Source organism: Serratia sp. KG1D, from assembly GCF_037150675.1.
Lineage (GTDB): Bacteria > Pseudomonadota > Gammaproteobacteria > Enterobacterales > Enterobacteriaceae > Serratia > Serratia nematodiphila.
The window spans coordinates 57672-169939 of record NZ_JBAGIH010000003.1 but is presented as its reverse complement, the minus strand read 5'-3'; the positions used below and the strand labels follow the sequence as shown (position 1 = coordinate 169939).

At 59.6% G+C, this 112268-nt stretch carries 114 protein-coding genes and 1 tRNA gene (2 of these 115 cut by a window edge); 52 read left to right on the top strand and 63 right to left on the bottom strand.

Annotated elements, in window-relative coordinates; translation table 11 throughout:
- Positions 1-623: the 5' portion of a cell division protein ZapE gene (zapE, locus tag WFM45_RS15920; RefSeq protein ID WP_336956385.1), read on the bottom strand. The gene continues 505 nt to the left of window position 1, outside the view; only the first 623 of its 1128 coding nucleotides appear in the window; the start codon lies at positions 621-623; its stop codon lies off the left edge, out of view.
- A gap of 231 nt (positions 624-854) precedes the next feature.
- Here zapE and zapG point away from each other — a divergent pair, with 231 nt between their 5' ends.
- The 3 genes from zapG to degS all read left to right on the top strand — a co-directional run bounded on the left by zapG (position 855) and on the right by degS (position 3954).
- Positions 855-1256: a Z-ring associated protein ZapG gene (zapG, locus tag WFM45_RS15915; protein WP_004937074.1), complete on the top strand. Its 402-nt coding sequence runs from the start codon at positions 855-857 to the stop codon at positions 1254-1256.
- A gap of 180 nt (positions 1257-1436) precedes the next feature.
- Positions 1437-2807: a serine endoprotease DegQ gene (gene degQ, locus WFM45_RS15910; RefSeq protein ID WP_004937072.1), complete on the top strand. Its 1371-nt coding sequence runs from the start codon at positions 1437-1439 to the stop codon at positions 2805-2807.
- 88 nt (positions 2808-2895) lie between these two features.
- Positions 2896-3954 (top strand): outer membrane-stress sensor serine endopeptidase DegS, encoded by a 1059-nt coding sequence (gene degS, locus WFM45_RS15905; RefSeq protein WP_004937070.1) that lies wholly within the window; start codon positions 2896-2898, stop codon positions 3952-3954.
- A 71-nt stretch (positions 3955-4025) separates the two neighbouring features.
- On the opposite strand, the gene murA is transcribed toward degS, so the two are convergent.
- From murA to mlaF, 7 genes are all read right to left on the bottom strand, one after another.
- The gene (gene murA, locus WFM45_RS15900) at positions 4026-5285 is read right to left on the bottom strand and encodes a UDP-N-acetylglucosamine 1-carboxyvinyltransferase (protein WP_004937068.1); all 1260 of its coding nucleotides are present in this window, start codon (positions 5283-5285) and stop codon (positions 4026-4028) included.
- A gap of 55 nt (positions 5286-5340) precedes the next feature.
- Positions 5341-5595, bottom strand: a complete 255-nt coding sequence (gene ibaG / locus WFM45_RS15895) for a BolA family iron metabolism protein IbaG (RefSeq protein WP_004937066.1) — start codon at positions 5593-5595, stop codon at positions 5341-5343.
- Positions 5596-5735: 140 nt separating this feature from the next.
- Positions 5736-6038, bottom strand: coding sequence for a lipid asymmetry maintenance protein MlaB (gene mlaB / locus WFM45_RS15890; RefSeq protein WP_004937064.1), 303 nt, complete (start codon positions 6036-6038; stop codon positions 5736-5738).
- A complete protein-coding gene (gene mlaC, locus WFM45_RS15885) occupies positions 6038-6667 on the bottom strand; it encodes a phospholipid-binding protein MlaC (protein WP_004937063.1) in 630 nt (209 codons plus the stop codon). The genes mlaB and mlaC overlap by 1 nt, the downstream gene beginning before the upstream one ends.
- A 14-nt stretch (positions 6668-6681) precedes the next feature.
- A complete protein-coding gene (gene mlaD, locus WFM45_RS15880) occupies positions 6682-7230 on the bottom strand; it encodes an outer membrane lipid asymmetry maintenance protein MlaD (RefSeq protein ID WP_004937061.1) in 549 nt (182 codons plus the stop codon).
- Positions 7231-7234: 4 nt separating this feature from the next.
- Entirely contained in the window at positions 7235-8017 is a 783-nt protein-coding gene (mlaE, locus tag WFM45_RS15875) for a lipid asymmetry maintenance ABC transporter permease subunit MlaE (RefSeq protein WP_004937059.1), read from the bottom strand.
- A 4-nt stretch (positions 8018-8021) separates the two neighbouring features.
- Entirely contained in the window at positions 8022-8837 is an 816-nt protein-coding gene (gene mlaF, locus WFM45_RS15870; protein ID WP_004937055.1) for a phospholipid ABC transporter ATP-binding protein MlaF, read from the bottom strand.
- Positions 8838-9140: 303 nt separating this feature from the next.
- On the opposite strand from mlaF, the gene WFM45_RS15865 reads away from it, so the two are divergent.
- From WFM45_RS15865 to npr, 11 genes are all read left to right on the top strand, one after another.
- Positions 9141-10118, top strand: a complete 978-nt coding sequence (locus tag WFM45_RS15865; protein ID WP_033632016.1) for a calcium/sodium antiporter — start codon at positions 9141-9143, stop codon at positions 10116-10118.
- Positions 10119-10134: 16 nt separating this feature from the next.
- The gene (gene kdsD / locus WFM45_RS15860; protein ID WP_033632015.1) at positions 10135-11121 is read left to right on the top strand and encodes an arabinose-5-phosphate isomerase KdsD; all 987 of its coding nucleotides are present in this window, start codon (positions 10135-10137) and stop codon (positions 11119-11121) included.
- A gap of 17 nt (positions 11122-11138) precedes the next feature.
- Complete coding sequence (gene kdsC / locus WFM45_RS15855; RefSeq protein WP_021505108.1) at positions 11139-11693, top strand: 3-deoxy-manno-octulosonate-8-phosphatase KdsC; 555 nt, start codon at positions 11139-11141, stop codon at positions 11691-11693.
- Positions 11690-12268, top strand: a complete 579-nt coding sequence (gene lptC, locus WFM45_RS15850) for an LPS export ABC transporter periplasmic protein LptC (RefSeq protein WP_004937047.1) — start codon at positions 11690-11692, stop codon at positions 12266-12268. The genes kdsC and lptC overlap by 4 nt, the downstream gene beginning before the upstream one ends.
- Complete coding sequence (lptA, locus tag WFM45_RS15845; RefSeq protein WP_004937045.1) at positions 12237-12776, top strand: lipopolysaccharide ABC transporter substrate-binding protein LptA; 540 nt, start codon at positions 12237-12239, stop codon at positions 12774-12776. The genes lptC and lptA overlap by 32 nt, the downstream gene beginning before the upstream one ends.
- 6 nt (positions 12777-12782) lie before the next feature.
- A complete protein-coding gene (lptB, locus tag WFM45_RS15840; protein WP_004937040.1) occupies positions 12783-13508 on the top strand; it encodes an LPS export ABC transporter ATP-binding protein in 726 nt (241 codons plus the stop codon).
- Between the two features lie 52 nt (positions 13509-13560).
- Complete coding sequence (rpoN, locus tag WFM45_RS15835) at positions 13561-14994, top strand: RNA polymerase factor sigma-54 (protein WP_021505109.1); 1434 nt, start codon at positions 13561-13563, stop codon at positions 14992-14994.
- 23 nt (positions 14995-15017) lie between these two features.
- Positions 15018-15305, top strand: coding sequence for a ribosome hibernation promoting factor (hpf, locus tag WFM45_RS15830; protein WP_004937038.1), 288 nt, complete (start codon positions 15018-15020; stop codon positions 15303-15305).
- 155 nt (positions 15306-15460) lie between these two features.
- Positions 15461-15922 carry a PTS IIA-like nitrogen regulatory protein PtsN gene (ptsN, locus tag WFM45_RS15825; RefSeq protein ID WP_016930212.1) on the top strand — a complete coding sequence of 154 codons (462 nt, stop codon included), beginning with the start codon at positions 15461-15463 and terminating at the stop codon, positions 15920-15922.
- 127 nt (positions 15923-16049) lie between these two features.
- Positions 16050-16904 carry an RNase adapter RapZ gene (gene rapZ / locus WFM45_RS15820; RefSeq protein ID WP_015379177.1) on the top strand — a complete coding sequence of 285 codons (855 nt, stop codon included), beginning with the start codon at positions 16050-16052 and terminating at the stop codon, positions 16902-16904.
- A complete protein-coding gene (gene npr, locus WFM45_RS15815; RefSeq protein ID WP_004937034.1) occupies positions 16901-17173 on the top strand; it encodes a PTS phosphocarrier protein NPr in 273 nt (90 codons plus the stop codon). The genes rapZ and npr overlap by 4 nt, the downstream gene beginning before the upstream one ends.
- 40 nt (positions 17174-17213) lie before the next feature.
- Here npr and WFM45_RS15810 read toward each other — a convergent pair whose 3' ends face one another.
- The 10 genes from WFM45_RS15810 to WFM45_RS15765 all read right to left on the bottom strand — a co-directional run bounded on the left by WFM45_RS15810 (position 17214) and on the right by WFM45_RS15765 (position 26009).
- On the bottom strand, positions 17214-19130 hold the full coding sequence (locus tag WFM45_RS15810) for a BglG family transcription antiterminator (RefSeq protein ID WP_336956379.1): 1917 nt from the start codon (positions 19128-19130) through the stop codon (positions 17214-17216).
- Between the two features lie 51 nt (positions 19131-19181).
- Positions 19182-20396: a lactonase family protein gene (locus WFM45_RS15805; protein ID WP_164122991.1), complete on the bottom strand. Its 1215-nt coding sequence runs from the start codon at positions 20394-20396 to the stop codon at positions 19182-19184.
- Positions 20397-20482: 86 nt separating this feature from the next.
- Entirely contained in the window at positions 20483-21223 is a 741-nt protein-coding gene (gene dagF, locus WFM45_RS15800) for a 2-dehydro-3-deoxy-phosphogluconate aldolase (protein WP_336956375.1), read from the bottom strand.
- Complete coding sequence (locus WFM45_RS15795) at positions 21220-22338, bottom strand: DgaE family pyridoxal phosphate-dependent ammonia lyase (RefSeq protein WP_033632009.1); 1119 nt, start codon at positions 22336-22338, stop codon at positions 21220-21222. Before WFM45_RS15795 ends, dagF begins: the two co-directional genes overlap by 4 nt.
- Complete coding sequence (locus WFM45_RS15790) at positions 22322-23461, bottom strand: amidohydrolase/deacetylase family metallohydrolase (RefSeq protein ID WP_336956373.1); 1140 nt, start codon at positions 23459-23461, stop codon at positions 22322-22324. The genes WFM45_RS15795 and WFM45_RS15790 overlap by 17 nt, the downstream gene beginning before the upstream one ends.
- 63 nt (positions 23462-23524) lie before the next feature.
- Positions 23525-24175 (bottom strand): DUF4310 family protein, encoded by a 651-nt coding sequence (locus tag WFM45_RS15785; protein WP_004937013.1) that lies wholly within the window; start codon positions 24173-24175, stop codon positions 23525-23527.
- Between the two features lie 11 nt (positions 24176-24186).
- Positions 24187-24963 (bottom strand): DUF4311 domain-containing protein, encoded by a 777-nt coding sequence (locus tag WFM45_RS15780; RefSeq protein WP_004937006.1) that lies wholly within the window; start codon positions 24961-24963, stop codon positions 24187-24189.
- Positions 24964-24993: 30 nt separating this feature from the next.
- The gene (locus tag WFM45_RS15775; RefSeq protein WP_004937003.1) at positions 24994-25290 is read right to left on the bottom strand and encodes a DUF4312 family protein; all 297 of its coding nucleotides are present in this window, start codon (positions 25288-25290) and stop codon (positions 24994-24996) included.
- Positions 25290-25655 (bottom strand): glycine-rich SFCGS family protein, encoded by a 366-nt coding sequence (locus WFM45_RS15770; RefSeq protein ID WP_004937000.1) that lies wholly within the window; start codon positions 25653-25655, stop codon positions 25290-25292. The genes WFM45_RS15775 and WFM45_RS15770 overlap by 1 nt, the downstream gene beginning before the upstream one ends.
- Before the next feature lie 36 nt (positions 25656-25691).
- Positions 25692-26009: a glycine dehydrogenase gene (locus WFM45_RS15765; RefSeq protein WP_086016691.1), complete on the bottom strand. Its 318-nt coding sequence runs from the start codon at positions 26007-26009 to the stop codon at positions 25692-25694.
- A 453-nt stretch (positions 26010-26462) separates the two neighbouring features.
- On the opposite strand from WFM45_RS15765, the gene rnk reads away from it, so the two are divergent.
- A complete protein-coding gene (gene rnk, locus WFM45_RS15760; RefSeq protein ID WP_004936993.1) occupies positions 26463-26873 on the top strand; it encodes a nucleoside diphosphate kinase regulator in 411 nt (136 codons plus the stop codon).
- Between the two features lie 37 nt (positions 26874-26910).
- Here the strand turns inward: rnk and WFM45_RS15755 are convergent, their stop codons facing one another.
- The 3 genes from WFM45_RS15755 to WFM45_RS15745 are packed head-to-tail and all read right to left on the bottom strand — an operon-like array spanning position 26911 to position 30024.
- Positions 26911-27699: a sulfite exporter TauE/SafE family protein gene (locus WFM45_RS15755; RefSeq protein WP_015379182.1), complete on the bottom strand. Its 789-nt coding sequence runs from the start codon at positions 27697-27699 to the stop codon at positions 26911-26913.
- Positions 27692-28573 carry a formyltransferase family protein gene (locus tag WFM45_RS15750; protein ID WP_015379183.1) on the bottom strand — a complete coding sequence of 294 codons (882 nt, stop codon included), beginning with the start codon at positions 28571-28573 and terminating at the stop codon, positions 27692-27694. The genes WFM45_RS15755 and WFM45_RS15750 overlap by 8 nt, the downstream gene beginning before the upstream one ends.
- Positions 28570-30024, bottom strand: a complete 1455-nt coding sequence (locus tag WFM45_RS15745) for an FAD/NAD(P)-binding protein (protein WP_021505114.1) — start codon at positions 30022-30024, stop codon at positions 28570-28572. The genes WFM45_RS15750 and WFM45_RS15745 overlap by 4 nt, the downstream gene beginning before the upstream one ends.
- Before the next feature lie 283 nt (positions 30025-30307).
- On the opposite strand from WFM45_RS15745, the gene WFM45_RS15740 reads away from it, so the two are divergent.
- The gene (locus WFM45_RS15740; RefSeq protein WP_033632005.1) at positions 30308-31090 is read left to right on the top strand and encodes an AraC family transcriptional regulator; all 783 of its coding nucleotides are present in this window, start codon (positions 30308-30310) and stop codon (positions 31088-31090) included.
- 4 nt (positions 31091-31094) lie between these two features.
- Here WFM45_RS15740 and cybC read toward each other — a convergent pair whose 3' ends face one another.
- Together cybC and pmbA are read right to left on the bottom strand one after the other, a co-directional pair.
- The gene (cybC, locus tag WFM45_RS15735; protein ID WP_015379185.1) at positions 31095-31481 is read right to left on the bottom strand and encodes a cytochrome b562; all 387 of its coding nucleotides are present in this window, start codon (positions 31479-31481) and stop codon (positions 31095-31097) included.
- Positions 31482-31619: 138 nt separating this feature from the next.
- Positions 31620-32960 carry a metalloprotease PmbA gene (gene pmbA, locus WFM45_RS15730; RefSeq protein WP_004936970.1) on the bottom strand — a complete coding sequence of 447 codons (1341 nt, stop codon included), beginning with the start codon at positions 32958-32960 and terminating at the stop codon, positions 31620-31622.
- 179 nt (positions 32961-33139) lie between these two features.
- Here pmbA and yjgA point away from each other — a divergent pair, with 179 nt between their 5' ends.
- Entirely contained in the window at positions 33140-33688 is a 549-nt protein-coding gene (gene yjgA, locus WFM45_RS15725) for a ribosome biogenesis factor YjgA (protein WP_004936968.1), read from the top strand.
- A gap of 30 nt (positions 33689-33718) precedes the next feature.
- Here yjgA and WFM45_RS15720 read toward each other — a convergent pair whose 3' ends face one another.
- The 5 genes from WFM45_RS15720 to aaeX all read right to left on the bottom strand — a co-directional run bounded on the left by WFM45_RS15720 (position 33719) and on the right by aaeX (position 37885).
- Positions 33719-34018 carry a barstar family protein gene (locus WFM45_RS15720; protein WP_004936963.1) on the bottom strand — a complete coding sequence of 100 codons (300 nt, stop codon included), beginning with the start codon at positions 34016-34018 and terminating at the stop codon, positions 33719-33721.
- Positions 34019-34023: 5 nt separating this feature from the next.
- Positions 34024-34491: a ribonuclease gene (locus tag WFM45_RS15715; RefSeq protein WP_033632004.1), complete on the bottom strand. Its 468-nt coding sequence runs from the start codon at positions 34489-34491 to the stop codon at positions 34024-34026.
- 280 nt (positions 34492-34771) lie between these two features.
- Positions 34772-36739, bottom strand: coding sequence for a p-hydroxybenzoic acid efflux pump subunit AaeB (aaeB, locus tag WFM45_RS15710; RefSeq protein WP_015379187.1), 1968 nt, complete (start codon positions 36737-36739; stop codon positions 34772-34774).
- A complete protein-coding gene (gene aaeA, locus WFM45_RS15705) occupies positions 36739-37674 on the bottom strand; it encodes a p-hydroxybenzoic acid efflux pump subunit AaeA (RefSeq protein ID WP_004936954.1) in 936 nt (311 codons plus the stop codon). The genes aaeB and aaeA overlap by 1 nt, the downstream gene beginning before the upstream one ends.
- Positions 37675-37681: 7 nt before the next feature.
- Positions 37682-37885, bottom strand: a complete 204-nt coding sequence (gene aaeX / locus WFM45_RS15700; protein ID WP_004936952.1) for a p-hydroxybenzoic acid efflux pump operon protein AaeX — start codon at positions 37883-37885, stop codon at positions 37682-37684.
- A gap of 314 nt (positions 37886-38199) precedes the next feature.
- Between aaeX and aaeR the strand changes: the two genes are divergently transcribed.
- Entirely contained in the window at positions 38200-39111 is a 912-nt protein-coding gene (gene aaeR / locus WFM45_RS15695) for an HTH-type transcriptional activator AaeR (RefSeq protein ID WP_015379188.1), read from the top strand.
- On the opposite strand, the gene WFM45_RS15690 is transcribed toward aaeR, so the two are convergent.
- Together WFM45_RS15690 and WFM45_RS15685 are read right to left on the bottom strand one after the other, a co-directional pair.
- Positions 39102-39446 (bottom strand): hypothetical protein, encoded by a 345-nt coding sequence (locus tag WFM45_RS15690; protein WP_033632002.1) that lies wholly within the window; start codon positions 39444-39446, stop codon positions 39102-39104. The two genes, aaeR and WFM45_RS15690, sit on opposite strands and share 10 nt — an antisense overlap.
- On the bottom strand, positions 39443-39706 hold the full coding sequence (locus tag WFM45_RS15685) for a zinc ribbon domain-containing protein (protein ID WP_336956364.1): 264 nt from the start codon (positions 39704-39706) through the stop codon (positions 39443-39445). Before WFM45_RS15685 ends, WFM45_RS15690 begins: the two co-directional genes overlap by 4 nt.
- Positions 39707-39913: 207 nt before the next feature.
- On the opposite strand from WFM45_RS15685, the gene uriH reads away from it, so the two are divergent.
- Together uriH and WFM45_RS15675 are read left to right on the top strand one after the other, a co-directional pair.
- Complete coding sequence (gene uriH / locus WFM45_RS15680) at positions 39914-40855, top strand: uridine-preferring nucleoside hydrolase UriH (RefSeq protein ID WP_336956362.1); 942 nt, start codon at positions 39914-39916, stop codon at positions 40853-40855.
- A gap of 714 nt (positions 40856-41569) precedes the next feature.
- Complete coding sequence (locus tag WFM45_RS15675; RefSeq protein ID WP_336956360.1) at positions 41570-43252, top strand: PglL family O-oligosaccharyltransferase; 1683 nt, start codon at positions 41570-41572, stop codon at positions 43250-43252.
- A gap of 59 nt (positions 43253-43311) precedes the next feature.
- Here WFM45_RS15675 and WFM45_RS15670 read toward each other — a convergent pair whose 3' ends face one another.
- From WFM45_RS15670 to csrD, 10 genes are all read right to left on the bottom strand, one after another.
- Positions 43312-44076, bottom strand: a complete 765-nt coding sequence (locus WFM45_RS15670; protein WP_033631998.1) for a CDP-diacylglycerol diphosphatase — start codon at positions 44074-44076, stop codon at positions 43312-43314.
- Positions 44077-44227: 151 nt separating this feature from the next.
- The gene (tldD, locus tag WFM45_RS15665) at positions 44228-45673 is read right to left on the bottom strand and encodes a metalloprotease TldD (protein ID WP_016930234.1); all 1446 of its coding nucleotides are present in this window, start codon (positions 45671-45673) and stop codon (positions 44228-44230) included.
- Between the two features lie 7 nt (positions 45674-45680).
- Positions 45681-46541, bottom strand: a complete 861-nt coding sequence (nit1, locus tag WFM45_RS15660; protein ID WP_004936930.1) for a deaminated glutathione amidase — start codon at positions 46539-46541, stop codon at positions 45681-45683.
- Positions 46538-50341: an AsmA2 domain-containing protein YhdP gene (gene yhdP, locus WFM45_RS15655; RefSeq protein ID WP_076741018.1), complete on the bottom strand. Its 3804-nt coding sequence runs from the start codon at positions 50339-50341 to the stop codon at positions 46538-46540. Before yhdP ends, nit1 begins: the two co-directional genes overlap by 4 nt.
- Positions 50342-50429: 88 nt before the next feature.
- Positions 50430-51899 (bottom strand): ribonuclease G, encoded by a 1470-nt coding sequence (gene rng / locus WFM45_RS15650; RefSeq protein WP_004936922.1) that lies wholly within the window; start codon positions 51897-51899, stop codon positions 50430-50432.
- 38 nt (positions 51900-51937) lie between these two features.
- Complete coding sequence (locus WFM45_RS15645; RefSeq protein ID WP_004936921.1) at positions 51938-52522, bottom strand: Maf family protein; 585 nt, start codon at positions 52520-52522, stop codon at positions 51938-51940.
- 10 nt (positions 52523-52532) lie between these two features.
- Positions 52533-53021: a rod shape-determining protein MreD gene (gene mreD, locus WFM45_RS15640; RefSeq protein ID WP_004936918.1), complete on the bottom strand. Its 489-nt coding sequence runs from the start codon at positions 53019-53021 to the stop codon at positions 52533-52535.
- Entirely contained in the window at positions 53018-54043 is a 1026-nt protein-coding gene (gene mreC / locus WFM45_RS15635) for a rod shape-determining protein MreC (protein ID WP_028127540.1), read from the bottom strand. The genes mreD and mreC overlap by 4 nt, the downstream gene beginning before the upstream one ends.
- Before the next feature lie 94 nt (positions 54044-54137).
- Positions 54138-55181 (bottom strand): rod shape-determining protein MreB, encoded by a 1044-nt coding sequence (gene mreB / locus WFM45_RS15630; protein ID WP_003855260.1) that lies wholly within the window; start codon positions 55179-55181, stop codon positions 54138-54140.
- 412 nt (positions 55182-55593) lie between these two features.
- Positions 55594-57528, bottom strand: coding sequence for an RNase E specificity factor CsrD (csrD, locus tag WFM45_RS15625; RefSeq protein WP_033631995.1), 1935 nt, complete (start codon positions 57526-57528; stop codon positions 55594-55596).
- Between the two features lie 203 nt (positions 57529-57731).
- Here csrD and acuI point away from each other — a divergent pair, with 203 nt between their 5' ends.
- The 16 genes from acuI (at position 57732) to fis (ending at position 73758) form a co-directional block, all read left to right on the top strand.
- Positions 57732-58709, top strand: a complete 978-nt coding sequence (gene acuI / locus WFM45_RS15620) for an acrylyl-CoA reductase (NADPH) (protein WP_336956354.1) — start codon at positions 57732-57734, stop codon at positions 58707-58709.
- A gap of 156 nt (positions 58710-58865) precedes the next feature.
- Positions 58866-59867 carry a protein-methionine-sulfoxide reductase catalytic subunit MsrP gene (gene msrP / locus WFM45_RS15615; protein WP_336956353.1) on the top strand — a complete coding sequence of 334 codons (1002 nt, stop codon included), beginning with the start codon at positions 58866-58868 and terminating at the stop codon, positions 59865-59867.
- Entirely contained in the window at positions 59868-60467 is a 600-nt protein-coding gene (gene msrQ, locus WFM45_RS15610) for a protein-methionine-sulfoxide reductase heme-binding subunit MsrQ (RefSeq protein ID WP_336956351.1), read from the top strand.
- Positions 60468-60754: 287 nt separating this feature from the next.
- Entirely contained in the window at positions 60755-61207 is a 453-nt protein-coding gene (aroQ, locus tag WFM45_RS15605) for a type II 3-dehydroquinate dehydratase (protein ID WP_004936891.1), read from the top strand.
- 32 nt (positions 61208-61239) lie between these two features.
- On the top strand, positions 61240-61707 hold the full coding sequence (gene accB / locus WFM45_RS15600; protein ID WP_004936889.1) for an acetyl-CoA carboxylase biotin carboxyl carrier protein: 468 nt from the start codon (positions 61240-61242) through the stop codon (positions 61705-61707).
- A gap of 12 nt (positions 61708-61719) precedes the next feature.
- The gene (gene accC, locus WFM45_RS15595) at positions 61720-63069 is read left to right on the top strand and encodes an acetyl-CoA carboxylase biotin carboxylase subunit (RefSeq protein WP_004936886.1); all 1350 of its coding nucleotides are present in this window, start codon (positions 61720-61722) and stop codon (positions 63067-63069) included.
- A 404-nt stretch (positions 63070-63473) separates the two neighbouring features.
- On the top strand, positions 63474-64556 hold the full coding sequence (locus WFM45_RS15590; RefSeq protein WP_238545836.1) for a cupin domain-containing protein: 1083 nt from the start codon (positions 63474-63476) through the stop codon (positions 64554-64556).
- Between the two features lie 25 nt (positions 64557-64581).
- Entirely contained in the window at positions 64582-65535 is a 954-nt protein-coding gene (locus tag WFM45_RS15585) for a lactate/malate family dehydrogenase (RefSeq protein ID WP_336956350.1), read from the top strand.
- Positions 65535-67766, top strand: coding sequence for a hypothetical protein (locus WFM45_RS15580; RefSeq protein ID WP_336956349.1), 2232 nt, complete (start codon positions 65535-65537; stop codon positions 67764-67766). Before WFM45_RS15585 ends, WFM45_RS15580 begins: the two co-directional genes overlap by 1 nt.
- 47 nt (positions 67767-67813) lie before the next feature.
- Positions 67814-69019 carry an MDR family MFS transporter gene (locus WFM45_RS15575; protein ID WP_280597714.1) on the top strand — a complete coding sequence of 402 codons (1206 nt, stop codon included), beginning with the start codon at positions 67814-67816 and terminating at the stop codon, positions 69017-69019.
- A gap of 196 nt (positions 69020-69215) precedes the next feature.
- Positions 69216-69292, top strand: a tRNA-OTHER gene (locus tag WFM45_RS15570).
- A gap of 219 nt (positions 69293-69511) precedes the next feature.
- Positions 69512-69754, top strand: coding sequence for a YhdT family protein (locus WFM45_RS15565; RefSeq protein ID WP_004936865.1), 243 nt, complete (start codon positions 69512-69514; stop codon positions 69752-69754).
- Positions 69744-71189, top strand: a complete 1446-nt coding sequence (gene panF, locus WFM45_RS15560; RefSeq protein WP_004936863.1) for a sodium/pantothenate symporter — start codon at positions 69744-69746, stop codon at positions 71187-71189. Before WFM45_RS15565 ends, panF begins: the two co-directional genes overlap by 11 nt.
- 11 nt (positions 71190-71200) lie before the next feature.
- Positions 71201-72082, top strand: coding sequence for a 50S ribosomal protein L11 methyltransferase (gene prmA, locus WFM45_RS15555; RefSeq protein WP_048325615.1), 882 nt, complete (start codon positions 71201-71203; stop codon positions 72080-72082).
- 393 nt (positions 72083-72475) lie between these two features.
- On the top strand, positions 72476-73480 hold the full coding sequence (gene dusB, locus WFM45_RS15550) for a tRNA dihydrouridine synthase DusB (RefSeq protein WP_085337224.1): 1005 nt from the start codon (positions 72476-72478) through the stop codon (positions 73478-73480).
- Positions 73462-73758, top strand: coding sequence for a DNA-binding transcriptional regulator Fis (gene fis / locus WFM45_RS15545; RefSeq protein ID WP_000462905.1), 297 nt, complete (start codon positions 73462-73464; stop codon positions 73756-73758). The genes dusB and fis overlap by 19 nt, the downstream gene beginning before the upstream one ends.
- Before the next feature lie 74 nt (positions 73759-73832).
- Here fis and WFM45_RS15540 read toward each other — a convergent pair whose 3' ends face one another.
- On the bottom strand, positions 73833-74063 hold the full coding sequence (locus tag WFM45_RS15540) for a hypothetical protein (protein ID WP_131165448.1): 231 nt from the start codon (positions 74061-74063) through the stop codon (positions 73833-73835).
- A gap of 152 nt (positions 74064-74215) precedes the next feature.
- A complete protein-coding gene (locus WFM45_RS15535) occupies positions 74216-74557 on the bottom strand; it encodes a hypothetical protein (protein WP_004936850.1) in 342 nt (113 codons plus the stop codon).
- Between the two features lie 248 nt (positions 74558-74805).
- Here WFM45_RS15535 and lpxO point away from each other — a divergent pair, with 248 nt between their 5' ends.
- The 4 genes from lpxO (at position 74806) to WFM45_RS15515 (ending at position 82383) form a co-directional block, all read left to right on the top strand.
- The gene (gene lpxO / locus WFM45_RS15530) at positions 74806-75711 is read left to right on the top strand and encodes a lipid A hydroxylase LpxO (protein ID WP_004936848.1); all 906 of its coding nucleotides are present in this window, start codon (positions 74806-74808) and stop codon (positions 75709-75711) included.
- A gap of 298 nt (positions 75712-76009) precedes the next feature.
- Complete coding sequence (lpxP, locus tag WFM45_RS15525) at positions 76010-76930, top strand: kdo(2)-lipid IV(A) palmitoleoyltransferase (RefSeq protein WP_033631986.1); 921 nt, start codon at positions 76010-76012, stop codon at positions 76928-76930.
- Between the two features lie 115 nt (positions 76931-77045).
- Positions 77046-77741, top strand: a complete 696-nt coding sequence (locus WFM45_RS15520; RefSeq protein WP_336956340.1) for a CTP synthase C-terminal region-related (seleno)protein — start codon at positions 77046-77048, stop codon at positions 77739-77741.
- A 703-nt stretch (positions 77742-78444) separates the two neighbouring features.
- On the top strand, positions 78445-82383 hold the full coding sequence (locus WFM45_RS15515) for a non-ribosomal peptide synthetase (protein WP_085337196.1): 3939 nt from the start codon (positions 78445-78447) through the stop codon (positions 82381-82383).
- A gap of 41 nt (positions 82384-82424) precedes the next feature.
- Here the strand turns inward: WFM45_RS15515 and WFM45_RS15510 are convergent, their stop codons facing one another.
- Together WFM45_RS15510 and WFM45_RS15505 are read right to left on the bottom strand one after the other, a co-directional pair.
- Positions 82425-83114, bottom strand: coding sequence for an LrgB family protein (locus WFM45_RS15510; RefSeq protein WP_004936833.1), 690 nt, complete (start codon positions 83112-83114; stop codon positions 82425-82427).
- Positions 83107-83529 carry a CidA/LrgA family protein gene (locus WFM45_RS15505; protein WP_004936830.1) on the bottom strand — a complete coding sequence of 141 codons (423 nt, stop codon included), beginning with the start codon at positions 83527-83529 and terminating at the stop codon, positions 83107-83109. Before WFM45_RS15505 ends, WFM45_RS15510 begins: the two co-directional genes overlap by 8 nt.
- 140 nt (positions 83530-83669) lie before the next feature.
- Here WFM45_RS15505 and WFM45_RS15500 point away from each other — a divergent pair, with 140 nt between their 5' ends.
- Positions 83670-84557, top strand: a complete 888-nt coding sequence (locus tag WFM45_RS15500; RefSeq protein WP_004936826.1) for a LysR family transcriptional regulator — start codon at positions 83670-83672, stop codon at positions 84555-84557.
- A gap of 73 nt (positions 84558-84630) precedes the next feature.
- Here the strand turns inward: WFM45_RS15500 and WFM45_RS15495 are convergent, their stop codons facing one another.
- From WFM45_RS15495 to WFM45_RS15475, 5 genes are all read right to left on the bottom strand, one after another.
- Positions 84631-86280, bottom strand: coding sequence for a Na+/H+ antiporter (locus WFM45_RS15495; protein WP_004936822.1), 1650 nt, complete (start codon positions 86278-86280; stop codon positions 84631-84633).
- Between the two features lie 197 nt (positions 86281-86477).
- A complete protein-coding gene (locus tag WFM45_RS15490; RefSeq protein ID WP_004936819.1) occupies positions 86478-87839 on the bottom strand; it encodes an NCS2 family permease in 1362 nt (453 codons plus the stop codon).
- 333 nt (positions 87840-88172) lie between these two features.
- The gene (locus WFM45_RS15485) at positions 88173-88580 is read right to left on the bottom strand and encodes a VOC family protein (RefSeq protein ID WP_015379207.1); all 408 of its coding nucleotides are present in this window, start codon (positions 88578-88580) and stop codon (positions 88173-88175) included.
- A gap of 47 nt (positions 88581-88627) precedes the next feature.
- Entirely contained in the window at positions 88628-89296 is a 669-nt protein-coding gene (locus WFM45_RS15480) for a glutathione S-transferase family protein (RefSeq protein ID WP_004936814.1), read from the bottom strand.
- Positions 89293-89736, bottom strand: coding sequence for a lipocalin-like domain-containing protein (locus tag WFM45_RS15475; RefSeq protein ID WP_033631983.1), 444 nt, complete (start codon positions 89734-89736; stop codon positions 89293-89295). Before WFM45_RS15475 ends, WFM45_RS15480 begins: the two co-directional genes overlap by 4 nt.
- 195 nt (positions 89737-89931) lie before the next feature.
- Between WFM45_RS15475 and bhsA the strand changes: the two genes are divergently transcribed.
- Positions 89932-90192 carry a multiple stress resistance protein BhsA gene (gene bhsA / locus WFM45_RS15470; protein ID WP_048325622.1) on the top strand — a complete coding sequence of 87 codons (261 nt, stop codon included), beginning with the start codon at positions 89932-89934 and terminating at the stop codon, positions 90190-90192.
- Between the two features lie 55 nt (positions 90193-90247).
- Here bhsA and WFM45_RS15465 read toward each other — a convergent pair whose 3' ends face one another.
- Complete coding sequence (locus tag WFM45_RS15465; RefSeq protein WP_166730388.1) at positions 90248-91165, bottom strand: LysR family transcriptional regulator; 918 nt, start codon at positions 91163-91165, stop codon at positions 90248-90250.
- A gap of 127 nt (positions 91166-91292) precedes the next feature.
- Here WFM45_RS15465 and WFM45_RS15460 point away from each other — a divergent pair, with 127 nt between their 5' ends.
- The 3 genes from WFM45_RS15460 to WFM45_RS15450 all read left to right on the top strand — a co-directional run bounded on the left by WFM45_RS15460 (position 91293) and on the right by WFM45_RS15450 (position 93663).
- The gene (locus tag WFM45_RS15460; protein WP_004936803.1) at positions 91293-92042 is read left to right on the top strand and encodes a 3-oxoacyl-ACP reductase family protein; all 750 of its coding nucleotides are present in this window, start codon (positions 91293-91295) and stop codon (positions 92040-92042) included.
- 232 nt (positions 92043-92274) lie between these two features.
- The gene (locus WFM45_RS15455) at positions 92275-92487 is read left to right on the top strand and encodes a DUF1471 domain-containing protein (protein WP_004936800.1); all 213 of its coding nucleotides are present in this window, start codon (positions 92275-92277) and stop codon (positions 92485-92487) included.
- Between the two features lie 219 nt (positions 92488-92706).
- On the top strand, positions 92707-93663 hold the full coding sequence (locus WFM45_RS15450; protein ID WP_049189118.1) for a cyclase family protein: 957 nt from the start codon (positions 92707-92709) through the stop codon (positions 93661-93663).
- 85 nt (positions 93664-93748) lie between these two features.
- Here the strand turns inward: WFM45_RS15450 and ssb1 are convergent, their stop codons facing one another.
- Entirely contained in the window at positions 93749-94279 is a 531-nt protein-coding gene (gene ssb1 / locus WFM45_RS15445) for a single-stranded DNA-binding protein SSB1 (RefSeq protein WP_004936793.1), read from the bottom strand.
- 277 nt (positions 94280-94556) lie between these two features.
- On the opposite strand from ssb1, the gene uvrA reads away from it, so the two are divergent.
- Both uvrA and WFM45_RS15435 read left to right on the top strand, forming a co-directional pair.
- Positions 94557-97385: an excinuclease ABC subunit UvrA gene (gene uvrA / locus WFM45_RS15440; protein ID WP_166730389.1), complete on the top strand. Its 2829-nt coding sequence runs from the start codon at positions 94557-94559 to the stop codon at positions 97383-97385.
- A 229-nt stretch (positions 97386-97614) separates the two neighbouring features.
- Complete coding sequence (locus WFM45_RS15435) at positions 97615-98667, top strand: NAD(P)-dependent alcohol dehydrogenase (RefSeq protein WP_336956331.1); 1053 nt, start codon at positions 97615-97617, stop codon at positions 98665-98667.
- Between the two features lie 31 nt (positions 98668-98698).
- On the opposite strand, the gene maa is transcribed toward WFM45_RS15435, so the two are convergent.
- The 5 genes from maa to WFM45_RS15410 form a co-directional block, all read right to left on the bottom strand.
- The gene (maa, locus tag WFM45_RS15430; RefSeq protein ID WP_021505134.1) at positions 98699-99256 is read right to left on the bottom strand and encodes a maltose O-acetyltransferase; all 558 of its coding nucleotides are present in this window, start codon (positions 99254-99256) and stop codon (positions 98699-98701) included.
- 144 nt (positions 99257-99400) lie between these two features.
- Complete coding sequence (locus tag WFM45_RS15425) at positions 99401-99754, bottom strand: MmcQ/YjbR family DNA-binding protein (RefSeq protein WP_004936783.1); 354 nt, start codon at positions 99752-99754, stop codon at positions 99401-99403.
- Between the two features lie 4 nt (positions 99755-99758).
- Entirely contained in the window at positions 99759-100175 is a 417-nt protein-coding gene (locus WFM45_RS15420) for a secondary thiamine-phosphate synthase enzyme YjbQ (protein ID WP_004936779.1), read from the bottom strand.
- Between the two features lie 125 nt (positions 100176-100300).
- Entirely contained in the window at positions 100301-101494 is a 1194-nt protein-coding gene (locus WFM45_RS15415; protein ID WP_041922290.1) for an amino acid aminotransferase, read from the bottom strand.
- An 83-nt stretch (positions 101495-101577) separates the two neighbouring features.
- Positions 101578-102045, bottom strand: a complete 468-nt coding sequence (locus WFM45_RS15410; RefSeq protein ID WP_004936775.1) for an Lrp/AsnC family transcriptional regulator — start codon at positions 102043-102045, stop codon at positions 101578-101580.
- Positions 102046-102260: 215 nt separating this feature from the next.
- Here WFM45_RS15410 and WFM45_RS15405 point away from each other — a divergent pair, with 215 nt between their 5' ends.
- Positions 102261-103028 (top strand): transporter substrate-binding domain-containing protein, encoded by a 768-nt coding sequence (locus tag WFM45_RS15405; protein WP_336956328.1) that lies wholly within the window; start codon positions 102261-102263, stop codon positions 103026-103028.
- Between the two features lie 44 nt (positions 103029-103072).
- Here the strand turns inward: WFM45_RS15405 and alr are convergent, their stop codons facing one another.
- A complete protein-coding gene (gene alr, locus WFM45_RS15400; protein ID WP_274851594.1) occupies positions 103073-104152 on the bottom strand; it encodes an alanine racemase in 1080 nt (359 codons plus the stop codon).
- Between the two features lie 17 nt (positions 104153-104169).
- Positions 104170-105594, bottom strand: a complete 1425-nt coding sequence (dnaB, locus tag WFM45_RS15395) for a replicative DNA helicase (RefSeq protein WP_025160134.1) — start codon at positions 105592-105594, stop codon at positions 104170-104172.
- Positions 105595-105761: 167 nt separating this feature from the next.
- Here dnaB and WFM45_RS15390 point away from each other — a divergent pair, with 167 nt between their 5' ends.
- Positions 105762-106745 carry a quinone oxidoreductase gene (locus tag WFM45_RS15390; protein WP_015379219.1) on the top strand — a complete coding sequence of 328 codons (984 nt, stop codon included), beginning with the start codon at positions 105762-105764 and terminating at the stop codon, positions 106743-106745.
- Positions 106746-107044: 299 nt separating this feature from the next.
- On the opposite strand, the gene pspG is transcribed toward WFM45_RS15390, so the two are convergent.
- Both pspG and dusA read right to left on the bottom strand, forming a co-directional pair.
- Complete coding sequence (pspG, locus tag WFM45_RS15385; protein ID WP_004936761.1) at positions 107045-107263, bottom strand: envelope stress response protein PspG; 219 nt, start codon at positions 107261-107263, stop codon at positions 107045-107047.
- A gap of 155 nt (positions 107264-107418) precedes the next feature.
- Entirely contained in the window at positions 107419-108429 is a 1011-nt protein-coding gene (dusA, locus tag WFM45_RS15380; protein ID WP_019453217.1) for a tRNA dihydrouridine(20/20a) synthase DusA, read from the bottom strand.
- Between the two features lie 202 nt (positions 108430-108631).
- Here dusA and WFM45_RS15375 point away from each other — a divergent pair, with 202 nt between their 5' ends.
- Together WFM45_RS15375 and WFM45_RS15370 are read left to right on the top strand one after the other, a co-directional pair.
- Positions 108632-109165, top strand: a complete 534-nt coding sequence (locus tag WFM45_RS15375; protein WP_049278424.1) for a tetratricopeptide repeat protein — start codon at positions 108632-108634, stop codon at positions 109163-109165.
- Between the two features lie 18 nt (positions 109166-109183).
- Entirely contained in the window at positions 109184-109729 is a 546-nt protein-coding gene (locus tag WFM45_RS15370; protein WP_103086072.1) for an RNA polymerase sigma factor, read from the top strand.
- A gap of 30 nt (positions 109730-109759) precedes the next feature.
- Here the strand turns inward: WFM45_RS15370 and WFM45_RS15365 are convergent, their stop codons facing one another.
- The gene (locus WFM45_RS15365; protein WP_250601931.1) at positions 109760-110332 is read right to left on the bottom strand and encodes a sugar O-acetyltransferase; all 573 of its coding nucleotides are present in this window, start codon (positions 110330-110332) and stop codon (positions 109760-109762) included.
- A gap of 245 nt (positions 110333-110577) precedes the next feature.
- Between WFM45_RS15365 and zur the strand changes: the two genes are divergently transcribed.
- The gene (gene zur / locus WFM45_RS15360) at positions 110578-111090 is read left to right on the top strand and encodes a zinc uptake transcriptional repressor Zur (protein ID WP_015379223.1); all 513 of its coding nucleotides are present in this window, start codon (positions 110578-110580) and stop codon (positions 111088-111090) included.
- Between the two features lie 102 nt (positions 111091-111192).
- Here zur and WFM45_RS15355 read toward each other — a convergent pair whose 3' ends face one another.
- Together WFM45_RS15355 and dinF are read right to left on the bottom strand one after the other, a co-directional pair.
- Positions 111193-111402 carry a CsbD family protein gene (locus WFM45_RS15355; RefSeq protein WP_004936743.1) on the bottom strand — a complete coding sequence of 70 codons (210 nt, stop codon included), beginning with the start codon at positions 111400-111402 and terminating at the stop codon, positions 111193-111195.
- A gap of 315 nt (positions 111403-111717) precedes the next feature.
- On the bottom strand, positions 111718-112268 hold the final stretch of the coding sequence (gene dinF, locus WFM45_RS15350; protein WP_033631971.1) for an MATE family efflux transporter DinF. It continues 787 nt past the right edge of the window; 551 of the gene's 1338 nt are visible here — the last part of the coding sequence; its start codon lies off the right edge, out of view; the stop codon is at positions 111718-111720.

Here is a 112268-nt window from a genome sequence, read left to right as displayed (position 1 = left end):
ACGTTCATTACGTCGCAGTACTCGTTGATCAGATCGATGGCCGGCAGGAAACGCGCCCGCTGCAGGCCGTTGCGGTACAGATCGTCCGGCGGGATGTTCGACGTGGCCACCAGCGTGATGCCCCGGGCGAACAGCGCCTGCAGCAGCGTGGCCAGCAGCATGGCGTCGGTGATGTCGGACACGAAGAACTCGTCGAAGCACAATACGTCGGTCTCGGCCTTGAAGCCGTCGGCGACGATGTCCAGCGGGTTTTCCCGCCCCTGCAACTCGGTCAGCTCTTCATGCACCCGCAGCATGAAGCGGTGGAAGTGCAGGCGCATTTTGCGAGCGCCCGGCAGGCTGTGGAAGAACATGTCCATCAGCCAGGTTTTGCCGCGCCCGACGCCGCCCCACATGTACAGCCCCTGCACCGGGCGCTGCGGTGCCGTTTCGCCGCCCTTGCCCAGCAAACGGCTGAGCTTGCCGCGCAGCCCGCCGGCCGGCGCGCTCGCCGCCGGCTTTTGCAGCAGAGCCTGATAAATGCGATCCAGTTGAGTGACGGCCCGGCGTTGAACCTCATCGGCCTGATACTCCCCCGCTTCCAGCGCCTGCTGGTAGCGAGATAACGGTGATAGTGCCTGCATCTGTTCGATGTTCCCTAAGAACGCTTAGAAATTATTTAGCCAACGTTGGCGGCAAGTTGATGCCGATTCGCACCGTTATCGCCACAAATGCCCGCTGCGGGCGCCGCTGAAAACCCTGTAAAAATTAGGTGGAAGCGCATCAGGATTCCACTCGGACAAGGTTAACGGTTATAGTGGATATTATTAAGTGAAAAATCCCTGCGGAACAACGAAGTCAAAATAGGAGTCATCATGACCTGGGAGTATGCGCTGATTGGTTTGGTCGTCGGTATCGTGATTGGTGCGGTGGCGATGCGTTTTGGCAACCGTAAATTACGTCAACAACAAGTCCTGCAGAACGAGCTGGACAAGAGCAAAACCGAGCTGGAAGAGTACCGTCAGGAGCTGGTCGGCCACTTTGCCCGCAGCGCCGAGCTGCTGGACAACATGGCGCGCGATTATCGCCAGCTGTATCAGCACATGGCGAAAAGCTCCAACAACCTGCTGCCGGATCTGCCGATGCAGGAGAACCCGTTCCGCTATCGCCTGACCGAAGCGGAAGCGGACAACGATCAGGCGCCGGTGGAAATGCCGCGCGACTATTCGGAAGGGGCCTCCGGCCTGCTGCGCGGTCAAAGCGCACGCCGCGACTGATATTCCTTCTTCGCCCGCGGGGCCTCCCGCGGGTTTAATCCCGTTTGTGCCATATTGACCTTCCTTCGCATTACCTTTACTGAACTTTGCACGCAAATTCACGGTCTTACCCTTCACTATGACAAGGCGATTGCCTTATCATCAAATTTTCATCGGCAGGTATTGAGAGAGTTATCATCAATGAAGAAAAAGTCGTTAATTCTTAGTGCATTGGCAATGAGCCTCGGTCTGGCGCTCAGCGCCGCACCGGCGGCCAACGCGGCCCTGCCCGTCGCCGTGCAGGGGCAGCCGCTGCCGAGCCTGGCGCCGATGCTGGAAAAAGTCTTGCCCGCCGTCGTGAGCGTGCATGTCGCTGGCACCCAGGTGCAGCGTCAACAGTTGCCGGAAGAGTTCAGACGCTTCTTCGGCCCCAACTTCCCCGGTCAACAGCAGAGTTCCCGCCCGTTTGAGGGGTTGGGCTCCGGCGTGATCATCGACGCCGCCAAGGGCTACGTGCTGACCAACAACCACGTTATCAACAACGCCGATAAAATCCGCGTACAGTTGAACGACGGTCGCGAGCTGGACGCCAAGCTGGTCGGGCGCGATGAACAGTCCGACATCGCCCTGCTGCAGCTCAGCGATACCAAAAACCTGACCGCCATCAAGATGGCCGATTCCGACCAACTGCGCGTCGGCGACTTCGCCGTGGCGGTCGGCAACCCGTTCGGCCTGGGCCAAACCGCCACCTCCGGCATCATCTCGGCGCTGGGCCGCACCGGCCTGAATCTGGAAGGGCTGGAAAACTTCATTCAGACCGACGCCTCCATCAACCGCGGCAACTCCGGGGGCGCGCTGGTTAACCTGAACGGCGAACTGATCGGCATCAATACCGCCATTCTGGCGCCGAGCGGCGGCAACGTCGGCATCGGCTTCGCCATTCCGAGCAATATGGCGCAGAACCTGAGCCAGCAGTTGATCGAATTCGGCGAAGTGAAACGCGGCCTGCTTGGCATCAAGGGCAGTGAAATGACCCCGGACATGGCCAAAGCCTTCAACACCGACGCGCAGCGCGGCGCCTTCGTCAGCGAAGTGTTGCCGAAATCCGCCGCCGCCAAGGCCGGCATCAAAGCCGGGGATATTCTGGTTTCCGTCGACGGCAAACCGGTGAACAGCTTTGCCGAACTGCGCGCCAAGGTCGGCACCACCGCACCGGGCAAAACGCTCAAGGTAGGCCTGCTGCGCGACGGTAAACCGCAGGAAGTCTCGGTCACGCTGGACAACAGCGAGAGCGCCTCGACCAACGCCGAAACGCTGTCGCCGGCGCTGCAGGGAGTATCCCTCAGCAACGGCGCGCTGCCGAGCGGCGACAAGGGCGTGAAGGTGGAGAACGTGGATAAAGGCTCGACGGCGGCGCAAATCGGCCTGCAAAAAGGCGACGTGATCATCGGCGTCAACCGCCAGCGCGTGGACAGTATCACCGCGCTGCGCAAGGTGCTGGAAGCCAAGCCGCCGGTGATGGCGCTCAATATCGTGCGCGGTAACGAAACCATTTATCTGCTGCTGCGTTAATTTGTGCAAAAACCGGGCTCGGTGACATACTGCGCCCGGTTAACTCATGCTATCCTCCGAACATCGTTCACCACACCACGAAAACTCCATGTTTGCTAAGCTCTTGCGTTCTGTCGTTATCGGTCTCATCGTTGCCGGCCTGCTGTTGGCCGCCCTGCCCATGCTGCGCTCTTCCAACGGCCTGTTTGCAGAGAAAACCGAGAATACCAGCGACGAAACGCCGGTGAGCTACAACAAGGCGGTGCGCCGCGCCGCCCCTGCCGTGGTGAACATCTACAACCGCAACCTGAACGGCGCCGCCAACGTGCTGTCGCTCGGTTCCGGCGTGATCATGAACGAACGCGGCTATATCATCACCAACCGCCACGTGATCAAAGACGCTCAGCAGATCACCGTGGTGTTGCAGGATGGCCGCCGCTATGAAGCGCTGCTGGTCGGCTCCGACGGCCTGACCGACCTGGCGGTGCTGAAGATCGATCCCGGCAACCTGCCGGTGATCCCGACCAATAAAAATCGCGTTGCCCACGTCGGCGACGTGGTGCTGGCGATCGGCAACCCCTATAACCTGGGGCAAACCGTGACTCAGGGCATCCTCAGCGCTACCGGGCGCATCAGTATGAGCACCACCGGCCGGCAGACGTTTCTGCAGACCGACGCCTCAATCAACCGCGGCAACTCCGGCGGCGCGCTGGTCAACTCGCTGGGTGAGCTGATCGGTATCAACACCCTGACCTATGATAAAATCACCGACGGCGAAACGCCGGAAGGACTGGGCTTTGCGATCCCGATCGAACTGGCTACCAAGATCATGGACAAGCTGATCCGCGACGGCCGCGTTATCCGCGGCTATTTCGGCATTCAGGGCAAGGAGATCATTCCGCTGCGCCCCTCCAATTCCGGCATCGATCGCCTGCAGGGCATCATAGTGACCGAAATTACGCCGAACGGCCCGGCGAGCAACGCCGGCTTCCAGATCAACGACATCATCATCAACGTGGATAACAAACCGGCGGTATCCGTGCTGGAAACCATGGATCAGGTGGCGGAGATCAGACCGGGCACCGAGATACCGGTTATCGTGCTGCGCGACGGCAAACGCATTACGTTGAAAATGACGGTGGGTGAATTCCCGGAAGACAGCAATTAAAAAAGGGCCGGCATTGATAGCCGGCCCTTTGCTATTCATCCTGCCGACGCAGCCGCGCCGGCGCTAATGACTTACTCGCCTTTCACGCGCTCGATGTTCGCACCCAGCGCGCGCAGCTTGTCTTCAATACGCTCATAGCCGCGATCGATGTGATAGATGCGATCGACAACGGTCACGCCGTCGGCGATGCAGCCGGCGATCACCAGGCTGGCGGAAGCGCGCAGATCGGTCGCCATCACCTGAGCGCCGGACAGCTGTTCAACGCCATGGCAGATCACGGTGTTGCTCTCGATCTCCGCGTGTGCGCCCATGCGGATCAGTTCCGGCACGTGCATGAAGCGGTTTTCGAAGATGGTCTCGGTGATGACGCCAGTGCCTTCCGCCACCAGGTTCAGCAGGCTGAACTGAGCCTGCATGTCGGTCGGGAAGCCCGGGTGCGGCGCGGTGCGCACGGTGACCGCTTTCGGGCGCTTGCCGTGCATGTCCAGGCTGATCCAGTCTTCGCCCACTTCGATATCGGCACCGGCTTCGCGCAGCTTGGCCAGCACCGCATCCAGCGTGTCCGGACGGGTGTTGCGGCACATCACTTTGCCGCCGGAAACCGCGGCGGCGATCAGGAAGGTGCCGGTCTCGATGCGGTCAGGCAGCACGCGGTACACGCCGCCGCCCAGACGCTCGACGCCCTCGATGGTGATCTTGTCGCTGCCTGCGCCGCTGATCTTCGCGCCCAGCGTGTTGAGGAAGTTGGCGGTATCGACAATTTCCGGCTCACGCGCGGCGTTTTCGATAACGGTGGTGCCGGTCGCCAGGGTCGCGGCGCTCATGATGGTCACGGTCGCGCCCACGCTCACCTTGTCCATGACGATGTGCGCGCCCTTCAGGCGGCCCTCGACGGACGCCTTGACGTAGCCTTCTTCCAGCTTGATCTCGGCGCCCAACTGCTCCAGGCCGGTGATGTGCAGATCGACCGGACGCGCGCCAATCGCGCAGCCGCCCGGCAGGGAAACCTGACCGCGGCCGAAACGCGCCACCAGCGGCCCCAGCGCCCAAATGGAAGCGCGCATGGTTTTCACCAGATCGTAAGGGGCGCAAAACTCGTTCACGCCGCTGGCGTCCACGAAGACCGAACCGTTGCGCTCAATCTTGGTACCCAACTGGTTGAGTAGTTTAATGGTGGTGTCGATGTCCTTCAGCTTAGGGACATTCTGCAGCTCGACCGGCTCTTCCGCCAACAGGGCGGCGAACAGGATCGGCAGGGCGGCGTTTTTGGCCCCGGAAATAGACACTTCACCGCTCAGGCGGGTCCGACCCTGCACACGAAATTTATCCATCTGACTACTCTCTGTTATCTAATCTGAAGCTGCCCGCCCGGCAGGGCAAACAGCCTTAAAATCCGTTGAGTTTGCGGTCTCGCTGCCACTCTTCAGGGGTGTACGCCTTAATAGACAAGGCATGAATGCGGTTGTCCGCAATGTATTCCATCAGCGGTGCGTAAACCGTCTGCTGTTTTTTGACGCGGCTCATGCCGGCGAACAGTTCACCGACCACGATCGCCTGAAAATGGCTACCGTCGCCCGTCACATGTACTTCATCCAGTGCCAATGCCTGCATCAGCACGTCTTTAATCTCGTTGGTTTCCATAGTATCCAGTTCTGCCGCTAAAGGATCATAAACAGCCTAGTATCTTAGTGGAATACGATGTTTTCTTAAACTAAAGAAAAAGCCCCTGCATAACAGGGGCTTTGTATCGTTTTACCACGCAAGAGCGGCGTAAAACGCCGCTAACCGGCGGTATCGACAGGCATTATCGCCTGCAGGTTGTAGAGCGCGATCAGCGTTTTCAGGCGCTCGGTAGCGCCGAAAATTTTCAGCGCTACGCCGCGTTGGCGCTGCTCTTCCTGCAGATGCAGCAACAGCGCCAGCCCGGCGGAGTCCACGCGCTGCAGTTGCGCCACGTCGATCGCGGTTTTATCCGCCATCAGCGCGGCGCGCTGCCGCCACAGTGGCTGCAGCGTTTCCCGGTCCAGTTCACCGCGCAGGATCAGCGTCTGCCGCTCTGATTCGAAGCTGAGCGCTGCCGACATCAGTTTTTCTTGTCCAGCGTGATAGGCTGCGCGGCGGCGGCCTGCAGCTGCTTGGTCAGGCCGTCGATGCCCTGAGTACGCAGCGTAGACGCCCACTCATTTTGCTTGGTGGTGATCATGCTGACGCCTTCGGCGATCATGTCATACGCCTGCCAGTAGCCGGTTTTGCTGTTCTTGCGCCATTGGAAATCCAGACGCACCGGCGGGCGGCCGCCGTTGTCGATGATGGTGACGCGAATAGCCACGATGTCGGCATTGCCCAGCGGCTGTTCAGGCGCGATCTGGTAAGTCTGGCCGTGATACATCGCCAGCGCCTGGCCGTAAGCCTGCTCCAGGTAAGCCTGGAAGGCGGTGAAGTAAGCTTCGCGCTGCGCAGGCGTTGCCTCTTTGTAGTAACGCCCCAGCACCAGCGCGCCGGCGTATTTCACCTGCACGAACGGCATCAGTTCCTGATGCACGATGGCACGCAGGTAGTTCGGGTCCTGCTTGATCTTCGGCTGTTCGTTCTTCAAACGGCTGAAAGTCTTCTGCGCCGCTTCTTGCATCATGCTGTAGGGATTGGTTTGGTCGGCTGCGCTCGCCAGCGGTGCAACCACCAGCAGAGCCACCATCAGTAAACGTTTAAACATGCAGGTATCCTCTCTTAATGATTTGGAACAGCGGGTTGCGGTGCGGCGCCGGCAGCCGGCTCAGCGGCCGCGTCTCCCGATTTGGCGCTGTCCTGACCGCCGCTTTTATACAGGAACTGGCCGATCAGGTCTTCCAGAACCATGGCTGATTTGGTGTCCTGAATGGTGCCGCCATCTTTCAGGATGGTGGTGCCCATATCAGGATCTTCAAAGCCCACGTTAAGCGCCAGATATTGCTCGCCCAGCAGGCCGGAGGTGCGGATCGCCAGCGAGCTGGTATCCGGGATTTGGTCGTACTTTTTCTGGATATCCAGCGCTACGCGCGGCGTGTAGGTTTTCGAATCGAGTTCGATGTCCGCCACGCGGCCGATCACCACGCCGCCAATTTTCACCGGCGAACGCGGTTTCAGGCCGCCGATGTTGTCGAACGTCGCGTAAATGCGGTAGGTCGGCTCGCTGCCGATCGATTTAAGGTTCGCCACCTGCAGGCAGATAAACACGATGGCGCACAGCGCGATCAGCATAAATGCCCCAACCCAGATTTCACTCTTCTTCGTTTGCATCGAATCAATTCCCAAACATCAGTGCGGTCAGCACGAAATCCAATCCCAACACCGCCAGTGACGAATGCACCACGGTACGCGTCGTCGCCCGGCTAATCCCTTCAGAGGTAGGCACGGCGTCGTACCCATTGAAAATGGCAATCCAGGTTACGGTAATGGCGAATACCACGCTTTTGATCAGGCAGTTGAGCAGATCTTTTTTCCACTCCACGGCGCCCTGCATCGCCGACCAGAAGAAGCCGCTGTCGATGCCCTTCCAGTCCACGCCGACCACCGAACCGCCCCAAATGCCGATCGCCACGAAGATGATGGTCAGCAGCGGCATGCTGATAAGCCCGGCCCAGAAGCGCGGCGCCACGATGCGCCGCAGCGGATCGACCGCCATCATTTCCAGGCTGGAGATCTGCTCCGTCGCCTTCATCAGGCCGATTTCCGCCGTGAGTGCGGAACCGGCGCGGCCGGCGAACAGCAGCGCCGTGACCACCGGCCCCAGCTCGCGCAGCAGCGACAGCGCCACCATCATGCCAAGGCTGGCCTCGGCGCTGTAAGTGGTGAGCACGATATAGCCCTGCAGGCCCAGCACCATGCCGATAAACAGCCCGGAGACCATGATGATCAGCAGCGACTGCACGCCGACGCTGTAGAGCTGTTTCAACAATAGCGGCCACTGCTTGCCGGGTTCCGGCCGGCCAATCAACGCGTTGAACAGCATCAACCCGGCGCGGCCGAAGCTGGCGCTGGTGTTGATGCCACTGCGCCCCAACGACGCTAACGCTCTTAATAACATGAGCTTATTTACTCCCTAAGCCTAGCAGTTCGGTCTGATAATCCCCGGCCGGATAGCGGAACGGCACCGGCCCATCCGCTATACCATCCAGGAACTGGCGCACGCGCGCATCAGGATTGTTCTGCAATTGCTGCGTGGTGCCTTCGGCGATCACCCGGTTGTCGGCCACGATGTAGGCGTAGTCGGCGATGCTCAGCACCTCCGGCACGTCGTGCGACACCACGATGCAGGTAATGCCCAGCGCATGGTTCAGCTCATCGATCAGCTTGACCAGCACGCCCATGGTGATCGGATCCTGGCCGACGAAGGGTTCGTCGAACATGATCATCTCAGGGTCCAGCGCGATCGCACGCGCCAACGCCGCCCGGCGCGCCATGCCGCCGGAAAGCTCATTGGGCATCAGCTGGGCCGCGCCGCGCAGCCCCACCGCTTCCAGCTTCATCAGCACCGTACTGCGCAACAAAGGCTCCGGCAGGTTGCTGTGCTCGCGCAGCGGGTAGGCCACGTTTTCGAATACGGTCAAATCGGTAAACAGCGCGCCCGACTGGAACAGCATGCTCATCTTTTTGCGCGCGTCGTATAACTGACGGCGGGACAACGCGGGAATGTTGTCGCCGTCGAACCAAATCTCCCCGCTGTCCGGCGCCAGCTGGCCGCCGATCAGGCGCAGCAGCGTGGTTTTGCCGATGCCTGATGGCCCCATGATCGCCGTGACCTTACCGCGGGGCACCGTCAGGTTGATGTCTTCAAATATCCGTCGGTCGCCGCGCGAGAAGCTCATGTCGCGCACTTCGACCAAATTATCTGCCTTTTGGAGCATGTTAATGGACCCTTTACGACTCATCTTTTGCTGAATCTACCCGTGATGTTAAAGCAATGGGCGCAATCCGTCTCATCTTTACAAAAACTTACTGCCATTTCGCAACCAATGGTGCCATTGGTTTTACTTTTCCGCGCCACCCGGTCAAAATTGGCGCCATAACGAAAAAAAACGAAACTGTTCAACTATTAGCCGGGGAAAACCGTTGCTGCGGCTCAAACGCGCGCAACGGAGGGCAAGCAATACCGCCGCATTGACGGCTTTAACCAACGAACCGGGATAATACCCGACAAAGGACCCTGCATGTTTCTCGCGATAGCATTATTAATCGTTGGTTTATTTCTACTGGTGTACGGTGCAGACCGCTTAGTTTATGGTGCTGCCGTGATTTCCCGCTCGCTCGGCGTACCGCCGCTGATCATCGGCATGACCATCGTCGGCATCGGCACCTCGCTGCCGGAGCTGATCGTGTCCACCACCGCCGCGCTGAACGGGCAGATAGATATGGCCGTTGGCAACGTATTAGGTTCCAACATCACCAACATTTTATTGATCCTGGGCGTGGCGGCGCTGATTCACCCGCTGGCCGCGCGCTCTGAGATACTGCGGCGCGAACTGCCGCTGATGTTAGCGGTCACAGTATTATGCGGTTTCGTGTTGGTGGACGGCACCCTGAGCAGGCTGGACGGCGTGCTGCTGCTGGCCGCCGCCGCCGGCTTCATCCTGCTGATGCTGAAAATCGCCCGGCTGGCGCAGCGCGAGGGCAGCGACAGCCTGACCATGGAGCAGATCGCCGAGCTGCCGCAGGACAGCAGCAATACCGTGGCCGTGCTGTGGCTGGTGCTGGCGTTTATCATTCTGCCGCTCTCTTCCAGAATGGTGGTCGATAACGCGACGGTGATCGCGCACTATTTCGGTCTGAGCGAACTGGTGGTCGGTTTGACCATTATCGCCATCGGCACCAGCCTGCCCGAACTGGCCACCTCCATCGCCGGGGCGCTCAAGGGCGAGGATGATATGGCGATTGGCAATATCATCGGCTCCAATATTTTCAACACGGTGATCGTGCTGGGCGTACCCGCCCTGCTGTCGCCGGGCAGCGTAGACACCGCCGCCTTCCAGCGCGATTACTGGGTGATGCTGGCGGCCAGCGTGCTGCTGAGCGTGCTGTGCATCGGCCGCAAACATCGCATCGGCCACCTGGCGGGCGCGCTGTTATTATGCGGCTTTATTGCGTATCTTGCGGTGCTGTTCTTTAACCCTTTCAGTACTTTCGGCTGAACCGACGGGAATGAGTATGTCGAACATTGAGTTGCAACCGGGCTTCGATTTTCAACAGGCCGGCAAAGAAGTGCTTCAGATAGAGCGTGAAGGGCTGGCTCAGCTCGACAGCTACATCAACGCAGACTTCACCCGCGCCTGCGAAACCATCGCCGCCTGCGGCGGCAAAGTGGTGGTGATGGGCATGGGCAAATCCGGCCACATCGGCTGCAAGATCGCCGCCACCTTCGCCAGCACCGGCACGCCCTCATTCTTCGTTCATCCTGCGGAGGCCAGCCATGGCGATTTGGGCATGGTCACCCCGCAGGACATCGTGCTCGCCATCTCCAACTCCGGCGAGTCCAGCGAGATCCTGGCGCTGATCCCGGTGTTGAAACGCCAACAGATCACCCTCATCTGTATGACTAACAATCCGGAAAGCTCGATGGGTAAAGCGGCGGATATCCACCTGTGCATCAAGGTGCCGCAGGAAGCCTGCCCGCTGGGGCTGGCGCCGACCACCAGCACCACCGCCACGCTGGTGATGGGCGATGCGCTGGCCGTCGCGCTGCTGAAAGCGCGCGGTTTCACGCCGGAAGATTTCGCGCTGTCGCATCCGGGCGGCGCACTCGGCCGCAAACTGCTGCTGCGGGTTAGCGATATCATGCACAGCGGCGATGAAATCCCCCACGTCAGCGCCGACGCCTCGTTGCGCGACGCGTTGCTGGAAATCACCCGCAAAAATCTGGGCCTGACGGTGATCTGCGACGATCTGATGAAAATCGCCGGCATCTTTACCGATGGCGACCTGCGCCGGGTGTTCGACATGGGCATCAACCTGCACGAGGCGAAGATTGCCGATGTCATGACGCCGGGCGGCGTGCGGGTGCGCCCCAACCTCCTGGCGGTCGATGCATTGAACCTGATGCAACAACGCCACATCACCGCGCTGCTGGTTGCCGATGGCGACCAGTTGCTGGGTGTGGTACATATGCATGACATGCTGCGCGCCGGCGTCGTTTAATTAAGGAATAGAACGGAATGGGTATGGTAGAAACCTGCTACGGGCCGGTAGAACAAGAGGTTATGGCGCGTGCCGGGAACATCCGCCTGTTGATTTGCGACGTTGACGGCGTGCTGTCGGACGGCCTGATCTTCATGGGCAACAACGGTGAAGAACTGAAGGCGTTCAACGTGCGCGACGGCTACGGCATCCGCTGCTTGAAAACCTCAGACATCGAGGTGGCGATCATCACCGGGCGCTCCGCCAAGCTGCTGGAGGACCGCGCGCAGACGCTCGGCATCACCCATCTGTATCAGGGGCAGTCCGATAAGCTTTTGGCCTTCCGCGAACTGTTGGATAAACTGTCGTTAACGGCGGATCAGGTCGCCTATATCGGCGATGACCTGATCGACTGGCCGGTGATGGCGCAGGTCGGCCTGGCGGTCGCGGTGGCGGACGCCCATCCGCTGCTGACGCCGCGCGCCCACTACGTCACCCGCATTGCCGGCGGCCGCGGCGCGGTGCGCGAACTGTGCGACATCATTCTTTTGGCTCAAAATAAGCTGGAGGACGCCAAAGGGCTGTCGATATGAGTAAAACCAAACTGTGGATCACCATCCTGTTGACGGTGATCGTTCTGGCGCTGATCGGCTGGAACATGACGGACTTCAGCGACGACACGGCCCCTGGCCCGGTCAACGATCAGGATCCGACCTACCAGAGCCAGCACACGGTCACCGTGGTGTACAACCCGGCCGGCAAGCTGAATTACAAACTGGTGGCGGAAGACGCGAAGTATTACACCGCCGGCGAGCTGAGCTGGTTCACCCAGCCGGTGATGACGCTGTTCGATGAGAATGCGGTGGCCACCTGGTCAGTTCGCGCCGATCGCGCCAAACTGACTAAAGACCGAATGCTGTATCTGTATGGTCACGTCGAGGTGAACAGCCTGACCACCACCTCGCAGCTGGAAAAAATTAAGACGGACAACGCTCAGGTAAACCTGGTCACCCAGGACGTCACCTCCGATGACGAAGTCACGCTTTACGGGACCAATTTTACCTCTAACGGCATGAAAATGCGTGGGAACCTGCGGACCAAAACCGCTGAGCTGATTGATAAGGTTAAGACCAACTATGAAATTCAGAACCAAAAACCAACTCCGTAACCTGTTGCTCGGCAGCTTAGTTTTGGCCGCCAGCGCCCCCGCTCTGGCGCTGAAATCCGACTCCAGCCAGCCGGTCAGCATCGACTCGCTCAAGCAGTCGTTGGACATGCAAAGCAACGTCAGCACCTTCACCGACAACGTGGTGATCAAACAGGGCACCATCGATATTCGCGCCGACAAGGTGGTGGTCACCCGCCCGGGCGGGGATCAGAATAAGACCTATATTGAAGCGTTCGGCAACCCGGTAACCTTCTACCAGATGCAGGACAGCGGCAAGCCGGTCAAAGGCCACGCGCAAAAAGTGCGTTACGACGTGGCGACCCAGCTGGTGACCCTGACGGGCAACGCCTATCTGGAGCAGCTCGACAGCAACGTGAAAGGCGATCGCATCACCTATCTGGTGCAACAGCAGCAAATGCAGGCGTTTAGCGATAAAGGCAAACGCGTGACAACGGTTCTGGTACCGTCGCAGTTGCAAGACAAAAACGAGCAAAAAAAGAGTAACTAATCACTTATGGCAACACTCATCGCAGAAAACCTGGCGAAAGCCTACAAGGGCCGTAAAGTTGTCGAAGACGTCAGCCTGAAAGTGAAATCCGGCGAGATCGTCGGCCTGCTCGGCCCGAACGGTGCAGGTAAAACCACCACCTTCTACATGGTGGTCGGCATCGTGCCGCGCGACGCCGGGCGCATCGTGATCGACGAAGAAGACATCAGCCTGCTGCCGCTGCACGCCCGCGCGCGCCGCGGTATTGGTTACCTGCCGCAGGAAGCGTCGATCTTCCGCCGCCTGAGCGTGTACGACAACCTGATGGCGGTGCTGGAGATTCGCCCCGACCTCACCAGCGAACAGCGCGAAGACCGTGCCAAGGAGCTGATGGAAGAGTTCCATATCTCCCATCTGCGCGACAGCCTCGGCCAGGCGCTGTCCGGCGGTGAACGCCGCCGCGTCGAAATCGCCCGCGCGCTGGCGGCCAACCCGAAATTCATTCTGCTGGACGAACCCTTCGCCGGGGTGGATCCGATTTCCGTTATCGACATCAAAAAAATCATCGAGCACCTGCGTGACAGCGGCCTGGGCGTGCTGATCACCGACCACAACGTGCGCGAGACGCTGGACGTATGTGAACGCGCCTACATCGTCAGCCAGGGCAAACTGATTGCCCACGGCACGCCGGATGCTATTCTGGCCGACGAGCAGGTTAAACGCGTTTATCTGGGCGAAGAGTTCCGCCTCTAAGCGCCGGCGCGCCCTGCGGGGCGACACCGTTAACGGAAGTAGACAGAAAACTATGAAGCAAGGTTTGCAACTCAGGCTCAGTCAACAGCTGGCCATGACTCCTCAGCTCCAGCAGGCGATCCGCCTGCTGCAGTTGTCCACGCTTGAGCTTCAGCAAGAGATCCAGCTGGCGCTGGAGAGCAATCCGCTGCTTGAACAGACCGATCTGCACGACGAAATCGACGCCAAAGAAACCCAGGAGACCGAGGGGCTCGATACCCGCGAGGCCTTGGAGCAGAAAGACATGCCGGAAGAGCTGCCGCTGGACGCCACGTGGGATGAAATCTATACCGCGGGCACGCCGTCCGGCACCGGCACCGACTACAGCGACGACGAGCTGCCGGTCTATCAGGGCGAGACCACCCAAACGCTGCAGGATTACCTGATGTGGCAGGTGGATCTGACGCCGTTTTCCGATACCGACGCCGCCATCGCCACCTCCATCGTCGACGCGGTGGACGACACCGGCTATCTCACCGTGCCGCTGGAAGACATTCTGGAAAGCCTGGGCGACGAGAACGTGACCCTCGAGGAAGTCGAGGCGGTGTTGAAGCGCGTGCAGCGTTTCGATCCGATCGGCGTCGCCGCGCGCGATCTGCGCGATTGCCTGCTGGTGCAGCTCTCCCAATACGCCAAAGACACCCCTTACCTGGCCGAAGCGCGGCTGATCATCAGCGACCATCTGGATCTGCTGGCCAACCACGACTTTCGCAGCCTGATGCGATCAACCCGGCTAAAAGAAGATACACTGAAAGAAGCGATGCTGCTGATTCAGTCGCTCGATCCGCGCCCGGGGCAGTCGATCAATACCGGCGAATCGGAATACGTGATTCCGGACGTGCTGGTGCGCAAGACGCAGAACAAATGGACGGTCGAGCTCAACGGCGACAGCGTGCCGCGTTTGAAGATCAATCAGCAATACGCCGCGCTGGGCAACAGCGCCCGCAGCGAAGCCGACGGCCAGTTCATCCGCAGCAACCTGCAGGAAGCCAAGTGGCTGATTAAAAGCCTGGAGAGCCGCAATGAGACGCTGCTGAAGGTCACCCGCTGCATCGTCGATCAACAGCAGGCGTTCTTCGAGCAAGGCGAAGAGTTTATGAAACCCATGGTGCTGGCGGATATCGCCCAGGCCGTGGAGATGCATGAATCGACGATCTCGCGCGTCACCACGCAGAAGTTTCTGCACAGCCCGCGCGGCATTTTCGAATTGAAATATTTCTTCTCCAGCCACGTGAATACCGACAGCGGCGGCGAAGCCTCCTCGACGGCGATCCGCGCGTTGGTGAAGAAATTGATTGCGGCGGAAAACCCCGCCAAACCACTCAGCGACAGCAAGCTGGCCACCCTGCTCGCCGATCAGGGGATCATCGTGGCGCGGCGCACCGTCGCCAAGTACCGAGAGTCTTTGTCCATCCCGCCGTCGAACCAGCGTAAACAGTTGGTTTGACCTCTATTGAGAAGGAAGACACTATGCAGCTCAACATTACCGGACACCACATCGAAATCACCGATCCGTTGCGCGAGTTCGTGAACAACAAGTTCGCCAAACTCGAACAGTACTTTGATCGCATCAATCAGGTGTATGTTGTATTAAGTGTGGAAAAAGTGCAGCAAATTGCGGAAGCAACGGTGCACGTGAATGGAGGCGAGTTGCACGCCACCTCGGAAGACGAGAATATGTATGCCGCAATTGATACGCTGATCGACAAATTGGCACGTCAATTGAACAAACATAAAGACAAATTGAAGCAACACTGACACCCTAACCCATTCCATGAGGCGGCATCCGTCGCCGCCTCACCCTTCGGCGCGTGACCCGCATGGGTGACGCGCCGAACGGTAATCAGGGTTAAAACCGACGAAAAACCGCCTTGCCGGGTTCGCCCGGCGGCGCGGTTTTAAGTGAAGATGAGATGAACAACGAATATATGCAATTAAGCTCGGTGTTAAACATCGAGTGCACCAAAAGCTCGGTACACTGCACCAGCAAGAAGCGGGCTTTGGAAATTATCAGCGAACTGGCCGCCAAACAGCTCAACCTGCCTTCGCAGGTGGTGTTTGACGCGGTTCTCACCCGGGAGCGCATGGGCAGCACCGGTATCGGCAACGGTATCGCCATTCCCCACGGCAAACTGGAAGAGGACACACTGCGGGCCGTTGGCGTGTTTATCCGTCTCGACCAACCCATCGCTTTCGACGCTATCGACAACCAGCCGGTCGACCTGCTGTTCGCGCTGCTGGTGCCTGCCGATCAGTGCAAAACCCATTTGCATACGCTGTCGCTGGTCGCCAAACGCCTGGCCGACAAAACCGTATGCCGCCGCCTGCGCGCCGCGCAGAGCGACGAAGAACTTTACCAAATCATCACCGAGTGATGCCCGGCCGGCGTGACTTCCAGCCCGGATAACGATACTGTTTTACGATGATGGATCCGGCTGCGGCCGGAATAACAAAGTTTAACGGTGGCGATGAACGCCGCCGCGATGCCAGGGGAGTTGCCACATGGTGCTGATGATTGTCAGCGGCCGTTCCGGTTCCGGAAAATCCGTCGCCTTGCGGGCGCTGGAAGACATGGGTTTTTACTGCGTTGACAACCTGCCGGTGGTGCTGCTGCCGCAGCTCGCCAATACGCTGGCGGAACGCAATATCTCCGCGGCGGTCAGCATCGACGTGCGCAACATGCCGGAATCACCGGAAGTGTTCGAATACGCGATGACTCAGTTACCGGACAGCTTCTCGCCGCAGTTGCTGTTCCTCGACGCCGATCGCAACACGCTGATCCGCCGTTACAGCGACACCCGCCGCCTGCACCCGCTCTCCAGCAAAAACCTGTCGCTGGAAAGCGCCATCGACGAAGAGAGCGATCTGCTCGAACCGCTGCGCTCGCGGGCGGACCTGATTATCGACACCTCGGAAATGTCGGTGCACGAACTGGCCGAAATGCTGCGCACCCGCCTGCTGGGCAAGCGCGAGCGCGAACTGACCATGGTGTTCGAATCCTTCGGCTTCAAACACGGCATCCCGATCGACGCCGACTACGTGTTCGACGTGCGCTTCCTGCCGAACCCGCACTGGGATCCGAAGCTGCGGCCGATGACCGGCCTGGACAAACCGGTGGCGTCGTTCCTCGATCGCCATACCGAAGTGCACAACTTCATCTACCAGACCCGCAGCTATCTGGAACAGTGGCTGCCGATGCTGGAAACCAACAACCGCAGCTACCTGACGGTCGCCATCGGCTGTACCGGCGGCAAGCACCGTTCGGTGTACGTGGCGGAACAGCTGGCCGATTACTTCCGCTCGCGCGGCAAGAACGTGCAGTCGCGCCACCGCACGCTGGAAAAGCGTAAACAATGACGGTCAAACAGACGGTTGAAATCAAAAACAAGCTGGGCATGCACGCGCGCCCGGCGATGAAACTGTTCGAACTGGTGCAAAGCTTCGATGCCGAGGTGATGCTGCGCAACGAAAGCGGCACCGAGGCCGAAGCCAGCAGCGTCATCGCGCTGCTGATGCTGGACTCCGCCCAGGGCCGGCATATCGAAGTCGAAGCGACCGGCCCCGACGAAGTCAACGCGCTGGCGGCGGTGGTCGAGCTGTTCAACTCCGGGTTTGATGAAGATTAGTCGCTGAGGGCGCCTCTGCGCCCAATCACTCACATGCCCCTCAACTCCGGCTCAGGCAGTCCAGCGCCACCGCTTTGAAGCTGTCGAAGCTGTCGCTGCCCAGCAGGCGGCTCATTGAACGTTCACGCACGAAGGTGACGAACAGCTCGTAGATCGCCATCGCCTCTTCATAATCGCTCTTGCTGATCGCCAGCAGGAAAATCACGTGCGCAACCTCACCTTCCCCCCAGGCGACGCCCTGCGGCGCCAGCAGCGTCACCACCACGGTCTTCTTCGCCAGCAGCCCCAGCGAGTGCGGCAGCGCGATGCCTTCGCCCAGCAGCGTGGAAACGATCGCCTCGCGTTCGACCACCGACGGATAAAAGTCCGCGCCGACGTACCCTTCTCGCTCCAGCTGGCAGCACACCCGGCTGAACAGCTCCGCCTGCGTCAGCGGCTCGTTGAGCACCATAAAATGTTCGGCGTCGAAGAACTTCTCCAGCATGTACGGCCGGGTGCGATCCACCAGCACCAGCTTGCCCAGTTGCTCCAGCTGATAATCGGTCGGGAACGGCGACATCACCACCACCGGCTTGTTCTTTTCGCCGATGCGGGCGTTGGAAATCACGAAGTCTTCGTCGATGTGCGCGAGCATCTCGTAATCGCGCAGCGAAACGATGCGCGTCATCACCAGCTGCGGATACTTGCGCGCAATCTGCGCCTGGATCATGCGCACCGTCGAGTTGCCGGTGTCGCACACCAGCATCACCTGCGGGTGGCGTTCATAACCGATGTTGTAATGCCGCTCCAGCCCCACGCCGATGTGCAACACCAGATAGCCGATCTCGTTTTCACTCAGGGTATAAGGCGTGTACTTGCCCCAGCTGGAGACCGCCGCCAGCGTCACGTCGTAAGCCATCGGATAGTGCTGCTTGATGTTGGCCAGCAGCGGATTGGGGATGTTGATCTGGTATTTCACCCGCGTAATCATGGTCTTGATATGGGTGAGCAGATCGGCCCGCAGCTGCTCGTCGCCCTGCAGATTGTAGTTATAGTGTGCGTTGATGTAGGACAGGATGTAGTCCACCAGCGCTTCTTCATCGTCGGCGTTGATCTCGGTCGGTTGCACGTCCTGCACGCGCCGTGCGGCGATGTTGACCCGCAGATAGGCCTCTTCGGCCATCGAGATCTCTTTGCCGGAGGCCGCGCGCAGCTCCGCCGCCAGACGGGTCGACACCTGACGCACCGCCTCGTCGCCGTCCTCCACCTCGAAGTCCGGCAGCGGATAACCGTCGTTGATGCGCCGCAGCGCCACCGCGCAGTAGAAGATCAGGTACTGCTCGCCCTCGTCGGTCAGGCGAATGGCGTATTGCGACAACAGCGGGTGCAACAATCCGGCGAACGCCGCCACCTGAGGCTGCAACAGGATCTCGTTGTTGAGCAACGGGTTCTCGGCGTCGGCCAACTGCAGCTGGAACAGCAGATCGGTCAGGCAGGCGCGGATCGCCATCTCCGCGCCGAACAGCTTCATGCCGTAGCGCGGCTTGGTTTCGATCGTCAATTGATAGTGCGCCAGACGCTCTCTCACCTCAGCCATGTCGTTTTGCAGCGTGCCGCGGCTGACGAACCATTCGTCGGCCAGATCTTCCAGTTTGAGAGAGAAGGCTGAGGTCAAAAAACGCACCAGCAGATAATGCACCCGCTCCTGCGCGCTGCGCGGGGTGGCCTGTTTGCGGCGCTCCTGATGCTGCAGGGCGCTGAATAGCGCGGCGTTATCGACCTGCAAACGATAGCCGGCCCCGCGGCTATGCACGAAGCGCGCACCGTATTTGTCCAGGATCTCGTTCAGCGCGGTGATATCCGCCCGCACCGTGCGGGTGGACACGGCGAAACGCTTCGCCAGCTCATCCTGCGGCAAAGTCTCGGTTTGCAAAGCATCGAACAAGTAAGCCAAACGCGGGTAAGGAAATCGCACCATTCTGTGTCCGTCAATCAGGCGGCCCACCCGGCGAGCCGGGCGGGCCACGGGTTACTTCGCCGGCGGCAGGAACGCCATTTGCGAGGGGCTGCCGATCGGCAGATAGCCGCCCACAAAGCTGAGTTTGCCGTCCGTCGGGTTGACGCTGAAGCGGGTGACGTTATCGCTGCGCTGGTTCAGCGCATACAGATAGCGGCCATCCGGGCTCAGCGCCAGCGAACGCGGATAATCGCCGCGGGTCCAGGTTTCCGCCACCGGTTTCAACTCGCCGCCGGCGCCCACGCTGAACTGGGCAATGCTGTTATGCAGCCGGTTGGCGACGTACAGCGTGTCGCCGTTCTTGCTGAGCGCCAGCCCCGAAGCGAAGCTGGTGCCCTGATAGTCGGCGGGCAGCGCGGAAACCGCATGCAGTTGTTTCAGAGTACCTTTTTGGCGATCAAAACGGTAGCTGGTCAACGTCGAGGCCTCTTCGTTCACCAGCAGCACGGTGTCGCCGTCCGGGTGGAACACAAAATGACGCGGGCCGGCGCCGGCGGAAGAGGCGGCGATCCACGGCGGATCGTTCGGCGTCAGGCGGCCGCTCGCGGCGTCAAAGCGCCATTGGTAGATGCGATCCAACCCCAGATCGGTGGAGAACACGAACTTGCCGCTCGGATCGCTGGCGATCATATGGGCATGCGGGCCGTTGTGATCGCTGATGGCGAAGCTGCCGTTCACCGCCGCCGCCGGTTTGGCCGCGCCCGCCGGGCCCTGCTGTTGCTGCACCGAGCTGGCGGCGCCCAGGCTGCCGTCCGCTTCAATCGGAAAAGCCGCCACGCTGCCGCTGACATAGTTCGCCACCAGCAGATAGCGGCCGTCCGGCGTCAAGGAGAGATACACCGGCCCTGCCCCCTGCGAATCTACCTGGTTGAGCTGCGTCAGTGCGCCATCGGCCGGATTGACCCGGTAAGCGGTGATGCCACCGTGTTTGCCGCCGTTGAAGTCGGCCACTTCACTGGCGACATACAGCGTCTTGCCGTCAGCACCCAACGTCAACTGCGCCGGATTCGGCACGTTGCTGACCAACGTAGCGTGGCTCAACGCGCCGCTGGCCGGATCGACCTGCACCCGGTAAACGCCTTCGCCGTTGGGATTGTAGGTGCCGATATAGGCGAAATGAGATGACGTGGAGTTCATTGCATCCTCAGCATGCAGCGCCGGGCCGGTCACGGCCAGCAGCGCCAAGAACAACGCGGTGCGTCGGGTTGGAACCTGCCAGTTTCGCATAGTAATCCTCAGTATAGGTAAGGCGCGGCATGCCGCGCCACGGGAAAACCTTCGCCTCCCAGCGTTTACCTCATCCCATTACGCGTTCAACCCACCAGCTTTTTGGTCATCGCCAGCAGGGTTTTCACGTCCTGCGGACGCGTGTCGCCGCTGGCGGCGTCGATGATCGAGCTGTAGATATGCGGGATCACGCGTTTCACGCCGGCCGCCAGGGCGATCTCAACGATCGGCTCGTAGTTTTCCAGATCGATGCCGCCGGTCGGCTCCAGCATGAAGTCATGCTCGGCGCAGGCCTTGGCGACGTATTGGTATTCGTCCTTGCACTTCAGGCCGCCCATCGGGAAATACTTGATGGAACTGCCGCCCATGTCCTTCAGCAAAGCGATGGCGGTTTCCACCGGCACGATGCCGTCCGGCGCCGCGGCGCTCAATGGGCCGGTAGAGATCTTCACCCAGCCGACGCGGCCGGTCGGCGACACCAGGCCGTTGACCACGCTGTCGTTCTGGCCCAGCAGCGCGCGGCTGGCGCCGACGCCGGTAAACACCTGGTTAACGTGCTGCGGCTGCACCTGCTGAGCGATCAGGCTGACCATCGCCGACTGCTTCGGATCGCCGGCGCCCAGGCCGACCGACAGCGCGTTTTCAATCAGGCGCGCATAGCGCAGCATGTCGGTCACCGCGCTGTCGACGTCCGGGTAGTTCTTGGAAAGCACGCCCACCAGCACATGGCCTTCCGCCGCCGCGTAAATGTCCTGCGCGTTGGCTTTGGAGCTGGCCAGCACGTTCAGGCAGACGCGGTCGCGATAGTAGTTAGGCTGCAGCTTCATGCTTGTTTCTCCGTAAACAGGTTCTTGATACAGCTAAAGACGGTCATCAGCTGTTGCTCGTCGACGCTGCGCACGTCGACCTCAATCTTGCCCTCGTTGGCCTTGTAGCCGCGGAAGTAGATGGCGATGTCGCCGGTTTTCAGCGCCTGAACGATGTCATAGGTCGACCGCCCCAGCACCGCTTCGTCGAAAGTGATCTCGGCGCGGGCGATATCGCGGCCGGCGCTGTCCCAGACGGTTTTGGCGCTGACGCCGGTCAGGGTGTTGAGGCTGTTGAGGAACGGCGTCATCCGCTCCACCATCTGTTGCCCGGTGGTTTTCTCAAGCGTCAGATAGCTTTCAATTGCCTGCGTCAGGCCGAGGATGCCCTCTTTGCCGACCTTCATCGCCCGGCCGATGCCGCCGGACTGCAGCTTCACCCATTCGACGTACCGTTTCTTGCCGATAACCAGGCCGCTGGTCGGCCCCTCGATGGCTTTGGCACCGCTGTAGATCACCAGATCGGCCCCCATCTGGTAGTAACACATCAGATCTTCTTCCGCCGCGGCGTCGACGATCAGCGGCAGGTTATGTTTACGCGCCACCACCGCCGCCTGTTCGACGGACAGAATGCTTTTCTGTACGCAGTGGTGCGATTTGACGTACAGGATCGCCGCCGTCTGCGGCGTGATGCAGGCTTCAATCTGCTCCGGCGAACATTCGTTGGCGTAGCCCGCCTCCACTACCTTGCCGCCGCCCAGCGCCACCATGGTGTCCACCGGCGCGCCGAAGTTGACGTTGTGGCCGCGCGGCAGCACGATCTCGCGCGGCACGGCGATCGGCGCCGAGTGCAGGTTCACCAGCAGATTGGCGTTATCTTTAACGATCACCGCCGCCACTGACTGGGCGATCCCCGCCGAAGCGCAGGAAACGATCACCGCGTCCTCCACGTTGAGCAGATCGGCGATGTAGGCGCCGGTCTTGTTGACCAGATCCTTGATTTCGAAATAGTGGTTCAGGCCGTAATCAACGGCGTCGATCACGTCCTGGCGCGGCGTGGAAACGCCGAGAATGGTCATGCGGCCGGAGGTGTTGATCACCTGCTTCAAACCGTATTTTTCATAAATCGAAGACATGGCTTGCCTCCCCTTGTTCGGTTAATAGGATTTCCCCGGCCACTACCGCAGCCAGCGGCACCAACAGCCGTTCGCCCTCGGCGGTTTGCCCTTCGGCGTCGGCGAACACCTGCGGTTCGCGGCGCAGTTCAAACAGCGTGAAATCGGCGTCATAGCCCGGCTCCAGCCGCCCTTTGCCGCTCAGTTGCAGCGCCGACGCGGCGTTCTCCGTCACGCAGGCGATCACCTGCGGCAGCGTCAGGCCGACGCTGAAGAATTTGGACATCACCGTCGCCAGGCTATGCACCGGCCCGTTCATGCGGTTGCGGCAGTAAATATCGGAGCTGATGGTGTGCGGCAAAATGCCCAGTTTGATCGCCTGGCGCGCCACCTCGAAGCTGAAGCTGGCGGTGCCGTGCCCCACGTCGAGCAACACGCCGCGCCGCAGCGCGCGCTGGATAGACTCGCGCAATGTGCCCGCCGGCGTCAGAATGCGGTTCGGTTTGCCGTTGTAGCAGTGGGTGATGATGTCGCCGCGGGTCAGCAGATCGGCGATGTCGTCCAGATCCGGCGGGTTGTTGCCGATATGCACCATCAGCGGCAGTTGGCGGTTTTCCTGCTGGATCTCTTTGGCCAACACCAGCGGCCGGGTGCCGTTTTTCCCCACCACGCTGCTGCTCATGCGCGCCTTGATGCCGATGATGAAACCGGGGTGATTGGCGATGGCCTGGCCGGCCTCGCGCTTGTCGATATCCGTCAACTCCGCCAGCTCGTTCTGCCGCAGCAGGCCGATGCGCGAGATGTTGAGGAAGGCGAAAACGTTGCTTTTGGCGCTGCGCGTCAGCTGATAAAAGGCATCGATATCGTCGGCGCCGGTGCTGCCGGCGTCGACCACGCTGGTGACGCCGCTGGCGACGCCGACCCGATCCGGCTCGTCATGGTAAATCGGCGATTCGGGATAGCAGTGCACGTGCGCGTCGATCCAACCGGCGCTCAGGCGGCAGTTGCCCGCCAGATCCAGCTGGCGAACGGCGCTGACGTCCGCCGCCAGCCGCCCCACCGAGGCTATTTTGCCGTCCTTTACCGCCAGATCGATCAGCGTATCGTCCGCCAGTCTGGCGCCTCTGATTACTAAGTCATACATACCGCATTGCTCCTGTTAGCCCGGGCGCCGCCGCAGCCTCGGGCGGCGCCTGGCGCAGGCCTCTTAAGAAATGGCTACCGGGAAGATCGCCCCCAGGATCATCGCGCCGAGGATCGCTCCGCCGGTGATCGGTTTACCCCAGATATAGAACAGCAGTGCGCCGAGCAGCGAACCGATGCCGATCGGGATCGAAGCGGTCATCGCCGACAGGATGATCAACGGCCCGAGGAAACGGCCCGACGAGTTGCCCGCGCCCATCATCACATCCGCGCCGTAGGTGGAGTTGCTCTGATTGATGGTGAATTTGCGCGCCAGGATGATCACGTAACCGATCGCCAGGCCGATGATCAGACCGGTGGCCAGTGACGCGGCGAAGTTGGCGACCGGGAACACGATGCCGGCCCCCAGCAGCAGCGCCGGTACGCCCAGCCCGACGCCGGTCTGGATCGCGCCGCCGATGTCGAGGATGCCCACCAGCGAGCCTTCGATGATGCGCGCGAACAGGAAGCTGGCGCCGAACGCCGCCACCGCGCCGTATACGCCGGTATCCATCCCCGCCCGCAGCATGGAGACGAAGGCCACTTCGTTAAAGGCGCCGATGCCGTACAGGTAGTACATGTGCGTCCCGGCGAACACGCCGGAGGACAGCAGGCCAACAAAAATCGGGAATGACCAGTCGGCGTACCAGAAGCCTTTTTGGGTTTGCTCTTCCATCATCCCGCTCCTTATTTACCGCTCAGGGTGTTGTGAATGGCGTCCAGCCAGCCCGGCACGCCGAGGCTGAAGGACTCGAGAACTTTCATATCGAAGCCGCGGAAGAAGCCGCTCAGCACGAACAGCAGCACGATCACCGCCATCATGATCTTGGTGATCTTGTTCCAGCCGCTCTCTTCCACGCCCTTGCCGATCAGAATGCCCAGCACCAGGCCCGGTACGGCGTTGCCCATGATCAGCTGCGCCAGGCCGCCGAAGATGGTGCCCCAGAAGCCGGAACGGCGCCCGGCGTCGATCGCCGCCAGCCAGAAGATCACCGGCATCACGGTGTTCACCAGCAGGTTGGCCGCCGGCACCAGCACCTTGATCGCGGTGACCTGCAGCGCGGCAGGCACGGCGGAAGCGGTGGTATTGAGGAAGGCCACCACCAGCATGCCGATGATGCCGCAGGCGATGGCCATTTTTTTCGGATCGTGCAGCGTTTGCGCCAGATTGCGATTCTTGACCATCAGGGCCGCCGCGCCCCAGTGCGGGATGATGCGGTGATCGACGTCCTGCGTGAAGGAGCCCGCCGCCACGGAAGACGCCCAGGCGTTGAAGAAGAAGCCCAGACCGAATGAGAAGTGGGAAGCCGGATCGCCCTCGCAGGAGTTCAGCTCGCCCAGGGTGCGAAACGCTCCCATGCCCTGTGTTGTCGGCGCGTGGAACATGCGTGCGGCGCCGGCCCCTACGCCGACCCCCACCAGCCCACCGATAATAATCGATTTAAATAAGATGATTAAAAACATCAGTATACCCTTTCATTTATGCTAACGTTTTTATTTCGTGACGAAGACAACCTTCTCGGTATTGATAATGGTTACGTTCACGGTTATTTCCAGAGAAACGGCATAGCTCTTTCTTTCACGCGGCAAAAAGAAGAAAAGAAATTTCTCTTTAGTTATTTTCTCTTCCGCCTTCACTACGCTGACGTCCTGCGGCTCGATGCGCAGCAGAATATTGTTGGTGGACTTTAATACCGCGCCCTGCACATTAGCCAAGGCGGAAGCAAAAGCTTTCGCTTTGCTGTCGCCTTTACCCTCCACCTTCACCGATGTGGTATATTGCTCTTTCATTATGGATTGCCATGTTTTTTGACGTAGGCTTCCACCAGTTTCTGGCCCAGCTCTTCTTTATCCATAAAGCCGAAACCCAGCACGTTGCAGCCTTCGTTAATTGCCGTCACGCCCTCTTCCACCGAACGCATGCCGTATTTGGCTTTGTAGCCGTATTTGGTTTGCGCGGTAATCGCACCGGCGCCGCCACTGCCGCAAAAAGAGATGCCCAGCTGCGCGTTTTCCGCTTTCATGACGTCGCCCAGCTTCATATCCGCCGCCACGCCGGGGATGACCACCGCTTTTCCGCCTGCGTTTTCAACGCCCTGGCCGACTTTTTGCCCTTTGCCCAAACGATCGCCGATCACTACGGTAATTTGACCCATGGTATATTCTCCTGATTGAAATCGATGCGTTAACCGCTATGCGTTATTATCTTTCGCCACTTCGAAGTGCACGGACAGCAAATAGGCCTCTTCGATAGGCAATGTGCCAAACTGATCCACCACGCGCTCCGCCATTTGCATGGACTCGGCGGAAATTTCGTCGAACAATGATTTATCCACCTCCGGCAACGGCTCGCCGGTTATTGAGCGCAGCACCATGGCGCGAATATGCGATTCCAGCATCTGTTGCTGCACCGCATTGGTATAAATATTCTCAGCATTCAGCATCGCGGTAATATCCGCCAGCACCCGAGCGGTGATCTCACCGGCTTCGCTGATATCGGATTGTTCAATTTCTTTTAATGAAGCAGATCCATCATTCACTTTTCAGTACCCCTAGATCCCACATTAATCAGTAAGCCGTAAAGCGCATCACCTGAATAACCCGCTTTCTGTGATGTCTTTACCCTACCCCCGGCAAGATTTTCTGTGGAGACCGGTTTTTTCCAGTTCGAAGTGGAAATCGAATGACGCGCGGAGATCCATTTCGCAAAACGGCGCTGCGGCGAAAAAGTGAATGAGATAACAAATACATAACCCGGCTAACGGTTTTTTTTGTCTCGATTGACGATAAAAGCCTTCGTGATCGGGATCTCTTTCTTTTCTCGCCCCAACCGCCTACTATCAATGGGACAAATCGACATTACCCACACCCCCGCTCCTCTGGCGCGGGGGTGTTGCTTTGTGTTGTTTTTCCGAATTTATGGGCGCACAGACTGGCGCCCTTTGATTTGACTGGAGAGTGGAATGACCAAACCCATCATTACTATTAATGAGCTGGATGCGGAACGCCTGGATGCGCTATTGGAACAACCGGCCTTTGCCAACACCGACGTCGCCGCCGCGCTGAACGACGAGTTGGATCGCGCGGAAATCCTGCCGCCGGAGAAAATGCCGGCCAACGTGGTGACCATGAACAGCCGCGTGCGTTTTCGCGATCTGCACACCGATGAAGAGCATGTGCGCACGCTGGTCTACCCAGCTTCGCTGAAAGACAGCCACGATCAGCTGTCGGTGATGGCGCCGCTGGGCGCAGCGCTGCTCGGCATGCACGTCGGCAAGCAGATCTCCTGGCAATTGCCGAACGGTGAAGAAGCGCGGATTGAAGTGCTGGAATTGCTGTACCAGCCGGAAGCGGCGGGCGAATACCACCGTTAAGCGGTTTTCAGGGCGGCATCCGGCCGCCCTTTCTGTCTCAGAGGCAGATAGCGATCAGCACGGCGATCAGCAGCAGCACGTAGATTTTGGCATGCAGCGCATCGCTCACCTTCGGCAAACAGCGCCTGGCAAACACGATCCCCGCAATCCCCGCCGCCACCAGCAGCCCCAGAATGTTCAGATTGACGTAACCCAGATACTGCGGCCCGCTCATCTCGCGCCACCCCAACACGATATACATCAGCGCCCCGATCACCGCCACCGGGATCGACAGCGGGTTGGCGGCGCTGACGCAATATTTCATGTCGTAACCATGGCGACGCAGCAGCGGCACGGTCATCACGCTGCCGCCCACCCCCAGCAGCGTGGCGATGCCGCCGATCAACGGCCCGCCGCCCCACAACGTGGCGGGAGACAGTTCGGCGCGCGCCGGTTTGATCAGGAAGCCCCGGCGGAACAGACAGTCGGCGATGGTCACCGTCATATAGACCACAAACAGCCAGCGGATCACGCCGTCCGCCAGCAGCGAGGAGGCGAACGCGCCCAGCGCCGCGCCGATGCCGATGAAAAAGATCAGCGGTACGATGGTTTCTCGCAGCAGGTTGCCGCTGCGCCAGTTGGTCAGGGTGGCATAACTCGCGTTGAGGATCATCACCGCTGTCGAGGTCGCTACAGCAATATGCATCGCCTGGCCGGGCTGCTCGCCCGAGGCGGAGATCAGGTGATAGACAAAAGGCACCACCACAAAGCCGCCGCCGAAGCCGAACAGAATGGTGGTGATGCCGGTCAGAAAACCGGCACCCAGTACAATCAACGTTTCAATCATGGCCGTGCGCCCGCACGAAGTCGTCGAACCCGGCGCAGAACTGCCCCGCCAGCGGATGGAAACGATCGCCGACGAACAGCCCCAGATACTGATCGCGCACGGCGTCGTGATCCACCAGCTCAATGCCCGCCTGTTCCGCCCGCGCCAGCGTCTGTGCGTCCGGGAAGCCCCAATAGCGCGAATCACCCTGCTTTTCCGCCGCTATCGCTTCGCGCCGTTCCGCCCGCATGAGCTGGCGCGCCAGGAAGGTGCCGCTTTGCACGCCCAGCAACATCATGTTTTCCAGGAACGACAGATCGTGACGCAGCTCGGCGGGCAGACGGGCGAGCACCGGGCCGGCGTCCCAGTGCTCATCCATTTCATGCAGCGTCACCGCACAGCCCTTGTCACCGTTCATCATTGCGCGGAATAGCGTCATCACCCCGCGATAGCGCGGCAAGTCGCCGGGGTGCAGGTTCCACAGCAGCTTGCCGCGTCGGCTGAAGGCGCGCACATAGTCGGCGGAGAATTTCTGATAGCAGCGCAGGGAGATCACCGCGTCCATATGCTCCAGGCTGCTGATAAACGTGGCGTCATTGATGTCGAGAACGCGATGCGCTTTGACCCCGGCGGCGGCCAGGAACAGGGCCGGCGGTTGATAGGCACCCTCACAGGCGGCGGCGTTGCGGCCAACGAACGGGAATACAAAATCGTTCAGCACCTCGCGCTCGTACAGCCCCAGGCGGCGAACCGCCGGCTCCTGGGTGCGGCCGCCGCTTTTCGCCAAGGGGAAATACACCGTAAAAGCACACTCGCCTTTCAGGGCGGCGATCAGATCCTGACACACCAGCCAGGAGAAAATGTCGTTGCCGACAAAGAGCGCTACGTTTTTCATACTTCAGCCTTCTTTGCGTTGAAAATAGGGTTGTTGAACACGATTTTGCTGATATCCCGCGTGATGGATTCCATCGCCGAGGTATAAAAAAGATCGCCCTTGGCGGGCGCGCCGAGCGAGTAGAGATGCTGCTCACGGCCGCGTCGGTCGGCGATTTTCAGCGTATGCGGGTTGCACTTCACGCCACCGAACAGGTTCTCTTGCACCAGCCCGTCTTGCAGCAGCTGCTGGCTCAGGCGGTTGGGCGGCAGTTGATAGGAAGGCGTGGTGCAGTTGAACAGATACTGCGCGCGCACCCGCGTCTCATGGCAACGAAGGATAAACCCGTCCGTTGCCTTGCTGATATCCACCAGGCCGCCGCAGGCGCGCAGGCGTTGGCTCTCCAGCGCCGCCACGATCTTGTTGGCATTCTTGATCGGCATGGCGTGCCGATTGCGCATCCAGGAGGAGTTGTAAAAGCGCATGAAGACCTGCCGGTTGTTGGCATCCATCTTGACCCAGGCGGCGCACACCGCCGGGTGGATCGCCGCCAGATAGCTGCAGATATGCTCCCTGGCAAAGCGCGCGCGATCGAGGCTGTCCGCCAGATCGCGGTAGCAATCGCGCCTTTCCCCCAGCGCCGAGAGCACCGTCAGCCGCTCCGGCCCCGGATAGTGGCGCGCCAGCGCGGCGTTGATCGCATGCACCAGCTGATGCGCGTCAATAAAATCGCGGCCGGCGACAAAGCGCCGCAGCGCCTCAACAAACGCCTCCGGCGGCGGACGCATCAGCGCCGGCTGCACGCTGGGGAACAGGCCCGAGCGCGACAGGGCGCAGATGTCGGTCGCTCCCAGCCGCTCCATCAGTTCAACGATGGCGTCAATCGCCGTCAGGCTGCAGCCGATCACGCCGATGCTCGAATAAGGGTTGATCGGCGGCAGATCCTGATGAGCCTGATAAGCGATCACCCCATCCACTGGGTAAAGGCATTCCGGCGGGTTGTGCCCCGAACACAGCACCAGCGCGTTCATCTGCTCGGCGCCGCCGCAGGCGGTGGTCAGCCGATAGCCGGCTTCGTGCGGCGCGATGGCATTCACTTCGGCGGTCACGAAATTCAGCGCTACGTTACTGTCCGCCGCCATATATATCGTCATGTCGCGAATAAAATCGAGATATTCCCGATACAGCCAGCGCGGCGGATAACGATCCTGGCAAAACTGCGGAAAATGCATGGCGATCCAATCAACGAAGTGCGCTTCGTCGAAAATATCCGCCGACATATTTTCCGGCGTCATATTTAATATATGGCTGTCAAAATCGCTGCTGTATGCCATACCGCCTTTAAATCCCTGCTTGTCGAAAACCGTCAGGGAAAGCGGCCTTTTGCAATGATTAACCGACTTATTTTTTATAAAGTTATAGGCAAAAGAGATGCCGGCGGCCCCGCCGCCAATCACACCGAACTTATACATGAAATATCACCTTATAGTCATTGAACTGCGCTAAGAACTATTGCTTCAGGTGTTGGAATAAAATGACGCTTTATTCCTTATTAACTTCTTGTATTGCGAGAACGAGAACCTTCGTCCCACCCTGGTGTGAAGACTTGTACGGGCTTCATGGCCGATAAAATAACGGCGCCCCGAACAAGCGTTATTTTTCTGCCCCGATAGTAGGGCGACCGTCGCTGGCTTGCTTTATATGAAAGGCCAACTATCATTGCGTTTCGGCTAATTTGCCCGCCAAAGGGAACACATGCGCAACGTCCGCATTGATGACATCGACCACGTAACCCGCGCGGTGATCGCCATCGGCACCGATTATCCGCCGGGGCACCTGCTGCCAATGCACAGCCACCGGCGCGCGCAGTTGCTGTACGGCGCTACCGGCGTCATGCACGTTTTCACGCAGCAAGGTAATTGGGTCGTTCCGCCGCAGCACGCGGTGTGGCTGCCGCCGCAGATGCCGCACGCGGTGCGGATGGTCGGCGTCACCACCCGCAGCCTGTATCTCGAACCCGGCGCGTTACCCGCCGAACGCCCGCAGGTATGTCAGGTGGTCAGCGTCACGCCGCTGATGCGCCAGCTGTTGATGGCGGCGGTGGATATGCCACTGGAGTATGAACAACAGGGCCGCGACGGAGCGCTGGCGGCGCTGCTGCTGCACGAGCTGGCCCGGCTGCAACCTTTGCCGTTGCACATCCCGCTGCCCGCCGATCCTCGGCTGGTTGAGCTGTGCCGCGCCTTTTTGCAACACCCCGACGCCCACGACTCCGCGCAGCGGTGGGCGCCCCGTCTGTACATGAGCATTCGCACCTTCAGCCGCTTCTTTCGCGCGCAGACCGGCCTGCCTTTTTCGCAATGGCGCCAGCGCGCCTGCGTGGTGCTGGCGTTGGCGCTGCTGGCCGAAGGGCGCAGCGTGACGCAGGTGGCGATGGAGATGGGATATGACAGCAGCGCGGCGTTTTCAACCATGTTCCGCCGCGTGCTGGGGCAGGCGCCCTCCTCCTATCTGACGGAAGACGGGCGCGACGGTTGACGGATTAGCGGAATTTCTTGTGGTTGGCGTCGCGGGTTTGTTTGAAGCCTTGCGCCAGCTGCTTCGCTTCAGCGACTTTGCCCTGATTGGCCAGCGCCAGCGCCTGATCGATCTGGCCGATCAGGGTATCCAACCCGCTGCGGAAATCTTTCATCTCCGGGCTGTCGGCGGCTTTGTCTTCCAGCTTCGGCGGGGTGCCCTGTTTGGCATCCTGCGCGGCGGCGCGCATGTTCTGCAGGCTCTGTTTGAGGGTAGCGGCGGAGTCGGTATTCAGCACCGTTTTGTAGTTTTCCGCCAGGGTGTCCATATCGTCGCCCAGATCGGCGGCGACCGCCAGCGAACTGGCTGCCAGCAGCGTCAACGCCGCCAGCGCTTTCAGGGTATTCTGCATGTTTGCTCACCTTCCAGTTATTGTTTTAATTAACCCACCGTTACCATAGGCAAGGCCGGGAAAAATCGAAACCGGAGATTTGTAAGCAAGGTTGAGACGGGGTAACGCGCGACCGGCGGGCGCCGGCCGCGCAGCGGATCACTGGCCGGCGATCTTCATTTCCGGCAGCAGCACCGAACCGCACTGGATATTGCTGCGGGTTTCGATATCGCTGCCGACGCTGACGATGTTGCGCAGCATGTCTTTCAGGTTGCCGGCGATGGTGATCTCGCTGACTGGGTACTGGATCTCGCCATTTTCCACCCAAAAACCGGCGGCGCCGCGAGAATAATCGCCGGTGACGCCGCTGACGCCCTGGCCCATCAATTCGGTGACCACCAGGCCGGTACCGAGCTGCTTCAGCATGCCGGCGAAGTCTGCGCCCTGCCCGGCAATGCGCCAGTTATGGATGCCGCCGGCATGGCCGGTGCTGTGCAGGCCCAGCTTGCGCGCCGAGTAGCTGGTCATCAGCCAGGTTTGCAGCACGCCATCCTTGACGATATCGCGCCGCTGGGTGCGCACGCCCTCGCTGTCGAACGGCGTCGACGCCAGCCCTTTCAGCAGGTGCGGATGCTCCTCGACGGTCAGCCACGCCGGCAGGATCTGCTTGCCCAGCGAGTCCAACAGGAAGGTAGATTTGCGATAAACGCTGCTGCCGCTGATGGCGCCCACCAGATGGCCGAACAGCCCGGTGGCCACCTCGGAGGCGAACAGTACCGGCGCCTTCATGGTCGACAATTTGCGCGGCGCGAGGCGCGCCAACGTGCGGCGGGCGCACTCCTGCCCCACCCACTCAGGGCTGTGCAGATCGCCCATCGCCCGGCCGATGGTGTAAGCGTAATCCCGCTCCATGTCGCCGTCCTGTTCTGCGATGACGCAGCTGGACAGCGAGTGACGGCTGGAACAGTAGCTTTGCAGCATGCCGTGGCTGTTGCCGAACACCTTGATGCCGTAGTGGCTGTTGAAGCTGCCGCCTTCGGTGTTGGTAATGCGTTTGTCCGCCGCCAGCGAAGCCTGCTCGGCGCGCGCCGCCAGCTCAATGCCGCGCTCGGCGTCCAGCTCGGTCGGGTGGAACAGATCGAGATCCGGCGCCTCGAACGCCAGCAGATCTTTCTCCGCCGGGCCGGCGCAGGGATCCTCAGAGGTATAGCGCGCGATGTCCAGCGCCGCCTGTACGGTGCGAGCGATGGCGTCCGGGCTGAGATCGGTGGAAGAGGCGCTGCCTTTGCGCTGGCGGTGATACACGGTAATGCCCAGCGCGCCATCGCTGTTGAACTCGACGTTTTCCACTTCGCCGAAGCGGGTGCTGACGCTGATGCCGGTCGATTTGGTGACCGCGACTTCCGCCGCGTCGGAACCGGCGCGAGCCAGCTCCAGCGCCTGAGAAACGGCCTGTTCCAGCGCCTTGCGCTGTTCTGCAACTTGAGTGACTACTTTCATCAATCTGCCATAATTAATCAGAAAATCGTTGAGAAAAGTGCCGGAGCGGCGTAGTTGTGCACGCGGAGCGGCGCGCAAAAATCCTGAGATCTCTGCCGTTGAGTCTAACAGGAACCGCGTTGAATTTCGCATAAAGCCAGCAACCTGTTAGGATTAGCCTCTTTTTAACGGAGCCTACCATGAACAAACAGCCTGAAGACTGGCTCGACGATGTCCCGGAGAATGAAAACGAGGACGATGACGAGATTATCTGGGTCAGTAAAAGTGAAATTAAACGTGATGCCGAAGCGCTGAAAGACCTGGGGGCCGAAATGGTCGATCTGGGCAAAAACGCGCTGGATCGCATTCCGTTGGACGAAGATTTGCGCGCCGCCATCGAGCTGGCGCAGAAGATCAAAAAAGAGGGCCGTCGCCGTCAGCTGCAGCTGATCGGCAAGATGCTGCGCGCCCGCGATATCGAGCCGATCCAGACCGCGCTCGACAAGCTGAAAAACCGCCACAACCAGCAGGTTTCGCTGTTCCACAAGCTGGAAGCGCTGCGCGACCGTCTGGTCGAAGAAGGCGATGACGTCATTCCGTCGATCCTGGATCTGTATCCGGCCGCCGATCGCCAACAGCTGCGTTCACTGGTGCGCAACGCGCAGAAAGAGAAGGCCGCCAACAAGCCGCCTAAGGCTTACCGCCAGATCTTCCAATACCTGCGCGAGCTGGCCGAAGCGGCCGACTAAGCGCCGCCGCCATCCCGGGATGAACCCGTTTCATCCCCGGTGATGTGCCGGTTCGCCGCTGCTTTCGCGGATATTGAAGCGCAGGCTGCCTTCCAGCTCTTCTTCCGCCTCTTCAAACAGCAGAATGATCGCGCCGAAACGACGCTTGCTGCGGGCATTCAGGTGAGTGAACTCGATTTCCACCGGCAGACCGATATCGCCGGTCACTACGTCCCACAGCGCGTCGAGGTTGGCGCCGAATCCCTCGTCCAGCGCAAACTTGTGCGCAAAATCGCGGTAGAAGGTCGGCACATCCTGGATCTGTTCAAAATCAAACTCTACTTTTGCCATCAAACTCACTCCACACGAATGAAGTTTTTGTAATGGTCGCGCGTGACGAAGATCAGACCGTCGCTCGAATACAGCAGGCGATCGGCGCCGCGCCGGCCACACTGGTAATTGATGTCCGCTTCGCGCCAGACCCGGCCGCCGGCGCTCGGCAGTTGCCCTTCACGGTTAGAGAATCGATCGCCGCCAATCGCCTTGCCCGGCAATACCGCACAGAGGTTGCCTGAACGCGGGTCCCAGCCCTGCTCGCGCGCCTGCTTCTTGGTGACGTAATAGCCCGGAAGCCGCTGATGCTGCTGCAGGTAGCTCACCACCGTTTGCTGCTGCGTGAGCCGATCGATGCTCTGCTGTTGCCCCGCCGGCGCTTGCACCACCGCCGCATTGCCGCCGATCGCACGGTGCTCGTTGCCGCGCAGCGCGCTGAAGACGGCGATGACCACGGCGATGACAATCGCCAACAGAATCCGCTTGTTCATGACATTCCCTGAAATTATGCCGCCGAAGGCGCCGCAGCTCCCCCAGGCTAGTTAGGTATATAGCCGACCTGGATGAAACTAAGATGACCGGCACGTCACGTTTTCGCGGCGGTAAGCGTTTCATCCACTCATGACAATGATGCCACTTTCCAGTCGTTCTGGCACTCGGAGTCTCTCTGAAAACAGGCCGCCTCACATGAGACGGCTCGCCATGCCAGGCGCTGCTTTCAGTATAGTCAGGGAAGGCGCCGCACAACGCGGCGCAACAGGAGGGAACGCATCAATCGATCAAGGCGTGACGATAGCGATGCAGCATGTCGGCCAGGCGTTTCACCGGCCCGGTGACGCTGAGCGGCGCCTGATTGTCCACCAGCTTCTGCTGGTACTCGTTCATTTCACCCAGCAAGCGATCGTAGTAATAGGCGCGCTTGACGTCGTTCTTGGCGGAGACCACCCGATCGGCGGTGCTGCGGATCTGGCGGTGGAAGGCCGACAGCTCTTCGCTGACCGGAATCTCCGCCCGCTGCATGCGCTGGTGGGCAATGATCAGGTTCAGCGCCAGACGATACTTGGCGATGTCGTTCGGGAACATCATCAGCAGCTGGTTAAGCTGCTGATACAGCGCCGGCAGGTGGTTTTGCCGACGACGCGCCGCCTTGGTGGTCAGCGCCGACACCGCGCTGCTGACGAACTGGTTGAGCAACGTGCGGCCGGTGCGTTCACGCGAATTGTCGCGGATCAGCAGCAGCACCATCAGCCCAACGCAGCTGCCGAGGAACTGGCCCAGCGCCCCGTCGAGAAACTGGGTGACGTTGAACTCCATCGGGTTGCTCAGCACCAGAATGTTGATGGTCCCGGCCAGCAGCCCCAGCGAACCGAGCCGCCGCTTCTGCACCTCGATGCCGATGAAAAACGCCAGCAGGCCGAGGCTGAGACACAGCAGCAAAATGCTCTGCTGCGTCGCCGGCAGGATCACCATGAAGAACAGAGAGCCGACCGGGATCGCCGCCAGCATGCCCAGCACGAAATCCATCGCCACCATGCGCGGCGCCGGGGTGCGCATCGCCAGCGAGGTGATGACCGCGATGATCACCATAAAACCGCTGCCGGACGTCCAGCCGGTCCACAGCCACAGCAGGCTGCCGAAGGCCGTCGCCACAAAGGTGCGCAGGCCGTTGATCATCGCGTGATGCCCTTCCGCCGAAGTCGGCTTGACCACGGTTTCGTTGCTCAACACCCCCTCTTCCACCGCGCTGATACTGCAGTTGGCGTGCACGCCTTTCGACAGCAGCAGGTAGCGCGTCGCCGCGCCGACCCAGCCGGTGAGGGTCGGCAGCGTTTCCTCGGAACGATGCGTGGTCAGCACCTGGCGAAGCAGCTTCATGCGCTTGTGGATCTCCTGCGGGGTTTCCGCCGGGACCATCAGCTGCTCACGCAGGCTGTCTTTCAGCGCGTCCGGGTGATTCAACAAGATCAGATAGGTTTCGCAGGCCTGGGTGATCAGCGTCAGCGACAGCGTATGCAGCGCTTTTACCCGGCGGTTGACCTTCTGCCAGCGCGAGGACTCCATCATCAGGTTGTTGCGCATGCCGTCCAGCGCCGTGGTGCTCTTCACCAGATTGCTCCAGGCGCGATCGATATCCTCTTTGTCGGCATTGCTGATGCACATCTGCATCAGGCGGTATTGCGCCACCAGCAGTTGATCCACCGCCCGATCGATGTCCTGTTTGATCGAACGCGGCGAGAACAGCAGATCCGCCAACACGGCGCTGACGATCCCCAGCACGATCTCGCTGCAACGTTCGATGGCGAACTGCGGCGCTTCCAGCAGATGAGACTCGCTGGTGGCGACCGTCACGATGATGATCAGCGCGGTATACCCGGCCAGCCCCCAGGCATAGGAGTTCTCCACCTTGATAAGCGAAGAGAGCCAGGTGCAGAAACCGGCCCAGATGCAGCACAGCAACAGCATCACCACCGGCGCGCGGGCGGTGGTGATGATAATGATCAGGCCGACGAAGCAACCGATAAAGGTGCCGATAATGCGCAGCCAGCCGCGGTGGCGGATGGCGCCGGAGAAAGGTTCGCCGCCGGCGGCAAAGGCCGGGCCGGCGGCGACGATGGCGGCGGTCATCGCCGACCAGCGCGGGGTTTCCAGATTGAGATGGAAGCCGACGAACAGCGCAAACACAATCGCGAAGCTGAGTTTGAAGGCGAATCTCAGCCGGATAAAGGTTGGGCTGCTCATTAGCCGAACTCACGCAGCCGGTGCATCAGGCGCACAAAAGGCGAGCCGCTGTCGGCATTGCGATCGTTCTTGCCGACGATCACCACGGTGGCGGTGGTGCCGGCCGGGTACGGATGCTGTTGATCCTTGGCGTCCAGCAGGATCTTCACCGGCACGCGCTGCGCCAGGCGCACCCACTCCAGGTTGCTGTCGATCGAGGCCAACCCTTTGTTGTTCACCGTGCTGCTGCTGTTGTTCACCGCCGCCGCCACGCTGTCAACGGTGCCGTGCATGATGCGGTTGCTGCCGAGCGGGGTGATCTCAGCGCGGTCGCCCTTATTCAGGCCATTCAGCTTGGTTTCTTCCAGGTACGCCAGGATGTAGAAGGAATCTTTCTTCACCAGCGCCACCGCCACCGAGCCGCGGGTGATGTATTCGCCGGCATGGACGTTGAGGTTGGTGATCCAGCCATCGGCCGGCGCCCGCACCGTGGTGCGTTCCAGATCCAGCTGCGCCAGCTCGCGCGCCGCAATGGCCTTCGCCAGTTGGTGCTGCACGGTCTGCAGTGAGTTGTTCGACTGGTCAATCTCTTCCTGCGACATCGCCTGCACGCCCAGCTTCACGCGGCGGCCGGCCTCGCGCCGTTTTTCCGCCGCCAGCGTCTGATAGTAGGCGACGTCGGCGCCGGCTTCCGCCAGCGCCTGCTCATAACGCGGCCGATCGACCACGAACAGCACCTGGCCTTTCTTCACCAGTTGGTTATCCACCACCGGCACGTCGGTCAGCAGGCCGCTGACGTCCGGGGCGATCGCCACCACATCGGCGGTAAACTTGGCATCACGCGTCCACGGCGACTCGGTGTAGAACACCCAGGCCTTGAATATCGCGGCGATGCCCAACAGCACAAGAATCAAAGTGATCGCGATTCGGGTTATTTTTATCGAAAAATTTTTCACAGCGACCTCAAACAAAAAGACACGAAATCAGATAAAACAAGCAGCAATACAGCGCAGTGTTAAACAGCGCCGGATGCCAGACAAAATCGTAAATCCCCGTCGGCTGCAGCAGGCGGCGCAAGAGAAAAAACAGCGCCAGCGACACCAGCAGCTCGAAAAACACCGGCGGAAACGACAGCCCGAAGATGACCATAACCGGAAGCAAACTCATCACTTTTTCCTTATTGTTCACTACGCCGGGGAAAGACACATCTCGCCATTCACATTCTCTTTACATTTTAGCGTGCGCGCGCCACAAATCTTGACCAGGCAGCTTGTCCAGGTCACGAACCCGAAAAAAGGTTAAACTTGGGGGCAGACATCCACGACAGGGATTGCGAGGGTGCCGGAGGAGCGGCAGGATTGCGTTGCCGATCGCTCTCGCACGTTGGTAAGGTCTATTCACCCGACCACGTTATATTAGCCTGCTTACTATCAAGGCATCAACAATCTGTGATCTAAATCACTTTTAAGCCAGAGTGAATAATGGAAAGATTAAAACGGATGTCGGTATTCGCCAAAGTGGTTGAGTTCGGGTCGTTTACCGCGGCCGCACGCCAACTCGACATGAGCGTTTCATCGATCAGTCAAACCGTCTCGAAACTGGAAAATGAACTGCAGGTCAAGCTGTTGAACCGCAGCACGCGCAGCATCGGCCTGACCGAGGCCGGCAAAATCTACTATCAGGGCTGCCGACGCATGCTGCAGGAAGTCAGCGAGGTGCATGAGCAGCTGTACGCATTTAACAATACGCCCGCCGGCACGCTGCGCATCGGCAGCTCATCCACCATGGCGCAAAACGTGCTGGCGAACATGACCGCCGAGATGATGAAAGAGTACCCAGGCCTGACGGTCAACCTGGTAACCGGCATTCCGGCGCCGGATCTGATCACCGACGGACTGGATCTGGTGATCCGCACCGGGGCGCTGCAGGACTCCAGCCTGTTCTCCCGCCGCCTGGGGCAGATGCCGATGGTGGTGTGCGCCGCCAAAAGCTACCTGATCCAGCACGGTACGCCGCAGAAGCCGAGCGACATGGTCAACTTCTCCTGGCTGGAGTACAGCGTGCGGCCCGACAGCGAATTTGAACTGATGTCGCCGGAAGGCATCACCACACGCATTTCCCCGCAGGGGCGCTTCGTCACCAACGACTCCTCCACCATGATCCGTTGGCTGAAAAACGGCGCCGGCATCGCCTACGCCCCGCTGATGTGGGTGATCGAAGAGATCAAACGCGGCGAGATCGAGATCCTGTTCAAAAGCTACCATTCGGATCCGCGGCCGATCTACGCGCTCTATACCGAGAAAGACAAACTGCCGCTGAAGGTGCAGGTGTGCATCAACTATTTAACCGACTATTTCGAACGCGTAGCGGCGGTCTATCAGGGCTATCGCTGAGCGGCGCTCAAATAACGGCGCGCCAGCGCGGCCAGCAGCGTCAGCGCCACCATGCCGAAGCCCCACAGCAGCCAGACGGCGTAGCCCGCCCAGGTCAGCAGCACAGGAAAATAGCTCGCCAGCCCGCTGCCCAGCTGTTTCAGCCATGGCAGCCAGGCGTCCAGCACCGCCTGCGGCACCAGGCTCAGCGCACCGTTCACCGGCAACGATGCATTCCCGGCTGCCTCCGCCAACGCCGGGAGCCAGGCCAGTACCCCGGCTACGCCCCAGGCCAGCAGCGTCCACAGCGCCATGGCGCCCAGCAGCAGCGCGAGTGTCCAACCGCCCCGGTTCACGGCACACCGCCGCCGCACTGCGGACAAAAGCGGCTGCCCGGCGGCAACGGCGCGGCGCACTGGCCGCAGGTGGCGCTTAGCGCGGCAAACGGCTGACCGCAGCGGTGACAATAACGGGCGCCCGATTTATTCACTGCCTGGCATTCCGGGCACTGCGGCCCCGGCTCACCATGCTGGTTATAGCGGTTGCCATGATGCCCGCCGCCGTGGCCCGCGCGCTGATGACCGCCTTGCCCCAACAACCGTTTCAGTAAGCTCATCCCGCCTCTCCTCTGTGCATTGACGCTGAACCTCACTGTAAACCCTGGAGTAAACTCCAGGGTAAAGCCCGGCGAGCAGGATTTACGTTTCATTACATCGTAAAAGTGGCAAGGCTTTGATGCCGTTAACAAAAGCACCATCGGCATTATCCCACACCGTCGCGCTGCGTTATGCTGCGGAAACCTCTCCCTGCATCAGGAATAACCATGAAAAAAATCATACTGGACTGTGACCCGGGGCATGACGACGCCATCGCTCTATTGCTGGCCTGGGGCAATCCGCAGATCGACCTGCTGGCGGTCACCACCGTGGTGGGTAACCAGACGCTGGACAAAGTGACGCGCAACGCCCTGGTGGTGGCCCGTATCGCCAATATCACCGGCGTCCCCTTCGCCGCCGGCTGCCCGCGTCCGCTGGTGCGCAATATCGAAGTGGCGCCCGACATTCACGGCGACTCAGGCCTCGATGGCCCGGTGCTGCCGGAACCCCACCTGCAGTTGGACTCACGCCACGCGGTAGACCTGATCATCGAGACCGTGATGGCCCACCCGCCGGGCAGCGTGACGCTGGTGCCGACCGGCGGCCTGACCAATATCGCCATGGCGGTGCGTAAAGAGCCGCGCATTGCCGAACGGGTCAAGGAAGTGGTGCTGATGGGCGGCGGCTATCATGTGGGCAACTGGAGCGCGGTGGCGGAGTTCAATATCAAAATCGATCCCGAGGCGGCGCACATCGTGTTCAACGAAAAATGGCCGCTCACCATGGTCGGGCTGGATCTTACCCACCAGGCGCTGGCCACGCCGGCAGTCTGCGAACGCATCGCCGCCCTCGGCACCCGGCCGGCCGCCTTCGTCGGCGAACTGCTGGCATTCTTTGGCCGTATGTACCAACAGGCGCAGGGCTTCAGCGCCCCGCCGGTGCACGATCCATGCGCGGTGGCCTATGTGATCGATCCGAGCGTCATGTCGGTGCGCAAAGCGCCGGTAAATATAGAGCTGACCGGCACCCTCACCTTAGGCATGACGGTCGCGGACTTCCGCGCGCCGCCGCCGCCGGATTGCCACACCCAGGTAGCGGTCAAACTGGATCAGGATAAATTCTGGGATCTGGTGGTGGATGCGCTGGAGCGGATCGGTGAGGTGGAGTAAGCGGGCGGGAGACAAGATGAACGCGCTTTAGCAGGCGCGTTAGTCCGTATTCTGCCGCGGCAACGGGAGGCTCAAGCCATAACCTCTTTTATTTCCAATGCAGCAGAACAATCCTAACAATAAATCATTTTATAAAAACCAAAAAAAACAGATGAAGACAAGAATAATCTCAATAAAAATACAACGATGAAAATCAATTTTAATTTAAAAATCAGCAATGGAAAACGATGAAATAAATCTCCGCCATCACGCCGCCGCTGACGAAACAAATTAAACAATAAGATACCTATCTTATTCTTCACATTGACTGCCGACATAGGCCATCGCCGAAATACCCCACGATATTCATACACGCAAAAATAACACTCAATCAACTGATTTTAATAAACAAAAATAAAATTCGATTAAAAATTGACTGAATCACAATAGATTTGAGAAAATAGCGCGTCTGTTTTTGCAAACAACAAAAATGCCTTTTGCGGGTGAAAAAAATGCCTTTTGCGGGTGAAAATTACGGCTTAACCTTTCTTTAGGCATACAGCCTCGCGCATTCTCAGGGCAAACATTATTTATCGCTTCACCATGAAGACGATTTAAATTTCCCGTGAGACATTTTCGAATTGAACATTACACGCATTTCGACATCAGGATAAAGGATAGGGAATAATTAAAACATGCATTTCATAAACGCTATCAGGCCATGGCAGGTTAACCATGGCCGATAAATCTCCCGCTAACGCAGCGACCATCGCCGTGCTGCCCCTGCTGCTGATCTGGATGGCGGCGGTCCTGCCGGTTTATTACCCCAACATGGGCGGCGACGGCCTGGCGCTGCCGCAAAACATTCTGGCCTGGGGCGTCATGGCGCTCGCAGCGCTGATCGTGACCCTCACCGTTTGCCTTGGTCGCATCCGTCTTTCGCTGACCCCCACCGCCCGGCGGTTGCTGCTCGGCATCGCCGTACTGGCGTTGCCGCTGCTGTATACCCGCCCCGAGTGGCGCGAAGATGCCCTGTGGCGCTGCGCCGGTTTGCTCGGCGGCTGGCTGTTCTATGTCGCCTGCCTGCAGCTGCGCCTCACCGCCCGACAGCGCGAGCTGCTGCTGTACGGTCTGCTGTTCGCCATCGGCGTTCAGGCGTTGCTGGCGGCGCTGCAGCTGTTCGCCCCCACGCTGGCCTGGGTAGCCCCTAACGGCAGCCGGGTCTACGGCGTCTTTCAGCAACCGAACGTGCTGGGCAGCTTTATCGCCACCGGGCTGGCCTTGGCGCTCTGGCTGCTGCTTGCTCCCCTCTCAGCGCCAACGTGGCGGCGGCAAATCCCGCTGCTCGCGCTGCTGGCCGTTTTCTCCGCCCTGCTGGTGCTGATCCAGTCGCGCGCCGCCTGGCTTGGCGGCGCCTTGGCGGCGGCGTTGCTGCTGTGGCGTTTTGCCCGCCGGCGCCCGGCCGCAAGCCGCTGGGCCGGCGGCGCGCTGCTGTTGGGGATGGCGATCGGCCTCACAGTGGTGTTCACCGGTTTCGGTCTGGATGGCCGCGCCGGCCTGATCGGTCGGGGGCTGTCCAACAGCGCGCGTCTGACCATGCTGCATGACGTCGGCGCCATGATCCTGGCCAAGCCGCTGCTGGGCTGGGGTTACGGCGGTTTTGAATACAGCTTCGCGCACTTTCGCCTGCAGGAAATGCCCTGGCGAGAAGTATTGGAAGTCGCCGGGCATCCGCACAATGAAATCCTGCTGTGGTGGGTTGAGGGTGGCCTGCCGGCGCTGGCGGGTATCATGATCGTCCTCATCGCCGGCGCGCTGCTGCTGAAACGCGCCTGGCAACGGGATCGCGAGCAGCCGAACGGTGCGCGCGTCGGGCTGTTCCTGGTGCTGCTGCCAATGCTGGTGCACACCCAGCTGGAATACCCTTTCTATCTGTCTGCGCCGCACTGGCTGGCGTTTCTGTTGCTGCTGGCGTTGCTGGATGGCCAAACCGGCGAACCCCGCCCGCTGCCGTTCGCCAAAACCCTGAGCCTGCCGGTGGCGATGGCGGCGGTCGGCGTGCTGGTGATGGCGGTCTTCGCCTGGCAAGGGCGCATGGCGCTCACCCAGTCGGAACGCACTATGCTGGCCAACATCGACAGCATCGAGCACATGCCGCCGCCGGCTGCCTGGATCTACCGGGAACGCAAAACCTTCGACGAGCAATCTCACGCGCTGCTGGTCTATAACCAGACGCGTGATGATGCCCTGTTGACCGGCTATCGGCAGTGGGCCAATGCCTATCTGCAGCGCCGTATCGACGCCAACGTCTACGCCACGCTGATCATGATCTTGCGCTATCAGGGGGATCAGGCACAAGCCGACGCTCGCCTGCGGGAAGCCGCTTTCCTGTTTACGCGGGATGCGCGGTTTAGGTAGGGACAACAAGGTGAGAGCGATGCCTCGTTGCTCTCACCTGCGTCATTTATGTAGCAAAATCAACGTGGCAAAATCGCGCACTCTTTATCCAGCAGCGACTCTACCGACGCGCGATTGCCGACGTCCCAGCCGCGTTTCGAGGCCAGCAAGATAAACCCTTGCCGGCCGGCAAACGTCGTCGGAACGACGACCACGCCATATTCCGCCAGCTGCGGCGGCGACAGATGGAAATAATCCGCCAAATCCTTAATCGGGTAGATGCCCATCACGGCTGGCTGCATCACGCGGCGAGCATAATAGGTGTGGCGCAACAACTTATCCGGCAAAGGCCGCCATTGCTCCTGTATGTAGGGGCGTTCCGCCTGCAATTGGCGCCGCACGTCCTCGCGCAGACAGGTCAGGTGAATGTGCAACTGGTTTTGGCTGCGGCCGTAAGCGGAGTTGATCGCCATGCCCAACATATCATCCGGCACCGGCCCGCCATACTCGGCGGCCAGCCGGTAACGCATCAGCCAGGCATAGCCAAAATAGTCTGTCCGTTCTCCAACCAGCAGCTGCGGGCTTTCAATGCCGGAGAGCGGCGCCGTCGGCACCAGGATAAAGTGATAAGGGTAACGCGGGTTCTGCAGCACGCTAAAGCCCTGCGCTTTCCCCTGCGGCATATAAATCTGCTCGCACGGGGCCGGATTGCGTTTTTGCTGATAGTTGGCCATGCAGAGTTTATCGACCACGCCCCACAGCGCATCGGAACGGGCGCAGCCCGTCAGGGACAGAACGCCCAGCACCAGCAGCCAACGCCGAGCGGATAATGCCAGGCGCGTCATTCTTGTCGTGCTCTGTTTTTTCGCCACGTCAATTTCATTCCATTATGTCGTGCAGGCTACGGCGTCCTGCCGCGCTTAGCGTTACGAATGCGAGAAAGGCCGCGAAATGGAGAATGGTTGAGGGGCCAACGCATGGCCCCTTGAAGAAAGATTACGCCGTGCCACCGACGGTCAACGTATCCAGTTTCAGCGTCGGTTGGCCAACGCCTACCGGCACGCTCTGGCCTTCCTTGCCGCACACGCCCACGCCTTTATCGAGCGCCAGATCGTTGCCGACCATCGAGATCTGCTGCATCGCCTCGATGCCGGAGCCGATCAGCGTCGCCCCTTTCACCGGTTTGGTGATGCGGCCCTTTTCGATCAGGTAGGCTTCGGTGGTGGAGAACACGAACTTGCCGGAGGTGATGTCCACCTGACCGCCGCCAAAGTTCGGCGCGTACAGACCGTACTCGACGCTGGCGATGATCTCTTCCGGCGTCGATTGGCCCGCCAGCATGTAGGTGTTGGTCATGCGCGGCATCGGCAGATGCGCGTAGGACTCGCGGCGGCCGTTGCCGGTCGGGGCGACGCCCATCAGCCGCGCGTTGAGCTTGTCCTGCATGTAGCCTCTCAATACGCCGTTTTCAATCAGCACGTTGTACTGACCCGGCACGCCTTCGTCGTCGATCGCCAGCGAGCCGCGGCGCCCTTGCAGGGTGCCGTCATCCACTACGGTGCACAGTTCGGAAGCCACCAGCTCACCCATATGGCCGCTGAATACCGAGGTGCCGCGTCGGTTGAAGTCGCCTTCCAGGCCGTGGCCCACCGCCTCATGCAGCAGCACGCCCGGCCAGCCGGCGCCCAGCACGACCGGCATATTGCCGGCCGGCGCCGCCACCGCGCCAAGATTGACCAGCGCCATGCGCACCGCTTCTTTGGCGTAGGCATCGGCGCGCACGTCGCCGTCGACGGTTTCCAGGAAATAGTCGTAACCGAAACGGCCGCCGCCGCCGCTGGAGCCGCGCTCACGCTTGCCGTCCTGTTCCACCAGTACGCTGACGGAGAGGCGCACCAGCGGGCGAACGTCCGCCGCCAGCGTGCCGTCGGTGGCGGCCACCAACACCTGCTCGTAAACGCCGGTGATGCTGGCGTTCACTTCCTGCACTCGCGCATCGGCGGCGCGCGCCACCTTGTCGACGCGGTGCAGCAAGGCAATTTTCTCTTCGCGCGGCAGGCTTTGCAGCGGATCGAGCAGCGGATACAGCGCCCGGTAACCGATCTCGCCCAGGGTATGCGCCCGCCCGTCGCCCTGCTCGCGCACGATGCTGCGCGCCGCCTGGGCGCTCTGCTGCAGCGCATTCAGGGTGATCTGATCGGCATAGGCGAAGCCGGTCTTCTCACCGCTGACGGCGCGCACGCCGACGCCCTGGTCGATATTGTAAGAGCCATCCTTGATGATGCCGTCCTCGATCACCCAGGCTTCGTGATAGCTGGACTGGAAATAGAGATCGGCGTAGTCGATACGGCGTTCTGCCAGTTGACCCAGTACCCTGTACAGGTCTTGATGACTCAGCTTGTTGGTAGCGAGTAACTGCTCACTGACAAACGTCAGGCTCATAATGGTTTCACTCTTGATTGGAGGATAGCTTGTCAGACGGCGCCGTCAGCGACGTCTGGAATCGGTTGTGCTGCAGCACCGGCATCTGCGCACGAATATTTTTCAGGCTTGCGGTGTCCACGCGCACCTTCAGCGCCGCCACGGCGTCCGCGTTCTCGGCCAGCACCTTGCCCCAGCCGTCAACAGCCAGCGTGTGGCCCCAGGTACGACGAGTCGGTCCGTGGCGCCCCACCTGCGCCGGCGCCAGGATCATGCACTGGTTTTCGATCGCCCGGGCGCGCAGCAGGATTTCCCAATGCGCCTCGCCGGTGACCCGGGTAAACGCCGCCGGCACCGAAATCAGTTCGGCGCCCTGTGCCCGCAGCGCCTGGAACAGCGCGGGGAAGCGCAGATCGTAGCATATGGTCATGCCCAAGCGCCCGACCGGCGTATCCACCACCGTCAGGTGCTGCCCGTGCTGGTAGGTATCCGACTCGCGGTAGTGGCCGTGCGCATCGTTGATATCCACATCGAACATATGCAGTTTGTCATAGCGGGCGCGGATCTCGCCCTGCTCGTCGAACAACAGGCTGCTGGTAGTGATAAGTTCCGGGTTTTCGCGGCTGATCAAGGGCATCGAGCCCACCAGCAACCACACCCCATAGCGGCGCGCCAGCTCACGCACCGCGTTCTGCAGCGGGCCATCGCCCTGTTTTTCCGCCTGTTGGCGGTAGGCCGCGGAGTTGGCGAACAGCAGCGCGTTCTCCGGCGTCATGACCAGTTTTACCCCGGCATTGAGCTGCTTGATCTGCTGTTCAATCTGGGCCAGGTTATCGCGCACCTGATCGCCACTGCACAACTGCAACAACGCAACGTTAGCATTCCTCATGACGCCTTATCCTCCTTTGCCTTACGAAGTACCTCATTGATCTTCGGCTGGTCGAGATCGCCGCCGATATGGTAGCGAATCAGCGAAATCTTGCTCCACAGCGGCCCCAGCACCTGCGAGGCGGCAAATACCGCCGCGCCGACGATCGGGTTGACGACAAACGCCGTGGCCACGCCGACGGTCGCCGAAATCGCCGGCGCCACCACCGCCTCCATATCGATGCGGCGGCGCGCCAGATCGATCTGGCCGCTCATGGCGATGTCCGCCGCCAGGCCGTCGATCAATAGATTATCAGTATGCATTATGCCATCTTTCAGCCAGGCGGTGCTGCGGATGGAATCAAAGTAGAAACCTTTGCCGAAGGTATCGCTGAAATCGAACTGCAGCTTGCGCAGCAGGGCGTCGAAGCTGACCAGCCGCAGCAGCTGGCCGGCGCGGCCGCCGCCCATGCTGTCGATCTCGCCCTTGCCCATCTTGACCTGTAGCGCGCCGCTTAACGTATCGACCTGCGGCTGCCACGGCGCGCCGTGCCAGTACAGATCGAAGTCCACGTCGTAAGGCGCCCCCTTCAGCGGAATAGTGATGCCGAAGAAGGCGGCGGTTTCATCGATCTTGCCGCCGAGCAGTTTGCCTTTCAGCGAGCTGCGCTCTTCCTGCGCGTTTTGTTTCCACAGGCCGGTGGCGCTCATACGCCCTTTACCGGTATCGACCAGACCGTGATCCAGCGTCAGGGTATCCCCCCGATTAGTCAGATCCGCCTCGACCTTGCCGAGGTTCTGCCCCAGCACCCAGCACGACTTACAGCGCAGCATCAGCGAAGGCCAGTCGCGGAAGGAAACTTTCTCGGTCGACGGCGACGGTGCGCCCGCCGCGTTTTTCGTCTCGGCGAACTGTGGGTTGTAATACAGGTAGTTGATATCGGCGCGCCACGGCCCGCGATCGGCCACCCGCAGGCTGCCGTCCACTTCGTCGCTCTTGGCGCTCACCAGGGTAGCGCCAAGCTGTTTTTCGGCCGATAGCGTCAGCTTATGCCAGGCCTGGCCGCCCAACAGCAGCTGCGGCGTAGTCAGCGCCACGGTGGTAGGGAAGCTGAAACCGCCCACCTGACCGCTGCCGCCGCCCTGTTTCAGTGCCGGCGCCAGCAGCGCCAGCCACTGCTCACCGTCCAGCGCCGGCAGATTCAGCGTCATCGACTTGCCGGCCGGCAGCGGCGGCGTGCCGCCCCCGTTGGTTTGCCAGGCGGCGCGCGCCAGATTCACCTGTTTTTTATCGAAGTTCCATTCGCTGTTGAAGCGGTTCTGTTTGCCCGCGCTGCCGGTCAACATGAAACCGTTCAGACCGCCTTTGACCTTGACGTTCACCGGCAGTGCCTCGCCCGGTGCCTTGTCCAGCGGTGAAGGTAAGTGACTGCTCACTTTCTTCAAATCCGCGTCAATGCCGATATCATAGCTGGCCGAGCCCTGATGCGGCAGCGTGATGGCCACCTGGCTCTGCCAGGGCGCGCTGCCGCTGAGCGCATCAGCGGCCTCTTTTGGCAGGCCGGGGAACTTGCCCGGCAGCCAGTCGCCCTTCAGGCCGACATTGATCTTGTAATCGCGATCGCCTTCCTGCGTGGAAAAGTTGACCGCCACCGGCTGCCCGAACCAGTTGGCCGACAGGGGATCGCTCTGCAGGTTGCCGTTGTCGAAGCGGAACTTGCCGCTGAGCTTTTGCAGTTCGCTGTCCAGCGGCTTTATCAGCAACGAATTGTTGTTCAGCGCCACTTCGCCGGTGGCTCTGACCTGCTCGCCGTCCAGGGGAATATCAAGATGTAAGCGCCCACTGACATCACCGCCAATCTGCAGCTGCTCCAGCGCCGCCCCGAGCGAATCGTGCAACGGCGTCTGCATGAAGTAGTCATGCACGTCGCTGCCCGCACCCGCGACTTCGGCATCGATCAGCAGCCGCTCTTTCAGGTAATCCGGGATCACCGCGCTGATATTTTTACCCGCCACCTTACCCAATCGGGTTTGCGGCGCATGCATCCACAATCCCTCGTTGGCGAAATCGAGATCGATCGCCAAATCGGTCAGCGCCGGCCAGCCCGGTTGGAACTGGAAGGTGGCGTGACGTAGCGGTACGAAAACTTCAAACTGCCCTTCGTTTTTACGATACGGGAAGTGCTGCGGATCGCCGGAATAAATCAGCGTAGCGTTATCCACCTGGCCGCCCTGAATGGCGCCGCTCAGGTAGTCCACCAGATGCTTGCCCATCAACGGCTCCGGGAAATAGCGCCAGGCGTCGGCGCCGTCATACAGGCGGATGCCCGCCAGGATGTTCAGCCACGGATCGCCCTTGGCCGGCTGCTGATAACGGAAATCACCGTTGACCCACAGCGACTTCGCCTTGACGTCCAGCCCCTGACTCGCCAGCTCCCAGCCCTGATCGTTGTAACGCCAGGTCAGCGCGCCGCGCGCGCTGCTGATTTCAAGCGGGGCGCGGAACATGTCACCGTAAGGCAGGGTGCTGTCGGTGAGCCCCAGCGTCAGGCGGCCGTTCTCCACCCCGCCGCTCAACGCCCCGGAGAAGTGGTTAACGCCCGGCAGCAGTTCCCAACGCTGCCAGCTGACATCGCGCCACAGCGCCTGGAAACGGCTCTTTTCCGGCTGCTTGAGCGGAATGTCCAGCGCCAGCGCTTCCAATTGCCCCTGCGGCTGCAGATCGTTCCAGCGCTCGAGCACGTCCGGGCTGAGGAAGGAGAAGGTCGGCAGCAGCGCCGACAGACGCTCCAGCTGAATATCAGTCGCGCGCACACGCAGTTCTTCATTCTGCGCCGGCCCCATGAATTCGGTGTTTTCCGGCAGCCACAGCGCGGAAAGCGCGCCCTGCGGCCAGGCCTGGCCGTCGGTGCTCAACCGCAGTTGCGGCACGTCGAGCTGCCAACCGGTGCCCTGGCGGCGCAGCGACAGCGCCAGATTATCCACGTCCAGCCGGTGCTGCGCGGCGCCGGTATTCCAGTTGGCCGCCCCTTGCTTGAGCAACGCATGGCCGCCGGCGATCTCGCCGTTCTGCACCTGCAGCCAGGCAGCCAGGCTAAAGTCGGCGCTTTCCAGCCCGGTGTTGGCGCGCAGCCAGCGGGTAAACCAGGGTTTCATGTCGATGTTGTCGGCCTGCAGATAGACCGTGCCGGTGTCCAGCAGGCCCTGATTATCGCGCAGGTCCATGCGCAGCTGCACCACGCCGTGCTGGCCGTTCAGCGTCGACAGGCTGATCTGCCCCTCGGCGCGGTGGCGATCGCGGCCGTTGAGCCAGGTCAGTTGGGGAATGTCGAATTCGGCGCGCGCGCCGGCGGGCGTCAGGAATGAAATACGGCTGTCGCGCAGATCGAAATGGTCGAGCTGGCGCAGCATCAGATCGCTGATTTTACCCGGCTCAAGGCCTTCGCCCTGCCGATCGCCGCCCAACGTGGCGTTCAAATCGAGCCGGAATTGATAGAAGGTCAGATCGCGGAACTGCCAGCGCCAGTGCAACAGCGACTGCCACACATCCAGCGCCAGCGTCACGCGCTCGATATGCACATCGCTTTTGGGCAGCGTAACGCTCAGGTTACGCACTTCAAGCTGCGGGCCGAAGGTTTCCCAACTGCCCTGTAGGAAATCCATCTGCACGGGCACGCCGGACAGCTTCTCCACCTGCGCCAGCAGTTGGGGACGGTAGTCGTTCAGCTTCGGCAGCATCAGGCGCAGCCCGCTGATCAGCAGCGCCACAATCACGATTAGGGTGGCGCCTGTTGCTAACAGAATCCCAGGCAGTCGCCTCACGCAGTTCTCCTTGCTCCGCTGCCTGGCAACGGGAATATCTATGCACTGACGGGCCCGGCGTGCCGGGCCCCTACCGATGTCGGGCGGGCTACATCATGACGACGTCGAACTGCTCCTGGCTGTACAACGGTTCGATCTGCACCTTCACCTGTTTGCCGACGAAAATCTCCACTTCGGCCAGCGCATGCGACTCTTCGCTCTTCAGCGCTTCGCCGACCGCCGCAGAGGCGTACACCAGGAAGCGATCGGAATCGTAAGCGTGATGCACGCGCACAATCTCGCGCAGGATCTCGTAGCACACGGTTTCCACCGTTTTCACGGTGCCGCGCCCATTGCAAGTAGGACAATCGTGACAGAGCACATGTTCAATGCTTTCACGCGTTCGTTTACGCGTCATTTCAACTAAGCCTAGCTGAGAGAAGCCGTTGATCGTGGTTTTTACCCGATCTTTACTCAACGCCTGCTCCAGCGAGTGCAGCACCCGGCGGCGATGCTCTTCGTTGTTCATATCGATAAAGTCGATGATGATGATGCCGCCCAGGTTGCGCAGCCGCAGCTGGCGCGCAATGGCCTGCGTCGCCTCGATGTTGGTATTGAAGATGGTTTCGTCGAGGTTGCGGTGGCCGACGAAGGCGCCGGTGTTGATGTCGACCGTGGTCATCGCCTCGGTCTGATCGATGATCAGATAGCCGCCGGACTTCAGCTCCACCTTGCGCTCCAGCGCGCGCTGGATCTCGTTTTCCACATCGTACAGATCGAAAATCGGCTGGCTGCCGGTATAGAGCTCGAGCTTGTTGGTGATGTCCGGGATGTACTCACCGGTGAACTCCACCAGCAGATCGTGCGTCAGCCGCGAATCGACGCGGATGCGATCCAGCGCCGCGCCGGCGAAATCGCGCAAGATGCGCTGCGCCAACGCCAGCTCGCCGTACAGCTTGTATTTGGTCTGGTTGCGCTTCTTGCGCTCCATCACCTTGGTCCACAGCCGTTTGAGGAATGCGGCGTCCTGCGCCAGCTCTTCCTCGCCGATGCCTTCCGCCGCGGTGCGGATGATAAAGCCGCCCAGCTCGTCGCAGTGCGGCGCCACGATCGCCTTCAGGCGCTCGCGCTCGGCTTCGCTGTCGATGCGCTGCGACACGCCGACGTGCGCCGCACCCGGCATGAAGACCAGATAACGCGAAGGCAGCGTGATATCGGTGGTCAGACGCGCGCCCTTGGTGCCAAGCGGATCTTTCACCACCTGCACCATCAGGTCTTGCCCCTGGCGCACCAGCTCGGCGATGTCGCGCACGTGGAAGTTTTTCCGCTCGTCGCCGGCGACGCATTCGGTATGCGGCATGATGTCAGAGGCGTGCAGGAAGGCGGCCTTATCGAGGCCGATGTCGACGAACGCCGCCTGCATGCCCGGCAGGACGCGACTGACGCGCCCTTTATAGATATTGCCGACGATGCCGCGTTTGGATTCGCGTTCGATATGGATCTCTTGCAGAATGCCGCCATCGATATAGGCGACCCGCGTTTCAGACGGTGTGATATTAACCAGTAGCTCAGCTGTCATGCCTTCTCCTCAGAGCCGGTCGATAATGGCAGCGCCCATCAACCGGTTCTTACATCACGTAATGCGACAAAATTACTGAGCAGCTCATGTGTTTCGACCAGCGGCAGACCGACCACTGCGTGATAACTCCCGGTTATCGTTCTGACGAAACAACCACCCTTTCCTTGAATTCCATAGGCGCCCGCCTTATCCATCGGTTCGCCCGTAGCAATATAGTCGCGGATATCCTGTTGTGACAGGCTGCGGAACGTCACGTCGGTCACCACCAGCTGGCAACGCACGTCGTGGCGATCGGCGATCGCCACTGCCGTCATCACCTGATGCTGCTTGCCGGACAGGGCCGCCAGCATGTCCGCCGCATGGGCTTCGTCGCGCGGCTTCTCCAGCACCCGGCCGTTGAGCACCACGATGGTGTCGGCGCCCAGCACCGGCCGATCTTCCTGCGCCAGCGCCACGCCCGCTTTGGCCTTGTCCTGCGCCAGGCGGCGCACATAGGCTTCTGCGGCTTCGCCTTCCCGGCGCTGCTCTTCGGTATGCGTCAGCAGAATGTCGAACGACACGCCCAGCAGGGTCAGCAGTTCACGTCGACGTGGGGAGCCGGAGGCCAGATAAAGCGAAGTCATTGATATACCCTTACTGTACGGCGAACTGACGGCGGATTTTGCGCATCAACAGGAATAACCACGGCCACAAAATGCCGTTTACCACACTACTCCAGAACACCTCTGGGCGGAAAGAGACGTTGATCACTAAAAACTCAGCCCAGAACACCACCACGTCCATCGACAGCGACAGCAGCACGACGATCAGCGCCTGTTGCCACAGCGCCATATTGCGGAACAGTTGGAATTTGAACGCCACCAGATAGGCGATGATGCCCAGCGCCAGCGCGCGCACGCCCAGCGTGGAACCGAGGATCAGATCCATGATCAGCCCCAGCACGAAGCCGGTGCCGACGTTGACCCGATGTGGCAAAGCCATCACCCAGTAGATCAGGATCAGCACCAGCCAGGAAGGCCGGAACATGTAGATCTGCTCCGGCCACGGCATGATTTGCAGCACCAACGCCACCAGGAACGACAGCCAGATTATCCAGCGCCCGTGGCTGCGGTAGCTGTTCATTGCACCACCCCCGCCGCCGCGGGCTGAACCTGAGGCTGAGCAGAGGCCGGTGCCGTGGTTTGCGGCGCCACCCCGGTGGCCGGAGCCGGCAGCTGCGGCCCGACGGAACCGGCAGGCGGCAGCACCTGCGGCATCATCTGCATCAGGCGTTCATTGGCCACGCGGTGCACTTCGTCCGGCGGCAGCGGCATGTCGCCGTTGCGATCGGCGCCCCATAGCAACAACAGGTAACGCAAGCGCTGCAGACCGGCGGTCGGCCGCGCCTGAATCACAGTGTAAGCACGCTGGTTGTCGACCTTGACCGAGGAAACCACCGCCACCGGATACCCTTCCGGGAAGCGGCCGCCGAGGCCGGAGGTGACCAGCACGTCGCCAACGCGGATGTCGGTGTTGTTCGGCAGATGCTCCAGTTGCAGGTCGTCGGCGCAGCCGCTGCCCGCGGCGATCACCCGAATATCGTTGCGCAGCACCTGGATCGGCAGCGCATGCGAGGCGTCGCAGATCAGCAGCACGCGGCTGGTGACTTTCGCCACCGCCACCACCTGACCGACCACGCCCTTGTCGCTGATCACCGGCTGGCCTTCATAGACGCCGTTGTCCGACCCTTTGTCGATCACCACCTGATCGCTATACGGATCGGAACCGGTGGAGATCACCTGGGTGACCATCTTGTGTTCGTCCTGACGCAACGGAGAACCCAGCAGCTCGCGCAAGCGGGCGTTTTCCTGCTTGAATTGGCCAAGAAGAAGAATATCGCTGTTTTTCAGCAGCAGTTCCTGCCGCAGAGCGCGGTTTTCCAGCTCCAGCTGTTGGCGGGTGGCCAGCGTCTCTGACACGCTGTCCAAAACTTTACGCGGCCCGTTGGCCAGAAAATAGAAAGGGCTGACTGCGGTGTCCATGTAGTTGCGTATCTTCACGAACGTGCCGAGCCGGCTGTCGGCAACGATCAGGCCAATGGCCGCAATCACCGCCAAAAAAAGTCGCAGTTGCAGGGAAGGCCCCCTGCTAAAAATCGGCTTCATAAATTATGCGAGTTCCTCGACAACAGAAAGAGGAACCGTACCCGATTCTCGCTGTGCGCATTCATCCGATACGATTCCTCCTTCCAGGGGCTGACTATTCTTCGCTGAACAAATCGCCGCCGTGCATGTCGATCATTTCCAACGCCTTGCCGCCGCCGCGCGCCACGCAGGTCAGTGGATCTTCCGCCACTACGACCGGGATGCCGGTTTCTTCCATCAGCAAGCGATCGAGGTTGCGCAGCAGCGCGCCGCCGCCGGTCAATACCATGCCGCGTTCGGAAATGTCGGAGGCCAATTCTGGCGGGCACTGCTCCAGCGCCACCATCACCGCGCTGACGATGCCGGTCAGCGGCTCTTGCAGGGCTTCGAGGATTTCATTGGAGTTCAGGGTAAAGCCGCGCGGTACGCCTTCGGCCAGGTTACGGCCGCGGACTTCGATTTCGCGCACTTCGTCGCCCGGATAGGCAGAACCGATTTCGTGCTTGATGCGCTCGGCGGTCGCTTCGCCGATCAGCGAGCCGTAGTTGCGGCGCACATAATTGATGATGGCTTCATCGAAGCGGTCGCCGCCGATGCGCACGGAAGAGGAGTACACCACGCCGTTCAGCGAGATCACCGCCACTTCAGTGGTACCGCCACCGATATCCACCACCATGGAGCCTGTCGCTTCGGAGACCGGCAGACCTGCGCCGATCGCCGCCGCCATCGGTTCTTCAATCAGGAACACTTCGCGCGCGCCGGCCCCTTGGGCGGACTCGCGGATAGCGCGGCGTTCAACCTGGGTCGCGCCGACCGGCACACAGACCAGCACGCGCGGGCTTGGGCGCATGAAGCTGTTGCTGTGAACCTGTTTGATAAAGTGCTGCAGCATTTTTTCGGTCACGAAGAAGTCGGCGATCACGCCGTCTTTCATCGGGCGAATAGCCGCGATGTTGCCGGGGGTGCGGCCCAGCATCTGTTTGGCGTCATGACCGACGGCCGCAACGCTCTTTGGGGAGCCGGCACGATCCTGACGAATGGCAACCACCGAAGGTTCATTCAGTACGATGCCTTGCCCTTTAACATAAATCAGGGTATTGGCGGTACCCAAGTCGATGGACAAGTCGTTGGAAAACATGCCACGAAATTTCTTAAACATAACGAAAGGATAATCCTGCAAGCTGGGGGCGGAAAATAAAATCCGCCTACTTTACCAACCACACGAAGCAGCGACAAGGCGCAAAAACGTTCTACTTCGGTGAAAAATAGTCTGTATTGTTTCTGCTCGAATGCACGGAAATTGGATGAGGCCTGAATTCCCTGAACAAAGGCTCAGTTTACCACCCTGTCAACGCACGAAACGGCGTAACACAGCTCATAAAATCTAACATATTCCCTGATTGCCGCCGGTGGTAAGCACCTACCAACGTCAACCAGATAAAGGCAGACAAGAGCCTATCTCAAATAGGCGTTGTTGTCGCAGGCAGTTTGGAAAAAACTCCAAAAAGACGGTAACGAGGCCCAGATGGATCCGGCCCTCATTCTACGTCAATTTTTGTCCGTCAATCAGCTTAAACACGATAACGACGTGAATATTTTTTACGCCCCGCGTCGATCGGTTCCGGCGACGCGAAAAAGTCGCCCTGCCCGCCATGGATCCCACGCTCTTTCAGCGTCTGCCATTCGTTGCGCGTACGTACGCTGGCAGCGAACACCTGCGCGCGCGTGCCCGCGCAGGCGCCGGTCAGGCTCTGCACGAACAGCTGGTTTTCGTCCCGCTTATCGATGCTCCGCACCAACCCCGGGTGGAGCTTGACGATCTCCACCTGCAGCGACTTGATATAGGACGTACTGACCACGGTTAAACCCGCTTTGGACACCGCAAGGCGGCAGCCCAGCCCTGACAACAGCCTCAGCACCGGACGCAAACGGTCGATATGTTGACACACATCTGCCTCCGCAAGTTCAATCAGAATTCGCCGACGTTGACTTTTTTCGCATTGCAACAGCGTATCGCGTAGCCAGCGCTGGAAAGAGCGCTGCAAAATCGAGTCTACGCACAGTGGAAACGCCAGCGTTTCCTCAGGCCACTGCGCCAACAAGGGAATGATGCGGCTCACCTGTTGGCGATCGTAACTCTCCGCCAACCCCAGCTGCTGCACCAGCGGCATATATTCCGCCGGCAGCAATTCCTGGGTGCCGTCATAGATCCGGCTCATGATCTCGCGATGGTGCACCTCGCCTTCCACGGTCACCGCCGGTTTCTGATACAGCCGCGGGCCACCGCGCGCCAGCACCTGTTCCAGCAGCGTGCGCCACTTGACGCTGCCGCGCCCCTTTTCCGGCACCTGGCTGTCGTACACATACCACCCGTTTTCGCCCTGCAGCGTAGCGTGGCGCGTCGCCTGCTCCGCATAGTCGATCACCTGCTCGGTGGTTTGACCGCTGCGGTACGCCACGATGCCGATGTGCAGGAAAGCCTCGCGATCGATCAGCGCCGTGGAAGGCAAGGCATCGATGGCGTTGACCAGCTGTGAAGCGATGCCGTCGGCCTCCTTCAGGGTTCGATGCGGCAACAACACGGTAAAATCGCTGTGGAAGTAGCGCGCCAGCAGCGCCGACGGGTAGCGCATCACGAAGGTAGACAGCAGGTTGACCAGCGAATACATCAGCTCTTGCACCGCCACGCTGCCGTGCGTCTCGCGCAGGGTCTCGAAATCGGGCAGCCGCACCATCATCACGATGCCGTGCGAGCCTTCATCTTCCAGCTGAGTGGTCAATTGGTTATCGAAGAACAGGCGATTATTCAGCCCGGTTTTGGCGTCCTGCGCGGCGAAGGCGCGGATCAGCGTATCGACCCGGCTGCGCTCTTCCCGCGCTTCCGCCAGATCGGCCAGCAGGCGGTCGAGAGCGCCGCTGACGTTGGCCGGCCACTCACGCACGTCGCCCTGCATGACGTTTTCGCGCTCGCCGTTCAGAATGCGCCGCGCGCGGCGTTCCAGAAGATCTTCGCCGTCGGCCTGTTCACGCAGCCAGCGCAGGCTGAACAGCAAAATCACCACCATGATGACGATCGACAGCGTGACGGCGGCGGTGGATTGCAGCGTACGCACGTCGCTGGCGAAGGGATCGAGGTAGGTGATATATAGCGTGCTGCCCGGGTGCTGCAACAGGGGGCGCGAGGCCTGACGATAGCCGTTCAGCGCATCCCAGTGCTCTTTTTTGACCGTCGGCAATTTATAGTCGAGCAGTTGGCTGGCGCCGGCCTCTACGCGGATCGACACGATGCCGAGCGTGCGCATGACGAGCGGCAACCATTTTTCCTGCTCCTGGGGGGGCTCACGCAGCATGGCCTGATCGAGCGAGGTGACCATCGAATCCAAGCGGCGCTCCACGCGATCTTGCGTGACGTAAAAGAAGCTGTATGAGCATCCCATCAGCATCAAAAACATCGCCAGCGCGACCAACAGAGTGATCAATGCAGAGAGTTTGGTGGTAAATCGCATCCCTGTGCCTTGTCCGCTATGGTTAAGTGAGTGTGCCCCTTTAGCCAAAAGGGGCCGTCCAACCCTAACAAGCCTTGCCGAGGAATAAAACCTGCAAGCGCCGTTTTTGTCCTTTATCAGGACTTGGGCCGCTTATTATGCATATAGTCAAATAAATGTGATTCAGCCATTGATAGAAAAGTGTAAACGAGAGGAAGAGTGACATGCGTGCACTGTTATTGGAACAACAAGACGACCAAACTCTGGCTCATATCAAAGATATCGGCAGCGATCGGTTGCCGGAAGGCGATGTCACCGTCGACATCAACTGGTCCAGCCTAAATTATAAGGATGCGCTGGCGATCACCGGCAAAGGCAAGATCGTGCGCAACTTCCCGATGGTGCCGGGCATCGATTTCGCCGGCACCGTGCGCCACAGCCGCGACGATCGCTTCAAAGAGGGGCAAAGCGTGGTGCTCACCGGCTGGGGCGTGGGCGAACACCACTGGGGCGGCCTGGCCGAGCAGGCGCGCGTCTCCGGTGAGTGGCTGGTGCCGCTGCCGAACGGGCTGGATGAGCGCAAGGCGATGATCATCGGCACCGCCGGCTTTACCGCCATGCTGTGCGTGATGGCGCTGGAGGAAGGCGGCGTGCACCCGGACGACGGCGATATCCTGGTCACCGGCGCCAGCGGCGGCGTGGGCAGCACCGCCATCGCCCTGCTGGCGGCGCTGGGTTACCGGGTGACCGCCATCAGCGGCCGCGACAGCAATACCGAGTACCTGAAAGCGCTCGGCGCCAAAGAGGTGATGTCGCGCGATGGCTATATCGACACGCCGCGTCCGCTGGAGAAACAGCTGTGGGCCGGCGCGGTGGACACCGTCGGCGACAAACTGCTGGCGCGGGTGCTGGCACAGATGAACTATAACGGCACCGTCGCCGCCTGCGGCCTGGCGGGCGGTTATCAGTTGCCGACCACCGTGATGCCGTTCATTCTGCGCAACGTGCGCCTGCAGGGCGTGGATTCAGTGCATACGCCGCTGCATCGCCGCCAAACCGCCTGGGAACGGCTGGCCGGCATTCTGCCGGACAGCTTCTATCAGCAGGCCACACACGAAATCGCCCTCGAGCAGGCGCCGGCCACCGCCGCCACGCTGCTTAACAACCAAATCACCGGCCGCACTCTGGTGAAAATCCGCTGACCTTCTCCCCTCGGCGACGGGGGGAGTTCCCGCTTCTGCGAAATTTCATATTTTCCCGCGCCCCCTCGCTTCCGGCCGGCTTTAGCGCCATGCTTATTTCATGGAGACCCGTTTGCCGCTTACAGGCGGCGGGAATCAGTCGCGGAGAACATAAGCATGAACAAACACCCGAAATTAACCGAGGCCGACGTCACGCCGGAGAGCGTGTTCCACCAGCGGCGCAAGGTGCTGCAGGCGCTCGGCATCAGCGCCGCTACGCTGGCGCTGCCTACCGGCGCGCGGGCGGACCTGCTGTCGTGGTTCAAGGGCAACGATCGCCCCAAGGCGCCGCCGGGCAAAGCGCTGGCATTCAGCAAACCGGCCGCCTGGCAGGCGCAGCTGGCGATGACGCCGGAAGACAAGGTGACCGGCTACAACAACTTCTATGAGTTCGGCCTCGACAAAGCCGATCCGGCCGCCAACGCCGGCGGGCTGAAAACCGAAGGCTGGAAAGTGCGCATCGACGGCGAAGTGGCGAAACCGATAACGCTGGATATCGACGATCTGATGAAGCGTTTCCCGCTGGAGCAGCGCATTTACCGCATGCGCTGCGTCGAGGCCTGGTCGATGGTGGTGCCGTGGATCGGTTTCGAGCTGGGCAAGCTTCTCAAGCTGGCCGAACCGAACAGCAACGCGCGTTACGTAGCCTTCCAGACGCTGTACGATCCGGAGCAGATGCCCGGCCAGAAAGATCGCTTTATCGGCGGCGGCCTGAAATATCCCTACGTCGAAGGGCTGCGGCTGGACGAGGCGATGCATCCGCTGGCGCTGTTGACCGTCGGCGTGTATGGCAAAACCCTGCCGCCGCAAAACGGCGCGCCGCTGCGACTGATCACGCCGTGGAAATACGGCTTCAAAGGCATCAAATCGATCGTGCATATCCGCTTGGTGCGCGATCAGCCGCCGACCACCTGGAACCAATCCGCGCCGAACGAGTACGGTTTTTACGCCAACGTGAATCCGTACGTCGATCATCCGCGCTGGTCGCAGGCCACCGAGCGCTTCATCGGCTCCGGCGGCATTCTCGACGTCAAACGCCAACCGACGCTGCTGTTCAACGGCTATGCCGATCAGGTGGCGTCGCTGTATCGCGGCATGAATCTGCGGGAGAATTTCTAAGTGCGCCTGACGCCTGCTCACATCAAATGGCTGAAAGCCGCCCTGCATCTGGCGGCGTTTTTGCCCTTTCTCTGGCTGGTACTGGCAGTGGATCAAGGCTGGTTCAGCGCCGATCCGTCCAAGGACATCCAGCATTTTACCGGCAGGATGACGCTGAAACTGCTGCTGGTCACGCTGATGATCGCCCCGCTGGCGCGCTACGCCCGCCAGCCGCTGCTGATCCGCTGCCGCCGTCTGGTAGGGCTGTGGTGTTTTGCCTGGGGCACGCTGCACCTGATAAGCTACTCCACGCTGGAGCTGGGGCTGAGCAATCTCGGCCTGCTGGGCAGCGAGCTGGTGAACCGTCCTTATCTGACGCTCGGCATCCTCACCTGGCTGATCCTGCTGGCGCTGGCGGCCACCTCGACGCTGTGGGCAATGCGCAAACTGGGCGCCAAATGGCAAACGTTGCACAACTTCGTCTATCTGGCGGCGATCCTCGCCCCCATCCACTACCTGTGGTCGGTCAAAACCTTTTCCCCCCAGCCGTTCATTTACGCGCTGCTGGCGGTGGCGCTGTTGGGCCTGCGCTACAAGAAATTCCGCGCCTGGTGGCGCTGAATCGCGCGGCGGCGCGCGTTATTGTCGTTGAAAAACGCACGCCGCCGGCGGGAACTTTTTCTGTGTTCCAGCGCTCATATTCCTGTCACGGAACCCCGAGTTGGTCGATTTGGGGTTGAATATCTTCGCTGATAAGACCAGTATTTAGCTGCGAATTGCTACGATATCGTTATAATGCCCGACCTTGTTTCTGTTCTCAGGGTGAATTTGCCCCTTAACAGGTGACAAATCGGTAACATCGGGTTATTTTCTACGATGATGGTTTTATTGCCGGAGATACCAGCACAATGGCGGATAAGTTTCACATTTTGCTTCTGAACGGCCCCAATCTCAATCTGCTGGGGACGCGTGAGCCGGAGAAGTACGGCAGCACGACGCTGACAGAGATTGTTAACGGATTGGAAAACCAGGCATCCGCATTGGATATTACCCTGAGCCATCTGCAGTCCAACGCCGAGCATCAGCTGATCGATCGCATCCATCAGGCGCGCGGCAACACCGATTTCATTCTGATAAACCCGGCGGCGTTCACGCACACCAGCGTGGCGTTGCGCGATGCGTTGCTGGCGGTGCAGATCCCGTTCATCGAGATCCACCTGTCCAACGTGCACGCCCGCGAACCTTTCCGCCATCACTCTTATCTCTCAGACGTAGCGGTAGGCGTGATTTGCGGCCTCGGCGCGGATGGCTACGCTTTCGCTTTACAGGCAGCGGTTAACCGTCTGTCGAAAACCCACTAATTGCTCCACAAAAAGAGTACGGAATCACACTCATGGATATTCGTAAAATCAAGAAACTGATCGAACTGGTTGAAGAATCAGGCATTTCTGAACTGGAAATCTCTGAAGGCGAAGAATCGGTTCGCATCAGCCGTGCCGCACCGGCGCAGGCTTATCCCGTCATGCAGCAGGCTTACGCGATGCCGGCACAGCAGCAGCCAGCCCTGGCTACCGCCGTTGCCACCGCGCCTGCGGCAGAAACCCCTGCAGCACCGGCGGCCGTGAGTGGCCACGTCGTTCGTTCCCCAATGGTAGGCACCTTCTACCGCACCCCAAGCCCGGACGCGAAAGCCTTCGTGGAAGTGGGTCAGAAAGTGAACGCCGGCGATACCCTGTGCATCGTTGAAGCCATGAAAATGATGAACCAGATCGAAGCGGACAAGTCCGGCGTCGTGAAAGCCATCCTGGTGGAAAACGGCCAGCCGGTCGAATATGACGAGCCGCTGGTCGTCATCGAATAACGAGGCGCCCCCATGCTTGATAAAATTGTTATCGCCAACCGCGGCGAGATCGCGCTTCGTATCCTGCGTGCCTGTAAAGAACTGGGCATCAAGACCGTTGCGGTTCACTCCGCGGCCGACCGCGATCTGAAACACGTGCTGCTGGCCGACGAGACCGTCTGCATCGGTCCTGCGCCATCGGTAAAAAGCTACCTGAACATCCCGGCCATCATCTCGGCGGCGGAAATCACCGGCGCGGTGGCGATCCACCCGGGCTACGGCTTCCTGTCCGAGAACGCCGACTTCGCCGAGCAGGTTGAACGCTCCGGTTTCATCTTCATCGGCCCGAAAGCCGAAACCATCCGCCTGATGGGCGACAAGGTTTCCGCGATCAACGCCATGAAAAAAGCCGGCGTGCCATGCGTGCCGGGCTCCGACGGCCCGCTGACCGACGACATGGATAAAAACCGTGCCTTCGCCAAGCGCATCGGTTATCCGGTGATCATCAAGGCCTCCGGCGGCGGCGGCGGTCGCGGCATGCGCGTGGTGCGCAGCGACAAAGACCTTGAGCAGTCCATCAACATGACGAAAGCGGAAGCCAAAGCGGCTTTCAACAACGACATGGTGTACATGGAAAAATACCTGGAGAATCCGCGTCACATCGAGATTCAGGTATTGGCCGACGGCCAGGGCAACGCCATCTATCTGGCCGAGCGCGACTGCTCCATGCAGCGCCGCCACCAGAAAGTGGTCGAAGAAGCGCCGGCGCCGGGCATCACCAGCGAAATGCGCCGCTACATCGGCGAGCGCTGCTCGAAAGCCTGCGTGGAAATCGGCTACCGCGGTGCGGGCACCTTCGAGTTCCTGTATGAAAACGGCGAGTTCTATTTCATCGAAATGAATACCCGTATTCAGGTAGAGCACCCGGTTACCGAAATGATCACCGGCGTGGATCTGATCAAAGAGCAGCTGCGCATCGCTGCCGGTCAGCCGCTGTCGATCAAACAGGAAGAAGTGAAGATCCACGGCCACGCGGTAGAATGCCGCATCAACGCCGAAGATCCGAACACCTTCCTGCCGAGCCCGGGCAAGATCACCCGCTTCCACGCGCCAGGCGGTTTCGGCGTGCGTTGGGAATCTCATATCTACGCCGGTTATACCGTACCGCCGTACTATGACTCCATGATCGGCAAACTGATCACCTTCGGCGAAAACCGTGACGTGGCGATCGCCCGCATGAAAAACGCCCTGGCTGAACTGATCATCGATGGCATCAAAACCAACGTTGAGCTGCAGCAGAAGATCATGAACGACGAAAACTTCCAGCACGGTGGCACCAACATCCACTATCTGGAGAAGAAGCTGGGTCTGCAGGAAACCTAAGGCAGCCACGCAGCATCGTCTGACGAAAGGCCGGTTAATCACCGGCCTTTTTCTTTTCTCACGCCCGCCTGATTTTTTCGTTCAACCGCGCAAAATAGAATCAAATCTTCACAGATAACTTTCTCTTCACATTCATCCAGCCTTCCACCCACATCACCATGCAAAACATAACAATTTGTTTTTAAACAAAAAATATTTAACTCATAGCTTAAAAATAAATATTAGCAAGGAAAAAACTCAATCCATCGCATTTTTACACATCATAAACTTTAACAAAATTAACGTATTAATTACAAAGCTTGACCCCGATCACATCCGCTCAGTGATAGCCCGTGCTATTGTCGCCGTCGATCGAATGCAGCGCGCTCTTTTTCTCTTTTTATTTATCCTTTTTATTGACTTAGATGAGTAATGTCTTAATGAGCCATGTAACTGAATACGACCGTAAGCCCGTGTTTTCCCTGTACCACCGTGCTGACATGGAAACCATAAAAAGCATTAAGGAAAACGGGATTGAGAAGCTTTTGGGCGAAGTGAAGAATTTCCGCGCCAATGAGGAAATGAACCGCTTTATTCCCGAACGGGCACGCCTGGCTGTAAGCTGGGTGCGTCTGGCGAAAAACGAAAAGCTGGATGTGCATGTTCATCCAATATCTTCGCTGTATATCATTTGTGAAGGGGAAGCGATCCTGCTGGGAGACGGCGTTGACCGCCGGGCCGTTCCAGGCGATGTCATCTGCATTCCGCCAGGCGCGGATCACGGCTTCATCGGCGCGGGCGACAACGGCTACTGGGGGTTGTCAATCCAGTTTGAGGAGCGCGGGCTCTATGAAGATCCCAGCAAGCCGCTGGTGACTTTCGATCAAGATCCCTACGCTTACTACCATCAGCTTAAAGCGCATAACGCCCGCTACATCGAGCGCTACCAGGACAACCCGATCTTTACCGCATTCGCCAAGGATAAAACGTTCTCCGAGGCGAAAAAATCCTTGTTCCTGGACTACCTGCAGATCCTGTCCGATCAGTTCCAAAAAATGGTGCTGCTGCGTAGCGCACTGTGTGAAGACGTTCGCTTCTCGCGTTTCTTCAGTGAACATCTGAAAGAAGAATTCGGCCATGACGAGGTGCTGCGCAACAGCCGCGACAACCTCCAGGTTCGCGAAGACGCGATCTTTGAAGCGCTGTGCATCTGGTTCAACCACCAGATGATCACGCTGGATAATCTGGAACAGGCTATCCTGGTGCACTTTGTCATCGAAGGTTCGGCTTTCGTGTTCTATAACAACATCAAACACGTGTTCGATCCGAGCAAACAGAACCATTTCGAGGATCACTCCGAATTCGATGGCGATCATCAGGAAGTGGATAAAGCGTTCTTCAAGGGGATGACCGAAGAACAATTCCAGCGTGTCAAAGCCGTACTCGATAAAGGGTGGAGTATGGTTGAGAAGCAGTATGCAAGACTGGCCGAACTGATCGAAGCATAAGCCGGGCAGGTCATCAGGAGCGGTCATGAAAATTGTTTTATTGGGATTCGGCGGCATTGGGCAAGAGACGCTAAACGCGCTGTTAAGTACGACCGAGCGACGTGGCAGCGTCAATGAAGTCGTGATCATCTGCCGAAATACCGAAAAGTATTCAGCCGTTTGCGAAGATATTCTTGATGGCCTGCTGGCGGAAGCGCTCTTCTCACGCCATAACCGAACGTCTTTACCCAAGATTGTTGTGACGGATGACTACCGCCACATCGACGGGGCTGACGTGATCCTCTGTTGCTATGGCGTGCCTTCAACCTTTCCGATGCATGATCGCCAGGCGTTGCTGGACGATCACGTACGGCTCAGCGAGGCCATTTTTAGCCGAGCCAAACCCTTCATTGCTCCCGGCTGTCACATCATCAATGCGGTCAATCCGGTGGATAGCATCAGCTATTACATCGATAAAATCCTGCTCGATTCTCGCTGCCGGGTGATAGGCATCGGCGCCGCGCACAACACCGCCAGGCTGCTGAAAAGCATCTGCCGCATTTCCGGGATCGACATGCAGCGCATCGACGCGCGTAGCCTGACAGTCTGCGGCGAGCACGGCGCCGGGCTGGTGCCCTTGCTCAGCCAGGTAACAACCGACGAGGGACCGCTGAACCAGCTACTTTCGGCGCAGGCGCAGGCGCAAATCGTCACCGATACCCGCAATCAAGGGTTGGACATATTTCACAAAATGCGGCGCCCTCCTAAATATGGCCCGGCCGCCTCCATTCTTATCTTGCTTGAGCGCATCATCCAACGGGACGAAACTCCCTGCTGCGGTTCGGTCTGGCTGCCGGAACTGGGCGTGTTCATGTCCTGGCCGCTGGCTCTGCGCGACGGCGTCTTTACGCCGCTGTCGCTGATGCCCAATCAGGATGAGCAACAACAAATCCACCAGGCAGCGCTCAAGTTAAAAAACATCATCCAAGGTTTTAGCTGATGACGACCGATCAAACCAGACAGATTTTCCGCGATCTCTACATGCCGTTACGCCCTGAGTATCGTTTTCTTTCGCCACTGTACGGGGTGCTCTGGTGCAACAACGAACTCGCGGAAAAGTATTACCGTTTTCTTGGCGCCGAACACCCGATCGGCCAGGTGGCGCGCGCGTTGTTCTACCGTACTGACCTGGTCGAGTTTGACGTAAGCAAAGAGGTGAAGAATCCGTTCACCTGGTTTTCCCCCTCTACCCTTGCACGGCTGGTGGCTTTCATGAGCAGCCCGCGTTTCACCGACAATGATATCGCCTCGTTATATCAGCATGTACGAGATGAAACGGACTTTCACGCTGCCATTGAGCAGCAACATCGGCTTTCTGTGCAAATACGCCGGCTTTGCGACAGCGTACTGCAACAGTTCGAGGACACAAAAGCGCAGATCGCAACCGCAGAACGCGAAGCGCTCTCCCTAGGCGCCCATTTGAAAGCGCAAGAAAAAGCGCTGAATCAGATCCTGCAACAGGCGGAAAACGCCGTTAAAGCGCAGCAGGCGCCGATCCAACAATGTCGAGCCGCGATCGCCGCGCTCAAAGCCGGCAAAAAAACGCTGGGCAAGAGCGCTGCTGAGAATAAAGAGGCGCAGCTGCTGGCGCTCAATGCCGAAATCACCGAGCTGGAAGCACGCCTGAATGCGGCGCAGCAAGAAGCCGTGCATCAAGCCGGCCTGTTCCCCGCCTGGCAAAACGCGCAGGCCGCCGTCGAACATGCCCGCCAGCAAAAAGATGAAGCCACCTTGCGCGCCAGCATGCTGGCGGAAAATTTTACCGAAAGCACCGTCGCACGGCTGCAAACCGAGGAATTCAGCGCTGACTTCATTGCATTGCATCTACCTTTCAACAAGTATCACCGCTATCTGCCGCGACGTGTGCAGGATTACGTCAGTATCCACTGTGCCGATCGCGACAGCTTGCTGGCCGAGTTGCACAATTTATGTCGTTTACTGATCGCGGCCAGCCGCACCGCCGAGCACGACAGAGAGGTGTTTCATTTGCTCAACGCGGCGCTGTGGCTGAAATGCAAGGGTAACTTCGGCAAATTGACCGCCTACATGCAGCAACTGCGGGAACTGAGCGGGGAGCTGTTCGGCGAAACGGCGGCGGGCGAGACGCACTTCCCCGATCGCTGCCATGACTATTACGATCGCGAAGTGTACGGCCGCTATTTTCCGCCGCTGTGCATCACCAAAACCTGCCGCCCCGCGCCGGATTCTGACGTCTCGTTCTCAGATTGCGGGGAGAGTTCGCTGCGCAACTTCATCAATGTCCTGGTGAAAAACCAAGCAAGCGCGCAGCTTGATGCCGGAATACTCAAACGCAGCGGCCTGGCTGTCGATCCGCGCGTCATCGCGTTCTATGAAAAAAACCCTCGTTTGGAAACGATCAGAAGCCAGGAAGTACATAACCAGTGGGCTGAAATTGCCTCATCACTCAATGCGCGCGACAACCGAATCAAATACCTGACGCCAGGTAAAGACGCCTATTGCGAGTTGGCCGCCGGCGGCAACAACATGCAGCATATGCTGCAAGCGCTATTGGGCGAAGCTGATATCACCACCATTTGCCGCCGAATCGCCTCCTCTTCCGGCATCGATATTCGTTGCGATCTCAGCGACTTCCACCCGGAACGGCACGATCTGGAAGACTTCACCAACGTTGTTCGCCTTGAATTCGACGGCAAATATGTCTTTCACTGGTATTTCCTCAAACAGCATTTCCGCTGCGCTTCGGCAGATCTGTTCAACGAAGAGGAAAATTATGTACGCCAGGCACTCGCCATGCTGAATGACGAGATGAAACAGGGCCGTCTGAATCGCGACCAGTTCCGCGCACTGCTCAGTTTCCATCTGAAAGAGAAGCCCGTGGCGCAAGTCAAAATGATATTCGACAGCCTTGGCGCTACCCTCGTCGGAGATGAAATGACGTTCTTGATGTTGGGTAAATTGAACTCCGTCGATTCCATGTTCGAATACTGCATGAACGTTCTGGCGATTCCAACGCTGGCGCATAGCGCGCCAGTCTCGGCGACTGTCGCCGCGATTATTCAAGGCATCAGCCCGCATCCGGTTATCTTCGAGCAGCGGAAAAATCTCATCGCGAGGATTAGAGAAACCGGAGTGACGCCGTTACTCACTCTGGCTAACCGATGGGAAAAGGAAAGTTTGGAAAAGGTGTAATACACTCGGTTCAACAGACGACGAGCAACATTTAAGGAGAAACCGCCTTGAGGTCAACATTCATCCCTTATTTCCCAAAAGAAATATGGGTTATCTTTATCGGGACGTTTTTGACGCGCGCCTGCTTTTTCATGATTTGGCCATTCATTACCATTCTCATGAGAAATAACTACGCGATGACTCCGGTGGAAATCGGCGTCATGATGAGCGTATCACTTATCGTGTCTATTTCTTTCGGCTATCTCTTCGGTGGCGCATCAGACAAATATGGCCGTCGCACGTTGATTATTCTCGGTGCAATTGCCGCTATCATTTCATTTAGCGTACTTGCGTTGGCCAACTCACCGACGTGGTATTTTGTCGGTATTTTACTCAATGGCATTTCGCGCTCATTGATCGAACCCGCCAGCAAAGCGGTGATCGGCGATATTCTCCATGACAGGCAAGAGCGAGAACGCGCGTTGAACATCCGCTACTTCCTGATGAACGTGGGCGCAGCCGTAGGCCCATTAGTGGGTGTCGCTCTCGGGCTGACGGCGCAGAAAGCCACCTTCTTCGTCACCGCATTGTCGTTCCTTTGCTATTTGCTGCTGGTGCTCGCGGTATTCAAAGCGGGGCACGGTAAAGAAACGCGCAACGCCACCTTCTCGTTCATTGGCTCTTTGCGGATTATCTGGAACGATCAGGCGTTCAAGGTGTTGGTAGTCGCCAACATTTTGGTGATGCTGGTCTACGGGCAGATCGACGTGACGCTGCCGCAATACCTCATGATCAGCCAGGTGTACAACCCCGAATACCTGCTCAGCGTGCTGATATTCATCAATGCAGCCACGGTGATAACGCTGCAGTATTTCACCGAGCGCTTTACCCGTCGCATATCATTGGCACTGAAAACCAGCCTGGGCGTGTTCTTTCTCGCGCTTTCACAAATTGTCTTCCTGCTGGTTTCCAGTGAAAGCTGGGTGCTGTGGTTGGTCGCCATGTTCCTGCTCAGCCTCGGCGAAGTCATCCTGTTCCCTACGCTCAATATACAAATTGATCGTATGGCGCCGGCTAACCTAAAAGGGGCTTACTTCGGTGCCGCCACGTTTTACGAATTTGGCCTGGCGCTCGCCCCTTTTGTCGGCGGTTTGCTGTTAAAACAAGGTGGCGGTGGCGCCCTGTATGCCGTGATGTTCTTTTTATGCATCGGCGTCATCGTTCTTTATACTATTTCGGAAAGAATATCTGAGAAAAGAACGATAACCGCGTGATATTGTTAACCCGCTAATTAACGCCGCCCTTGTTTAAACGTATTAACGGGGCGGCTTTATCGTGATATTAATCACAGTAAATAAATAGCGAAGGATATGCGGGTCATTATTTAATCGAACGATTTATTTAATGCCAAAAAATAAAAGAAATCTATTTACATGAATGATTAGGAGATGTTATAAATTTGTTTATTGCAGGCGTGTAGCTCAGTGGTAGAGCGCTGTGTCATACTTCACAGAGGTCACCTGGTTCGATTCCGGTTGCGCCAACCAATATAAAACCCATTCCTTTCCCATTCTCTTTAATTATTTTCTCATCGAAGTAAACCGGTAAAAATTTATATATTTACCCCCCTCTTTTCTTTCCATCGCCCCGTTGCGTTCACCGGAAAGGTAAATAATTTATTAGCCAAACGCCGCACATTCCGTACAATCCTGTTCCTTCATCTGTTCTTGTCACAAGCCATCATCGTAAACCTATGGGGGACACTGATGGACAAACGCTTTATTCAGGCGCACCGCGAAGCGCGCTGGGCGCTGGGGCTGACGCTGCTCTACCTGCTGGCCTGGGGGCTGGCGGCCTACCTGCCGGACAGCGCCATCGGCGTCACCGGCCTGCCGCACTGGTTCGAAATGGCCTGCCTGCTGGTGCCGCTGCTGTTCATCGGCCTGTGCTGGCTGATGGTGCGCACGGTGTTCCGCGACATTTCGCTGGAGGACCGCGATGCAAACTGAAGTGATCCTGCCGCTGGTCGCCTACCTGTTGCTGGTGTTCGGCCTGTCGGTGTACGCCTATCGACGCCGCCAGAACGGAAACTTCCTCAGCGAATATTTCCTCGGCAACCGCTCGATGGGCGGCTTTGTGCTGGCGATGACCCTGACCGCCACCTACATCAGCGCCAGTTCTTTTATCGGCGGGCCCGGCGCCGCCTACAAATACGGCCTGGGCTGGGTGCTGCTGGCGATGATCCAACTGCCTGCGGTGTGGCTGTCGCTCGGCGTGCTGGGCAAGAAATTCGCCATCCTGGCGCGGCGCTACAACGCCATTACTCTCAATGACATGCTGTATGGCCGCTACCAAAGCCGCCTGCTGGTGTGGCTGGCCAGCCTCAGCCTGCTGGTGGCGTTCCTCGGCGCCATGACGGTGCAGTTCATCGGCGGCGCACGCCTGCTGGAGACCGCCGCCGGCATTCCTTACGACACCGGCCTGTTGATCTTCGGCATCAGCATCGCGCTGTACACCGCCTTCGGCGGCTTCCGCGCCAGCGTGCTGAACGACGCCATGCAGGGGCTGGTGATGCTGCTCGGCACCGTGCTGCTGCTGGTGGCCGTGATCCATGCCGCCGGCGGACTGGACAGCGCAGTGAGCAAACTGCAGCAGATCGATCCGGCGCTGGTGTCGCCGCAGGGCGGCGATCAGATCCTCAGCCTGCCGTTTATGGCGTCATTCTGGATCCTGGTGTGCTTCGGGGTGATCGGCCTGCCGCACACCGCCGTGCGCTGCATCTCCTACAAGGACAGCAAGGCGGTGCATCGCGGCATTCTGCTCGGCACCGTGGTGGTGGCGGTGCTGATGTTCGGCATGCACCTGGCCGGCGCGCTCGGCCGCGCGGTGTTGCCGGATCTCAAGATCCCCGACCAGGTGATCCCGACGCTGATGATCACCGTGCTGCCGCCGTACGCCGCCGGGATCTTTTTGGCGGCGCCGATGGCGGCGATCATGTCGACCATCAACGCCCAGCTGCTGCAATCCTCCGCCACCATCATCAAGGATCTCTACCTTGGCGTGCGGCCGCAGCAGATCCACAACGAGCGGCTGATCAAGCGCTTCTCCAGCCTGACCACGCTGATCCTCGGCCTGCTGGTGCTGCTGGCGGCCTGGCGCCCGCCGGAGATGATCATCTGGCTCAACCTGCTGGCTTTCGGCGGGCTGGAGGCGGTCTTCCTGTGGCCGCTGGTGCTGGGCCTGTATTGGGAACGCGCCAATGCTCAGGGAGCACTTAGCTCAATGGTGTCGGGTGCGGTATGCTATACGCTATTGGCCAGCTTCAACCTGCAACCGGCGGGGCTGCATCCTATCGTGCCTTCGCTGTTGCTCAGCCTGTTGGCGTTTTATCTCGGTAACGTCGTCGGCGAAAAGCGCCGGGCGGCGTCATCATTACCCTCTTGAAGAGAATTGCTATGCCTTGGATCCAACTCAAACTGAACACCACCGGCAGCCAGGCGGAAGACCTGAGCGACGCGCTGGTGGAAAGCGGCGCCGTGTCGGTGACCTTCCAGGACACCCACGACAACCCGGTGTTCGAGCCGCTGCCGGGTGAAACCCTGCTGTGGGGCGATACCGATGTGATCGGCCTGTACGACGCGGAAACCGATATGACCGACGTGGTGGCGATGCTGGAACAGCACCCGCTGCTGGGCGCCGGATTCCGCCACAAGATAGAGCAGCTGGAAGACAAGGACTGGGAGCGCGAATGGATGGACAACTTCCACCCGATGCGCTTCGGCGAGCGCTTGTGGATCTGCCCGAGCTGGCGCGACGTGCCGGATCCCGACGCGGTCAACGTGATGCTCGATCCGGGCCTGGCGTTCGGCACCGGCACCCACCCGACCACCGCGCTGTGTCTGCAGTGGCTGGACGGCCTCGATCTGGCTGGCAAAACCGTCATCGATTTCGGCTGCGGTTCCGGCATCCTGGCGATCGCCGCGCTGAAGCTGGGTGCGGCGCGCGCTATCGGCATCGACATCGATCCTCAGGCCATTCAGGCCAGCCGCGACAACGCGCAGCGTAACGGCGTCTCAGAGCGTCTGGAGCTGTATCTGCCGAAAGACCAGCCGGCGGACCTGCTGGCGGACGTGGTGGTCGCCAACATCCTCGCCGGCCCGCTGCGCGAACTGGCGCCGCTGATCGGTTGCCTGCCGAAGGCCGGCGGTCATTTGGGGCTGTCCGGCGTGCTGGCCAGCCAGGCGAGCAGCGTTGCGGAAGCCTACGAAGAGAAATTCACGCTCGATCCGGTCGCCGAGCGTGAAGAGTGGTGCCGCATTACCGGCCGCCGTAAGTAAGCGTCACGATATATTGCTCCCTCATCCACCGGCCCCGCGCCGGTGGATTTTTTTTGTCCGGCGATCGCCCCACGGGCAAGACAAAATTTTATGCAATTTTTTGCCTTTCAACGATGGATCGCCCTGACAATGCGCCTTCCAGGCAGGTTATCCCGGCAAAAATAGCGGGCGAATGCAGATAATATCCTGCGCGAAGGCGAATATTTTACCGCACACAAAATAAGCACTTTTCGTCAACTCATTGTAAAATATATACAATATTTTTATGAATCACTGTGCAGCGCATTTTTTGCCCTAATAGCGAGCCAATTGGTTAAAGTTTGGCCTTTCATCTCGGCGCAAAAATGCGTAATATACGCGCCCTTGCGGACACAGTATGGTCACTCTTTGTCTATGCGCATTGGACACCACCAGCTTACTAATTGCCTGATTGCGGCCCCGATGGCCGGTATTACAGATCGCCCGTTCAGAACCCTCTGTCATGCAATGGGTGCTGGGATGGCTGTATCCGAAATGCTCTCCTCCAACCCGGAGGTGTGGCGGACGGATAAGTCGCGTCTGCGTATGGTGCATAGCGATGAACCAGGGATCCGCTCCGTGCAGATTGCCGGATGCGATCCTGATGATATGGCCGCCGCCGCGCGTATCAACGTGGCCAGCGGCGCGCAGATCATCGACATCAATATGGGATGCCCGGCCAAAAAAGTGAACCGGAAGCTTGCCGGGTCCGCCTTGTTGCAGTACCCGGATCTGGTAAAACAGATCCTCCACGCGGTGGTTGACGCAGTGGATGTGCCGGTAACGCTGAAGATTCGCACCGGCTGGGCGCCAGAGCACCGTAACTGTGTAGAGATTGCCCAACTGGCCGAAGACTGTGGTATTCAGGCCCTGACGATTCACGGCCGAACCCGCGCCTGTCTGTTTAACGGCGACGCGGAATACGACAGCATTCGGGCAGTTAAGCAGAGTGTTTCCATTCCGATTATCGCGAATGGGGATATTACTGACCCGCATAAAGCCAGAGCAGTGCTCGACTACACCGGGGCTGATGCCCTGATGATAGGCCGCGCTGCTCAGGGGAGACCCTGGATCTTCCGGGAAATCCAGCATTATCTGGACACTGGGGAGTTGCTGCCGCCGCTGCCGCTTGGCGAGGTGAAGCGCTTGTTGATTGGGCACATTCGGGAATTGCACGGCTTCTATGGCCAAGGCAAGGGATTCCGGATTGCTCGTAAGCACGTGTCCTGGTATCTCCAGGAACACGCTCCGAATGACCAGTTTCGGCGCACATTCAACGCCATAGAGGATGCCAGCGAACAGCTGGAGGCGTTGGAGGCATATTTCGAAAATCTTAGCGTAAAAAAAGAGCTGACAGAACTATGTTCGAACAACGCGTAAATTCTGACGTACTGACCGTTTCTACCGTTAACTCACAAGATCAGGTGACTCAAAAGCCTCTGCGTGACTCGGTTAAACAAGCACTGAAGAACTATTTTGCTCAACTGAACGGTCAAGACGTAAATGACCTGTATGAGCTGGTACTGGCTGAAGTTGAACAGCCACTGTTGGACATGGTGATGCAATACACCCGTGGCAACCAGACCCGCGCAGCCCTGATGATGGGCATCAACCGCGGCACGCTGCGCAAGAAGCTGAAAAAATACGGCATGAACTGATACTAGTCAGTTAACGTGTTGAAAAGGCGCTTTATCTCATTTGATAAGCGCCTTTTTCTTTTTCTGACTTGTGCCTACATTGGCGAGGATTTGCGCGGAATGCGCTTATCAATATATCCGGCAAAGAAATAGCAAATACCCGCCACGCCCGCGATCATCACGTAGCGTTTCCACCCGTCCAAATCCACGCCCAGGCTATCCAGCCCGCTCAACACCACAAACACCAGCAGGCCCAAGATAACCGATGCTCTGCCTGTCCAGGCTGGTGGGGGTGTCAATAAACGCCTTATCCAGTGGGATTTCATAGCGCTTCCTTCTTGCTTACGATTGAGCCGCCAATAGCCAATAGATGGAGAATACTCTCACGTTTTAATCGGGGCGACAAAGCGGGGCATCGGCTCTGGATTGCAGGCAATAAAAAAGGCCGCAGCGCGGCCCTTGGGGTAAAGCGGAGACCTTACTCGGTCACTTTGTTCTTGAGGCTTTCCGCCCCTTGCTTGGTCTTGTCCCAAGCCTTCTCCGATCCCTGTTTGGTGGAGTGCCAGGCCTTTTGCGAACCTTCGCTCACTTTGCTGCCGACGCTGTCGCTCTTGCCTTCGGCGGCATGCTTGGCTTTCAGCTTCAGCTCTTCACCCTTGTCCTGAGACTGGTGCAGCTTTTCTTTGGCGGTATCCGCCCCTTTGTGCGCCTCGGCGACGACTTCGTTGCTGGCATGAGCGGCGGTGTCGGTCGCGGTTTCAGCAGCGAACACCGGGGAAGCGAGCAGCAGTGCAGACAAGGCAATGATTGATTTTTTCATAAGTCCCTCTTTTCTCAGATACGTGCTATTCGTCATGAAACAAGATGGCATGAAACACCCCTTTAACGATTTAAGAATAGGACTAAAACCAAAAAAATCGATATAAAATTTCATTACAAATCATTTTATTGATTTTTTATGCCAACAAGCAGCACACGCAGGGAAAGCGCACGAAAAAGTTAAATTTTTCCTGTCACAAAACTATAATTTGTACGAATTTTTAACAAGCACCAACAGGGATGGATTCTATGGTTGCCGCGATCATTATCGGCATTTTTATCATCAGCTTCCTCTACGCACACTCCCGCGGCAAAGAGAAACAAAAGCTTACCCGCCAGCTGTTCGATCACTCCACGTTTATGGGGCCGATTAACATGTTTATGACCGGTTTCTCACGTTTGCCCGCCAAACAGCCCTATTTCGACGAAAAAGGCTTCCCGGAGCTGCAAACGCTGACCGACAACTGGCAGGTGATCCGCGAGGAAGCCGTGCGCTTGCAGGATCACATCAAAAAGGCGCAGTCGCACAACGACGCCGGCTTCAACACCTTCTTCAAACGCGGCTGGAAACGTTTCTATCTGAAATGGTACAGCGACAGCCACCCTTCGGCGCAAACGCTGTGCCCGAAAACCGTCGAGCTGCTCAACCGCATCCCATCGGTCAAGGCGGCGATGTTCGCCGAGCTGCCGCCCGGCAGCCATTTGGGTAAACACCGCGATCCTTACGCCGGCTCGGTGCGCTATCACCTGGGGCTGATGACGCCCAACGACGATCGCTGCTTCATCGAGGTGGACGGCGAGCAGCACAGCTGGCGCGACGGCCAAGCGGTGATCTTCGACGAAACCTACGTGCACTGGGCGCAGAACGCCACCGATCAGACGCGCATCATTCTGTTTTGCGACGTCGAGCGGCCAATGAAATGGCGCTGGGCGCAAGCGGTCAACCACTGGGTCGGCGCTACGCTGATGTCGGCGGCCAGTTCGCCGAACGACGATCAGGACCGCACCGGCGGCATCAACCGCATCTTCAAATACGTCAACGCGGTGCGCGACGCCGGCCAGCGCCTGAAGGCGCGTAATCGCCGCGGTTACTATCTGCTGAAATGGCTGGTGATCGCCGCCATTTTCGCCGCCATCATCCTCCCCAGCCTGTAAACCGTCGCCAATCGTCAATCCAGAGGCAACGCGAATGAGAATATTCGCATGCCTCTCTTCCTCTGTACCCCGTACCCTGTGTTAACATACGCATTCCTAGAGCCGCCTCCGCTGGCCAACAGCTATCCCTCCGAAGCCTGATAGCAGCGCAAACCGCCCTTCGAATGTAAATGTTTAGTCAATTATGGAATTCTGACTAAACCCTGGCCGTCCCCGGGTGTCTGAGTAGTTGTATCGCTATCGAGTGGATCCTTTATGCGCTACAGGTTGCTACCCCCTAACGCATAAACGAGCTGCTATGAAACGCCAAAAGAGATTTCAACTTTCCTTGCTGCACCCGCGCTACTGGCTGACCTGGTTCGGCCTGGCCCTGTTGTTCCTGCTGGTGCAACTCCCCTACCCGCTGCTTAACCGCCTTGGCGTATGGATGGGGCGCACCTCGATGCGCTTTCTTAAGCGTCGCGTCGCCATCACCCGCCGCAACCTCGAACTGTGCTTCCCCGAAATGGACGAAACACAGCGCGAGCGTAAAGTAGTGGGCAACTTTGAGTCCCTCGGCATGGGCCTGCTGGAAACCGGCATGGCCTGGTTCTGGTCGGATAAACGCGTTAAGCGCTGGTTTAACGTCTCCGGCATCAACCACCTCAAAATGGCGCAGCGTGACGACCGCGGCGTGCTGGTGATCGGCGTGCACTTTATGTCGCTTGAGCTGGGCGGCCGGGCAATGGGCCTGTGCCAACCGATGATGGCGATGTACCGCCCGCACAACAACAAGGCGATGGAGTGGGCGCAAACCAAGGGCCGCATGCGCTCCAACAAGGCGATGATCGATCGCAAGGATCTGCGCGGCATGGTGCACGCACTCAAGCGCGGTGAGGCGGTCTGGTTCGCGCCGGATCAAGATTACGGCCCGCGCGGCAGCGTATTCGCGCCGCTGTTCGCCGTCGATCAGGCCGCCACCACCAGCGGCACCTTCATGCTGGCGCGCATGGCCAACCCGGCGCTGGTGCCGGTGGTGCTGATCCGCCGTGAAGGCGGCCGCGGCTACGACCTGCTGATCCAGCCGGCCCTGGAAGGCTACCCGCTCAGCGACGAACAGGCGGCGGCGGCTTATATGAACAAAGTGATCGAAAAAGAGATCATGCGGGCGCCGGAGCAATATCTGTGGCTGCATCGCCGCTTCAAAACCCGGCCGGTCGGCGCGCCGTCGCTGTACTGAGCCCCGTTTTCCAGCCCGGCCGACGCCGGGCTTTTTTGTGCGCCGCGTTTAAAAAATCTGCGGCTCAACATTTCGCTTTCCTGTAATCTCCTTCTTTACCCGCACAGGAAAGGAAATGATGAAAGCTCAAGTCCGCATTGCTCTGGTCGGTGATTACAACCCGCAAGCCGTGGCCCATCAGGCCATCCCCGTGGCGCTCCAGCTCACCGCCGCCCATCTCGACATCGACGTGCAGCCCCAGTGGCTACCGACCGAAACCCTGACCTCCCCCGATGTCCTGCAAGATTTCGATGCCATCTGGGTGGTGCCAGGCAGCCCATATTGTCACGACGACGGCGCCTTGATGGCGATCAGGCATGCGCGGGAAAACGACGTGCCGTTCCTCGGTTCCTGCGGCGGCTTTCAGTACGCCATCATCGAGTACGCCCGCAACGTGATGGGCTGGCACGACGCCGGCCATGCGGAAACCGACAGCGGTGGCCGGTTGGTGATCGCCCCGCTGAGCTGCTCGCTGGTGGAAAAAACCGGCGACATCGTTTTTCAGCCTGACACCCGTGTCGCGCAGGCCTACGGCAGCCTGAACACCCATGAAGGCTACCACTGCAACTTTGGCGTGGATCCGGACTTCGTCGCCGACCTTGAGCGCTTCCCGCTGATCATCAGCGGCCACGATGCCGAAGGCGACGTGCGCGCCATCGAACTGCCGGAGCGGCGTTTTTACGTCGCCACGCTGTTCCAGTCGGAACGCGCTGCACTGCGCGGCGAGCTTTCGCCGCTGGTAGTGGAACTCGTCAAAGCCGCCGTCTGCTAACCTGCTACCTCCCCGTAGGATCGAGCCGCAGCGAGACAGGGTTCTCGTTGCGCCTTTCATTTCGGGTATCACTCGGCATCAACGTTTCACATTTATTATCTCATTAAAGTTAATCCATTAATTGTCCAATAACGGATCATTCATCGCAGTTTAATTGAAACGTCACACTCCTATGAAAGTTAACAGCAGAATTACGAATAAAGAAATGCATGAAATCACAATAAGCTTTACTTCTTATTATTCATTATTATTTCTTTTATAATAATACAGCATAAGAGATTCTTTATAATTTTTTATGATTCAGCCTGTTATCTCTTGCAGAGAAGCAACCGAACTTGCCCGCTGAGATACCACTCCGTTATCGCCCACGAACCGCCTCAGCTCCGCTCTTTTTCACCAAAAACAAAAAAAAATACAAACAAAACAATAAATTACACAATTACACTTACCAATACCACGTAGAAAAGCCAGTCAATCGTGATTAACACGCCACAAAAGTAATGGCAAAAAATTAGTTTAAAAATAAATAAAACATAAATCATTAATAGTAAATACATTGAATTAATTATAATTAAACAAAACCATTAAAAATATTTAATGTGAAAACAGGCCAACTTAACAATCACCTTTTATAATGTTCGAGTGCTTGGCTGCGACTCATTTTATTTAATTCGATTCATTCCTTATTTGTGGAGGTGGTTCCGTGTCCGCTTATTCCCTGACGACCGTGCAACAAGCCGTGTGGCTAGACCAATCTTTAAACCCCGATATCCCCTTATATAACGTTGGGTGTTTATGGCGCGTAGAGCGCGAGATTTCGCTACCGCTTTTTCAAGAAGCCATAAGGCAAATACAGCAACAACATGATGCGTTGCAAACCACGCTGAAAGAAACGCCGCAAGGCATTACCCAGGAAACCTGCGACCGGGCCTATATCGACCTGCATTACCACGATTTTTCGCACAGACAAGATGCCATCAGCCTGGCAGAAACACACCTTCGTTCTCAATTCCTGCAGCCTTATTCACTGTATGACAGCCTGCTTTGGCGCTGCCACCTGGCCAAAGTCAGCGGATCCAGCACGCTATGGCTGCTTGCTTCCCATCACCTGATTGCGGACGGCACCTCAATTTCCCTGCTGAGCAAAATGATCATGGAGCGCTATAAACAATTAAAAGCAGGGATAAAAAACGAAGCCCCCCGCTCGCGTTACCAAGACTTCGTCATCAGCGATCGCACCTATCAGCAGTCTCCACGCTACGAGCGCGATCGTGATTTCTGGTTGAAGCGTTTCATCGACGCGCCCCCCTCCATGCTGGAACGCCGCCAAAATCACTGTGAGCAACAAACCTACCCCAGCCATCAGATAATCAAGCGGTTGCCACGCGAGCGTTTCCTACAGTTGGAACAATACGCCGCCGCGCAGGGCGGTTCTGCAATGCATTTTTTTAGCGCTTTGCTGGCCACCTGGTTCGCCCGGATTTGGCAAACCGATCAATTCACGCTGGGCGTGCCGGTACATAACCGCAGTACCGCCGAACATAAGCAAACATTGGGCATGTTTTCCTCGATGATCCCACTGCGCATCACGGTCGATTCACAGCAATCCTTCGGCCACTTACTGCGGCAAATCGGCAGCGAGCTGCGCCAGTGCTATCGTCACCAGCGTTTTCCCATTGCCGAACTCAACCGCCAGTTGAACCTGCATCAGCAGGATCGGCGCCAGCTGTTCGACATCAGCTTTTCTCTGGAGGTTTTTCCGACCGACATCGAACTGGAAGGCAGCCAGTTCAAGGTTGAAAACCTGCACCACGGTCAGGAACAGCTGCCCCTCGGCGTCTACCTGCGCCATTACCATCCGGGCGACGACCCGCTGTTGGAGTTCAACCTCAATCAGGCCTGGTTCAGTCAGGAAGATGGTGAGCGCATCGCCGCCCGCATACTGCACCTGCTGAACACGCTACTGGACGGCGATCCGGCGCTGCCGCTGGGGCAGTTACCGCTGCTGTTGCCGCAGGAAAGACAGCAAATCTTCCATCAATGGAATGAAACCCGACAAACATGGGCAGACATGCCGCAAGGCGTACATCAATTCCTGGAACGGCAGGCCGCGCTGACGCCAGAAGCGCCGGCGCTGTGCTACGGGGACCACGAGATCAGTTATCAACAGCTGAATCAGCGGGCGAATCGATTGGCTGCCTTTCTCAGGCTGCAGGGATTACAGCCTGACGATCGCATCGCGGTATGCGTCAACCGCAGCCCGGATATGGTGATTGCCCTGTACGCCATCCTGAAGGCGGGCGCCGCCTATGTACCGCTCGATCCCGACTATCCGCAAGACCGCCTGCGCCACATGCTGCAAGATTGCGGCGCCAGATTCGTTCTGATCGACGATGGCGGCGAACACGCGCTGCACCCGCTGCGCGATATCGCCGTGCCGCGATTGCATCTTCAGCGTGAGAGCCATCTGTGGCGGCAAGCGCCGGATGGCAACCCGCCGCCGCTGGCCGCCGATCCACAGCGCAGCCTGGCTTATGTGATTTACACCTCCGGCTCGACGGGGAAACCCAAAGGGGTGATGAACGAACACCGCGGGGTGATCAACCGACTCCTGTGGATGCAAAAGGCTTATACACTGACGCCGGATGATGTCGTGCTGCAGAAAACGCCGTTCAGCTTCGACGTCTCTGTCTGGGAGTTTTTCTGGCCGATGATGGTCGGCGCCCGGCTGGCCATCGCCAAACCGGGCGGTCACCAGGAGCCGGATTATCTCAGCGCCTGCATCGCACAACATGGCGTCACCACACTGCATTTCGTCCCCTCTATGCTGCAACTGTTTCTGCGCCACGGCGATATGGCGCAGTGCGCCTCCCTGAAACGCATCGTGTGCAGCGGCGAGGCGTTGCCGCTCGCTACGGTACAACGTTGCCTGCAGCAGTTGCCGCAGGCGGAACTGCACAATCTCTACGGCCCGACGGAAGCCGCCGTAGACGTTTCCAGCTGGCAATGCCTGCCCGATGATCCTCGCCCGCTGGTACCGATCGGTAAACCGATCGCCAATACCCAGCTCCATATTCTGGATGACCAACTGCAACCGTTACCGCCTGGCATCGCCGGCGAATTGCATATCGGTGGTATTCAGGTTGCCCGTGGTTATCTGAACCGCGCGGCGCTGAGCGCCGAGCGATTTATCGCCGATCCTTTCAGCGCCGAGCCGCAGGCTCGCCTGTATAAAACCGGCGATCTGGCCCGCTGGCTGCCGGATGGCAACATTGAGTATCTGGGCAGAAACGATTTCCAGGTCAAAATCCACGGCCTGCGCATTGAATTAGGCGAGATCGAGCAACAGCTCAGACAGTGTTCAGGGGTTGAAGACGCCGCCATTCTGGCACGGGAAGACGAAAGCGGCGGCAAGCGCCTGGTCGCCTATGTCATCGCCCCAGAGCAAACGGCCGACGCCGCCGAATGGCGTCGGCAATTGCAGCAACACCTGCCGGACTTTATGGTGCCGTCCTGTTTTATCCGGCTGGATGCTTTTCCGCTGTCGCCCAACGGCAAGCTGGATCGCAAAGCGTTACCGGCACCGGCCAACATGCAGGAAACCGCTGCTTATGAAGCCCCGCAAGGCGAGCAGGAACAGCAGTTGGCCGAACTGTGGAGCGAACTGCTGGGCACAACGCGCATTGGCCGCGACGATGATTTCTTCGCGCTGGGCGGCCATTCGCTGCACGCCATTCAACTGCTGGTTAAACTGAAGCGACACGGGCATTCGTTAGGCATTAAGACGCTGTTTGCTCACTCGACGCTGCGCGGCCAGGCCCGTATTCTCACCGACGGCGTGCCCGCGACGGCTCCAGCCACCTCCGAACCTCTGCAGCAGCTGTTGACGCGTCTGAATCAGGCCAGTTTTACCTTTAAACAGGTAGAGCGCCTGAACCACGCCATCACCCCCGACAGCGTTTGGATGATCCATCCTGCCGTCACCGGTTGCGATGTTTATCGCGATCTGGCGAACTATTTAGAGAAAGATTTCAATGTGTTAGGCATCAACAATTACAACCTGTTCCAACAGCCGCACATCACTTCGCTACGCGAGCTGGCGGCGTATTATCTCGGCCATATGCGGCTGTCGCCGGCGCGCCCCGTCCGTCTGTTGGGTTGGTCGCTAGGGGGCCTGATCGCGCTGGAGATGGCCGCTCAACTGGAAAGCCAGGGCTATCGCGACATCCAACTGTTCCTGCTTGATACCTTCTACCGAACCCCATTCCAGATCCGCAGCGAGCCGGGCATGCTGGCGGCGATGCTGGCCATGTTGGGTATTGACGGCGAGGCCGCCGACCGGGCCTTAAAGGCAGAGCCGACGGAGCTGGCATTGGCGAAACAAACGCTCAGCGCACCGTTGCAACATGCACGCATCACGCTGTTCAAGGCGACCGAAGATGCAAATCTGAATATCACCGGCCTGGGCGATGAGCGGGAACTGCTGGCGATTGCCGACAATGGCCTGTCGGCAATCGGTCAACATCTGCAGGTGCATCCGTTGCCCTGCAATCATCACTCCATTATCTTCAGCCACGAGGAGATAGGACGCGCCTTGCGACAGTCATCGCGCACGCCGGCGATGCTCGGCAACCTTCCTTGACGCTCTACGGTCTGCGGCGCAGTTCGCCGCAGACCGCCTCCTTACCACATCAGCCGGCCGATCAGTGGCGCGGCCACCACCGTGATAATGCCGGCCAACATCATCACCAGGCTCGACACTACGCCCTCCTGCGGCCCCAGTTCATAGGCGCGGGCGGTGCCGGCGCCGTGCGACGATGCGCCAAATCCGGCCCCTTTAGCCAGGCGGCTGCGTACAGCCAGCCGCAGAAACAGAATGTCGCCCACCGCCATGCCGAACACCCCGGTGATCACCACGAACAACGCCACCAGGTCCGGTTGGCCCCCCATCTGCTTGGCGGCCTCCAGCGCGAACGGCGTGGTGATCGACCGCACCGCCAGGCTGCGCTGCACCTCTTCCGGCAGCGTCAGCAGGCGCGCCAGCCACACCGAGCTGTAAACCGCTACCAGCACCGCGGTCGTTACCCCGGCGGTCAGCGACAGCCAGTGGCGACGGATGATATGCAGGTTCTCGTACACCGGCACCGCGAAGGCGATGGTCGCCGGCCCCAGCAGCCACAGCAGCCAGTGGGTTTCACCGATGTAGTCCTGATAGGAGATGTGGGTGACCACCAGCAGCAACACCAGAATCATCGGCGTCAGCACCAGCGGCATCAGCAGCAACGTGCGGCGGCGGCGATAGAGTTTCTTGTTGGCGAAATAGAGCGCCAGCGTCGCCAGAAAACAGGCCAGACTGAGGATAAAATCATTCATGGCGCTGCTTCCGCCGCTGCAGCCAAATCTCCAGCCGATACACCCTGTCCACCACCAGCCCGGTGGCGCCCAGCGTCAGCATGGTGCTGACCGCGATCACCAAAAAGATCTTCCAGCCTTCGACCATCAACAGCTGGGCATAGTTGACCACCGCCACCACCGCCGGCACGAAAAACAGCAGCATTTCCGCCAGCAGCCAGCGGGAGCCGGCCTTGACCCAACTCAGCGGCAGAATGCGCAGCAGGATCAGCGCCAGCAGCATCAGCATGCCGACGATATTGGCGGGGAGCGGCAGGTGGAATTGTTGCACCAGACGATCGGCGATCAGAAACAGCGCCGCATACAACGCCACCTGGATCGGCACCTGCAAACGGGTCAGCAGGGAGGGGGCAACGCGGCGTAACGCCAGAGACATGAAAGATGACCTCGAACAATAAATTGACGGCCTACAGTATACGCAGCCGGGAAACCACGCCTGAAATGAATTAAAATTATCGTCATCATGCCGTCCGGGAATAGTTTCCCGCCGGTAGCGTCCCCAAGGAGAACCCTAACGTGGATGTCCGCACCCTGCGCTACTTCGTTGAAGTGGTGCGCCAGCAAAGCTTCACCCGCGCGGCGGAAAAACTGTTCGTCACCCAGCCCACCATCAGCAAAATGCTGCGGCATCTGGAGGAAGAGCTGGAATGCACGCTGCTGATCCGCGAAGGCCGCAAGCTGCGCCTGACCGACAGCGGCCAGGCGGTGTACCAGCGCGGCCTGACGATCCTCGACGAGTTCCGCCAGTTGGAGGCGGAGCTGGAAGACATCAGCTCGGTGAAAAAGGGCGTGCTGCGGCTGGGCATTCCGCCGATGGTCGGCAGGCAGATTGCCGATCTGATCCGCCGCTTTCGCCAGACCTACCCCGGCATCGAATTGAAGATTTCCGAGCTGGGCGGGCTGTCGGTCGAACAGGCGGTGATGTCCGGCGAACTGGATCTGGCGATGACCGTGTTGCCCTTCGATTCGGCGCAGCCGCTGACCTTTCTGCCGCTGCTGGGCCATCCGATGTGCGTGGTGGCGCCGCGCACGCCGCAGTGGCTCAACCGCACCAGCATCAATATCGCCGAATTGGCCGACAGCCCGATCCTGATTTATAACGAAGACTTTGCGCTGTACAAAATGCTGATGAAGGCGTTTCGCCTGGCCGGCTTTGAACCGCAAATCGCGGTGCGCAGCGGCCAATGGGACTTTCTCGCCTCGATGGTGCAGGCCGGCGTGGGCATCGCCATGCTGCCGGAGCCGGTTTGTCGCTGGCTGGACAAGGAAAACCTGGTCTGGCTGCCGCTGGAGCCGCGCATGGAGTGGAAAATCGGCCTGATCTGGCGCCAGGGCAGCTACCTGTCGCACAGCGCGCAGGCCTGGATCGCCTGCTGCCGCGACTACTGGCCGCCGCTCAAGTAACCAAAAAAAGGGCCGCACAGGCGGCCCTTCAGGACAGAAATTGAGAGGAAAACGTTTATTCCTCTTCTGAGATTTACCCTTCGCGTTCGATCAGCAGCGCTTCGAGCAGGTCGAGATCGTGCAGCAGTTTTTGCAGCGTCTCGTTGCTGATTTTCTGCGTGGCGCGCAGGTGGTACAGCTCGCCGCGCTCGGCGCGCAGCGCCGTCAGGCGGAAACGCCGCTCGAGGTTTTCCATCGCCAGCGCATTCTCGATATCGTCTTTCGACGCGATGCGCCGCCGCAGCATGCCCGTCACCCGCGAGCTGACCTCTTTCAACACCTGCGGATCGAGGTTTTCTTCGGTATCGGCAACCAGGCGCTCTTCCATTTTATTCACGCTCTCAATCGCCACTTCGGCCGCCATGGCGATCGCCATGCGCTCTTCCTGCTTGCTGGCGCTCTTGTCGGTGACCTGCACGCCGCGCAGCAGCAGCGGCAACGCCAGCACGCCGACGATCAACGACAGCAGGATCACCCCGGCGGCGATAAACACCAGCTGATAGCGCGCCGGGAAGGCGGTGCCGTCGCTCAGCAACAGCGGTATCGACAGCACACCGGCCAGGGTAATCGCCCCACGCACCCCGGCGAACGACGCCACCCACAGCTCACGCGTGCTGTAATCGCCGAACTGCAGCGGACGCTTTTTCATAAAGCGGTTGCTGGCCTTCTTCATCACCCACAGCCAGGTGAAGCGCAGCACCAACAGCGCGGCGTAGATGGTGGCCACGTCGGCGAACAGGTACCAGGTCTGGATGGTCGGATCCAGCTCCGCCTGCAGGATGGAGGTTTCAAGAATGCCCGGCAGCTGCAGGCCCAACATGATGAACACCATGCCGTTGAACACGAATTCCAGCATCGCCCACACGCTGTTGGCGCGCAGACGCATCGCCAGCGGCGCGTTGCGGATCACGCCGGACTGGCTGATGGTCATCCCCGCCGCCACCGCCGCCAGGATGCCGGAAACGCCGATATGTTCGGCAATCAGGTAGGACGCGAACGGCAGCAGCAGCAGGAACACGATCTGGGTCGCCGGATCGTCGCCGCTCCAGCGGCTCATCACCCGCAGCGATTTACTGTAGGTCCAGGTGACCGCCACGCCGGCCAGCAGGCCACCGATCGCCACTTTGAGGAATTCAAGGGTCGCGCCGCCCACGGTGAACACCATGGTGCCCATCGCCACCGCGATGGCGAACTTGAGCGACACCAGGCCGGAGGCGTCGTTCATCAGCGCCTCGCCCTCGAGCACGCCCATGATCGGCTTGGGGATCCGCCCTTTGCCGACGATGCCGGACAGCGCCACGGCATCCGTCGGCGACAGCACCGCCGCCAGGGCGAAGGCCGCCACCAGCGGAATGCCCGGCACCATGGCGTAGATCAGATAACCGACGCCGACCACGGTGATCAGCACCAGCACCAGCGCCAGGCCGAGAATTTCCCGCCCGTGATGCAGGAATTCACGCGTCGGCGTTTTCCAGCCGTCGGCAAACAGCAGCGGCGGGATGAACAGCACCAGGAACAGTTCGGGATCAAAATCGACGTGCAGCCCGAAATGCGGCCAGGCCAGCAGGGCCCCGATGGCGATTTGCATCAGCGGCAGCGGCACCTGGAACGGCAACATGCGCGTCACCACCCCGGACAGGGAGACCACCAGGATCAAAATGAGGATTGTAAAAAAGATTTCCATGCTTTCCTTAGACTCTACGATTCAGACGACATCGGCTCAGGGCCTGCGTTGGTCACGATAGTAGATCACTTTTTTTACAGCCGTTAAAGCTTGTTGTGCCTTTCAAAACGCGGTGCAGAGCAGAAGAAGACTTATCTTAAGAAGGGAATTGCCGTAACAGGCTCCCCCGCCCGGCGGGCGAGGGAAACCCAAGCGGCTTAAATCGCCCAGCCGCCGGCGTAGAACGCCACCAGCGCCACGGCGATCAGCACGGTGCCGATGTTCAGCTTGCGCCATTCGCCGGAGAAGATGCGGCCAATGACCAGCGAGCTGAAGCCCAGCATGATGCCGGTGACGATGTTGCAGGTCAGCACGATGAACACGGCGCACAGCAGGCCGGCCATCGCGTCGACGAAGTCGTTGAAGTCCAGCTTGGTGACATTGCTCAGCATCAGCAGGCCGACGTACATCAGCGCCGGCGCGGTGGCGTAAACCGGCACCAGATAGGCCAGCGGCGACAGGAACAGGATCAGCAGGAACAGAATGCCGACCACGGTGGCGGTCAGGCCGGTCTTGCCGCCCGCGGCGGTGCCGGCGGCGGACTCAATATAAACCGCAGCGGGCGCGGCGCCCACCAGGCCGGAGAAGATGCTGCTCAGGGAATCCGAGGTCAGCGCCTTGCCGCCGTTGATGATCTGCCCGTCTTTATCCAGCAGGTTGGCCTGCCCGGCCACCGCGCGGATGGTGCCGGTGGCGTCGAACACCGCGGTCATCACCAGCGCCAGCACGCTCGGCAACACCACCGGCTGCAATGCGCCCATGATATCCAGGCTGAAGATCAACGATTTGCCGTCAGCGTCCGCCAGGCTCGGCATGGCGAACAGCCCCTGATATTTCACCGCCGGGTCGAAGATCAGGCCGATGATGGAAATGGCGATGATCACCAGCAAAATGCCGCCGGGCACGCGCAGTTTCTCCAGGCCGAAGATCACCGCCAGGCCGACCAGCGTCATGACGACCGGGAAAGAGGTGAACGCACCGAGCGCCACCGGCAAGCCATCCAGCGGGTTCTTCACCACCAGGCCGACGCCGTTGGCGGCGATCAGCAGCAGGAACAGCCCGATGCCGATGCCGGTGCCGTGCGCCACGCCCATCGGCAGGTTGCGCAGGATCCAGGCGCGGATGCCGGTGACCGAGATAATGGTAAACAGCACGCCCATCAGGAACACCGCGCCCAGCGCCACCGGAATGCTGATGTGCTGGCCCAGCACCAGGCTGAAGGCGGTAAAGGCGGTCAACGAGATCGCACAGCCGATGGCCATCGGCAGGTTAGCCCACAGCCCCATCAGCAGCGACCCCAGACCGGCCACCAGGCAGGTGGAGACAAACACCGCCGCCGGCGGGAAACCCGCTTTGCCCAGCATGCTCGGCACCACGATCACCGAGTACACCATCGCCAGGAAGGTGGTCAGCCCCGCCACCACCTCCTGACGCACGCTGCTGCCGCGCGCGGAAATTTTAAAATAGCCATCAAGCCCGCCGGTTGGTTTTGCGGCGTGGTTCGCTTGAGAGTTCGACATAGGTTACTTCCCCTGTGTTTCATGAATCGGCCCGTCACAGCAGGCCTGTAATCTCGCCCGCGCCCGATCGCCACGTAATCGTTTACGTCACGTTACGCATCCCTGCCCTTATGCCACACCGCCAACGGCGATGCGCACCCAGGCAAACGTTTAACTCGCAGCGCGCGGTACGGGTGATTTATGGTGGTTTATTCAAGGCAAACGATTATCCTGCCTTCCCTAGCGTCTAATCAACTAAAGATCGCGGCAATTTATGCAGAAAACGGCGGGAATGGCTTGTGCGCGAAAAGACGGGGCGATCCGGCGCCCCTGCCGACCTGCTTCACGGCGAGCTTATTGCGCCTGCACCGCCGCGGGATCCATATACATCAATTCCCAGATATGGCCGTCCAGGTCCTGAAATCCGTGGCCGTACATCACGCCATAGTCCCGCGGCGGATGATAGGTATTGCCGCCGCCGGCGATCGCCTTGCGCACCAGTTCGTCCACCGCCGCCCGGCTGGGTTGCGACAGGCACACCAACACTTCGGTGGCCTGTTTGGCGTCGCCGATCGGGTTCGGGGTAAACATCCTGAATTTGTCGTGGGTCAGCAGCATCACGTAAATCGTGTCGCTGACCACCATGCAGGCGGCGGTATCGTCGGTAAATTGCGGGTTGAAGCTGAAGCCGAGCTGGGTGAAAAACGCCATTGAGGCGGGCAGATCGCGTACGGGCAGGTTAACGAAGATTTGCGTAGCCATGGGCTACCTCCGATGAAGAATGACCCCATCGAGTATAGCCCATCCGCTTAACTCAGCAGGTCGTAAGGGCCGCCCTGCTCCAATGCCCGCTGGTAGGCGGGCCGGGCGTGAATGCGCTGCAGGAAGCCGCGCAGTTTCGGGCAATCATCCAACGCGCCGCGCGCCGCCATCGCCTCCAGCGGGAAGCTCATCTGAATATCCGCCGCGCTGAAGTCGTTGCCAACGAACCAACTGCCCTTATTCAGGTGCTGTTCGAGGAATTCGCAGTGCGGCGCGATCTGCTTGTCGAGGTATTCCCGCTGCACGCCTTTGCCGATCGCGCCGGCCACCGGCCGCAGCAGCCAGGGGATCGGCGGCTGGCCGAGACGGCTGAACACCAGCTTCATCACCAACAGCGGCATCAGCGATCCTTCGGCGTAGTGCAGCCAGTAGCGGTATTGCTGACGCGCGTGGAAGTCGGTCGGCATAAACATGCCCTGTGCGTCGTAGGCTTCCTGCAAGTATTCGATAATGGCGCCGGATTCCGCCAGCGTCAGATCGCCATCGACGATCACCGGCGATTTGCCCAGCGGGTGGATCTTTTTCAGCGCCGGCGGCGCCAGCATGGTGTTGGGATCGCGCTCGTAGCGTTGCACCTGATAGGGCACGCCCAGCTCTTCCAGAAACCACAGAATGCGCTGCGACCGCGAGTGATTGAGATGATGAACGATGATCATGACGACGCTCCTGTCCGCTGCCACACCAGTTCGCCAACCTGCACGCCGTTGCCGAGCTGCAGCGGCACCGTGCGCAACGTCAGCCGATCGGCGTTAAAGGCGTAAAAGCGCACCTGACGGCTGCCTATCCAATTGGGGAACGAGCAGCCTTCAACCTGATGCACCACCCGTTGCTCGCTTTCTTCCACCTGATAACGGCCGAAGTAGCAAATCATATTGATGAAGGCGGCATGGATCTCCCGCTCGGATCCCTGCGCCAAATCGTCGGCGACGAAACGCGGCCGCACGGCGCTGTATAGCTGCGCCGCCATCGTGCCGTTGGCCTCATAGTGGATGCGCCCCAACACCTGCTCGCCCAGCGGGTAATTCAGCTCGCCGTTCTGGTTTTTGAACGCCGACGACACCAACGCCCAACTGCCGATAAACGCGTTTATCGTCATGACGCTTCTCCGGTTAAGGATCGTCTGTAAAGGGTAGTGGCGATTGTTGCCCCGCGCCAGCGGATGAAAAATGATCAATTTATTTGACAGAGATACTCAAAACTCTCCGATTTTTTATTCACACCCGGTGCACTAGTATTTAACACATCGAGAGACAACGGGCTCTCACCTAACAAACTCTCTGAGGAACGCATCATGAAAAACGTCAAAATTTTTGCTACCGCTGCGCTGCTGGCTACCGCTTCTTTCGCTACCTTCGCCGCTGACCTGCCTTCCAGCCAACCTGCTGCAGGCGCCCAGAAGATCGGCGTCGTCACCGTGAGCGGCGCCGCTAACCTGAGCGCGCTGGAAAGCGAACTGGCCAGCAAAGCCGCCGCGTCGGGTGCCAGCGCCTACCGCATCGTCGCCGCCGGTGGTCAGAACAAACTGTACGGCACCGCAGAAATCTTCAACTGATCGTCGGACAGCCAACCGACGGAAGAAAGAAGCCCCGCAAGGGGCTTTTCTCGTTTTAGCGGGCGTCGAAGCGCGCCGCCAACTTCTGCAGGCGGAACTGTTCGGTGATGAAATCGACAAACACCCGGGTTTTGGTCGGTAAGAATTTGGTGGTGGGAAAATAGAGATACACGCTGCCGCGATCGACATACCAGCCCGGCAGAACCCGCATCAGACGGCCGCTTTCCAGATAAGGCGCCGCATTCGGCATGCCGATCAGCGCGATGCCCAATCCCATTTCCGCCGCCCGCGCCGCCGCTTCCGGTTCATTGACCGTCATGCTGACCATCATCCCCGGCGCACGCTGCTCATTCTGGGCATTTCGCAGCGGCTGGTGGCGAATGCGCCCGGTCTGCGGCGAACGGATGAAAATCCCGGCGTGTTGCGCCAGTTGCTCCGGCTCCGTCAACGGCGGCCGCTGCCGCAAGTATTCTGCCGAAGCGACCAATACGCCATGCGCAGGCGCCAGCTCGCGAGCAATCATCCCCTGCGCCAACTCGATGCCGCCGCCCAGCGCAGCGTCAAAGTTCTCACCGATCAGATCCACCTGGCGATTGTCGAAATGCCAGTCCGGTACAATCGCCGGGTACTGCGTCAAAAACATCGGCAGCATCGGCAACACGAAGTGCAGGCCGAAGGCGGTGCCCATGCTGACCTTCAAGCCGCCGGCCGCCGCGCCGCCGCCGCTGCTCAACCCCTTCAATGCACACTGGATCGATTGCAACCCGCCGCTCACCTCACTGAGAAAACGCTCGCCTGCTTCGGTGAGGATCAACTTGCGGGTATTGCGTTGAAACAGCCGCACGCCGACCACCGCCTCCAGCCGGGTGACATTCTTGCTTACCGCCGCCGGGCTGAGGCCCAGCTTGCGGCCGGCGGCGGAGAAACTGCCGTTTTCCGCGCTGCTGACGAAGCACTCCAGATGTCCCAGCATGCTTTTTCCTTATGGATTTTAAACTAATGGTTTTAACTGATTATAGCTCTTTGTGGCTAGTGGCCGTGCAAGCGATCTCCGATACTGAATGCCGACACTTTACCCTCATCCACTCTGGAGAAATAACATGACCACAGCACTCCCACTGCAAGGCAAAGTCGCATTCGTTCAGGGCGGCTCCCGCGGCATCGGCGCCGCCATCGTTAAACGCTTGGCGAGCGAGGGCGCCGCCGTCGCCTTTACCTACGCCGCCTCGGCCGATCGCGCCGAAGCGGTGGCGAGCGCCGTTACCGCCGCCGGCGGCAAAGCCCTCGCCATCAAGGCCGACAGCGCCGATGCTGCGGCGTTGCAGCAGGCGGTTCGCCAGGCGGTGAGTCACTTCGGCAACCTGGATATTCTGGTGAACAACGCCGGGGTATTTACGCTGGGCGGCACCGAGGAACTGGCGCTGGACGACCTGGATCGCATGCTGGCGGTCAACGTACGCAGCGTATTCGTCGCCAGCCAGGAGGCGGCGCGCCACATGAACGACGGCGGCCGTATCATCCACATCGGCAGCACCAACGCCGAGCGCGTGCCGTTCGGCGGCGCGGCGGTGTACGCGATGAGCAAATCGGCGCTGGTCGGGTTGACCAAGGGCATGGCGCGCGATCTCGGCCCACGCGGCATCACCGTCAATAACGTGCAGCCCGGCCCGGTGGACACCGAAATGAACCCGGACGCCGGCGAGTTCGCCGATCAGCTCAAGCAGCTGATGGCGATCGGCCGTTACGGCAAAGATGAAGAAATCGCCGGTTTCGTCGCCTACCTGGCGGGCCCGCAGGCGGGTTATATCACCGGCGCCAGTCTGAGCATCGACGGCGGCTTCTCGGCGTAGCGCTCAAAGCCCCGCAAGGGGCTTTTTTTCATTCGCTCCCCGACGAGCGCTTCTCACCTCGCACGGCATATTCGGCCTTGAAAGACAATAATAGAATTAGTTTATGCGCAAAAATGGAATAGTTTATTGACGATTCTGTTATTTATTCACCAGCCCGACGTCTTTATCCTTCGCTCCATCGTGTCGTACCGGACACCCTTATTTTTCGAACCTTCGAACACAGGATAAAGATATGAAAACCATGACCACCGTTATTTCACTCGCTCTGTTTTCCATGCTGTCGTTTAACGCCGCGGCAGAAAGCGTGACCGCAACCGGCAGAACACTGGATTCCACCGAAGCCCTCATCGCTAAAAAAGCGCAAGAAGCCGGCGCAAGCGGCTACAAAATTACCAGCGCCTACATGGGCAATTTCGTCACTATGAGTGCAGAACTGAAAAAATAATGCGTTTAGCGATAACGCCGTGCATACGGCGTTATTCATTGCCGCATGATTAAGGAAATCATCGCCGGTCGCCTTTTTAAAAATCACGCTGGCATACCCAGTACACAGAAAAAATGAGCCGTTCCCTCACCGGTTATTATTCGGCGGCCTCACGCCGCCAATTTCCGGAGGCTCACTTTCATTCGCCCTGCAATACTCCGTTATAAGGATGAGTCACTGATGAAATCATTGTATCGCCTCTCCCTCTTGCTGCCCTTGCTGGCCGCAGTGCCCACGCACGCCGCAGAATCCGCCGCGCAGTCGTCAGACTGGTATCCTTCCGTTTACGGCGCAAAAGACGAAATCGGCGCGGCCAACCTGCTCACGCCTGAGGTCGTATTACAGTCCGTGCAGTTGGTAAAACAAGGCAAGACATTGCCATTGGCGGTGCCCGTCGATAAAGATTTCCCAGCGTTCCGCCACCGCAGCTTCCGCTTATATAATATTCAGCCTGGTCAACAGGATGGTAAAACGCTTGGCCCAAATAAATTCACCTTTAATGATGAATTGGTGAATGCCTGGACCGGCGTCGGCACTCAGTTGAATGGCATTGGCCATATCGGCATCGACAATGTTTATTATAACGGCAATAAGGCGGCGGATTTCGTCACCGTAGATGGCGTAAAAAAATTGGGCGTGGAAAAAGTGCCGCCCATGGTCACACGCGGCGTCGTACTCGATATGACGGCTTATTATAATAAAGCGATCGTTCCGGGCGGAACCGAATTTTCCGTTGCGGATATTCAAGCGGTGCTTAAAAAGCAGGGCATCAGTTTACGCAAAGGCGACGTTGTCTTGTTCAACACCGGCTGGCTGGAGCTGATTGGCAAAGACAATAAAAAGTTCCTGGAAGTTGAACCGGGCATCGGCATGGAAGCGGCGAAATGGTTGGCCGACCAAGGCATCGTGGCCTTCGGCGGTGATACCTGGGCCTCCGAAGTTTACCCTAACCCGAAAAATGACGAAGAGTTCCCGGTCAACCAGTACCTGCTGGCCAAACGCGGCGTCTATAACCTGGAGCTGATCGACAGCCGCCCGCTGGTGCGCACGAAAACCTGGGAATTCCTGTTCGTACTGGGGCAACCGCTGTATGTCGGTTCAACCCAGGTCAATATCAACCCGGTAGCAATTTACTGATTGGCGACACCGCCGCAGAAAATCAGCGGCTAACGAACACAAAAAACCCCGCCTGAGCGGGGTTTTTTTAGCGCTGTCGCCAGGCTTAGAACGGAATATCGTCGTCGAAATCCATTGGTGGTTCGTTGCTGGTCGCCGGTGCGCTGTTCTGCGCCGGGCGAGACTGCTGCTGGCCGCCGCTGAACTGGTTGCCGCCCTGTGGCTGCTGAGGTTGGCCCCAACCGCCCTGGCCGCCGGCAGATTGACCGGCCGGTGCGCCGCCGCCCTGACGGCCGCCCAGCATCTGCATGGTGCCGCCGACGTTAACCACGATCTCGGTGGTGTAGCGATCCTGACCGCTCTGATCCTGCCATTTACGGGTCTGCAGGGAGCCTTCGATGTAGACCTGAGAGCCTTTACGCAGGTATTCACCCGCCACTTCGGCCAGTTTGCCGAACAGCACGACGCGGTGCCATTCGGTCTTCTCTTTCTGTTCGCCGGTCGCCTTGTCACGCCAGCTTTCGGAGGTCGCCAGGGTAATGTTGGCCACTGCGCCGCCGTTCGGCATGTAACGGACTTCTGGATCCTGACCCAGATTCCCGACCAGAATTACTTTGTTTACGCCTCTGCTGGCCATGAGCACTTCTCCCGATGATTGATTTCTACACAGTATAAACGCGTCAGTTTACCACGCTGAGTACGAAACCACACCCGTGTTGATAAGTGCGAATTGCATTCCAGAATTGTCTTTTCGATCGACCTTGTTGCATTCGCATACTGGATATTCATTCAGGTTTTTTTGTGTCATAATTATGCGTTTCGACCAGGCTGTGCCGGTTTTTTGCGAGATCCATCACAAAATCCCCCGCAAAAATCGCGACAGGCGCGGTGTATCATCAAGACGGGAAGTGTAAATGGACAATATCGAAGTTCGTGGTGCTCGAACCCATAATCTGAAAAACATCAACCTGATCATCCCGCGTGACAAACTGATCGTCGTCACCGGCCTGTCCGGTTCCGGCAAGTCTTCGCTGGCTTTCGATACGCTGTATGCCGAAGGGCAGCGGCGCTATGTCGAATCACTCTCCGCCTATGCGCGCCAGTTCCTGTCGCTGATGGAAAAACCGGACGTCGATCATATCGAAGGCCTGTCGCCGGCGATCTCCATCGAGCAGAAATCCACCTCGCACAACCCGCGCTCCACGGTCGGCACCATTACCGAGATCCACGACTACCTGCGCCTGCTGTTCGCCCGCGTCGGCGAGCCGCGCTGCCCGGATCACCATGTGCCGCTGGCGGCGCAGACCGTCAGCCAGATGGTCGACAACGTGCTGAGCCAGCCGGAAGGCAAGCGCCTGATGCTGCTGGCGCCGGTGGTGAAAGACCGCAAGGGCGAGCACACCAAAACGCTGGAAAACCTGGCCGCCCAGGGCTATATCCGCGCGCGCATCGACGGCGAAGTGTGCGATCTGTCCGATCCGCCGAAGCTGGAGCTGCAGAAGAAACACACCATCGAAGTGGTGGTCGATCGCTTCAAGGTGCGCGACGACATGGCGCAGCGCCTGGCCGAATCGTTCGAAACCGCGCTGGAGCTGTCCGGCGGCACCGCAGTGGTGGCGGATATGGACGACGAAAAAGCGGACGAGCTGCTGTTCTCCGCCAACTTCGCCTGCCCGATCTGCGGCTACAGCATGCGCGAGCTGGAACCGCGCCTGTTTTCCTTCAACAACCCGGCCGGCGCCTGCCCGACCTGCGACGGCCTGGGCGTGCAGCAGTTCTTCGATCCGGATCGCGTGGTGCAAAACCCCGAGCTGTCGCTGGCCGGCGGCGCGATCCGCGGCTGGGATCGCCGCAACTTCTATTACTTCCAGATGCTGCGCTCGCTGGCGGAGCACTATGAGTTCGACGTCGAAGCGCCATTCAACACCCTGAGCGCCAACGTGCAGAAGGCGGTGCTGAACGGTTCCGGCAAAGAGTCGATCGAATTCAAATACATCAACGATCGCGGTGACACCACCGTGCGCCGCCATCCGTTCGAAGGCGTGCTGCACAACATGGAGCGCCGCTATAAAGAGACCGAGTCCAGCGCGGTGCGCGAAGAGCTGGCGAAGTTCATCAGCAACCGCCCTTGCGCCTCGTGCCACGGCACTCGCCTGCGTGAAGAAGCGCGCAACGTGTTTGTCGAAGACACCACGCTGCCGGAGATCTCCGATCTGAGCATCGGCCATGCGATGACCTTCTTCCAGAACATGAAGCTCAGCGGCCAGCGCGCCAAAATCGCCGAGAAAGTGCTGAAAGAGATCGGCGACCGCCTGAAATTCCTGGTGAACGTCGGCCTGAACTACCTGTCACTGTCTCGCTCGGCGGAAACGCTCTCCGGCGGCGAAGCGCAGCGTATCCGTTTGGCCAGCCAGATCGGCGCCGGCCTGGTGGGCGTAATGTACGTGCTGGATGAGCCGTCGATCGGCCTGCACCAACGCGACAACGAGCGCCTGCTGGAAACGCTGATCCACCTGCGCAACCTCGGCAACACGGTGATCGTGGTGGAGCATGACGAAGACGCCATCCGCGCCGCCGACCATGTGATCGACATCGGCCCCGGCGCCGGCGTGCACGGTGGCCAGGTGGTGGCGGAAGGCACCGTCGACGACATCATGGCGCAACCGGAGTCGCTGACCGGCCAGTTCCTCAGCGGTAAACGCGAGATCGCCATTCCGGCGCAGCGCGTGCAGGCCGATCCGACCAAGGTGCTGAAGCTGAGCGGCGCGCGCGGCAACAACCTGAAAGACGTGACGCTGACGCTGCCGGTCGGTCTGTTTACCTGCATCACCGGCGTGTCCGGCTCCGGCAAATCGACGCTGATCAACGATACGCTGTTCCCGATAGCCCAGCGCCAGCTCAACGGCGCCACCATCGCCGAACCGGCACCGTTCCGCGAAGTGACCGGCCTGGAGCATTTCGACAAGGTGATCGACATCGATCAGAGCCCGATCGGCCGCACGCCGCGCTCCAACCCGGCCACCTACACCGGCATCTTCACCCCGGTGCGCGAGCTGTTCGCCGGCGTGCCGGAATCGCGCAGCCGCGGTTACACGCCGGGCCGTTTCAGCTTCAACGTCAAGGGCGGGCGCTGTGAAGCCTGCCAGGGCGACGGGGTGATCAAGGTCGAGATGCACTTCCTGCCGGACATCTACGTGCCGTGCGACCAGTGCAAGGGCAAGCGTTATAACCGCGAAACGCTGGAAGTGAAGTACAAGGGCAAGAGCATCCACGAAGTGCTGGAGATGACCATCGAAGAAGCGCGCGATTTCTTCGACGCGGTGCCGGCGCTGGCGCGCAAGCTGCAGACCCTGATGGATGTCGGCCTGTCCTACATCCGCCTCGGCCAGTCGGCCACCACGCTCTCCGGCGGTGAAGCGCAGCGCGTCAAGCTGGCGCGCGAACTGTCGAAGCGCGGCACCGGCCAAACGCTGTATATCCTCGACGAACCGACCACCGGTCTGCACTTCGCCGATATCCAACAGCTGTTGGCGGTGCTGCATCAGCTGCGCGATCAGGGCAACACCATCGTGGTCATCGAGCATAACCTGGACGTGATCAAAACCGCCGACTGGATCGTCGATCTGGGGCCGGAAGGCGGCAGCGGCGGCGGCGAGATCCTGGTCGCCGGCACGCCGGAAACGGTCGCCGACTGCGAGAAATCGCACACCGCACGCTTCCTGAAGCCGCTGTTGAACCAGTAATGTCGCCGGCGTGCGGGCCGTCGTTCAGGCGGTCCGCACGCTGCCCCGTTTCCCCGCAATCGAACAGAAACAGGCAAGATTTCGACATTTTCAGGCATTTCCCTCCGCGCTCACCGCTTCTATCATCAATGTTCCCTCGGCGGCCGCCCTGTCTGATTCAGGCCGCGTCTCGCCGGCACTTCGCTGCCGGTCAAACGTTGTCCCCCCTACATTGATAACTGGAGCGACCATGAACATTACTCATGCCTATGCCGCGCATGACGCGAAGTCTGCGCTGGTGCCTTTCGATTACCAGCCGCGCGCCCTGCGCGACCACGATGTGCAAATTCAGGTGTTGTTCTGCGGCGTCTGCCACTCGGATCTGCACCAGGCGCGCAATGAATGGAGCAATACGATTTACCCGGTGGTGCCGGGTCACGAAATCGTCGGCCGCGTTAGCGCCGTCGGCGACCATGTCTCGCGTTACCGGATCGGCGATCTGGTCGGCGTCGGTTGCATGGTGGATTCCTGCCGCAGCTGCCCGAGCTGCGATGAGGGGCTGGAACAGTATTGCGAGAACGGCTTTACCGGTACCTATAACGGCCAGGATCGCCACACCGGCGCCGTGACCTACGGCGGCTACTCCACCAATCTGGTGGTGGATCAGGACTTCGTGCTGCGCGTGCCGGAAAACCTCGATCCGGCCGGCGTCGCGCCGCTGCTGTGCGCCGGCATCACCACCTATTCGCCGCTGCGCCAGTGGGACGCGGGGCCAGGCAAAAAGGTCGGCATCGTCGGGCTCGGCGGGCTGGGGCACATGGGCGTCAAACTGGCGCGGGCGATGGGCGCACATGTGGTGCTGTTCACCACCTCGCCGTCGAAAATCGAAGACGCCAAGCGCCTCGGCGCCCATGAAGTGGTGATTTCGCGCAACCCGGATGAGATGGCGCAGCACGTCAACAGCTTCGACTTCATCCTCAACACGGTAGCGGCTCAGCACGATCTGAACCCGTTCCTCAACTTGCTGCGCCGCGACGGCACCCTGACGCTGGTCGGTGCGCCGGAGCACGATCATCCGTCGCCGCAGGTGTTCAACCTGATCATGAAGCGTCGCCGCATCGCCGGTTCGCTGATCGGCGGCATCGCGGAAACGCAAGAGATGCTGGACTTCTGCGGGCAGCACGGCATCGCGTCTGATATCGAGCTGATCCCGATGCAGCAAATTAATGAGGCCTATGAACGCATGTTGAAAAGCGACGTGAAGTACCGCTTCGTGGTGGATATCGACTCGCTGCGCGCCTGATGACGGCGGGCGCCCGGCGGCGCCCGTTTTTTTATAGCTGCTTGATGATCCTGGCCGGGTTGCCGCCCACCACGCAATTGGCCGGCACGTCTTTGGTCACCACCGCGCCGGAGGCCACGACCGCATTATCGCCGATGGTCACTCCCGGATTGATCACCGCGCGCCCGCCGATCCACACGTTGTCGCCAATCCTGACAGCCTTACCGAACTCCGCCCCGCCGACGCGAGTCTCGGCGTCCAGCGGATGGGTGGCGGTATAGATATGCACGCCCGGCGCCAGCAGGCAGTTGTCGCCGATATGCACCTCGCATACGTCGAGGATCACGCAGTCGAAGTTGGCGTAGAAGTTCTTGCCGAGATAGATGTTATAGCCGTAGTCGCAGCGGAAGGTCGGCTCGATGGTGCCGCCCTGATAGCGGCCCAGCAGCTCACCCAGCCATTGTTTGCGCAGCTCGCCCTCTTCCGGCGAAGAGTGGTTATAGCGATGCGTTAGCTGGCGTGCGCGCCGGCGTTCGCTGCGCAGCAGTTCATCGCCGGCGTCGTACAGTTCCCCGGCGATCATCTTGCGCTTTTCTTCGCTCATGGCCATGTCGGCCTCCTTCATCCGCGTGTCTTGAATGCCCAAGCGTAGCTGTTTTAGTGCCGCAACAAAAAGGGAACGTTCCCAAATCCAGGCCGCGATCACGCTTTAACATGAAAAAACAGAAGAAAAACGGGCGCCGCCGCCCGGCAATCAGGCGCGCAGCTCCTGGCGCACGTGTTCGGGCAGGCCGTCCACCACCAGCTGATAGGAGCTGTCGATCAGGGTGTAAAACTGCGAGTTCGGCAGGTTGCCGTCGAGAAACACCGTATTCCAGTGCGCCTTGTTCAGGCCGTCACAGGCGACGATCTCCGGATGGTGTTCGCGCAGGCTTTCCGCCAGCTCCGGGCTGGACTTGACCGCCAGCGCCGGCCGCCCTTCGACCTCGCACACCATGGCGAACATCACGTCGCCCACCTTGATTTGGCTGGCCTGCCACTGGTTCTGGTCGCTCTGCTCCGCGCCCGGCTTCGCCATGCAGTACTCCAGCAATGCGCTGTTATTCATTGGGTTATTCCCCCTGTAACGTGGCCACAATACGGCGTGCTCCGCCGTGGATGCGGTGCTCTCCCAGCCAGATGCCCTGCCATGTGCCCAACATCAGCCGCCCGTGCCTGACGGGCAGCGTCAAGGAAGCGCCCAGCAGCGAGGATTTGATGTGCGCCGGCATGTCGTCCGGCCCTTCGTAGTCATGCTGATAGGGTGCGTTTTCCGGCACCTGACGCAGGAAATGCTGCTCCATATCGGCTCGCACCGTGGGATCGCAGTTCTCGTTGAGCGTCAGCGAGGCCGAGGTATGCTGCAGCAACAGATGCAGCAGGCCGGTTTGCAGGCGGTGTAAGTGGGTTAACTGGTTGACTATCTCGTCGGTAACCAGATGAAAGCCACGCGCTTTTGCGCTGAGGATTAGCGTTTGCTGATGCCACATGAGTGAGCGCCCCTCAATCAGTATATTCTCTCTCCGGTTTGCGGCAACTTCGGCGGCGCGCCGGCAATAAAAAAGGAGCGATATCGCTATCGCTCCCGATGAACGTCCGTTCAGACTAACAGGCGTTACTGCACCGCGGCAAACGCCTCGGCCACCTGGCGCACGTTGTTGTGGTTCAGGCCGGCCACGCACATGCGGCCGCTGTGGATCAGGTAGACGCCGAACTCTTCACGCAAGCGATCGACCTGCGCCGCGCTGAAGCCGGTGTAGCTGAACATGCCGCGCTGCGCCAACAGGTAATCAAAGTTGCGCTGCGGCAGCGCGCTCTTCAGGGTGTCCACCAGCGCGTGACGCATCTCGAGAATGCGGGTGCGCATGCTCTCCACCTCGTCCAGCCACTGGGTTTTGAGCTGGGCGTCGTTCAGCACCTTGGCCACCAGCTGCGCGCCGAAGTTTGGCGGGCTTGAGTAGTTGCGGCGCACGGTGGCCTTCAGCTGGCCCAGCACGCGCCCGGCCGCCTCTTCGCTTTCGCACACCACCGACAGGCCGCCGACGCGCTCGCCGTACAGCGAGAAGATCTTCGAGAACGAGTTGCTCACCAGGCACGGCAAACCGGCCGCCGCGATGGCGCGAATGGCGTAGGCGTCCTGCTCCATGCCGCCGCCGAAGCCCTGATAGGCGATGTCGAGGAACGGAATGATTTCACGTTCGGCGATCACCTTGACCACCTCATCCCACTGGGCGGGGGTCAGGTCGGAACCGGTCGGGTTGTGACAGCACGGGTGCAGCAGCGCGATGCTGTGCTTCGGCAGCTGTTTCAGCGCGGCCAGCATGGCGTCGAACTTCACGCCCAGGCTTTCGCTGTCGAAATATGGATAGGTATTCACTTTGAAACCGGCGCCGCTGAAGATGGCGACGTGGTTTTCCCAGGTAGGATCGCTGACCCACACCTGCGAATCCGGGAAATAGCTTTTCAGGAAGTCGGCGCCCACTTTCAACGCGCCGGAACCGCCGACGGTCTGAATGGTGGCGATGCGCCCCTGCTGCAGCATCGGGTGCTGCGCGCCGAACAGCAGCTGCTGGATGGCGGAACGGTAAGACTGCAGCCCTTCCATCGGCAGGTATACCGAGGCGCCATGCTCGACGCTGTTCAACTGCGCTTGCGCCGCGGCGACCGCCCGCATCTGCGGAATGATGCCCTGCGCATCGTAGTACAGGCCGATGCTCAGGTTCACCTTGTGCGCGCGCGGGTCTTGTTTGAATTTTTCCATCAGCGACAGAATGGGATCGCCGGCATAGGCGTCAACGTTCTGGAACACGGGGTTTTTCTCCTGGTTTATTGTGGTTTTGGGCACAGCGTTACGTTCCTAATATAGACGGAAAAGCGCATTCGGTTTTAGCTTTATCTCGCCACTGGCAATAAACCGTTTTCCTTGATGCGATTGAGCACCACCGCCGTTTTGATATGCGCCACGCTTTTGTGCGGCGACAGCGTCTGGCTGATGAACTCGCTCAGCGCCGGCAGGTCCGCCACCGCCACTTTGAGCAGGTAATCGGCGTCGCCGGTGGTCTTGTAAGCGTCCAGGATCGCGTCCACTTCCTCCAGCATCTGATGAAAGCTGTCGATCTGCTCCTGCGCGTGCGTGATCAGGCTGACTTCGATCAGCCCCACCAGCCCCAGGCCGACCGCCTCCGGCGCCAGCCGCGCGTGGTAACCGCGGATCAGCTGCGCCTGCTCCAGGCTGATGCGCCGCCGTGAGCACTGGGAAGCGGAGAGCCCCACCAGCTCGCTCAGCTCCTGATTGGTCAGACGGCCGTTGGCCTGTAACAGCGTCAGGATTTTCATATCAAAATCGTCAATGTTGTACATAGCCACCTGTAAACTGTGTTAATAAATGTTGACGTTACAGCCTACCAGTTTTTTTACCGTTGCCGACGTCACACCCTGGCGCTTAAATCGCGTACAGCAGCAACGCCCGGCGTTTTCGCCGGTAAGCGGCATAAAAAACGGCTAACTCATGCAGGCAAACGACAATTAACGGCGAAGTAACGCATAAAACCACGAATGTATAAAAAGGACGCCAGATGAAAAAGCTACTCCCCCTCGCGCTGCTGCTCGCCGCCGGCAGCGCCGGCGCGCAATCCCACCTGGACAAAGTGCTGCAGCAAAAGACCCTGGAGGTCTGCACCACCGGCGACTACAAGCCCTACACCTTCCTCAAGGAAGACGGCGGCTATGAAGGCATCGACATCGATATGGCGGAATCGCTGGCGAAGAGCCTGGGCGCCAAGGTGAAGTGGGTGAAAACCAGCTGGAAAACCCTGACGCCGGACTTCGCCTCCGGCAAGTGCGACATCGCCATGGGCGGCATCTCCGTCACGCTGGAGCGGCAAAAGCAGGTGTTCTTCGCCGACAAGCTGGATACCGACGGCAAAATTCCGCTGGTGCGCTGCACCGACGTGAAGAAATACCGCACGATAGAACAGATCAACAAACCGTCGGTGCGCCTGCTGGAACCGGCGGGCGGCACCAATGAAGCCTTCGTGCACGCCTATTTGCCGAAGGCCAAACTGACGCTGACGCACGACAACATGAGCATTTTCCAGCAGCTGGTGGATCGCAAGGCGGACATGATGATCACTGACGCCTCCGAGGCGTTGTACCAACAAAAGCGCTATCCGAAGCTGTGCGCGGTGAATCCGACCAAACCGATGCAGTACGGCGAGAAGGCTTACATGCTGCCGCGCGACGATCTGAGCTGGAAACTGTATGTGGATCAGTGGCTGCACCTGGCCAAGGCGACCGGCGAGTATCAGAAGATTATCGACAAGTGGTTGGCGGTAAAGAAGTAACGCGCTGAGAAACGGGGCCGACGCGCGTCGGCCCCTGCGGCGTATCAGTCGCCGATGTATTCCATCGCCACGCGCTGCGTGAGCTTGGTGATCAGTTCATAAGCGCTGATGCCGGTACAGGCGGCGATGCGCTCGACCGGCAACGCCGGCCCCCACAGCACCGCTTCATCCCCCACCTTATCGGCGGCGGCCGGCCCGAGATCGACCGAAATCATGTCCATCGACACCCGGCCGACGATCGGCACTTCGCGGCCGTTAATCAGGATCGGCGTGCCGGTCGGCGCGCTGCGCGGGTAGCCATCGCCGTATCCCATCGCCACCACGCCAAGGCGAGTATCGCGTGGACTTACCCAGGTGCCGCCGTAGCCGACGGCTTCGCCGGCCTGGTGCTCGCGCACCGCGATCAGGCTGGATTTCAAGGTCATCGCCGGCAGCAGGCCATGCCCGGCGCCGCTGCCGTTATCCAGCGGCGAGACGCCGTACAGAATGATGCCGGGACGCACCCACTCGTTGTGGGCGTCCGGCCACAGCAGCGTGCCGCCGGAGGCGGCGACCGAGCGCTGGCCCGGTTTGCCGCGCGCGAACTGCTCGAAGCAGGCGATCTGTTTCAGGGTGGCGTCGGACTCCGGCTCATCGGCGCGGCTGAAGTGGCTCATGATATTGACCGGCTGCGCCACGTTGCGGCAGGCGCACAGGCGCTGATAAAACGCCTCCGCCTGTTCGGGACGCACCCCCAGCCGATGCATGCCGGTATCGAGCTTCATCCACACCGGCACCGGACGCGCCAGCTCGGCCTGCTCCAGCGCTTCGAGCTGTTCGATGCAGTGCACTGCGGTTTCGATGTTGTTCGCCACCAGCACCGGCAGGTCTTCGGCACAGAAGAAGCCTTCCAGCAGCAGGATCGGTTTGACGATGCCGCCGGAGCGCAGCATCAGCGCCTCGCCGATGCGCGCTACGCCGTAGCAGTCGGCGTCTTGCAGGGTGTGTGCTGTTTCCAGCAGGCCATGTCCATAAGCGTTTGCTTTCACAACGGCAATCAGGCGGCTTTGCGGCGCCTGGCGGCGCACCTGTTGCAGATTATGTCGCAGAGCGCGGCGGTCGATTACAGCGGTTGCCGCTTTCATTTCAGTTCCTTAGCTGATTATTCGTCATCGTATTGTGGCCCCGCGTAGTTATCGAAACGCGACCACTGGCCGTTAAAGGTAAGGCGCACGGTGCCGATCGGGCCGTTACGCTGCTTACCGATAATAATTTCCGCGATCCCTTTCAGATCGCTGTTCTCGTGATACACCTCATCACGATAGATGAACATAATCAGGTCGGCATCCTGCTCGATAGAGCCGGATTCACGCAGGTCGGAGTTGACCGGGCGTTTGTCGGCGCGCTGCTCCAGGCTGCGGTTCAGCTGCGACAGCGCCACCACCGGCACCTGCAGCTCTTTCGCCAGCGCCTTCAGCGAGCGCGAAATCTCGGCGATCTCCAGCGTACGGTTGTCGGACAGGGCCGGCACGCGCATCAGCTGCAGGTAGTCGATCATGATCAGGCTAAGCCCGTCGTGCTCACGGAAAATGCGCCGCGCGCGCGAGCGCACTTCGGTCGGCGTCAGGCCGGAGGAGTCGTCGATGTACATGTTGCGCTTCTCCAGCAGGATGCCCATGGTGCTGGAAATGCGCGCCCAGTCCTCATCGTCGAGCTGGCCGGTACGGATGCGCGTCTGATCCACACGCGACAGCGACGCCAGCATACGCATCATGATCTGTTCGCCGGGCATCTCCAGGCTGAAGATCAGCACCGGTTTTTCCTGGGTCATCGCGGCGTTTTCGCACAGGTTCATGGCGAAGGTGGTTTTCCCCATCGAAGGACGGGCGGCGACGATGATCAGATCGGACTTTTGCATGCCCGCGGTTTTCTTGTTGAGGTCCTGATAGCCGGTATCGACCCCGGTCACGCCATCGTGCGGCTGCTGATACAGCTGCTCGATGCGCGACACGGTGTCTTCCAGGATGCGCTCGATGCCCTTCGGGCCCTCGTCTTTGCTGGCGCGGTTCTCGGCGATTTGGAATACGCGGGATTCCGCCAGATCGAGCAGGTCTTCGCTGCTGCGCCCCTGCGGATCGTAGCCGGCGTCGGCGATCTCGTTAGCCACCGAGATCATCTCGCGCACCACCGCGCGCTCGCGCACGATGTCGGCGTAGGCGCCGATGTTGGCGGCGCTCGGGGTGTTTTTCGACAGCTCGGCCAGGTAGGCAAAGCCCCCCACCGAGTCCAGCTCGCCCTTCTGCTCCAGCGATTCGGACAGGGTGATGAGGTCGATAGGCTTGCTCATCTCCAGCAGACGCTGCATCTCGGTAAAGATCAGGCGATGCGGGCGGCTGAAGAAGTCGTTGGCGACCACGCGCTCCGCCACGTTGTCCCAACGCTCGTTATCCAGCATCAAACCGCCCAACACCGACTGCTCGGCCTCCAGCGAGTGCGGCGGCATCTTCAGCCCTTCCATCTGACGATCTCTGGAACGCTCTCTGGTTTCGTCCGCGTTTGTTTTGTTGGTTGGTTTTTTTCCTGCCATGAAACGTAGTCTTTATCCGGTTGCGAATGAAGGATCTTGACGCGAGAGTATACGTGATTTTTGCGTCATAACCGATGCAAAAAAGGTATTGAATCCCGCACGGGTGAACTGGATCTCCGATACTAAAAAGAATAGGGTGAAATCAGACACTCAAACGAGGTAACGATATGGCCAAGCGCATTCAGTTTTCCGCCACCGGCGGGCCGGAAGTCTTGCAATACGTTGATTTTACACCGCTCGACCCCGCCGCTGGCGAAGTGCAGATCGAGAACAAAGCGATCGGCATCAACTACATCGACACCTATGTGCGCAGCGGGCTGTACGCGCCGGCCAGCCTGCCGAGCGGCCTCGGCACCGAGGCGGCCGGCGTGGTGGTCAAGGTTGGCGCCGGAGTCAGCGCGATCAAACCGGGCGACCGGGTGGTGTATGCGCAGTCGTCGCTCGGCGCCTACAGCGAAGTCCACAATGTGCCGGAAGAAAAAGTGGCGCTGCTGCCGCACAACCTCAGCTTTGAGCAGGGTGCCGCTTCTTTCCTCAAAGGGCTGACGGTGCATTACCTGCTGCGCCAGACCCACGACGTGCAACCGGGTGAAGTGTTCCTGTTCCATGCCGCCGCCGGCGGCGTCGGGCTGATCGCCTGCCAATGGGCCAAAGCGCTGGGCGCACGCCTGATCGGCAGTGTCGGCTCCGACGAGAAGGCCGCGCTGGCGAAACAGGCCGGCGCCTGGGCCACCATCAACTACCACAAAGAGGATATCGCCCAGCGGGTGGCCGAGCTGACGCACGGCGAGAAGGTTGGCGTGGTGTACGATTCGGTGGGGCAAAGCACCTGGCAGGCCTCGCTCAACAGCCTGAAGCGGCGCGGCCTGATGGTCAGCTTCGGCAACGCCTCCGGCCCGGTGACGGGAGTCGATCTGGCGCTGCTGAATCAGAAGGGCTCGCTGTACGTCACCCGCCCTTCCCTCAACGGTTACATCACCAACCGCGCCGAGCTGCAGTACGCCAGCAATGAGCTGTTCTCGCTGATCGGCAGCGGCGCCATTCGGGTGGAAGTGAGAGACGAGCAGAAATTCGCGCTGGCCGACGCCCAGCGTGCGCACCAGGTGCTGGAAAGCCGCAGCACCAGCGGTTCCAGCCTGCTGATCCCCTGATAGCAGCCAAAGAAAAGGGCTCCTTGCGGAGCCCTTTCTGTTACTGCGTTTTGTAGGGGTAGAGCAGAGTCCGCCAGAGACAGGGGTTGCTTTAGCAACACGAATTTTAGGTGTCTCTCACGGTGATGAAATGGGTCGCATCACTGCATCGACCAACATCCTAACAGCCCCGTCCGGCAAAAAACACGCTTTATGTGCCACATCGCCGGGGAAAACTGCCAAGCTGTGATCGCTGCCGCATTAGCGTGGTGGGTAGTTATGCAAGTTTCATCGCGACTGACTGATTATTCAGCAAAAAATCAGTAACGCCTGACCTGGGGTTTCTGCATTGAACGGTAAATCCATACCCCAACCACCGCCAAAATCAGCCACGGCAGCAGCTTGATGACCACCGCGAATAACCCGCCCAACAACATGAACGCCGCCGCCGCCAACAGCGCAGCGAAGATCCCCAGCAGCGAGATGCCGGTCACCATCAGCATCACCACAAAGCCAATGAGAAAGAAGATTTCCAACATGATTGCTCCTTTGCAATGCAACGTATCTGCAGAGTGAATTACAAGAAGCGTGCCAGAATGGCGGAAGGGCTAACCTATTGAAAAAATGGGGAAGGCATCCGGCAGCGCGCCAAATGCCTGGTGAAAAAGACTAACTGTTGGTCAAATTTTTTCGGCTACGCCATTTCGACACGCGGCTGGCGCACCAACGCCAGCGCCTGCTCCACCACCCGCGCATCGGCGCCCGGCTTGTGGGCGTTCTCGCTCAGATGGCGACGCCACTGGCGCGCGCCCGGCACGCCCTGGAACAGACCGAGGATATGGCGAGTAATGTGGCCGAGATAGGTGCCGTTGGACAGCTCGCGCTCAATATACGGATACAGCGCTTCGACAATCGCCACGCTGTCCGGCACCGCGGTCTGCGCGCCGAACAGTTCGCTGTCGACCCGCGCCAGGATGCCCGGATTCTGGTAAGCCTCGCGCCCCATCATCACGCCGTCCAGATGCTGCAAGTGCTGTTGCGCCTCTTCCAGCGTTTTCACCCCGCCGTTGATGGCGATGGTCAGCGCCGGGAAATCCCGCTTCAGCTGATAAACGCGCGGGTAGTCCAGCGGCGGCACTTCGCGGTTCTCTTTCGGGCTGAGGCCGGAGAGCCAGGCTTTGCGAGCGTGGATGGTGAACATGTCGCACTCGCCACGCCCGGCGACGGTCTGGATAAAGTCGCACAGGAAAGCGTAGCTGTCCTGATCGTCAATGCCGATGCGGGTCTTCACCGTCACCGGAATCGATACGACGTCGCGCATCGCCTTGATGCAGTCGGCGACCAGCGTCGCCTGCCCCATCAGGCAGGCGCCGAACATACCGTTTTGCACCCGATCGGACGGACAGCCGACGTTGAGGTTAATCTCGTCATAACCGCGCTGCTCCGCCAGTTTGGCGCAGTGCGCCAGCGCGGCCGGATCGCTGCCGCCCAGCTGCAGCGCCACCGGGTGCTCTTCTTCGCTGTAGGCCAGGTAGTCACCCTTGCCGTGGATGATCGCGCCGGTGGTCACCATCTCGGTGTACAGCAGCGTTTCCTTGGTCAGCAGGCGGTGGAAGTAACGGCAATGACGATCGGTCCAGTCGAGCATTGGCGCGATGGAGAAGCGATTGGCGGCGTAGGTTGGGGCGTGGTTGTCTTTCGTCATGCTGAGTTACTGGCTACCTGAGTCTGTCTGGGTTCAACGAACGGCGCGCGGCCGCAAACGGCTATTATAACGACAATCGACGCCGTTGGGAAAACCGCCTTGCCGGTGGCGTAAATAAGCGGGAGTAAGGCGAATAAATTCACTCGTTCAGGTGTTATCTCATTACGGGCGCGCACGGCGCCTCTGCCTTGAGGACACAACCATGAACAGCTTCATTAAACGCCTGCTGGCATCGGCCATTGCCGGCTGCCTGCTGTTTTCCGGCGGGGCGCTGGCGATGGGCGGCGACGGCAGCGGCCAAACCCCGCCGACCTGTCCGAAAGGCCAGGTCTATGACAGTAAAACCCAGACCTGCACGGTGGATAAAGGCAGCAAAGTCGACGACGCCGACCGCACTAACTATGCCTATGCACTGGCGAAAAGCGGCCGCTATCAGGAAGCGATCGATATGCTCAACACGCTGAAAAATCCCAACACCGCCGTCGCACTGAATTATCGCGGCTACGCCACGCGCAAACTGGGCCGCACCGATGAAGGTATCGGCTATTATTTAAAATCAGTGGCCCTCGATCCGAAATACCCCAAAGTGCGCGAGTACCTGGGAGAAGCCTATATGCTGAAAGGGCGGCCCGACCTGGCGCGCCAACAGCTGCAGGTGATCCAGTCGCTGTGCGGCACCGGGTGCGAAGAGTACCGAGATTTGGCGGCTGCCATCGACCGCCACCCGGAATCTTGATCCGATGCGCCTGCGGAGGTGACTATCAGCGGCGATGCGATACGCGATGAACTCGGCCACTATCTCTCCCGCCTGTGGCGCTATGCGCTGGTGCTTTCGCACCGGCGGGATGTCGCCGACGATCTGGTGCAGGCAACCTGCGTGCGTGCGCTGGAGCGCGCCGCGCAATTCACCCCCGGTTCACACCTGGATCGCTGGTTGTTTTCCATCTTGCACTCTATTTGGCTCAATGAAGTTCGCGCCCAGCATCGTCGTCAGGGGCAAGGCTGCCTGGCGGCGGAAGGGCTTGGCGATGCGGACAACGGTGAACGGCCGGTCTGGCTCAATGAAGTGATGCGGCGCGTAAGCCGGTTGCCGGCGGCCCAGCGCAACGCGCTGTTTCTGGTGTATGTCGAAGGGCTGTCCTACCGGGAAGCGGCGAAAGTGCTGGCGGTGCCAATCGGCACCGTCATGAGCCGCCTTGCGGCCGCACGCCTGGCCTTGGCCGATGACCGCCAGTTGCCAAACGACGATTCGCACCGTAAGAAGCCCCCTACTCCGCCCTTGCCCCGCACTCGCCGATAAACCGCTGACCGCCGATTCGTGTTAAGCGGCCTATTCCAACGCGCGGATAACCCGGCACGGCTGCCCCAGCGCCAGCACATTGGCCGGAATGTCGCCGGTGACGATGCTGCCCGCACCGATAGTCGTGCCATCGCCGATGGTCACTCCCGGCAGGATCACCACGTTGCCGCCGATCCACACGTTGCTGCCGATAGACACCGGCTGCGCCGAGGTGCGGAAAGGAAAAGCCGGGTCACCGGTAAAGCGTTCATCGGCCTTCAGCGGATGACTCGGCGTGTAGATTTGTACGTTGGGGCCGATCAGCGTGTTGTCGCCGATGGTGATGGTGTTGCAGTCGAGGAACACCGCATTGACGTTGATAAAACAGTTTTTACCGATGCGGACATGCTGCCCGTAGTCGCACCAGAATGGCGTTTCGATCCAGCTCGCTTCACCCCAGTTGCCGAACAGCTCGCCGAGCAGGCGATTTTTCTCGTCCGCCTGATGCGAGTCCAGCGCCCCCAGGCTTTTGGTCAACGCCCTCGCCCGATGGTACAGGGCGAGCAGTTCTTCATCGCGGCTGTTGTATTCCAGGCCGCTTAACAGCTTCTCTCTTTCCGTCATCACACAGGGCTCCTGCTCATCACGCGGGTGAAAGGCGTTATACCGCTCTCGCCCGCTGCTCTCCAGCGCTAAAACCGGCAACGTTGATCTACCGCCCGGCGGAGGGGAAAAGTTGTGATGCATCTCTCTTTTAGCGCACTCAGCGCGCCTTTCTCTGCGCTATCCTCAGGGGAAAAGGGGGCAACTCTCGGCGATTCGCCGTAATCATGGTAAAATCGGCTTTTTTACGTACCGGGATATTTGCGATGAACTCAACCACCCAGGAAAAGCTGTTGGCGCAGGCGGAACGCCTCTGCCAGCAACGCAATGTGCGATTGACGCCGCAACGGCTGGAAGTGCTGCGTCTGATGACTCAGCAACCCGGTGCAATCAGCGCTTATGACCTGCTCGATCTGCTGCGCGTCGCCGAACCGCAGGCCAAGCCGCCGACGGTCTACCGCGCGCTGGATTTTCTGCTGGAGCAAGGGTTTATCCATAGGGTGGAGTCCGCCAACAGCTACGTGCTGTGCCACCACTTCGAACAGCCGATGCATACGTCCGCGCTGTTTATCTGCGACCGCTGCGGCCAGGTGACCGAACGCACCACCGAAGGCGTGGAGGAAACGCTGCAGAAGCTGGCGCAGGAAGCCGGATTTGCGCTGCGGCACAGCGTGGTGGAAGCGCACGGCCTGTGCGCCGGTTGCGTTGAAGTTGAAGCTTGTGACAGCAAGCATGACTGCGCCGAACACGATCACAGCATCGCCATCAAGAAGAAGTAAGACGAAGTCAGGTACTTCCCTGTACCTGCGGCCGGGACGCCAGAGGATGGAGCGACGCCGGCCTGCGCTGTTGCCGGCCGCCGTCAGTGGCGGCCCTGCGTGTTACCAGCGGTGTTTGGTGTGATCTTCCCAGGCCTTCACCTCTTTTTCGGCCGCCTCTTTCTGGTAACCGTAGCGCTCCTGGATTTTGCCGACCAGCTGTTCGCGTTTCCCTTCGATGACCGTCAGATCGTCATCGGTCAGCTTGCCCCATTTCTCTTTCACTTTGCCTTTCAGCTGCTTCCAGTTACCGTCGGCTTGATCTTTATTCATAGTCTCTCCGTTAACCTGTGGTGAATCAGTGATCCCTGTCGCCGGCCGGGGTTAACCAGAAGTTTTTCTGGCTGATGCTCCCTTCACCTTAAGAAGCAACGCTCCCCTTCATTTACCAGCCACATGATTCATTCTAGTTAAACATGGAAATAAAAAAGCCAAAATACAGGATAAAAAACCATTAACAAACAAGATAAAAACAAAAAACGCTAACAAACAACGAACTAACGCGAACAGACCAAGGCTGAAAACATGTAAGCAAACATGATCAAATTCATAAAAAAAACTAATCATTAACCCAACAAGACGTCCGGTTTAATGGGCAGTAAACCAGCTGCCGCGCACCTGGTGACGGTGCCAAATCCAGCCCAACGCCAGACCGCGCAGCGCCAGAAACACCGCCAGCGCCAGCCAGAGGCCGTGGTTGCCAAGCAGTGGCACGCTGAACAGCGCCAAACCGTATCCCGCAGCAGCCACCGCCATGCTGTTGCGCATCTCGGCGCCGCGCGTGGCGCCGATAAACATGCCGTCCAGCAAATAGCACCACACCCCAACCAGCGGCAGAATGACCTGCCAGGGTAAATAATGGGCGGCCAACGCACGCAGTTCCGGCAAAGAGGTCAAGGCTGCCACGATCTGCTGGCCGGTAACAGCATACGCCAGGCCGAAGGCCAACGCGACCAGCCCTGCCTGCCTGCAGGCCGCGTGCCACACTTTGCGCAGTTGGCTGTCGTCCCGGGCGCCGTAGGCGTGGCCGGAATGGGCCTCCACCGCATAAGCGAAACCGTCGAGCGCATAGGCGGTGAACGTCAGCAGATTCATCAATACCGCATTGACCGCCACCACCTCGCTTCCCAGGCGAGCGC

Excerpts from the sequence above, each read along its gene's own strand:
- rapZ (WP_015379177.1), top strand. The coding sequence starts at position 16,050 with ATGGTGCTGATGATTGTCAGCGGCCGTTCCGGTTCCGGAAAATCCGTC.
- hpf (WP_004937038.1), top strand. The coding sequence starts at position 15,018 with ATGCAGCTCAACATTACCGGACACCACATCGAAATCACCGATCCGTTG.
- WFM45_RS15390 (WP_015379219.1), top strand. The coding sequence starts at position 105,762 with ATGGCCAAGCGCATTCAGTTTTCCGCCACCGGCGGGCCGGAAGTCTTG.
- WFM45_RS15805 (WP_164122991.1), bottom strand. The coding sequence starts at position 20,396 with ATGCGAAACTGGCAGGTTCCAACCCGACGCACCGCGTTGTTCTTGGCG.
- WFM45_RS15420 (WP_004936779.1), bottom strand. The coding sequence starts at position 100,175 with ATGTGGCATCAGCAAACGCTAATCCTCAGCGCAAAAGCGCGTGGCTTT.
- uriH (WP_336956362.1), top strand. The coding sequence starts at position 39,914 with ATGAAAAAAATCATACTGGACTGTGACCCGGGGCATGACGACGCCATC.
- WFM45_RS15490 (WP_004936819.1), bottom strand. The coding sequence starts at position 87,839 with ATGTCGAACTCTCAAGCGAACCACGCCGCAAAACCAACCGGCGGGCTT.
- lptC (WP_004937047.1), top strand. The coding sequence starts at position 11,690 with ATGAGTAAAACCAAACTGTGGATCACCATCCTGTTGACGGTGATCGTT.
- panF (WP_004936863.1), top strand. The coding sequence starts at position 69,744 with ATGCAAACTGAAGTGATCCTGCCGCTGGTCGCCTACCTGTTGCTGGTG.
- kdsD (WP_033632015.1), top strand. The coding sequence starts at position 10,135 with ATGTCGAACATTGAGTTGCAACCGGGCTTCGATTTTCAACAGGCCGGC.
- rnk (WP_004936993.1), top strand. The coding sequence starts at position 26,463 with ATGACCAAACCCATCATTACTATTAATGAGCTGGATGCGGAACGCCTG.
- WFM45_RS15455 (WP_004936800.1), top strand. The coding sequence starts at position 92,275 with ATGAAAACCATGACCACCGTTATTTCACTCGCTCTGTTTTCCATGCTG.
- rpoN (WP_021505109.1), top strand. The coding sequence starts at position 13,561 with ATGAAGCAAGGTTTGCAACTCAGGCTCAGTCAACAGCTGGCCATGACT.
- WFM45_RS15645 (WP_004936921.1), bottom strand. The coding sequence starts at position 52,522 with ATGACTTCGCTTTATCTGGCCTCCGGCTCCCCACGTCGACGTGAACTG.
- npr (WP_004937034.1), top strand. The coding sequence starts at position 16,901 with ATGACGGTCAAACAGACGGTTGAAATCAAAAACAAGCTGGGCATGCAC.
- tldD (WP_016930234.1), bottom strand. The coding sequence starts at position 45,673 with ATGAGCCTGACGTTTGTCAGTGAGCAGTTACTCGCTACCAACAAGCTG.
- yjgA (WP_004936968.1), top strand. The coding sequence starts at position 33,140 with ATGAACAAACAGCCTGAAGACTGGCTCGACGATGTCCCGGAGAATGAA.
- WFM45_RS15540 (WP_131165448.1), bottom strand. The coding sequence starts at position 74,063 with ATGAAATCCCACTGGATAAGGCGTTTATTGACACCCCCACCAGCCTGG.
- WFM45_RS15505 (WP_004936830.1), bottom strand. The coding sequence starts at position 83,529 with ATGTCTCTGGCGTTACGCCGCGTTGCCCCCTCCCTGCTGACCCGTTTG.
- WFM45_RS15465 (WP_166730388.1), bottom strand. The coding sequence starts at position 91,165 with ATGCTGGGACATCTGGAGTGCTTCGTCAGCAGCGCGGAAAACGGCAGT.
- lptA (WP_004937045.1), top strand. The coding sequence starts at position 12,237 with ATGAAATTCAGAACCAAAAACCAACTCCGTAACCTGTTGCTCGGCAGC.
- accC (WP_004936886.1), top strand. The coding sequence starts at position 61,720 with ATGCTTGATAAAATTGTTATCGCCAACCGCGGCGAGATCGCGCTTCGT.
- uvrA (WP_166730389.1), top strand. The coding sequence starts at position 94,557 with ATGGACAATATCGAAGTTCGTGGTGCTCGAACCCATAATCTGAAAAAC.
- nit1 (WP_004936930.1), bottom strand. The coding sequence starts at position 46,541 with ATGAGGAATGCTAACGTTGCGTTGTTGCAGTTGTGCAGTGGCGATCAG.
- WFM45_RS15480 (WP_004936814.1), bottom strand. The coding sequence starts at position 89,296 with ATGATCATCGTTCATCATCTCAATCACTCGCGGTCGCAGCGCATTCTG.
- WFM45_RS15865 (WP_033632016.1), top strand. The coding sequence starts at position 9,141 with ATGTTTCTCGCGATAGCATTATTAATCGTTGGTTTATTTCTACTGGTG.
- lpxO (WP_004936848.1), top strand. The coding sequence starts at position 74,806 with ATGGTTGCCGCGATCATTATCGGCATTTTTATCATCAGCTTCCTCTAC.
- WFM45_RS15520 (WP_336956340.1), top strand. The coding sequence starts at position 77,046 with ATGATGAAAGCTCAAGTCCGCATTGCTCTGGTCGGTGATTACAACCCG.
- dagF (WP_336956375.1), bottom strand. The coding sequence starts at position 21,223 with ATGAAGCTGCAGCCTAACTACTATCGCGACCGCGTCTGCCTGAACGTG.
- WFM45_RS15460 (WP_004936803.1), top strand. The coding sequence starts at position 91,293 with ATGACCACAGCACTCCCACTGCAAGGCAAAGTCGCATTCGTTCAGGGC.
- WFM45_RS15780 (WP_004937006.1), bottom strand. The coding sequence starts at position 24,963 with ATGTTTTTAATCATCTTATTTAAATCGATTATTATCGGTGGGCTGGTG.
- aroQ (WP_004936891.1), top strand. The coding sequence starts at position 60,755 with ATGGCGGATAAGTTTCACATTTTGCTTCTGAACGGCCCCAATCTCAAT.
- WFM45_RS15535 (WP_004936850.1), bottom strand. The coding sequence starts at position 74,557 with ATGAAAAAATCAATCATTGCCTTGTCTGCACTGCTGCTCGCTTCCCCG.
- mlaD (WP_004937061.1), bottom strand. The coding sequence starts at position 7,230 with ATGCAAACGAAGAAGAGTGAAATCTGGGTTGGGGCATTTATGCTGATC.
- ibaG (WP_004937066.1), bottom strand. The coding sequence starts at position 5,595 with ATGGAAACCAACGAGATTAAAGACGTGCTGATGCAGGCATTGGCACTG.
- WFM45_RS15435 (WP_336956331.1), top strand. The coding sequence starts at position 97,615 with ATGAACATTACTCATGCCTATGCCGCGCATGACGCGAAGTCTGCGCTG.
- degS (WP_004937070.1), top strand. The coding sequence starts at position 2,896 with ATGTTTGCTAAGCTCTTGCGTTCTGTCGTTATCGGTCTCATCGTTGCC.
- aaeR (WP_015379188.1), top strand. The coding sequence starts at position 38,200 with ATGGAAAGATTAAAACGGATGTCGGTATTCGCCAAAGTGGTTGAGTTC.
- WFM45_RS15375 (WP_049278424.1), top strand. The coding sequence starts at position 108,632 with ATGAACAGCTTCATTAAACGCCTGCTGGCATCGGCCATTGCCGGCTGC.
- WFM45_RS15795 (WP_033632009.1), bottom strand. The coding sequence starts at position 22,338 with ATGTCTTCGATTTATGAAAAATACGGTTTGAAGCAGGTGATCAACACC.
- WFM45_RS15785 (WP_004937013.1), bottom strand. The coding sequence starts at position 24,175 with ATGGAAGAGCAAACCCAAAAAGGCTTCTGGTACGCCGACTGGTCATTC.
- WFM45_RS15410 (WP_004936775.1), bottom strand. The coding sequence starts at position 102,045 with ATGTACAACATTGACGATTTTGATATGAAAATCCTGACGCTGTTACAG.
- mlaC (WP_004937063.1), bottom strand. The coding sequence starts at position 6,667 with ATGTTTAAACGTTTACTGATGGTGGCTCTGCTGGTGGTTGCACCGCTG.
- WFM45_RS15590 (WP_238545836.1), top strand. The coding sequence starts at position 63,474 with ATGAGTAATGTCTTAATGAGCCATGTAACTGAATACGACCGTAAGCCC.
- WFM45_RS15720 (WP_004936963.1), bottom strand. The coding sequence starts at position 34,018 with ATGGCAAAAGTAGAGTTTGATTTTGAACAGATCCAGGATGTGCCGACC.
- WFM45_RS15775 (WP_004937003.1), bottom strand. The coding sequence starts at position 25,290 with ATGAAAGAGCAATATACCACATCGGTGAAGGTGGAGGGTAAAGGCGAC.
- mreB (WP_003855260.1), bottom strand. The coding sequence starts at position 55,181 with ATGTTTAAGAAATTTCGTGGCATGTTTTCCAACGACTTGTCCATCGAC.
- WFM45_RS15495 (WP_004936822.1), bottom strand. The coding sequence starts at position 86,280 with ATGGAAATCTTTTTTACAATCCTCATTTTGATCCTGGTGGTCTCCCTG.
- mreD (WP_004936918.1), bottom strand. The coding sequence starts at position 53,021 with ATGAACAGCTACCGCAGCCACGGGCGCTGGATAATCTGGCTGTCGTTC.
- murA (WP_004937068.1), bottom strand. The coding sequence starts at position 5,285 with ATGGATAAATTTCGTGTGCAGGGTCGGACCCGCCTGAGCGGTGAAGTG.
- dnaB (WP_025160134.1), bottom strand. The coding sequence starts at position 105,594 with ATGGCAGGAAAAAAACCAACCAACAAAACAAACGCGGACGAAACCAGA.
- dusA (WP_019453217.1), bottom strand. The coding sequence starts at position 108,429 with ATGACGAAAGACAACCACGCCCCAACCTACGCCGCCAATCGCTTCTCC.
- pmbA (WP_004936970.1), bottom strand. The coding sequence starts at position 32,960 with ATGAAAGTAGTCACTCAAGTTGCAGAACAGCGCAAGGCGCTGGAACAG.
- WFM45_RS15750 (WP_015379183.1), bottom strand. The coding sequence starts at position 28,573 with ATGAAAAACGTAGCGCTCTTTGTCGGCAACGACATTTTCTCCTGGCTG.
- WFM45_RS15450 (WP_049189118.1), top strand. The coding sequence starts at position 92,707 with ATGAAATCATTGTATCGCCTCTCCCTCTTGCTGCCCTTGCTGGCCGCA.
- mlaE (WP_004937059.1), bottom strand. The coding sequence starts at position 8,017 with ATGTTATTAAGAGCGTTAGCGTCGTTGGGGCGCAGTGGCATCAACACC.
- WFM45_RS15670 (WP_033631998.1), bottom strand. The coding sequence starts at position 44,076 with ATGACGCGCCTGGCATTATCCGCTCGGCGTTGGCTGCTGGTGCTGGGC.
- degQ (WP_004937072.1), top strand. The coding sequence starts at position 1,437 with ATGAAGAAAAAGTCGTTAATTCTTAGTGCATTGGCAATGAGCCTCGGT.
- WFM45_RS15740 (WP_033632005.1), top strand. The coding sequence starts at position 30,308 with ATGCGCAACGTCCGCATTGATGACATCGACCACGTAACCCGCGCGGTG.
- prmA (WP_048325615.1), top strand. The coding sequence starts at position 71,201 with ATGCCTTGGATCCAACTCAAACTGAACACCACCGGCAGCCAGGCGGAA.
- WFM45_RS15755 (WP_015379182.1), bottom strand. The coding sequence starts at position 27,699 with ATGATTGAAACGTTGATTGTACTGGGTGCCGGTTTTCTGACCGGCATC.
- WFM45_RS15485 (WP_015379207.1), bottom strand. The coding sequence starts at position 88,580 with ATGGCTACGCAAATCTTCGTTAACCTGCCCGTACGCGATCTGCCCGCC.
- WFM45_RS15685 (WP_336956364.1), bottom strand. The coding sequence starts at position 39,706 with ATGAGCTTACTGAAACGGTTGTTGGGGCAAGGCGGTCATCAGCGCGCG.
- WFM45_RS15790 (WP_336956373.1), bottom strand. The coding sequence starts at position 23,461 with ATGTATGACTTAGTAATCAGAGGCGCCAGACTGGCGGACGATACGCTG.
- rng (WP_004936922.1), bottom strand. The coding sequence starts at position 51,899 with ATGACAGCTGAGCTACTGGTTAATATCACACCGTCTGAAACGCGGGTC.
- aaeX (WP_004936952.1), bottom strand. The coding sequence starts at position 37,885 with ATGAGTTTGCTTCCGGTTATGGTCATCTTCGGGCTGTCGTTTCCGCCG.
- WFM45_RS15770 (WP_004937000.1), bottom strand. The coding sequence starts at position 25,655 with ATGGGTCAAATTACCGTAGTGATCGGCGATCGTTTGGGCAAAGGGCAA.
- WFM45_RS15675 (WP_336956360.1), top strand. The coding sequence starts at position 41,570 with ATGGCCGATAAATCTCCCGCTAACGCAGCGACCATCGCCGTGCTGCCC.
- fis (WP_000462905.1), top strand. The coding sequence starts at position 73,462 with ATGTTCGAACAACGCGTAAATTCTGACGTACTGACCGTTTCTACCGTT.
- bhsA (WP_048325622.1), top strand. The coding sequence starts at position 89,932 with ATGAAAAACGTCAAAATTTTTGCTACCGCTGCGCTGCTGGCTACCGCT.
- WFM45_RS15565 (WP_004936865.1), top strand. The coding sequence starts at position 69,512 with ATGGACAAACGCTTTATTCAGGCGCACCGCGAAGCGCGCTGGGCGCTG.
- WFM45_RS15580 (WP_336956349.1), top strand. The coding sequence starts at position 65,535 with ATGACGACCGATCAAACCAGACAGATTTTCCGCGATCTCTACATGCCG.
- WFM45_RS15585 (WP_336956350.1), top strand. The coding sequence starts at position 64,582 with ATGAAAATTGTTTTATTGGGATTCGGCGGCATTGGGCAAGAGACGCTA.
- WFM45_RS15715 (WP_033632004.1), bottom strand. The coding sequence starts at position 34,491 with ATGAACAAGCGGATTCTGTTGGCGATTGTCATCGCCGTGGTCATCGCC.
- pspG (WP_004936761.1), bottom strand. The coding sequence starts at position 107,263 with ATGTTGGAAATCTTCTTTCTCATTGGCTTTGTGGTGATGCTGATGGTG.
- WFM45_RS15810 (WP_336956379.1), bottom strand. The coding sequence starts at position 19,130 with ATGGTGCGATTTCCTTACCCGCGTTTGGCTTACTTGTTCGATGCTTTG.
- ptsN (WP_016930212.1), top strand. The coding sequence starts at position 15,461 with ATGAACAACGAATATATGCAATTAAGCTCGGTGTTAAACATCGAGTGC.
- WFM45_RS15745 (WP_021505114.1), bottom strand. The coding sequence starts at position 30,024 with ATGTATAAGTTCGGTGTGATTGGCGGCGGGGCCGCCGGCATCTCTTTT.
- cybC (WP_015379185.1), bottom strand. The coding sequence starts at position 31,481 with ATGCAGAATACCCTGAAAGCGCTGGCGGCGTTGACGCTGCTGGCAGCC.
- kdsC (WP_021505108.1), top strand. The coding sequence starts at position 11,139 with ATGGGTATGGTAGAAACCTGCTACGGGCCGGTAGAACAAGAGGTTATG.
- dusB (WP_085337224.1), top strand. The coding sequence starts at position 72,476 with ATGCGCATTGGACACCACCAGCTTACTAATTGCCTGATTGCGGCCCCG.
- WFM45_RS15510 (WP_004936833.1), bottom strand. The coding sequence starts at position 83,114 with ATGAATGATTTTATCCTCAGTCTGGCCTGTTTTCTGGCGACGCTGGCG.
- ssb1 (WP_004936793.1), bottom strand. The coding sequence starts at position 94,279 with ATGGCCAGCAGAGGCGTAAACAAAGTAATTCTGGTCGGGAATCTGGGT.
- lptB (WP_004937040.1), top strand. The coding sequence starts at position 12,783 with ATGGCAACACTCATCGCAGAAAACCTGGCGAAAGCCTACAAGGGCCGT.
- mlaF (WP_004937055.1), bottom strand. The coding sequence starts at position 8,837 with ATGCTCCAAAAGGCAGATAATTTGGTCGAAGTGCGCGACATGAGCTTC.
- WFM45_RS15425 (WP_004936783.1), bottom strand. The coding sequence starts at position 99,754 with ATGAATAACAGCGCATTGCTGGAGTACTGCATGGCGAAGCCGGGCGCG.
- WFM45_RS15355 (WP_004936743.1), bottom strand. The coding sequence starts at position 111,402 with ATGAATAAAGATCAAGCCGACGGTAACTGGAAGCAGCTGAAAGGCAAA.
- zapG (WP_004937074.1), top strand. The coding sequence starts at position 855 with ATGACCTGGGAGTATGCGCTGATTGGTTTGGTCGTCGGTATCGTGATT.
- zur (WP_015379223.1), top strand. The coding sequence starts at position 110,578 with ATGAACTCAACCACCCAGGAAAAGCTGTTGGCGCAGGCGGAACGCCTC.
- accB (WP_004936889.1), top strand. The coding sequence starts at position 61,240 with ATGGATATTCGTAAAATCAAGAAACTGATCGAACTGGTTGAAGAATCA.
- mreC (WP_028127540.1), bottom strand. The coding sequence starts at position 54,043 with ATGAAGCCGATTTTTAGCAGGGGGCCTTCCCTGCAACTGCGACTTTTT.
- maa (WP_021505134.1), bottom strand. The coding sequence starts at position 99,256 with ATGGCCATGAGCGAAGAAAAGCGCAAGATGATCGCCGGGGAACTGTAC.
- mlaB (WP_004937064.1), bottom strand. The coding sequence starts at position 6,038 with ATGTCGGCAGCGCTCAGCTTCGAATCAGAGCGGCAGACGCTGATCCTG.
- lpxP (WP_033631986.1), top strand. The coding sequence starts at position 76,010 with ATGAAACGCCAAAAGAGATTTCAACTTTCCTTGCTGCACCCGCGCTAC.
- alr (WP_274851594.1), bottom strand. The coding sequence starts at position 104,152 with ATGAAAGCGGCAACCGCTGTAATCGACCGCCGCGCTCTGCGACATAAT.
- msrP (WP_336956353.1), top strand. The coding sequence starts at position 58,866 with ATGAACAAACACCCGAAATTAACCGAGGCCGACGTCACGCCGGAGAGC.
- acuI (WP_336956354.1), top strand. The coding sequence starts at position 57,732 with ATGCGTGCACTGTTATTGGAACAACAAGACGACCAAACTCTGGCTCAT.
- csrD (WP_033631995.1), bottom strand. The coding sequence starts at position 57,528 with ATGCGATTTACCACCAAACTCTCTGCATTGATCACTCTGTTGGTCGCG.
- WFM45_RS15365 (WP_250601931.1), bottom strand. The coding sequence starts at position 110,332 with ATGACGGAAAGAGAGAAGCTGTTAAGCGGCCTGGAATACAACAGCCGC.
- WFM45_RS15475 (WP_033631983.1), bottom strand. The coding sequence starts at position 89,736 with ATGACGATAAACGCGTTTATCGGCAGTTGGGCGTTGGTGTCGTCGGCG.
- aaeB (WP_015379187.1), bottom strand. The coding sequence starts at position 36,739 with ATGAGCAGCCCAACCTTTATCCGGCTGAGATTCGCCTTCAAACTCAGC.
- WFM45_RS15405 (WP_336956328.1), top strand. The coding sequence starts at position 102,261 with ATGAAAAAGCTACTCCCCCTCGCGCTGCTGCTCGCCGCCGGCAGCGCC.